Source organism: Candidatus Enterococcus courvalinii, assembly GCF_017315945.1.
Taxonomy (GTDB): Bacteria; Bacillota; Bacilli; order Lactobacillales; family Enterococcaceae; genus Enterococcus_B; species Enterococcus_B courvalinii.
In genome coordinates, this window is sequence record NZ_JAFLWI010000016.1 from 115,344 (window position 1) to 230,686 (window position 115,343).

General features: G+C 36.9%; 112 protein-coding genes, 1 pseudogene, 1 riboswitch and 1 other annotated feature (2 of these 115 cut by a window edge). Of the genes and pseudogenes, 27 read left to right on the forward strand and 86 right to left on the reverse strand.

Features of this window, described 5'->3' with window-relative positions; genetic code table 11:
• From JZO71_RS10220 to JZO71_RS10255, 8 genes are all read right to left on the reverse strand, one after another.
• Positions 1–1,852: the 5' end (the start) of a SpaA isopeptide-forming pilin-related protein gene (locus JZO71_RS10220; protein WP_430733288.1), read on the reverse strand. Its footprint begins 2,678 nt before the window's first position; only the first 1,852 of its 4,530 coding nucleotides appear in the window; it begins with the start codon at positions 1,850–1,852; its stop codon lies off the left edge, out of view.
• A gap of 391 nt (positions 1,853–2,243) precedes the next feature.
• Positions 2,244–3,491 carry a PTS sugar transporter subunit IIC gene (locus tag JZO71_RS10225; RefSeq protein ID WP_206899392.1) on the reverse strand — a complete coding sequence of 416 codons (1,248 nt, stop codon included), beginning with the start codon at positions 3,489–3,491 and terminating at the stop codon, positions 2,244–2,246.
• Between the two features lie 27 nt (positions 3,492–3,518).
• Positions 3,519–3,836: a PTS lactose/cellobiose transporter subunit IIA gene (locus tag JZO71_RS10230; RefSeq protein ID WP_206899393.1), complete on the reverse strand. Its 318-nt coding sequence runs from the start codon at positions 3,834–3,836 to the stop codon at positions 3,519–3,521.
• Between the two features lie 33 nt (positions 3,837–3,869).
• Positions 3,870–4,190, reverse strand: coding sequence for a PTS sugar transporter subunit IIB (locus tag JZO71_RS10235; RefSeq protein ID WP_206899394.1), 321 nt, complete (start codon positions 4,188–4,190; stop codon positions 3,870–3,872).
• Positions 4,191–4,464: 274 nt separating this feature from the next.
• Complete coding sequence (locus JZO71_RS10240) at positions 4,465–5,100, reverse strand: DUF421 domain-containing protein (protein WP_206899395.1); 636 nt, start codon at positions 5,098–5,100, stop codon at positions 4,465–4,467.
• A gap of 11 nt (positions 5,101–5,111) precedes the next feature.
• Positions 5,112–5,558: a DUF3290 domain-containing protein gene (locus JZO71_RS10245; RefSeq protein WP_206899396.1), complete on the reverse strand. Its 447-nt coding sequence runs from the start codon at positions 5,556–5,558 to the stop codon at positions 5,112–5,114.
• Between the two features lie 154 nt (positions 5,559–5,712).
• Entirely contained in the window at positions 5,713–7,098 is a 1,386-nt protein-coding gene (locus tag JZO71_RS10250) for a gluconokinase (protein WP_206899397.1), read from the reverse strand.
• A 3-nt stretch (positions 7,099–7,101) separates the two neighbouring features.
• A complete protein-coding gene (locus JZO71_RS10255) occupies positions 7,102–7,848 on the reverse strand; it encodes a DUF2238 domain-containing protein (RefSeq protein ID WP_206899398.1) in 747 nt (248 codons plus the stop codon).
• A gap of 103 nt (positions 7,849–7,951) precedes the next feature.
• On the opposite strand from JZO71_RS10255, the gene JZO71_RS10260 reads away from it, so the two are divergent.
• Entirely contained in the window at positions 7,952–8,308 is a 357-nt protein-coding gene (locus JZO71_RS10260; protein WP_206899399.1) for a hypothetical protein, read from the forward strand.
• Between the two features lie 29 nt (positions 8,309–8,337).
• Here the strand turns inward: JZO71_RS10260 and JZO71_RS10265 are convergent, their stop codons facing one another.
• From JZO71_RS10265 to JZO71_RS10300, 8 genes and pseudogenes are all read right to left on the reverse strand, one after another.
• Positions 8,338–9,117, reverse strand: a complete 780-nt coding sequence (locus tag JZO71_RS10265) for a ChbG/HpnK family deacetylase (protein ID WP_206899400.1) — start codon at positions 9,115–9,117, stop codon at positions 8,338–8,340.
• A gap of 21 nt (positions 9,118–9,138) precedes the next feature.
• Positions 9,139–10,974, reverse strand: coding sequence for a beta-glucoside-specific PTS transporter subunit IIABC (locus JZO71_RS10270; protein ID WP_206899401.1), 1,836 nt, complete (start codon positions 10,972–10,974; stop codon positions 9,139–9,141).
• Positions 10,975–11,086: 112 nt separating this feature from the next.
• Positions 11,087–11,905 (reverse strand): PRD domain-containing protein, encoded by an 819-nt coding sequence (locus tag JZO71_RS10275; RefSeq protein WP_206899402.1) that lies wholly within the window; start codon positions 11,903–11,905, stop codon positions 11,087–11,089.
• Positions 11,906–12,234: 329 nt separating this feature from the next.
• Complete coding sequence (ribH, locus tag JZO71_RS10280; protein WP_206899403.1) at positions 12,235–12,705, reverse strand: 6,7-dimethyl-8-ribityllumazine synthase; 471 nt, start codon at positions 12,703–12,705, stop codon at positions 12,235–12,237.
• Between the two features lie 14 nt (positions 12,706–12,719).
• Positions 12,720–13,897 (reverse strand): annotated as a pseudogene (gene ribA / locus JZO71_RS10285) (GTP cyclohydrolase II).
• Between the two features lie 16 nt (positions 13,898–13,913).
• The gene (locus JZO71_RS10290) at positions 13,914–14,510 is read right to left on the reverse strand and encodes a riboflavin synthase (protein ID WP_206899404.1); all 597 of its coding nucleotides are present in this window, start codon (positions 14,508–14,510) and stop codon (positions 13,914–13,916) included.
• Between the two features lies 1 nt (position 14,511).
• A complete protein-coding gene (gene ribD, locus JZO71_RS10295) occupies positions 14,512–15,570 on the reverse strand; it encodes a bifunctional diaminohydroxyphosphoribosylaminopyrimidine deaminase/5-amino-6-(5-phosphoribosylamino)uracil reductase RibD (RefSeq protein WP_206899405.1) in 1,059 nt (352 codons plus the stop codon).
• A gap of 118 nt (positions 15,571–15,688) precedes the next feature.
• Positions 15,689–15,825, reverse strand: a riboswitch (FMN riboswitch).
• Positions 15,826–15,904: 79 nt separating this feature from the next.
• Positions 15,905–16,924 (reverse strand): PocR ligand-binding domain-containing protein, encoded by a 1,020-nt coding sequence (locus JZO71_RS10300; protein WP_206899406.1) that lies wholly within the window; start codon positions 16,922–16,924, stop codon positions 15,905–15,907.
• Between the two features lie 171 nt (positions 16,925–17,095).
• Here JZO71_RS10300 and JZO71_RS10305 point away from each other — a divergent pair, with 171 nt between their 5' ends.
• Genes JZO71_RS10305 through dhaL form a run of 4 tightly spaced genes read left to right on the forward strand, consistent with a single transcriptional unit; the run spans position 17,096 to position 20,274 of the window.
• Entirely contained in the window at positions 17,096–18,232 is a 1,137-nt protein-coding gene (locus JZO71_RS10305) for a glycerol dehydrogenase (protein WP_206899407.1), read from the forward strand.
• A 16-nt stretch (positions 18,233–18,248) separates the two neighbouring features.
• On the forward strand, positions 18,249–18,647 hold the full coding sequence (dhaM, locus tag JZO71_RS10310; RefSeq protein ID WP_206899408.1) for a dihydroxyacetone kinase phosphoryl donor subunit DhaM: 399 nt from the start codon (positions 18,249–18,251) through the stop codon (positions 18,645–18,647).
• A 1-nt stretch (position 18,648) separates the two neighbouring features.
• A complete protein-coding gene (gene dhaK, locus JZO71_RS10315; protein WP_206899409.1) occupies positions 18,649–19,638 on the forward strand; it encodes a dihydroxyacetone kinase subunit DhaK in 990 nt (329 codons plus the stop codon).
• A gap of 33 nt (positions 19,639–19,671) precedes the next feature.
• Complete coding sequence (gene dhaL, locus JZO71_RS10320; RefSeq protein WP_206899410.1) at positions 19,672–20,274, forward strand: dihydroxyacetone kinase subunit DhaL; 603 nt, start codon at positions 19,672–19,674, stop codon at positions 20,272–20,274.
• 278 nt (positions 20,275–20,552) lie between these two features.
• On the opposite strand, the gene nagE is transcribed toward dhaL, so the two are convergent.
• From nagE to JZO71_RS10345, 5 genes are all read right to left on the reverse strand, one after another.
• Complete coding sequence (nagE, locus tag JZO71_RS10325; RefSeq protein ID WP_206899411.1) at positions 20,553–22,520, reverse strand: N-acetylglucosamine-specific PTS transporter subunit IIBC; 1,968 nt, start codon at positions 22,518–22,520, stop codon at positions 20,553–20,555.
• Between the two features lie 19 nt (positions 22,521–22,539).
• Positions 22,540–23,379, reverse strand: coding sequence for a PRD domain-containing protein (locus JZO71_RS10330; protein ID WP_206899412.1), 840 nt, complete (start codon positions 23,377–23,379; stop codon positions 22,540–22,542).
• A 254-nt stretch (positions 23,380–23,633) separates the two neighbouring features.
• The gene (locus JZO71_RS10335; RefSeq protein ID WP_206899413.1) at positions 23,634–24,959 is read right to left on the reverse strand and encodes a family 4 glycosyl hydrolase; all 1,326 of its coding nucleotides are present in this window, start codon (positions 24,957–24,959) and stop codon (positions 23,634–23,636) included.
• A gap of 21 nt (positions 24,960–24,980) precedes the next feature.
• Positions 24,981–26,546, reverse strand: a complete 1,566-nt coding sequence (locus JZO71_RS10340) for a PTS transporter subunit EIIC (protein ID WP_206899414.1) — start codon at positions 26,544–26,546, stop codon at positions 24,981–24,983.
• 46 nt (positions 26,547–26,592) lie between these two features.
• Positions 26,593–27,405, reverse strand: a complete 813-nt coding sequence (locus JZO71_RS10345) for a carbohydrate deacetylase (protein ID WP_206899415.1) — start codon at positions 27,403–27,405, stop codon at positions 26,593–26,595.
• Positions 27,406–27,563: 158 nt separating this feature from the next.
• On the opposite strand from JZO71_RS10345, the gene JZO71_RS10350 reads away from it, so the two are divergent.
• A complete protein-coding gene (locus JZO71_RS10350; protein ID WP_206899416.1) occupies positions 27,564–28,280 on the forward strand; it encodes a MurR/RpiR family transcriptional regulator in 717 nt (238 codons plus the stop codon).
• Positions 28,281–28,510: 230 nt separating this feature from the next.
• On the opposite strand, the gene JZO71_RS10355 is transcribed toward JZO71_RS10350, so the two are convergent.
• The 18 genes from JZO71_RS10355 to rlmH all read right to left on the reverse strand — a co-directional run bounded on the left by JZO71_RS10355 (position 28,511) and on the right by rlmH (position 48,032).
• Positions 28,511–29,902 (reverse strand): family 16 glycosylhydrolase, encoded by a 1,392-nt coding sequence (locus tag JZO71_RS10355; RefSeq protein WP_206899417.1) that lies wholly within the window; start codon positions 29,900–29,902, stop codon positions 28,511–28,513.
• Between the two features lie 170 nt (positions 29,903–30,072).
• Positions 30,073–30,813, reverse strand: coding sequence for a tRNA pseudouridine(38-40) synthase TruA (gene truA, locus JZO71_RS10360; RefSeq protein ID WP_206899418.1), 741 nt, complete (start codon positions 30,811–30,813; stop codon positions 30,073–30,075).
• A 189-nt stretch (positions 30,814–31,002) separates the two neighbouring features.
• On the reverse strand, positions 31,003–32,223 hold the full coding sequence (locus JZO71_RS10365) for an NAD(P)H-dependent oxidoreductase (protein ID WP_206899419.1): 1,221 nt from the start codon (positions 32,221–32,223) through the stop codon (positions 31,003–31,005).
• Positions 32,224–32,241: 18 nt separating this feature from the next.
• A complete protein-coding gene (locus JZO71_RS10370) occupies positions 32,242–32,847 on the reverse strand; it encodes an NADPH-dependent FMN reductase (protein WP_206899420.1) in 606 nt (201 codons plus the stop codon).
• 39 nt (positions 32,848–32,886) lie between these two features.
• Positions 32,887–33,828 (reverse strand): FAD:protein FMN transferase, encoded by a 942-nt coding sequence (locus JZO71_RS10375; RefSeq protein WP_206899421.1) that lies wholly within the window; start codon positions 33,826–33,828, stop codon positions 32,887–32,889.
• A 407-nt stretch (positions 33,829–34,235) separates the two neighbouring features.
• Positions 34,236–35,096: a helix-turn-helix domain-containing protein gene (locus tag JZO71_RS10380; RefSeq protein ID WP_206899422.1), complete on the reverse strand. Its 861-nt coding sequence runs from the start codon at positions 35,094–35,096 to the stop codon at positions 34,236–34,238.
• 298 nt (positions 35,097–35,394) lie between these two features.
• Complete coding sequence (locus JZO71_RS10385; protein ID WP_206899423.1) at positions 35,395–38,007, reverse strand: glycoside hydrolase family 38 N-terminal domain-containing protein; 2,613 nt, start codon at positions 38,005–38,007, stop codon at positions 35,395–35,397.
• A 20-nt stretch (positions 38,008–38,027) separates the two neighbouring features.
• Entirely contained in the window at positions 38,028–39,077 is a 1,050-nt protein-coding gene (locus JZO71_RS10390) for a PTS fructose transporter subunit IIC (protein WP_206899424.1), read from the reverse strand.
• 22 nt (positions 39,078–39,099) lie between these two features.
• A complete protein-coding gene (locus JZO71_RS10395; protein ID WP_206899425.1) occupies positions 39,100–39,414 on the reverse strand; it encodes a PTS fructose transporter subunit IIB in 315 nt (104 codons plus the stop codon).
• Positions 39,415–39,433: 19 nt separating this feature from the next.
• Positions 39,434–39,880, reverse strand: a complete 447-nt coding sequence (locus tag JZO71_RS10400) for a PTS sugar transporter subunit IIA (RefSeq protein WP_206899426.1) — start codon at positions 39,878–39,880, stop codon at positions 39,434–39,436.
• Complete coding sequence (locus JZO71_RS10405) at positions 39,881–41,803, reverse strand: PRD domain-containing protein (protein WP_206899427.1); 1,923 nt, start codon at positions 41,801–41,803, stop codon at positions 39,881–39,883. It abuts the gene before it with no gap.
• 288 nt (positions 41,804–42,091) lie between these two features.
• On the reverse strand, positions 42,092–42,883 hold the full coding sequence (gene msrA / locus JZO71_RS10410; protein ID WP_206899428.1) for a peptide-methionine (S)-S-oxide reductase MsrA: 792 nt from the start codon (positions 42,881–42,883) through the stop codon (positions 42,092–42,094).
• A gap of 106 nt (positions 42,884–42,989) precedes the next feature.
• Entirely contained in the window at positions 42,990–43,625 is a 636-nt protein-coding gene (locus tag JZO71_RS10415; protein WP_206899429.1) for a DUF998 domain-containing protein, read from the reverse strand.
• A gap of 261 nt (positions 43,626–43,886) precedes the next feature.
• Positions 43,887–44,939 (reverse strand): PTS sugar transporter subunit IIC, encoded by a 1,053-nt coding sequence (locus JZO71_RS10420; RefSeq protein ID WP_206899430.1) that lies wholly within the window; start codon positions 44,937–44,939, stop codon positions 43,887–43,889.
• A 12-nt stretch (positions 44,940–44,951) separates the two neighbouring features.
• Positions 44,952–45,890 carry a 2-dehydropantoate 2-reductase gene (locus JZO71_RS10425; protein WP_206899431.1) on the reverse strand — a complete coding sequence of 313 codons (939 nt, stop codon included), beginning with the start codon at positions 45,888–45,890 and terminating at the stop codon, positions 44,952–44,954.
• 359 nt (positions 45,891–46,249) lie between these two features.
• A complete protein-coding gene (locus JZO71_RS10430; protein ID WP_206899432.1) occupies positions 46,250–46,876 on the reverse strand; it encodes a hypothetical protein in 627 nt (208 codons plus the stop codon).
• Between the two features lie 84 nt (positions 46,877–46,960).
• Complete coding sequence (locus JZO71_RS10435; protein WP_206899433.1) at positions 46,961–47,467, reverse strand: YehS family protein; 507 nt, start codon at positions 47,465–47,467, stop codon at positions 46,961–46,963.
• Positions 47,468–47,552: 85 nt separating this feature from the next.
• On the reverse strand, positions 47,553–48,032 hold the full coding sequence (gene rlmH / locus JZO71_RS10440; protein WP_206899434.1) for a 23S rRNA (pseudouridine(1915)-N(3))-methyltransferase RlmH: 480 nt from the start codon (positions 48,030–48,032) through the stop codon (positions 47,553–47,555).
• 431 nt (positions 48,033–48,463) lie between these two features.
• On the opposite strand from rlmH, the gene JZO71_RS10445 reads away from it, so the two are divergent.
• Positions 48,464–49,744, forward strand: coding sequence for a S1C family serine protease (locus tag JZO71_RS10445; RefSeq protein ID WP_206899435.1), 1,281 nt, complete (start codon positions 48,464–48,466; stop codon positions 49,742–49,744).
• Between the two features lie 71 nt (positions 49,745–49,815).
• On the opposite strand, the gene ytpR is transcribed toward JZO71_RS10445, so the two are convergent.
• The 4 genes from ytpR to pepA form a co-directional block, all read right to left on the reverse strand.
• Positions 49,816–50,421, reverse strand: coding sequence for a YtpR family tRNA-binding protein (gene ytpR / locus JZO71_RS10450; protein WP_206899436.1), 606 nt, complete (start codon positions 50,419–50,421; stop codon positions 49,816–49,818).
• Between the two features lie 193 nt (positions 50,422–50,614).
• Positions 50,615–51,076 (reverse strand): universal stress protein, encoded by a 462-nt coding sequence (locus JZO71_RS10455; RefSeq protein WP_206899437.1) that lies wholly within the window; start codon positions 51,074–51,076, stop codon positions 50,615–50,617.
• A 21-nt stretch (positions 51,077–51,097) separates the two neighbouring features.
• The gene (locus JZO71_RS10460) at positions 51,098–51,418 is read right to left on the reverse strand and encodes a thioredoxin family protein (RefSeq protein ID WP_206899438.1); all 321 of its coding nucleotides are present in this window, start codon (positions 51,416–51,418) and stop codon (positions 51,098–51,100) included.
• A gap of 151 nt (positions 51,419–51,569) precedes the next feature.
• Positions 51,570–52,649, reverse strand: a complete 1,080-nt coding sequence (pepA, locus tag JZO71_RS10465; protein ID WP_206899439.1) for a glutamyl aminopeptidase — start codon at positions 52,647–52,649, stop codon at positions 51,570–51,572.
• Between the two features lie 195 nt (positions 52,650–52,844).
• Between pepA and JZO71_RS10470 the strand changes: the two genes are divergently transcribed.
• The 4 genes from JZO71_RS10470 (at position 52,845) to JZO71_RS10485 (ending at position 57,279) form a co-directional block, all read left to right on the forward strand.
• Positions 52,845–53,198 (forward strand): PepSY domain-containing protein, encoded by a 354-nt coding sequence (locus tag JZO71_RS10470; RefSeq protein WP_206899440.1) that lies wholly within the window; start codon positions 52,845–52,847, stop codon positions 53,196–53,198.
• A gap of 174 nt (positions 53,199–53,372) precedes the next feature.
• Entirely contained in the window at positions 53,373–54,320 is a 948-nt protein-coding gene (locus JZO71_RS10475) for a glycosyltransferase (protein WP_206899441.1), read from the forward strand.
• Positions 54,321–54,335: 15 nt separating this feature from the next.
• Positions 54,336–56,114 (forward strand): DUF6020 family protein, encoded by a 1,779-nt coding sequence (locus tag JZO71_RS10480; protein ID WP_206899442.1) that lies wholly within the window; start codon positions 54,336–54,338, stop codon positions 56,112–56,114.
• Positions 56,101–57,279 (forward strand): hypothetical protein, encoded by a 1,179-nt coding sequence (locus JZO71_RS10485; RefSeq protein WP_206899443.1) that lies wholly within the window; start codon positions 56,101–56,103, stop codon positions 57,277–57,279. Before JZO71_RS10480 ends, JZO71_RS10485 begins: the two co-directional genes overlap by 14 nt.
• Positions 57,280–57,346: 67 nt before the next feature.
• Here the strand turns inward: JZO71_RS10485 and pepV are convergent, their stop codons facing one another.
• Positions 57,347–58,771 carry a dipeptidase PepV gene (gene pepV / locus JZO71_RS10490; RefSeq protein WP_206899444.1) on the reverse strand — a complete coding sequence of 475 codons (1,425 nt, stop codon included), beginning with the start codon at positions 58,769–58,771 and terminating at the stop codon, positions 57,347–57,349.
• A gap of 146 nt (positions 58,772–58,917) precedes the next feature.
• Here pepV and JZO71_RS10495 point away from each other — a divergent pair, with 146 nt between their 5' ends.
• The 3 genes from JZO71_RS10495 to JZO71_RS10505 all read left to right on the forward strand — a co-directional run bounded on the left by JZO71_RS10495 (position 58,918) and on the right by JZO71_RS10505 (position 60,446).
• Complete coding sequence (locus tag JZO71_RS10495) at positions 58,918–59,745, forward strand: NAD(P)H-hydrate dehydratase (protein ID WP_206899445.1); 828 nt, start codon at positions 58,918–58,920, stop codon at positions 59,743–59,745.
• Between the two features lie 16 nt (positions 59,746–59,761).
• The gene (locus JZO71_RS10500) at positions 59,762–60,205 is read left to right on the forward strand and encodes an acyl-CoA thioesterase (protein ID WP_206899446.1); all 444 of its coding nucleotides are present in this window, start codon (positions 59,762–59,764) and stop codon (positions 60,203–60,205) included.
• Positions 60,206–60,278: 73 nt separating this feature from the next.
• Positions 60,279–60,446, forward strand: a complete 168-nt coding sequence (locus tag JZO71_RS10505; protein WP_172843716.1) for a hypothetical protein — start codon at positions 60,279–60,281, stop codon at positions 60,444–60,446.
• A 166-nt stretch (positions 60,447–60,612) separates the two neighbouring features.
• Here the strand turns inward: JZO71_RS10505 and JZO71_RS10510 are convergent, their stop codons facing one another.
• The 10 genes from JZO71_RS10510 to infC form a co-directional block, all read right to left on the reverse strand.
• On the reverse strand, positions 60,613–61,035 hold the full coding sequence (locus tag JZO71_RS10510; protein WP_206899447.1) for a PTS sugar transporter subunit IIA: 423 nt from the start codon (positions 61,033–61,035) through the stop codon (positions 60,613–60,615).
• 18 nt (positions 61,036–61,053) lie between these two features.
• Entirely contained in the window at positions 61,054–62,979 is a 1,926-nt protein-coding gene (locus JZO71_RS10515) for a heparinase II/III domain-containing protein (protein WP_206899448.1), read from the reverse strand.
• A 36-nt stretch (positions 62,980–63,015) separates the two neighbouring features.
• Positions 63,016–63,831 carry a PTS system mannose/fructose/sorbose family transporter subunit IID gene (locus tag JZO71_RS10520; RefSeq protein ID WP_206899449.1) on the reverse strand — a complete coding sequence of 272 codons (816 nt, stop codon included), beginning with the start codon at positions 63,829–63,831 and terminating at the stop codon, positions 63,016–63,018.
• Entirely contained in the window at positions 63,821–64,636 is an 816-nt protein-coding gene (locus JZO71_RS10525; RefSeq protein ID WP_206899450.1) for a PTS mannose/fructose/sorbose/N-acetylgalactosamine transporter subunit IIC, read from the reverse strand. The genes JZO71_RS10520 and JZO71_RS10525 overlap by 11 nt, the downstream gene beginning before the upstream one ends.
• A gap of 19 nt (positions 64,637–64,655) precedes the next feature.
• On the reverse strand, positions 64,656–65,159 hold the full coding sequence (locus JZO71_RS10530) for a PTS sugar transporter subunit IIB (RefSeq protein ID WP_206899451.1): 504 nt from the start codon (positions 65,157–65,159) through the stop codon (positions 64,656–64,658).
• Positions 65,160–65,181: 22 nt separating this feature from the next.
• On the reverse strand, positions 65,182–66,369 hold the full coding sequence (locus JZO71_RS10535; protein WP_206899452.1) for a glycoside hydrolase family 88 protein: 1,188 nt from the start codon (positions 66,367–66,369) through the stop codon (positions 65,182–65,184).
• A gap of 187 nt (positions 66,370–66,556) precedes the next feature.
• Complete coding sequence (locus JZO71_RS10540; RefSeq protein ID WP_206899453.1) at positions 66,557–67,294, reverse strand: GntR family transcriptional regulator; 738 nt, start codon at positions 67,292–67,294, stop codon at positions 66,557–66,559.
• Between the two features lie 266 nt (positions 67,295–67,560).
• On the reverse strand, positions 67,561–67,920 hold the full coding sequence (gene rplT, locus JZO71_RS10545; RefSeq protein ID WP_144776139.1) for a 50S ribosomal protein L20: 360 nt from the start codon (positions 67,918–67,920) through the stop codon (positions 67,561–67,563).
• A 57-nt stretch (positions 67,921–67,977) separates the two neighbouring features.
• Positions 67,978–68,178, reverse strand: coding sequence for a 50S ribosomal protein L35 (gene rpmI / locus JZO71_RS10550; protein ID WP_067483297.1), 201 nt, complete (start codon positions 68,176–68,178; stop codon positions 67,978–67,980).
• Between the two features lie 71 nt (positions 68,179–68,249).
• On the reverse strand, positions 68,250–68,774 hold the full coding sequence (gene infC, locus JZO71_RS10555; RefSeq protein ID WP_067483298.1) for a translation initiation factor IF-3: 525 nt from the start codon (positions 68,772–68,774) through the stop codon (positions 68,250–68,252).
• Between the two features lie 43 nt (positions 68,775–68,817).
• Positions 68,818–68,944 (reverse strand) — a sequence feature (ribosomal protein L20 leader region).
• A gap of 139 nt (positions 68,945–69,083) precedes the next feature.
• Here infC and JZO71_RS10560 point away from each other — a divergent pair.
• The gene (locus tag JZO71_RS10560; protein ID WP_206899454.1) at positions 69,084–69,716 is read left to right on the forward strand and encodes a pentapeptide repeat-containing protein; all 633 of its coding nucleotides are present in this window, start codon (positions 69,084–69,086) and stop codon (positions 69,714–69,716) included.
• On the opposite strand, the gene JZO71_RS10565 is transcribed toward JZO71_RS10560, so the two are convergent.
• Both JZO71_RS10565 and JZO71_RS10570 read right to left on the reverse strand, forming a co-directional pair.
• On the reverse strand, positions 69,717–70,622 hold the full coding sequence (locus JZO71_RS10565; protein WP_206899455.1) for a magnesium transporter CorA family protein: 906 nt from the start codon (positions 70,620–70,622) through the stop codon (positions 69,717–69,719).
• Positions 70,623–70,711: 89 nt separating this feature from the next.
• Positions 70,712–71,371: a deoxynucleoside kinase gene (locus JZO71_RS10570; protein ID WP_206899456.1), complete on the reverse strand. Its 660-nt coding sequence runs from the start codon at positions 71,369–71,371 to the stop codon at positions 70,712–70,714.
• A gap of 329 nt (positions 71,372–71,700) precedes the next feature.
• On the opposite strand from JZO71_RS10570, the gene mvk reads away from it, so the two are divergent.
• The 4 genes from mvk to fni are packed head-to-tail and all read left to right on the forward strand — an operon-like array spanning position 71,701 to position 75,759.
• Positions 71,701–72,651: a mevalonate kinase gene (mvk, locus tag JZO71_RS10575; RefSeq protein WP_206899457.1), complete on the forward strand. Its 951-nt coding sequence runs from the start codon at positions 71,701–71,703 to the stop codon at positions 72,649–72,651.
• Positions 72,644–73,621 carry a diphosphomevalonate decarboxylase gene (gene mvaD / locus JZO71_RS10580; protein WP_206899458.1) on the forward strand — a complete coding sequence of 326 codons (978 nt, stop codon included), beginning with the start codon at positions 72,644–72,646 and terminating at the stop codon, positions 73,619–73,621. Before mvk ends, mvaD begins: the two co-directional genes overlap by 8 nt.
• A 12-nt stretch (positions 73,622–73,633) precedes the next feature.
• Positions 73,634–74,719 carry a phosphomevalonate kinase gene (locus JZO71_RS10585; RefSeq protein ID WP_206899459.1) on the forward strand — a complete coding sequence of 362 codons (1,086 nt, stop codon included), beginning with the start codon at positions 73,634–73,636 and terminating at the stop codon, positions 74,717–74,719.
• On the forward strand, positions 74,716–75,759 hold the full coding sequence (gene fni / locus JZO71_RS10590) for a type 2 isopentenyl-diphosphate Delta-isomerase (RefSeq protein ID WP_206899460.1): 1,044 nt from the start codon (positions 74,716–74,718) through the stop codon (positions 75,757–75,759). The genes JZO71_RS10585 and fni overlap by 4 nt, the downstream gene beginning before the upstream one ends.
• Positions 75,760–75,977: 218 nt before the next feature.
• Here fni and JZO71_RS10595 read toward each other — a convergent pair whose 3' ends face one another.
• From JZO71_RS10595 to tgt, 9 genes are all read right to left on the reverse strand, one after another.
• Positions 75,978–76,781 (reverse strand): gluconate 5-dehydrogenase, encoded by an 804-nt coding sequence (locus JZO71_RS10595; protein WP_206899461.1) that lies wholly within the window; start codon positions 76,779–76,781, stop codon positions 75,978–75,980.
• A gap of 23 nt (positions 76,782–76,804) precedes the next feature.
• Complete coding sequence (kduI, locus tag JZO71_RS10600) at positions 76,805–77,647, reverse strand: 5-dehydro-4-deoxy-D-glucuronate isomerase (protein WP_206899462.1); 843 nt, start codon at positions 77,645–77,647, stop codon at positions 76,805–76,807.
• Between the two features lie 14 nt (positions 77,648–77,661).
• Positions 77,662–78,669: a sugar kinase gene (locus JZO71_RS10605; protein WP_206899463.1), complete on the reverse strand. Its 1,008-nt coding sequence runs from the start codon at positions 78,667–78,669 to the stop codon at positions 77,662–77,664.
• A 6-nt stretch (positions 78,670–78,675) separates the two neighbouring features.
• Complete coding sequence (locus JZO71_RS10610; RefSeq protein ID WP_206899464.1) at positions 78,676–79,320, reverse strand: bifunctional 4-hydroxy-2-oxoglutarate aldolase/2-dehydro-3-deoxy-phosphogluconate aldolase; 645 nt, start codon at positions 79,318–79,320, stop codon at positions 78,676–78,678.
• Positions 79,321–79,418: 98 nt separating this feature from the next.
• On the reverse strand, positions 79,419–80,180 hold the full coding sequence (locus JZO71_RS10615) for an IclR family transcriptional regulator (RefSeq protein ID WP_206899465.1): 762 nt from the start codon (positions 80,178–80,180) through the stop codon (positions 79,419–79,421).
• Positions 80,181–80,233: 53 nt separating this feature from the next.
• Positions 80,234–80,404 carry a hypothetical protein gene (locus JZO71_RS10620; RefSeq protein ID WP_206899548.1) on the reverse strand — a complete coding sequence of 57 codons (171 nt, stop codon included), beginning with the start codon at positions 80,402–80,404 and terminating at the stop codon, positions 80,234–80,236.
• Between the two features lie 362 nt (positions 80,405–80,766).
• Positions 80,767–83,364, reverse strand: a complete 2,598-nt coding sequence (adhE, locus tag JZO71_RS10625; RefSeq protein ID WP_206899466.1) for a bifunctional acetaldehyde-CoA/alcohol dehydrogenase — start codon at positions 83,362–83,364, stop codon at positions 80,767–80,769.
• Between the two features lie 313 nt (positions 83,365–83,677).
• A complete protein-coding gene (gene yajC / locus JZO71_RS10630) occupies positions 83,678–84,055 on the reverse strand; it encodes a preprotein translocase subunit YajC (RefSeq protein WP_206899467.1) in 378 nt (125 codons plus the stop codon).
• Between the two features lie 99 nt (positions 84,056–84,154).
• Complete coding sequence (tgt, locus tag JZO71_RS10635; protein ID WP_067483328.1) at positions 84,155–85,300, reverse strand: tRNA guanosine(34) transglycosylase Tgt; 1,146 nt, start codon at positions 85,298–85,300, stop codon at positions 84,155–84,157.
• Positions 85,301–85,510: 210 nt separating this feature from the next.
• Between tgt and JZO71_RS10640 the strand changes: the two genes are divergently transcribed.
• Positions 85,511–86,221, forward strand: a complete 711-nt coding sequence (locus JZO71_RS10640) for a DUF975 family protein (protein ID WP_206899468.1) — start codon at positions 85,511–85,513, stop codon at positions 86,219–86,221.
• 65 nt (positions 86,222–86,286) lie between these two features.
• Here JZO71_RS10640 and JZO71_RS10645 read toward each other — a convergent pair whose 3' ends face one another.
• Together JZO71_RS10645 and queA are read right to left on the reverse strand one after the other, a co-directional pair.
• Entirely contained in the window at positions 86,287–88,929 is a 2,643-nt protein-coding gene (locus tag JZO71_RS10645; RefSeq protein ID WP_206899469.1) for a cation-translocating P-type ATPase, read from the reverse strand.
• 666 nt (positions 88,930–89,595) lie between these two features.
• Positions 89,596–90,627, reverse strand: coding sequence for a tRNA preQ1(34) S-adenosylmethionine ribosyltransferase-isomerase QueA (gene queA, locus JZO71_RS10650; RefSeq protein ID WP_206899470.1), 1,032 nt, complete (start codon positions 90,625–90,627; stop codon positions 89,596–89,598).
• Positions 90,628–90,840: 213 nt separating this feature from the next.
• Here queA and JZO71_RS10655 point away from each other — a divergent pair, with 213 nt between their 5' ends.
• Genes JZO71_RS10655 through JZO71_RS10670 form a run of 4 tightly spaced genes read left to right on the forward strand, consistent with a single transcriptional unit; the run spans position 90,841 to position 94,242 of the window.
• Complete coding sequence (locus JZO71_RS10655; protein WP_206899471.1) at positions 90,841–92,016, forward strand: betaine/proline/choline family ABC transporter ATP-binding protein; 1,176 nt, start codon at positions 90,841–90,843, stop codon at positions 92,014–92,016.
• A 3-nt stretch (positions 92,017–92,019) separates the two neighbouring features.
• On the forward strand, positions 92,020–92,661 hold the full coding sequence (locus tag JZO71_RS10660; RefSeq protein WP_206899472.1) for an ABC transporter permease: 642 nt from the start codon (positions 92,020–92,022) through the stop codon (positions 92,659–92,661).
• Positions 92,658–93,578 carry an osmoprotectant ABC transporter substrate-binding protein gene (locus tag JZO71_RS10665; RefSeq protein WP_206899473.1) on the forward strand — a complete coding sequence of 307 codons (921 nt, stop codon included), beginning with the start codon at positions 92,658–92,660 and terminating at the stop codon, positions 93,576–93,578. The genes JZO71_RS10660 and JZO71_RS10665 overlap by 4 nt, the downstream gene beginning before the upstream one ends.
• 13 nt (positions 93,579–93,591) lie before the next feature.
• On the forward strand, positions 93,592–94,242 hold the full coding sequence (locus tag JZO71_RS10670; protein ID WP_206899546.1) for an ABC transporter permease: 651 nt from the start codon (positions 93,592–93,594) through the stop codon (positions 94,240–94,242).
• A 97-nt stretch (positions 94,243–94,339) separates the two neighbouring features.
• Here JZO71_RS10670 and JZO71_RS10675 read toward each other — a convergent pair whose 3' ends face one another.
• The 4 genes from JZO71_RS10675 to JZO71_RS10690 all read right to left on the reverse strand — a co-directional run bounded on the left by JZO71_RS10675 (position 94,340) and on the right by JZO71_RS10690 (position 100,675).
• The gene (locus tag JZO71_RS10675; RefSeq protein WP_206899474.1) at positions 94,340–96,163 is read right to left on the reverse strand and encodes an amino acid permease; all 1,824 of its coding nucleotides are present in this window, start codon (positions 96,161–96,163) and stop codon (positions 94,340–94,342) included.
• Between the two features lie 209 nt (positions 96,164–96,372).
• A complete protein-coding gene (locus tag JZO71_RS10680; protein ID WP_206899475.1) occupies positions 96,373–99,078 on the reverse strand; it encodes a YhgE/Pip domain-containing protein in 2,706 nt (901 codons plus the stop codon).
• Between the two features lie 307 nt (positions 99,079–99,385).
• Entirely contained in the window at positions 99,386–99,700 is a 315-nt protein-coding gene (locus JZO71_RS10685; RefSeq protein ID WP_206899476.1) for a hypothetical protein, read from the reverse strand.
• Positions 99,701–99,730: 30 nt separating this feature from the next.
• Positions 99,731–100,675 (reverse strand): quinone oxidoreductase family protein, encoded by a 945-nt coding sequence (locus JZO71_RS10690; protein ID WP_206899477.1) that lies wholly within the window; start codon positions 100,673–100,675, stop codon positions 99,731–99,733.
• Positions 100,676–100,859: 184 nt separating this feature from the next.
• Between JZO71_RS10690 and rpsN the strand changes: the two genes are divergently transcribed.
• Positions 100,860–101,129, forward strand: coding sequence for a 30S ribosomal protein S14 (gene rpsN / locus JZO71_RS10695; RefSeq protein WP_206899478.1), 270 nt, complete (start codon positions 100,860–100,862; stop codon positions 101,127–101,129).
• A 301-nt stretch (positions 101,130–101,430) separates the two neighbouring features.
• Here rpsN and JZO71_RS10700 read toward each other — a convergent pair whose 3' ends face one another.
• From JZO71_RS10700 to cshA, 4 genes are all read right to left on the reverse strand, one after another.
• Positions 101,431–101,793: a type II toxin-antitoxin system PemK/MazF family toxin gene (locus JZO71_RS10700; protein ID WP_206899479.1), complete on the reverse strand. Its 363-nt coding sequence runs from the start codon at positions 101,791–101,793 to the stop codon at positions 101,431–101,433.
• 10 nt (positions 101,794–101,803) lie between these two features.
• Positions 101,804–102,925 carry an alanine racemase gene (gene alr, locus JZO71_RS10705; RefSeq protein WP_206899480.1) on the reverse strand — a complete coding sequence of 374 codons (1,122 nt, stop codon included), beginning with the start codon at positions 102,923–102,925 and terminating at the stop codon, positions 101,804–101,806.
• A 15-nt stretch (positions 102,926–102,940) separates the two neighbouring features.
• Positions 102,941–103,291, reverse strand: a complete 351-nt coding sequence (acpS, locus tag JZO71_RS10710) for a holo-ACP synthase (RefSeq protein WP_206899481.1) — start codon at positions 103,289–103,291, stop codon at positions 102,941–102,943.
• A 131-nt stretch (positions 103,292–103,422) separates the two neighbouring features.
• A complete protein-coding gene (gene cshA / locus JZO71_RS10715; RefSeq protein WP_206899482.1) occupies positions 103,423–104,937 on the reverse strand; it encodes a degradosome RNA helicase CshA in 1,515 nt (504 codons plus the stop codon).
• 445 nt (positions 104,938–105,382) lie between these two features.
• On the opposite strand from cshA, the gene JZO71_RS10720 reads away from it, so the two are divergent.
• Complete coding sequence (locus tag JZO71_RS10720) at positions 105,383–105,673, forward strand: hypothetical protein (RefSeq protein WP_206899483.1); 291 nt, start codon at positions 105,383–105,385, stop codon at positions 105,671–105,673.
• Between the two features lie 36 nt (positions 105,674–105,709).
• On the opposite strand, the gene JZO71_RS10725 is transcribed toward JZO71_RS10720, so the two are convergent.
• The 11 genes from JZO71_RS10725 to JZO71_RS10775 all read right to left on the reverse strand — a co-directional run bounded on the left by JZO71_RS10725 (position 105,710) and on the right by JZO71_RS10775 (position 114,953).
• Entirely contained in the window at positions 105,710–105,919 is a 210-nt protein-coding gene (locus tag JZO71_RS10725) for a helix-turn-helix domain-containing protein (protein WP_206899484.1), read from the reverse strand.
• 51 nt (positions 105,920–105,970) lie between these two features.
• Positions 105,971–106,444, reverse strand: a complete 474-nt coding sequence (locus JZO71_RS10730) for a DUF2975 domain-containing protein (RefSeq protein WP_206899485.1) — start codon at positions 106,442–106,444, stop codon at positions 105,971–105,973.
• 139 nt (positions 106,445–106,583) lie between these two features.
• Entirely contained in the window at positions 106,584–107,933 is a 1,350-nt protein-coding gene (locus JZO71_RS10735) for a UDP-N-acetylmuramoyl-tripeptide--D-alanyl-D-alanine ligase (protein ID WP_206899486.1), read from the reverse strand.
• A gap of 108 nt (positions 107,934–108,041) precedes the next feature.
• Positions 108,042–109,118 (reverse strand): D-alanine--D-alanine ligase, encoded by a 1,077-nt coding sequence (locus JZO71_RS10740; RefSeq protein ID WP_206899487.1) that lies wholly within the window; start codon positions 109,116–109,118, stop codon positions 108,042–108,044.
• Between the two features lie 260 nt (positions 109,119–109,378).
• Entirely contained in the window at positions 109,379–109,828 is a 450-nt protein-coding gene (locus JZO71_RS10745) for a YaiI/YqxD family protein (protein ID WP_206899488.1), read from the reverse strand.
• Positions 109,812–111,185 carry a hypothetical protein gene (locus tag JZO71_RS10750; protein WP_206899489.1) on the reverse strand — a complete coding sequence of 458 codons (1,374 nt, stop codon included), beginning with the start codon at positions 111,183–111,185 and terminating at the stop codon, positions 109,812–109,814. The genes JZO71_RS10745 and JZO71_RS10750 overlap by 17 nt, the downstream gene beginning before the upstream one ends.
• Positions 111,186–111,514: 329 nt before the next feature.
• Positions 111,515–112,009, reverse strand: a complete 495-nt coding sequence (locus JZO71_RS10755) for a GNAT family N-acetyltransferase (RefSeq protein ID WP_071868727.1) — start codon at positions 112,007–112,009, stop codon at positions 111,515–111,517.
• 55 nt (positions 112,010–112,064) lie between these two features.
• A complete protein-coding gene (locus JZO71_RS10760; RefSeq protein ID WP_206899490.1) occupies positions 112,065–112,664 on the reverse strand; it encodes a TVP38/TMEM64 family protein in 600 nt (199 codons plus the stop codon).
• 145 nt (positions 112,665–112,809) lie between these two features.
• Entirely contained in the window at positions 112,810–113,439 is a 630-nt protein-coding gene (gene udk, locus JZO71_RS10765) for a uridine kinase (protein ID WP_067483384.1), read from the reverse strand.
• Positions 113,440–113,523: 84 nt separating this feature from the next.
• Positions 113,524–114,219, reverse strand: coding sequence for a YjjG family noncanonical pyrimidine nucleotidase (locus tag JZO71_RS10770; protein WP_206899491.1), 696 nt, complete (start codon positions 114,217–114,219; stop codon positions 113,524–113,526).
• A 17-nt stretch (positions 114,220–114,236) separates the two neighbouring features.
• Positions 114,237–114,953 (reverse strand): 16S rRNA pseudouridine(516) synthase, encoded by a 717-nt coding sequence (locus JZO71_RS10775; RefSeq protein WP_206899492.1) that lies wholly within the window; start codon positions 114,951–114,953, stop codon positions 114,237–114,239.
• Between the two features lie 320 nt (positions 114,954–115,273).
• Between JZO71_RS10775 and JZO71_RS10780 the strand changes: the two genes are divergently transcribed.
• Positions 115,274–115,343, forward strand: the beginning of a protein-coding gene (locus JZO71_RS10780; protein ID WP_206899493.1) for a 50S ribosomal protein L25/general stress protein Ctc. 542 nt of this gene lie beyond the right edge of the window; only the first 70 of its 612 coding nucleotides appear in the window; the start codon lies at positions 115,274–115,276; its stop codon lies beyond the right edge, outside the window.

Consider the following 115,343-nt stretch of genomic DNA (forward strand, 5'->3'; position numbering starts at 1 on the left):
CTGTGTCGTTATCAGCTGAACCATTACCAATCCAAAGTGATGTACTATCATTATCTTTAACCTCACCACCGGTGTAACTTGTACCAGATGGTCGATCAAAATCACTTGGATAAGTCAACGGCCCAACAAAACCCGCGCCCAACGTATTCCCAGAATAGGTCTCAAAATTTTTGAAAGGTTCAATATTATCTGTTGCTGTTGTGACGACTTTATCAGTCATAACAACATTGTTATGACTGACCGGTCCATAACTATATGTTGGAATACCGTCTCCAATAACGATTAAGATTTTTTCTGGGTTTCTCCCATTTCCACCATTATTTGCATATAAAACTTCATACCCTTTTCTTAATCCCAAGGAAAGAGGCGTTCCGCCATTGGGTGATCTGTATAAGGCATTATTACTCGCCCGGTCAGTTAGTTTACTAATATCATTTGTCATTGCTGTTACATTCGAATTGATACCTGCTTTGCCATTCGAATAAAAGTTAACCATTCCGATTCGTGCATCCATTGTTGGGTTGGACAGTAGATTCTGACTGAGTTCTTCAACAGCTTCTATTAAAGCATTATTCTTGGATTGGTTATTCGTTCCCGTCGTTTCACTCATACTTGCTGATTTGTCTAGTACAAAAACGACATCTACCGGATGAACATCTCGATTTTCTCCACCAATCACATCAAGATAGACGTTGTATAACGTGGTGTTATCTTCTGGGTGTATCTCATTATTAGCGCTTTCTTGTAAAACAGGCTCTACCCATTTTTTGATATAAGCACCACTATAGTCTAAATAACTATTTTCAAATGTTCGATCATCCCCCCACAGTTGAACTGTCGGTGCGCGTGTATCTGTTTCGCCAGTTCCTGCTGTTGAGCCATTGTCAGTGGCGTAATTATAATTCCGCCAATTTGCGCCACCAGTAAGGTAATCTTCGTCTGAAATCGGTTCGTCACTGCCATCCTCATATAGTTCGCCTTTATCTCCAGTATATGTAGCTGTTTCCTGTCTATCAGCTAACACCTTCGTATAATCGTTCGTTGCAAAATAAGAATAACGATGTTGTGTATCTCCATCTGTTGGATAAATATATTTGTAAGGATCATTTGTTGATGTGGGGCCAAGTCTCTCAAGGATACCCGCAAACAGCGGACTTTGATTTCTAACCAATGGTGTTCCTTGACTTTCTACTTCACTTGTTTCGTTGGATTGTTCTGTGGTGTTTGTTTTTTCAACATCCTCATTTTGAACGCTTTCATCTGTGGTGTTTGGTGTTGCATTATCTTCTGTTTGGTTTGTTTCTGTGTCTTTTATTTCTTCGTCGCTTTCTTCTTGTACTTTTTCATCTACGACAACTTGCAGGGGAAGTTCTCCATCAGTGATTTCTGTCCCTTTTTCTGTCTCAAAAGTTAGTGTCCCGCTCTTTGCTTCTGTTGAATAAATCTTTCCAATATACCAAGTTGCACCAGAAATTTCTTCTGTCTTCAACTTCGTTCCTTCTGCATCATAAGAAGACAGACCTTTTCCACGAACATTTTTTACCGTACCAATCCCAGCAGCTGCAGTATCAATGGCTAATCTGATTCGTCCTTCGTTCACGCTGGCTTTTTTTTCAAATTGAATCGTCCACTCTAAGGAATTCTCTTTTTCAACGTACCCTCCTTCCACTTTTGCATAATCTTCATCTAGCAAAACTTCTAAGCTTACTTCTGCTTCTTCCTGCACTGTTTGGCTCTCTGCTGTCTGCGATTCAGCAAACACTTGTTGGACACTTGCAGCTGTTTCGATATATGGTGCAAGAATCATCCCCACTGCAACCAAAGGCATCATCCACTTAGAAACAACTTTCACTATCAATCACCCTTTCTCTCACTTATCAAAAGTTCACTATCTAACAATCAATTTAATCATATTATAATATTTACAATTAGAGTATACTTTATTTTCTAATCAAAAACAAATAGAAATTCACTATTTTTTAATTTCTTCTCAATAACGCACTTGATAAAGTAGTTTTCAATAGATAGAAAAATTATTTGTTTATGAAATTAAAATGATAGAATATTTTGAAAACTTTTTTATAACATGTATTATTTTCACAATATGTATTTATTTACACACTAATTTTATTTTTGAGCACCTAGTTCAATTGATTGGTGGACACAAAAAAAGAGGTTGCGACTAATGTCACAACCTCACTGTTTCAAGCTATTTCATTTTTATGAAATAGCATATTTTGTTTTTATTGTGCTACTTTACGTTGTTCTTGTACTGTCGCAACTTTTACGAATGGCAAGTAAATCAACACGGAAAGAAGTAAGTTAACAGCAGCTAATACACCACCTGCCATACTCTTAGTTGCTAAAATTCCGCCGATAACTGGCGGAGTTACCCAAGGAGGCATAACTGTTGCTGCTGGAACGATTCCTGTAGATGTTGCAAAATACGCAACACTAACTAAAATCATTGGCGTTAAAATAAACGGAATAAACATAATTGGATTCAATACGATTGGCAATCCAAACATCGTTGGTTCATTGATGTTAAAGATACCTGGTGCGATTGATAAGTTTGTTACGACCATATAAGGTTTGTTTTTACGGCCAACTAAATAAATAGCTAATAATAAACCTAATGTCGCACCTGTACCACCTAAGTTAACAAAGCTATCAAAGAATGGTTTGTTAACGATAAATGGTGCATCATGTCCTGCAGCAATAGCTTTCACATTTGCTTCGATTGCAGGTGCGTTGATTGTTTGCATCAATGGGTCCACCATGTTTGCCCCATGTAAACCGAAGAACCATAAGAATGGTGTGATGAATGCTAATAATAAGGCTGATGGATATGAGTTTGCAAGTCCCATAAATGGTTCTTGAACTAATGTGTAAAATGCGCCTACAATATCAGCTACGCCAAATGCAGCAAAGATTGCAGCAATTAGTGCAAAGAATGAAATAGTAATCATTGCAGGTAATAATGAAGCAAATGCTTTTGCAACTGCTGGCGGAACACCATCAGGCATTTTAATAATTAATTTTTCATTTCCACTTAATCGAACAAAAATTTCTGTTGAGACAATCCCAACAATAATTGCAATAAATAAACCAGTTGAGCTCATGCCCAATGCTCCGCCTAAAGCGAAGAATGATCCTAATGAAATGACACCGGCAGATACGCCGTCTTTTTTATAACCATTCGCTAGATGATAAGCTAACAAGAAGGCAATCAGAACTGAAAGGATTGCGAATGTCCCGTTCCAAGCTGCGCCACCGAAGCCTTTCCATGCTTCTCCACCAAAAATTGAATTCATCAATTCTTGGAATCCAGGAATTGGCAAGTTATTGATCATAACTGCTAATGCTCCTAGAATCATTAACGGCATACTTACCATAAATGAATCACGAATGGCAACTAAATGTCGTTGAGCACCAATTTTTGATGCCACAGGTATAAAATGTTTCTCCATAAATGCAACAAATCTATCCATCTTTCCTACCTCTTTCTTTTACCCCTTTTACACGTCAATTCGACGGTATAAATCAATAATTTCTTTTGCTAAATCAGTAAACGCGATTGATGTCATCAAGTGGTCTTGACTATGAACAGTCAATAATGTAACGTCTACATGGTTTCCTTGCGCTTCTTGTGTAAGCATTTCTGTTTGTGAATGGTGTGCTTGCACTAAAGATTCTTCTGCATCTTTGATTTTTGCATCTGCTAATTCAAAGTCACCACTTTTTGCAGCAGCAATCGCTTCCATTGCATCGCTTTTTGCGTTTCCGCCAAACATGATCAATCCCATGATTGCCTCAAGATTTTTTTGATCTTCCATTGTTCTTCATCCCCTCTATTTTCTATTCAAATTTTATTGGTTAATTAAGTTTTCTGCTTGTTCTAAAACTTTGGGACCGTTCATCATACCATAATCTTGCATATTGATTACATCCAACGGAATCCCTTTTGGTGCAAGTTTTTCTTCAAATTGATTTTTCATAAAACGAACTTGTGGGCCTAAAAGTAAAACGTCTACATTTTTTTCTTCTAGATGACGATCAGCATCAGATGCTGATACCGCAAAGATATCTGCTTCCACACCTTTTTCTTCAGCTGCTTTTTGCATTTTAGTTACTAGTAGACTAGTACTCATTCCTGCTGAACAGACAAGCATAATTGTTTTCTTTTCCATTTAGAACACATCCTTTTTTCTTACTTACACTTTTATATAATGCAAGTACCGTGCCAAAAATAAAAGCGCTTTACACCGCTACTCTATCAAGGGGTACAGACATCACTCGTCAGTGCGCACACTAATAAATTAAAATACACAAGTTATTATTAGTGTGCATTGTTTTCGGTTTCATTCGTGATTTCTGTGCAAAAAAAGAGCATGAAACAGTTTTCTTTCGATCAACTATTTCACACTTCAACTATTTTTAACTGACAAATCTATTTAGTCTAGCTTATTTTTTGTAGCCATAGAGATTTAATTTTCCAGATAAATACTCTCCAAGATAGATTTCGTTGATTTTTTGGAAGCCATTTTTTTGAATTTGTTCTTCCAACCAAGCTTCATCTTTTTTTATCAATTCCAATACGTCTTCATTCGACTGGCCATCAACAATAATTGGATAACGAATATTTTCATCACCAAATTCAATCAGTGTCAATTGACCGTTTTGTTCCAAGACAGCACGCTTTACATTTTCTACTTCGTAAATGCCATTTGCTCGAAGTTTAAACATCAATTCATTGGCTGAGATTCCATTTTTCAAACATTCATTGACATCAACGACCCCATTTTGGATCAAAGTAATTGGTCGGCCATCAACTACTCGTTTCACATAGCGATTATGTTCTTTAGCAAATTTGAGAACTAATACTAACAACGTCCAAATAATCAATACCAATACAAATTGCAATACAGTAATTGAGTCATTATAGATCACGCCCCCAATAATGCCACCTAAAACATAATTTTGGACCTGATCCATCGCTGAAGAAGGAGCTAAATTTCCTTTTCCCATTAAATTGATTTGAATAATCAAACAAATGATCCCTAGCGTAAATTTAATAATAATTGGTGTATAAAACTGCATATTTTTTCTCCTTATTCGTTGATAATTTTAATCTCTGGATTAGTAATATACGCTCTTTCTAACGTATAGGACGCCTGATCGCCACTTAAGTTGACTTTATAAAAATCATCTGCGATTTTCACAATGATTCCGTCTGCCAGTTGCGTGGAATTGACCAGAATTTCTTTTTTCGCTAAGTTTTTTTCTTTTGAAATTTGTTCCACTAGGTTAACCATTTGAGAAGACTGGGAGTGTCGACTTTGATTCACTTGATAATCTGAATACTGCACACCAGAAACAAATAATAAAAATAAGAAAAAAATAATACTAAGATCACGATACTTTGTTTGAATTCGATGTCTTAAATACAAACTAAAAACTACTACTAATAAAATCAATGAACCAAATATAAAAAAGTATTTTACATAATCATTTATATTCGTCTGTGCTTCTAAATATGAAATACTGTAAAAGGTCATAAAGTCCTCCTTGCCCATCCTTTTTTTTGAACTAAAAATTTCCAGTTCCGTTCTCAAAAATAATCGTTGCTCTCCCTCACTTAAGGAAACACGACCAAATTGGAAGTACCAGAAACGATTTCTTCATTTTTACACACTGAACAATTTACACAATTCAATCAAAATAGGTCTGGAATATTTGTTGAAATTCTGCTTGTTTTTCTTGATTAGCTGACCATTTTTGCAGATCGGCTATCGACTGCTTCGGAGTTACCTGATTAATTAATCCATACAGACCATAAATTGGCTCATTTTCACCAGCTAACCAACAATCAGCACCTAAAATATCTGCTGTTAATTGGCATAAAACAGTAGACTCAAAAAATCCACCACTGATTGCTAATGTACGTGGTGCTTTCACCATTTCATGGAGTCGCTTAACGTTGAACAGCAAGCCTTCAAGTACCGCTCGAACCATCTCTGCTTTGTGATGGTGGATCGTTAATCCTTTAAATTCTGCTTTTTGATTAGCTTTCCACAGTGGTGCTCGTTCTCCATTGACATACGGAGAAAAACGTAGTCCCTTAGCACCAACAGATGACTGTGCTAAATAGTCAGGAATTTTTTCATAGAACTGCATAGGCTCATCTGCAAAAATTTGGCTTGCCCATTCAAGTACTTTGCCACCATTATTTGATGGCGCTCCAATCACATAAACATTTTCAGTTAAATAGTAACAAAAATTTTGACGTTGCCAATCAAAACTCGGTGTTTTAGTTATTTGTCGAACAGCAGCACTCGTACCAATAGTCAAACTCGCTGACAAGCCATTGGCTAAGTAGCCACCATAAGCCGCTAAACAACCGTCACTTGCTCCCGCAAAAACTTGTACGCCAGGTAAAAAGTTCAACTTATCAGCTAATTCTCTTTTGATTAAAAATGGCGTCGTTGGTGCCACTAACTGCCCTAGTTGTTCCTGTTCGATGCCAAGATAAGCTAAAATTTCTGTATCCCATTGCCGCGTGGGTAAGTTTAATAAGCCTGTAGCAGAAGCTGTAGACAAATCAATTGCTGAAATTCCAGTGAAAAATCCCATGATCAATTCCTTTAGGCCCAACCATTTCGTTTTTTCTGGGTACATTCGTCTTTTTTGAAAATAAAGAATTTTAGCAAAAGGTGTCATTTCATGAATCGGTGTACCTGTTTTTTGGTAAAAACGTTCGGCATCACTGGTCTGTTTGAATACTGTTATTTCCTCCATACTTTGGGTGTCAGACCAAATAAATACCTGCTCAAATTTTCCATCGACCACAGGCATGCAGCTGTGCATCGCCACGCTAAAACTAATTTTCGCGACTCTCTTTCTTAATGAAATAGGCAACGTCTGTAATTCATTTTGGATAAGTGCTAAAATTTCAGAAGCTTTTTGATAACGGACGCCCCCATCCTCATTGTAAGTTTTCAATGGAACGCGATGGTAAAAAATAGTTTTCCCTTGAGCGATTGCGCCAAATTTGATTGCAGTAGTCCCGATGTCGATACCTAAAAATATATCAGTCATTTTTTAGTCTTCCTTCTTATTTCTATCTAAATTGTTTTCCTCAACTTTTTCATTTACACGTGAAAGATTATTTAACCTTTTTTCTTGATGTTTTAAATGAACATATCCCCAACTAACTACGATGAATGCACCAAGCATATTTACGATACAATCCTTCATCGTATCGATTAGCGCCTCATGTCCACTTAAGACTTTACCTTCTCCTGTCATAAATTTTTGCATATTCGTCCCCAACAAATGATCTGCTAGAAATTCATATACCTCCCAAAATAGCCCGACTGTTGTTGCAAAACAAAAAGCAAACAAGCTAATAAAAAATGGACTCAGCTGTAAGGTTACGCGCTGACTTCGATTTAGGTATGCGACAATAATAAAACCTAACGCTCCTAACATCGCTGCACTAAACCCATGTAAGATCATGTCCCAAAACGGTATTTTGTAATAAAAGTTTCGTACTTCTCCTAAATAAATGGCACAAAATAAAAAAAGGAAGAAAAGGATCTCCATCGTATCTGGAATCTCAATATCAAACTTTTGTTCCACTTGCTTTGGTAAAAAAATGATAATCATTCCTGCGACACATTGCAAAATCATCAACACATAATCACTCTTGACATGTTCGTGCTCTGTTGTTGACGTTCCAGATGGTGTTTGAATCATCATGACTACCGCATATATAGTAGAAATCGCTAGTAAAATAAAAACCAAATAAAAAATTACCTTTTTCTTGTCTAACCACTTTTTCTTCATAACAAGCTCCTTTGCTCATCTGGTTCTTCCAATGAGTCTTTTCCTTTATAAACATGATACAATAAGTGCATAGAAAATAGGAAATAACTAAGAGGTGCGTCTAGTGAATAGTGAAAAATCATATACTCAGATTAAACAACTCATTGAACAAGAAACGAATCAAACAGGTAAAAGTTTCACTGTTGGAAAGTTCACAGGCATTGGTTGGTTATTTATCCAACATTCGCCAGATGAACCAGCTTCGCCGTTGATTGCAGTCAAACAATACGCAAAAACAGTTAATATTTATGTACCCATCGACGAAAATGAACCGCCTTTGGTTGAACAATATGCCAGCATCTTTGGCAAAAGCAATTTGGGTAAAACGTGTATTCGTATTTCTTCCTTAACACCCACACGTTTAGATGCGCTAAAAACATTAGTTCAAAAAATCAAAAAAGAAGCAGAGCAAAGCGCGTAACTACGCTTTGCCCCGCTTTTTTTCTTTTATTATTTTAAACTGGCAAAATCAACAACTTGATAGCCGTTTGTTTCAAACCATCTTTTTAACGCAGAGGAAGTCAATGTTTCTAAATCTTGACAACGTGGTAAGGTTAATGTGCTATGGTCTAACACGTATTGATCTAGGAAACCAGGGTGAAGATGCAATTCAATGACTGTTTCTTCTGGTAATGTTTCGTAACCAAACGCATCGTCTACGAAGTCACTAAGCTTCGTCCCACGATTGAGGACTGTCATCAATTTATTAAAATCAGGGATTTCTGCTAATCGATAAGGTAATTCTTTTGGTGGTTGGTAGCCATAAAATAAATTAGCATGAATGCCATACTTCTCGGCTAATTCAAATAAAGCTTGACCAACTGCTTGATCCCCGACGGAATGTGTCTCCATGTGCACTGGAAACTCACCAAGTAATTCTTTAAAATATAAAATTTGTGCGTCCATTTCTTGTTTGATTTCATGATAGTCGAATGTCAACGTCCCGCCATTTTTATAATGACTAGAAGAGAGAAACATGCCGTTTTCATCCACTAAACTAGGAATTTTTTTCGCATCTGTCACTGGTTTTCCTAAAGTAAAATTGATATGCAAATTGATTTCCACGGTTGGATTAGTTGCTTGTATCAATGATGCCCCAGCTTTGGCTTCAGGCATATTCACCATTAAAGAGGTGCTTTTCACGATTCCTTCTCTCACACTTTTTGCAATTCCCAAATTAATAGCCTCTGACATTCCTAAGTCATCTGCGTTTAAAATAAATTTTCTCATCATTCAGCCTTCCTTTTTCACTTACTTCGTTTGAATCAGATGATTTTTATCTGTTAATGAAACCTTGACTTCTGGATAATCAAGTGTATTTGTCAAAACGACTGCTGTTGTCGTATCATAGTCAGCTAATTGACTGAAATCGACTTGTCCAATGACTTGTCCTGCAGTTACTCGATCACCTTGTTTGACCTGCCAAGAAAAACCTTTTCCATTTAATTCTACTGTATTCAAACCAATATGGATCAATAATTGCTTGCCATCATCAGCAGTAAACCCAATCGCATGTTTCGTTTGAGCAATTAGCTCCACGACGCCGTTAACAGGTGCGTATACAGTGCCATCACTTGGTTTGATTGCAAATCCTTCCCCCATGCTTTTTGAAGAAAATACCGGATCGTTGATTTCTGAAATTGGCAAATATTCTCCATTTAAAGGAGCTACTACTAAGTCCGCTTCATATAAGTCAGTAGAGGCAACTGATTCTGCTAGAATGATTTCCTTTTCTTCATTAATTGTTTTCATTTGCTTACGCATCCACCAAGCAGTGGCGCCTAGCGCAACGAAAAATGACACACCATTTGCTAATAATTGTGCACTAAAATTATTTCCTGGTCCTACAAACATCGAGAATGTAAAAATATTTGCTACTGGTGTAAATGAATAAGCTTTAGTTTCAAAAAATCCACTGATTGCTCCACCAAGTGCTGCAGAAATCGAACCAATAATGAAGGGCATTTTATACTTTAAGTTAATCCCATAGATAGCAGGCTCTGTGATTCCAAAAAATCCTGATAATGAAGCAGATGCAGCAATTTCTTTGTCTTTTCCTTTTCTCAAAAACAACCAAGCACCCACTACAGCACCAAATTGACCAAATACACCATTTGATCCAATTGGTAAAATCGTATCTGCACCAGTGTTTTGAATATTGATTAAAGCAATCGGTAAAATTCCCCAATGTAAACCAACCATTACTAATAATTGGAATAAGCCACCTAATAAAGCACCAGCTAAAATCGGACTAAACGCATACATGCTGAAGTATGCTGTCCCAATTAGATTTGCGATTCCATTTCCTAGAGGACCAATCAAAGCAAATACCGCAATCCCGGTAATGATCATTGTAAAGAAGGGAACAAATACGGTATGAGTAACTTTAGGCAATACTTTTTTAACGCCACGTTCAATGTAACTTTGTGCCCAAATCGCTAGGATTGTTGGCACTACAGCGCCACCATAAGTTTTGAAACTAATCGTTAACCCTAACAAGGACGCACTATCTAAAATACTAGCATCAGTCAATGGATAGATCATTGCCGCTGCTATTGCCAAAGCAATAAATTGATTTGTCTTAAATCGATTCGCTGCTGTTACTGCGATAAATAAGGGTAATAACGTAAAGACACCAGAAGCCAAGATACTCAATAATTGATATAGTCCGCTATCTGCCGGCAAAATGTTGTACATGGAAAGTGGAATCAAAAACCCTTTTAAAATCCCCGCAGCTGCCAGCACTCCGATATAAGGAGTAAAAATAGCTGAAATTGTCGCAAATAATTCATCGTACCATTTTTGTTTCTCTTTTGGTTCATCTATTTGTTCTTCTGCATCTTCTGGTAATAGTTTGACTAATTCATCAAAGACATCCACCACATCACTTCCAATCACTACTTGATGCTGCCCTCCAGATTCCACATATTGAATCACACCAGGTACTTCTTTGATTTCTTCTTTCTCAACTTTTTGTCCATTGTTTAAATAAAAACGCAAGCGTGTTGCGCAGTGTGTTAATGATGAAACATTTTCTTTTCCTCCCACTGCTTCTAAAATTGCTTGTGCTCTTTGTCGATCGTCCATTTCTTTTTCCTCCTTGAAAATTGTTCGTAAAAAACAAAAAACCAAAAAAACTAGCCCTCTTCAATCAAAAGAGAGTCGCTTTTTTGGTTATGCCTGGTCGAACCAGTTACACTCAAATTTCACTTATTTTTTTGATGTGGATCAGCAGATAAAGCAAGTCTTCTTCGTCCAACGTCCACCCGTAAGACTCTTGTAAGTAATGCTCGATTTTCTTGACACACTGCGCTTCTTGTACATATTGTGCTCGCAGTGTTTGATACAATTCATTTTTTCGATACTCAGTTGTCTCATGGTTAAGCTTTCGAGCAATAAAATATTTAAGATGTGTCACAAAACGCAAATAATAAAACGAATCTTCTGAGAACTCTTTATGGAAATGATACGTAATAATATTGTTCACATCACTGATAATTTTAATGTAAGGATCCACTTTTTCACGCTCACCAAGACTTGCTTGACTATTGATAAAATGTAAGGCATAGGCGTGTGCCTCTTGTCTAGGTATTTCTTTACCTGTTTCTTCAGCCAAGTAGTTCACCGCCCAATTGCCCAATGCAAATTCTTTTGGGAAAAATTTTTCGATCTCAATTCGAAACGGTGCACTCAAAGAAATTCCTTGGTCCAAACGTTGCAACATATAGTTTGTGTGATCCGCAACATTTAAAAACAAAAGATCTGTCGTTGGTAACTGGAGTTCTTGCTCAGCTTTTTTGACAATTTGATGAGAGTAATTCATGACTTCTAACGGAAATTGAGCCAAATTGATTCCCTTTAGATTTGAGTCATTTAGTTGATACACTTTTTCGACTTCATCTTCTGCAATCGTTTTAGGAAATTTTCCAAAGCCAATTCCCACTTCTGCAACAATGACTTCTTTGCCATCTTTCATCGCTAATGCAAAATTGTTATTGATACTCTTGATGATCTCCAACTCACCACCCCCAATCTAAGACAATAAAAAAGCCAACATTAATACACTGCTTCCACAGTCTATTACATGCTGGTTGATGCCTGGTCGGACCAGTAACACGCCTTTTATGTGAACATCATAACGGTATCTACCGCAAAAGTCAACAACAAATGTAACCGTTTTTTATTTTTTATTACAATTGTTATCAAACTCATCTATTTTTTGAGCAAGACTAGCAGAACTGATTCAAAAAATTGAACCTTCTGCCCGATCGTTTCGTGGCAGAAAGTTCAACTTCTAATTTTCCTTATTTTTTAAGGAAGCAAATGAACGAAGTCATCCTACTGTACTCAGTTATTAGTGAGTTGTTGTGTTAAAGAAATCATTTCAAGCAATCCTTGAGCCACACTCGCACCATTGTTGCCAGCTTTCGTCCCTGAGCGTTCAATTGCTTGTTCAATCGTTTCTGTTGTTAGCACGCCAAACATGACTGGCGTTTCCGATGCTAAACCAACTTGTGCCACTCCTTTTGCCACTTCGTTACTAACCAATTCATAATGCGTCGTTGCTCCACGAATCACTGCACCAAGAGTCAGTACGCCATCATATTGATTCATTGCCAAGATTTTCTTGGTCATAAAGGGGATTTCAAATGCTCCGGGAACCCAATAAACATCAATATCCTCTTCGTTCACGCCGTGGCGGACTAAGCTATCGACTGCTCCACTTAATAGTTTCGATGTAATAAATTCGTTAAATCGTGCAATGACAATCCCGATTTTTTTCGTATTTCCATAAAAGTGTCCTTCAAAAGTATGCATTGTTTTCTCCATTCTCAAATTGATAGTAAGTGATGAAATTTCGTTTTTTTCGTTTGTAGATACTTGTAATTTTCTTTTTCCGGCGGGATCTCAAGCGGAACGCGTTCAACGACCTCAATTCCTTGTTCCGACAGTTGCGTCACTTTTTCTGGATTATTCGTCAATAATTCGATTCTCTTGATACCCATTTTCTTTAGCATTTCTACTGCAAATTGGTATGTTCGCTCATCTGGCTCAAATCCCAAAGCAAGATTTGCATCATAAGTATCCATGCCTGTTTCTTGTAACTGATAGGCAAATAATTTATTTTTTAGCCCAATTCCTCTTCCTTCTTGACGCAAATAAAGGATGGCACCTACTCCTCTTTCCGAAATCAGCTTCATCGCTTCATGAAGCTGGTCACCACAATCACAGCGATGGGAACTAAATACATCACCCGTCAAACATTCAGAATGAATCCGTACGAGTAAAGGTTCTTTACTATTTTTGACATCCCTTTTGTTAGCAATAAGTGTTCTTTGCCAGCCTTGTCTTCAAACAAAGTTAATTCGAAGTCACCGTATGCTGTAGGTAATTGAACAGTTGGTCGTTGATCTTCCAGATACTGTTTCAACTCTTCGACAGTAATAAGTGGCAACTGCCAGCTACGTGCCAAAACTTTGAGTTGCTCCAAACGTGCCATCGTTCCATCTTCATTTAGAATCTCACATATATAGGCTGCTTCTGATTGATTGGTTAATTTTGCTAAATCAAGCGCAGCCTCTGTATGTCCTCTTCGTGCCAAGACGCCACCTTCCTTGCCTATCAATGGAAAAACGTGACCTGGTTGATGGAACATCGTCGCTTTCGTTGTTGTTTGTCCTAAGGCTTTGATCGTCTTTGCTCGATCATAAGCAGAAATTCCAGTACTTGTGGTTTCATAATCAACACTGATTGTAAATGCCGTGCCAAAAGGATCGGTGTTTTTTTGAACCATCTCCGTTAACTCCAGCTGCTTAGCACGTTTAAGAGAGACTGGCGCACAAATTAGTCCTCGCGCGAATTTAGTCATAAAATTAATTGTTTCTGGTGAGACTAAGTTTGCGATTCCCACTAAATCTCCTTCTGCCTCCCGAGTTTCATCATCTGCTACGATAATTAAGTTTCCTTTTCGTAATTCTAGTAACGCTTCTTCGATTCTTTTATGGCTCATCTGTCTTGTCCTTCTTTCACTTCTTACAAATTCCTTGTGCCTTTACATACTTTCCTAATAAGTCAGTTTCAATATTGACCGATTGGCCTTGAATCAGTTTTCCTAAATTTGTTTGCTCTTTTGAGTGTGGAATCAAGCTAACTGAAAATGTCTGCTCCGTAGTCGCTGTAACGGTTAGACTAACACCATTAATGGCAACCGACCCTTGCGAGATAATTTCACCTCTAAAAGTAGTGGGCAAAGCGAAAACGAAAACAAAGGCATTTTCTTGAATTCTTTTTTGTACCAAGTGGGTCGTACCATCTATGTGCCCAGTTACCAAATGGCCTTCTAGTCGTCCGTTGTAAGGCAATGCACGTTCCAAATTAACCAAATCACCAACTTTCATTTGTGAAAAAGTTGTTCGCCGATACGTTTCTGGCATCATTTCCACACAAAAGCTTCGATTGTTGATTGCGATTGCTGTTAGACATGTACCATTGATAGCCATACTGTCTCCAATTTGATAATTATCTAGTAAGTGTTCAGAGGCTTCGCAAGTGAGTTCGATCGTGTGTCCGCGTCGGGTGATTTTAGTTACCTTCCCCTGTTCTTGAATCAATCCAGTAAACATTTTATACTCTGCTCCCCACGATTTTTATTGTATTATCTAACTTTTTGACGGTGACATTGTTCAACTCTGTTACTTTTTCAGCAGGGCGACTAGAGGATATACTTGCGACACTATCACCACCTAAAATTTTTGGCACAATATAAGTAATCAACTCTTCCCAACAACCACTTGCCAAAAAAGCATCATGAATCTTTGCACCACCTTCAACATACACAGATTGGATCAAGCGTTCTCCTAATTTCGTTAATACATTGGGGATCAAGACTTCCGGCAGATAAATTACTTCAACATGTTTCGGTAATGCCCCACGAATTTCAGACCGTTCTGTAAAAATTAGAACTGGTGCTGTCTCATCTTGAAAAATAGCAAGATTGTCGCGTTCAACTACTCTTCCTCGTCGATCCAAGATTACTCGATAAAACGGAAACTCGTTTATCGCACTGTTTAACGTGGGATCGTCAGTCAAAATGGTTTGACTACCAACCAAAATCGCTTGATAACTCGTTCTTTCTTCTCGAACCTTTTTCATCACATAATCATTTGTTAGTCTGGTTCGTTGGTTCAATAAGGCTAATTTTCCATCTAGTGATATTGCTTGTTTCAGCGCCACAAATGGCCGCTTCTTTTCAAAAAAATAATTGTAATGTCGGTTTAAATTTCGAACCTCTTCTTCCAACACGCCAACTAAAACGTGAATCCCATGATCTCGCAGTTTCTTGACTCCTCGACCAGATACTATAGGATTAGGGTCTAACTGTCCGACCACTACTTGCTTGATTCCAGCGGCAATAATTGCCTCTGTACAAGGTGGTTGTTTTCCGTGATGGTCACAAGGTTCTAAAGTGACATAAATTGTTGAATTGAGTAGTTTTTCGGGAGTATCGCATAAATAATCAATTGCTGCTTTTTCCGCATGTGCCTCGCCATATGCTAAATGTGCACCGACTGCTAGGACTTGATCGTCTTTCACAATGACTGCACCGACTAAAGGGTTCGTAAATGTTTTCCCACGTCCTTTTTCTGCTGCTAGAATCGCTTGTTTCATAAATCGTTCATGCAAATGAATTCCTCCTTTCCAAACAAAAAAGCCCCGTGTAATTACACGAGGCCAATAGTCAAAATAAACTCAAAGAAGCACGACAAAAAAAGGGACACTTTTCCCGTCATTTTTTCGATAAGTTTTTCTTCTCCCATCCAGACTTTAACTGTCGGTTCTAGATTTTCACTAGATCAACCGCAAACTATTGCGGGTCACGGACTTCAAGTTAGACTTGTCACCGTCGGTCGGGAATTACACCCTGCCCCGAAGAAACATATTCAATTAACAAAAAAAGCATACCGTTCAAAAAAAAGAATGTCAACTGCTTTTTCTTGCACTTGATTCGCGGCTTGCTTCAAGTCATCGGAAAATGTTTGTGCCGCTTACGGTAATTCAATGGTGTGATTCCCTTGATTTTTTTGAATGAACGAACAAAGTAACTAGCTTCAACATAACCTAATTGATCGCTAATTTCACTGATTGTTAAATCGGTTGTCTTCAATAATTGTTCCGCCCAATAAATTTTTAATTTAGCATACATCTGACTAAAGGGTTCTCCAAATTCTTCTTTCAACTGCCGACTTAAATAGCTTGGACTCAAATTTGTCACAGCGGCTAACATATTTAAATCGACATGACTTCCTTTATTGGCAAAAATCAAATCAATTGCCGGTTGTAGCATTTTATTTTTGGCTAGATAACTATCTTTTTCTGCCGCTAGTTGGTTTTCCAATAAAGAGTGACGAATATCTGCTTGCACTGTTTTTAAATCAACTGATTGATCCGGTACTTCTGCTTTTTTAGAAATACGGAGCGTCTGCTTATACGCTTTAATCAAATAATCTTTTTTGATCGCTTCTGTTACGATATATTCACTTAAACTTTCTAACATTGTAGCGGTTTTCTGTAAATCATTCAGCGTAAACTTCGGATATTGTTCAAATAATTCGTGGTGCTCCTCTTTAAATGTTTCCAGTCTTTTCTGGTCTTCTACTTGCAATACTTGTTCCAGCTTTTCTTGTCCATCTATGAGCAGAACTTCCCCGGCCATGATTGCACCAACATATTGATTATCAACCATGATTGGAATTGCCATATCAACAATATTAAAATGGCAACGATAAATAAACGGCTCTCCTGTTCGAACAGCTTCCAGTCCTCCTCTTGAATCACATTTTTCACAATAAACAGCCAATTCAGGATGATTGCGTACTAGTTGGCAAAAGGGTTGAACTTGGCTATGTCTCGTAATTGGTCTCCCTCGATAATCAACTAAAATAATAGCCAAATGAGTAGCGAGGGCTAGACTTTCTTGAACTTTTTCCCATTTATCTAAATCTAAAACTTGTTCGATATCAAATAAAGTTGTGCTCATTTCTTCACCTCTAGTTAGTAGTATAGGACGATTTTGCTAAAATGACAAAATACTCCTATTTCGCAAAATAATTCAACACATTCTCAAAAGAAAGCGGTAACAAAGTTCAATGATTCTTTGATGATAACGCTTTATGCTATAATAGTAAACGATAACAAGGAGGAACTACTGATGAGAAAAGCACTAATTTTACCAACCAAATATGTACAAGGTGAAGATGAATTACTGAACTTAGGTTACTTCGTATCGACTTTTGGCTCTTCTGCATTACTGATTGCAAACCCGGCTGATGTGGATCGTATTCGCCCACAACTTGATGCTACCGCAGAAAAATTTGGCGTATCATTTATTGAAGGCGGTTTCAGTGGTGAGGTTACTCGAGCAGAAACAAAACGATTGCAAGAAGTAGCTAAAGAACAACACACTGATTGCATTATTGGTTTAGGTGGCGGAAAAGCGATTGATGCTTCAAAAGTTGTAGCTGAAGGTGAAAAATTAATTATTGTTCCAACAATTGCAGCGCAAGATGCGCCAACCTCTCACTCGGCTGTTTTGTACCATGAAGACGGTTCATTTGACGACTATGCTTATTTTAAACAAAGTCCAAGCGTTGTCTTAGTGGATACAAAAGTGGTCGCAAAAGCACCTACTCGTTTTTTAGTTGCTGGTATGGGTGACGCACTATCCACTTATTTTGAAGCACGTGCAACGCATCATTCTTATTCCCGCGTTAATGCAAGTTTGCCAATGGGTTCAAGAGAAGGATTAACGCCCCCCGCTAGCGGTACTTATGCTGCCTTAGCGATGGCAAAATTATGTTGGGAACATTTACAAGAAGACGGCTTGAACGCAAAAATTGCTTGTGATGCAAATTTAGTGACTGAATCATTGAGTAAAATTGTCGAAACTAATATTTTGTTATCTGGTTTAGGATTTGAAAGTGGTGGTTTAGCTGCAGCTCATGCCATTCATAACGGAATGACTGTTTTACCTGGTGCACATAGCTACCTTCATGGTGAAAAAGTTGCTTTTGCAACATTAACTCAGTTAGTTCTGGAAGATGCAAAAACGGAAGAAATGAATGCTGTTATGGACTTTATGGCTTCTGTTGGGTTGCCATTGACGCTAGCTGATTTAGGTGTGGATCACATTACTTATGAAGAAGCACTTGCAGTAGCAAAAATCGCTTGCATTCCTGAAGAATCCATTCATTCAATGCCGTTCCCAATTGTTGTCGAAGATGTTGCAAATGCTCTAATTGTCGCTGATCGAATTGGACAAGCCTACAAAGATAGAATGCGAAACTAATAAAGGAGTTTTTAGAATGAAAAAAAGTATCTTACTCGTTTCTCATAGTCAAATGATTACAGATGGGCTCAAAGAAATGATTGAGCAAATGGGTAAAAGTGAAAATGTCGTGCTCTTTTCTCTAGGTGGAACTTCTGACGGAGAATTGGGTAGCGATCCAACTAAAATTGTAGATGCTGTCAATGAAGCAACTGATAGTGATATCTTTTTTGTCTTCGCTGATCTTGGCAGTGCTGTCTTAAGTGCTGAACTTGCATATGATTTATTAGAACCAGAGCTACAAGAAAAATATGTTCTAGTAGATGCCCCCTTAGTTGAAGGCGCATTCGCAGCTGGAATCACAGCAAGTGTTTCTGATGATCCCGACCATATTGTCAATGAAGCAAAGCAAGCAGCAAAGAAAGGTTGGAACTAAAATGAAAAAAATCATTAATGAACCACAAAATATTATTGAAGAAATGCTTGAAGGAATGGTAAAAAGTTATTCAACACTTGTTCATCGCGTCGATGATTCCAGAGTCATTGCTAAAAATCAAACAGACAATGTGCAAGTCGGATTAGTTTCTGGTGGCGGAAGCGGACATGAACCTGCACACGCTGGTTTTGTTGGTGACGGAATGTTAAGTGCAGCTGTTCTAGGCGATGTCTTCACTTCTCCTACACCAGATCAAATTGAACGTGCTATCGAAGCAACCAATCAGGGAAAAGGTGTTTTATTAATCGTTAAAAATTATACTGGTGACATCTTGAACTTTGAAATGGCAAAAGATTTAGCCGAAATGAGCGATATTCCAACCGAAATCGTTGTCGTTGACGACGATATTGCTGTAGAAGATAGCACTTATACTGCTGGAAAACGAGGCGTTGCCGGAACCGTTCTTGTTCATAAAATTTTAGGTGATGCTGCACGAAACGGTGCTTCTCTAACAGAATTAAAAGAGCTAGGTGAAAAAGTTGTTCAAGCAACCAAAACGATTGGTGTTGCTTTGTCGGCTGCAACTGTTCCTGAAGTTGGAAAACCTGGTTTCACTTTAGCAGAAGATGAAATTGAATTTGGCGTTGGTATTCATGGAGAACCAGGCTACCGTCGTGAAAAATTACAACCTTCAAAACAATTAGCACAAGAATTAGTTGAAAAATTAGTTCAGGCTTATCCAGAAACACCTAAAAAAGTTGGTGTCTTGGTCAATGGTATGGGTGGCACTCCTTTAATGGAACAGTTTGTCTTTATCAATGATGTATTAACTTTACTTGCGGATAAAGAGATTGACGTTGATTTCCACAAGGTTGGGAACTATATGACCTCTATTGATATGCAAGGTCTTTCTCTGACATTGATTGATTTGACAACAACGGAATGGACAAACGCTTTAACCAGTCCAGTTGCAACCATTTCATGGGGCTAACTTAAGAGAATGATTGACAAAAGGAGAATGACAATGGATTTAACAGTTGAAAAAGTACAAGCATGGTTGAATGATTTTTCTCAAGAAATCGAACAAAACAAACACATGCTCAGTGAATTAGATACGCCAATTGGTGATGGTGACCATGGAAACAATATGGCTCGCGGCATGGCAGCTTATCAAGAAGCATTTGCTGCACAACAACCAAAAACCATTACTGATACATTTAAAATCTTAGCGATGTCTTTGATTTCAAAAGTAGGTGGAGCTTCTGGTCCATTATATGGTACGGCATTCATGAATTTTGCCAAAGCAACAAAAGAAGTTACTGCCATTACGAATGAAGAACAGTTAGGTGAACTTGTACAAGAAGGATTGAACGGAATCCAATTACGTGGAAAAGCCAATGTAGATGATAAAACAATGGTCGATGTTTGGGCTCCTATAGCCGAAATACTCAAAAAAAATCAACCTTTAACAGCAGAAGCAATCACAGCTGCCAAAGAACAGACAAAAGATTTACAAGCCAAAAAAGGACGTGCTTCTTACCTTGGTGAGCGCTCTATTGGTCATATTGATCCAGGTGCTGCTTCCAGCGCCATTTTATTCCAAACGTTATTACCTTATCTTAACTAGAAAGAAGCAACTGATTCCACGCGCAGTACGCGTGGTTTTTTTTGTTTCAATCGCTTTAGCGATTGAAACCGACTAAAGTCATTAATGAGAAAGAGACAAAGACAATCAAATTGAGTTGTCTTTGTCTCTTAGTATATATCTTGAATTTTTTTGTTGTTGGAATAAATAGTTTAATGCTACTACTATTCGAAAATACGCCTTTTTTTCATAAAAATATGGAAGTAATTTTTGAAAATCGATTCTTATTTTTTTGAGTGGAACACTTCTTTCACAGCTTCTTACTTACTCGTTACTGTCCCAATAATTTCGTTCACTTCACCATCTTGGCCAGTTGTTACTGAGAACGTATCGATTTTATCTGGGTTTGTGAAGACAACGATCATGTCAGCTTCTTTACCACTTGCTTTCAAACTTGCTAGATCGACTTTTGCAAGCATTTGTCCACGCCCCACTTGTTGGCCTTCTTTAACAAAGACAGTGAATGGTTCGCCATTTAATTGAACGGTATCGATGCCCATGTGAACTAATACTTCAACCCCAGAGTCAGTTACTAAACCAATCGCATGTTTGGTAGGAAAGACACTTGTAACTTTCCCAGCAACTGGCGCAAAAATTTCACCTGTTTCAGGAATAACTGCAAAGCCGTCTCCCATCATTTTTTGTGAGAATACTTCATCGCCGACTTCAGTGATTGGAATCACTTTACCAGTAGCTACAGCATATACATCTTGTGTTTGTGGTCCTTCAGGTTTGCTGATTTCTTCCGTAACTACTACTGTTCCTGCTGATTGACTAACAGGACTTCCATGTAATTTACTCATTTCATCAGCAACAAATTGAACTTCTGTCCCAACAATAACCTGGATATTTTGATCATCAATTACTTTCACCCCTGGAACACCAGTTGCTTTAATTTTTGATTGATCAACTTGTTTTGTATCTTTCACTTGTAAACGCAGACGTGTTGTACAATTATCGATTGATGTTACATTGCTTGCTCCACCAAGAGCAGCATAAATGTTATCTGCCAAAGCAGAAAACTTATCGTTACCAGTTGCTAAATCAGGCGTTTCTTCACCTGTACCTTCTTCACGTCCTGGTGTCATCAAGTTGAATTTCTTGATAACAAACATAAAAGTAACATAGTAAACGACAGCCATAACCAAGCCTAGTAAAATCAACATATATGGTTTATTCGCAATTGGTACGCGTAAACTTAAGAAGAAATCAATAAAACCAGCACTAAAGTTGAATCCTGCTGTCCAGTGGAAAAGTGCTGCTACAAACATTGAAATACCTGTTAAAGCAGCATGAACAACATACAATGGCCAAGCAACAAACATAAATGAAAATTCTAATGGTTCAGTCACACCTGTAAAGAATGAAGCAAATGCAGCTGCTAACATCAATGACGCTGTTTGTTTTTTCTTCTCTGGACGAGCACATTGATAGATAGCTAACGCCCCTGCTGGTAAACCAAACATCATTACTGGGAAGAATCCAGCTTGATACATTCCAGTAATCCCTTTTGTTCCTTCACTTGCCCAGAATTTACCAATGTCATCAATTCCTGCAAGGTTGAACCAGAATACATTGTTCAACGCATGATGCAAACCTGTTGGGATCAACAGACGGTTAAAGAAGCCATATAGTCCAGCACCCACTGCGCCCATTCCAGAAATCAATTCACCAAATGAAACAAGGGTATTGTAAACTGGTGGCCAAATAAAAATTAATAATGCCGAAATCAAAGTCATTACACCAGCAGTTACAATTGGAACCGCGCGCTTTCCACTAAAGAAAGATAAAGCCATTGGCAATTTTACTTTACTAAAACGATTGTACATTGCCGCAGCAACTAACCCAGCCAAAATCCCAATAAAAACATTTTTATTATTGATTGCGCCAAACGCAACATTTACTTGCTCGACATCAACTTTTGTGAACAATGCAACTGATGCACTACTTACTAAAGTCATCGGTGTCAAGAAAGCAACTAGTCCTGCCAAAGCAGAAGAACCATCTTTGTCTTTCGACATCCCTAATGCTAACCCGACCGCAAATAATAACCCTAAATTATCTAAAATTGTACTACCAGCTTTGATTAAAAAAGCCGCCAAAATATTATTGCCACCCCAACCACTTGGGTCAATCCAATAACCAATCCCCATGAACAAAGCTGCTACAGGTAATGTTGCAACTGGCAACATCAATGAGCGACCCATTCTTTGCATATAAGCTTTCATCTTTTTCTCTCCCTACTTTTTAATCACAAACGGCACTACGTAAGCGTTCGATGTGGATTGCTAAGTATCCCATTTCCTCACTCGTAATAGACATTTGATATTGTTTAAGTAATAAAACACGAATTTTCTTCGTCATTTCATAACTTGCTATATATTTTTTCTTGACCATTTTTAAAATATCTTCATCCAAAACAGCGTACTGTTGGTTCTTATAACGTTGTAATAATAATCTCAAATGATTTGCTAAACGCGTGTAGCTCAAAGACATCTCTTGTGTATGCAAATCAACCTCAAGTTCTGCCTCGATTAAACGAATCACATCTGAAATAATCGTCACTTCTCGAATACTTCGATGATTATTCAATTGATTTCTACGACTTGAATGGATATGAATGGCGATATATCCTGCCTGATCATAGGTAAATGGCACATCTAATGTTTTCGTCAAATGTTCCACTGCCCATTGTGCAATTTGAAATTCTTCGTCGTATAAAACTTCGATTTCTCGTAACAATTTGTTGCGAATTACGATACCATTTTTCATATTTTCAGCGGCAAATGCGATATGATCTGTTAGTGCAATCAAAATATGTTCATTCAACGGCTCCATCAAAATCGTTTCTGCGTGTTGAATGATTTCTTCAGCTGCAAATAAATATTTTTCATCGATTTGATTCAACAAATTTTGCAATCGAAGCTGTCCTTCTGGTTCCATGACAAAAAGGCGCTCGATGTCCTTCATAAAAATAAGGTCATTTCTTTTTTTATCAAAGCTGATCCCTTTTCCAATTGCAACTTTTTCTTGTCCGTCATCGTCTACCAACACGGCATTCTGATTAAAGATTTTTTTAATTTTCATAATGAGTTCCTTTTCTGCAGAAATAGGTTTTTGATTTCACAATTAATAATCATTTTCCAGAAATTTTTTGGCCTAAAGAATTTCTAGACAAAAGAAAAGCATGGAAAAATCACCTGGAAAATTTCTCTCCCACGTCATCTTTCCATGCCTAGTATGATCTAGTCACATGAAATCAATATTGTTAACACCTAAATTGTATAGACCAAATATCGTTTTGTCAACCGCTTTCTTTATTTTTTTTGTTGACTGTTGATTTAACTTAACTTTGGCCAGAATTCTTTGTTTGCTTCATGAAGCTCATCTAAAACTTTTTTACCCACCGTATAATTAGAAATTGTTTTGTTTAACATAACTGCTTCTAATGCTGTTTGATAAGAACCTGACAAAGCTGCATCGACTGTCATTTTTTCGTAAGCCTTCTGCATTTCCATCAGTCCTTTTTGGAAAGTTGGTATGTGTCCGACGGTAATTGTTTCTGCCCCCATACTTCCAACATATGCTGGAACTTCAATCACTGCTTCTGGATCAAAATTTGCGATTGAGCCTTGGTTTTTTTTGTTGACCGTAAAGCGTTCGCGCGTGTTATGGATAATAGCGTATGCAATATCCACAATATAATTTCCATGGACGCCTGCGTGCAAACTGGAATCTTTGGCACTGCCATTAGCAATCACGCGACGACATTCTTCATAAATTCGCTTTTCACGCCCTTGCATCACATAATCGCCACGAGTAAATGAGGGATCATCATGGGCAATCATTTCGTCTGGTGTTAAATAATACTGCAAGTAACAATTTGGAAAATATTCTGGGAACCGTTTGAATAAGCTAATCATCTGGCGATAGGTATCAATCCAATATTGATCTTCTTTCGTTTCATCATTTGATTGTAATAATGTATCGATTTTACCAGAAAGTACGTCTTCTCTTAAGATTGGTAAAAGGTCGGTTCCTGTCTCATCAATGATATTCGTCCACCAGCCAAAGTGGTTCATTCCAAAATACTTAAATGTTACGTCACGTAAATCTTTATTGAAATATTTGGCTATCGCACCTTCAATTGAAATCGGCATATCACAAATACACAATACATTTGCATCAGGAAATTCTCGATAGATTGCTTCTGAAAGAATGGCTTCTGGATTTGTATAATTGAGAATCCAAGCTTTTGGACAAATTTCTTTTACCTTTCGAATAATTTCTAATACTGCTGGAATCACACGCATAGCAAATGAAAATCCACCTAGTCCGCAAGTTTCTTGCCCTACAACACCATTGTTAAGACAAATTTTTTCATCAATTGCACGTTGTTTGTTCAAGCCTGGTCTAATTTGCATAAATAAGAAATCAGCATCCACTAACGCTTCATCAATGTTTGTTGTATAGTTAACTGCCACTTTTGAACCTAGTTCTTGATAGTACATTTTCGTATATTGACCAAGTAGTGAAACTCTTTCTTCATCAATATCATATAAAACTAATTCACTTAGATTTAATTCTTCTGCACGTTTTCGTAAAACCTCTAAAATTCCTGGTGATTGTGTTGAACCTCCACCAATCATTACAAATTTATTTCCCACTGTTGTCTTCCCCCATTCAGTTTAATTATTCATTTCTTTTAGATGCATCACATATGCTTCTACTTTTTCACGTTCTTCTTCAACACCCATCCCAATAATGATCTGGATATGCTTTCCTTTATCTACAATACCTGACGCCTTCACGTTTTGTTTCAGTAAGTCGATGTCAACTTTTTGTTCATCTTTTACATCTACTCGTAGACGCGTATAGCAGTTAACGATACTCTCAATATTTTCCGCACCACCTAAACCAGCAACAATTATTTGTGTTTGCGGTTCAAATTCACTAGCGATACCTGTTGTAACAACTGTTTCATCAAGTGCTGCAAGCTGAGTTTCACTTTTCTCGCGTCCTAAAGTTGGAATATCTAAACGAACAATCAATTGCTTAAATACGACATATTCTAAGACTGCCGTTGCAAGAAACATAATGGGGATCAAATATTGATGCCCGAGACGACTTGGAAATGCAAAGCTGTTGATAATCATATTGATTCCTGTATCAAATTGAATATTGATTCCTACTAAATTGGTGAAGAATAAGCTTAGTCCGTAAACAACTGAATGTGCTAACCATAAAACAGGTGACAAGAATAAAAATAAAAATTCTAATGGTTCAGTCACACCCGCTAAAAATGCCGTTGTAACCATTGGAATCAAAATAGCCGCAACCTTTTTACGATTCTCGATTCTGGCTGTTTTCCAAATAGCAAAAGCAATCCCGATAGGCAATGAAATCGAACCAAAATTAGATAGATAACCAATAGATGGATGCATTGACGTGATTTGACTCGCATTTCCCAATTCTGCCAGCCAAATATTGTAAGCCCCTTCATAAACTTGTCCTGCAATTTCGGCGCTTCCCCCTAATGGTGTATAAAAAATCGGCATCCATAAGAAATGATGTAAGCCAAGTGGTAGCAATAAACGATTTAAGAAACCATAAAAGAAAAATCCGGCTGAGCCAGCAGTTGTTGTTGCCTTAACTAAGCTTTCAACACCGAAATTAATCATTGGCCAAACATAAGTAATACCCATTGCAAACAAAATCGTAACAAAGACAATCAATAAGTAAACAGACTTTGTCCCAGAGTAAGGTGAAAGATACCGGTGTAACTTAATCTCACCAAATCGATTCACCATCCAGCCAACCATCACTCCTAATGAGATTCCTAAAAAGACCCCCATGTCTGTGACTTGGATTCCGAAGACCATTCCTTGACCAGTCCCATAAAGACCTTGCTCACCTGCGATTGCCAAACGATTCGTTAGTGTTAACCATGAATTGTTTGCGTATAAAAAAAGTAAGTAAGTAATAATTCCTAAAATAGCAGCGTCCGTTTTGAACTTTGGTTTTGCCAAAGCTGCAGCAATACCCACACAAAAAATCGCACTTAGCTGGCCAATCATACCTGAAGACAAAATGTTAAACACAAAATTCCCGACATCTTTGGTAAAAGTTGGCATCATCTCAAGTTTTAAGATCGCACAGACAGACAAAATAATCCCTGTAACAGCCATGAACATCACTGGTTGGATAATTGCCTTAGAAAAGACACTAGCCGATTTCATCACTTTCTCTTTCATTCTATTTCTCCTTTTTTAGTTTGGCTTTATGCAACTAAACTACTTGCTAATGATTGACAATCAAGTGACCTGCCGAAACCTCTTGATAATTACACAGCGTGATTTCTTGCTCGTCCAATAGATTTTTTAATTGTTCAGCACACAAAATTGCAACTTCTTTGGTTCGTTGAAGATGAAAACTTGAGCCAAAGTATAACGATTCATCAACAAATGCTGGATGAACCATCAATTCAGTCACCTCATCATCCTCTACTTGCTCCAATACTGATTGGATTTCGACTAAACAAGCAGCCATGTTTTCAGCAAATGATTGATTCAGATCACGAATCGAAGGATAATTCATCAAGTCGAGAAATCCACTGATTTGTTTTTGGTAAGGTAAGTTGATTTGTTTTTCCAAATCAAATATATTTCGAAAGCATAGCTGATATTTTTCAGCAATTTGTTTCGTAATCGCTAAATTTTCTGGGAACGCGTGCACATGATGATGGCTATCTAAATGGGTTAGTTTCAACCCGTTTTCCAACAAGTAATCGATTTGGCTTGACCATTCCTGGAAAATCTCTTCCTCTTTCATGAGCGGACGATTTTTTTTATAATCCTCCAACTGATAAAATTTCCCTTCTTCATTTGTTAATGACGTTGCAAGTGTCAATGGTTGGCCGCAAGTCAACACAAGATGCCCACCCACGCCAAGTCCCTGATTCTCTTTTGCAAGCTGAATCGCTCCGTCTCTTCCTGGCATGTTCGCCATCAGAGTAGTCGAAGTCAATGCTCCATCTTGATAGGCTTTGATAATGCCTGCGTTGACAGCTGCAGAATAACCAAAATCATCTGCATTGATAATTACTTTTTTCATACTTAACCTTCTTTCCTCAAAGAAAATAGATTCATACAATTGTATTTGCTTTCTTTATAGCCATAGTATAGTATCTTAATAAAGCGCATACAATGCTTATTCAACAGGATGATTTCGTTTTCACACACTGAAAATATTTTCAAGAGAGGAACTATTCAATGACAAAAATTTATTATCTTAATCGTTTATTTCCAAATAACTCATTTCATTCGGATGATGAACGAATGATTGAAAAAATTGTCGAAGCAATCCATAGTAATGAAGACTTGGATATTCGCAACATTGCCAAGATCAATTACACCTCTCCTTCATCAATCAGTCGTCTAGCCAAACGAGCAGGATTTAATAATTTCAAAGAACTTATTTTTTTTCTTTCCAATAAGTTCTCTGCCTCTTCAGTCAATCAAATCGAAGAACTTTCTTTTGTCACAACTAATCATGAGTGGGAAAAAATTGATTGTTACTTCAATGAAGCTTTTTCTGAGAGAAAGATTTATCTATTTGGCGAGGGATTTTGCCAGTTTCTCGTTGATTATACTTACCGAAAATTATTATTAAAAAAAATTTATGCGATCGACTTAGAGGGAGTGGAAATTAGCCTTGTTACTGACGAAACCCCACACACCTTGATTACTTTTTCTCAATCTGGTGAAAATCAAAATGGTTTGATCAAGATGAAAGAATGCAAAAATTACGGTGGACATGTCATCACGATCACGGCTAATGAAAATAGTAGCTATGCCAAACAAGGAGATCTCTCATTTCTGGTCGAAAGTGGTACGGCTGACTCTGGACCAGAAAATCAACAACTCAATTATTTTTTCGGTAATGCTTTAAATTTGATTGAGTACCTGATTGCCCGTTATACCAATTGATAACATTACTAAATTCACGGTTGTTTCTTCTTGCTTATTGAATTAACACATCGACTTTTACCAATCAATGGTGCAAAAAAGGACGTTAATCTTGTACTGACCGCCAAAACGTTAGATTTTTAATCTATCTTTTGGAAGTGGTACATCTCTTTACGTCCTTTTCTTATATCGTTTTTATTTTGTAACTCTTTCAATTTTTTCGTAGCAAAAGCAGGATTTATTTTTGTATTTTAGTCAATTATTTCCCATTGACTTCTCCAAGCACCAGTTTGAATAGAACTACATTCAAGATAGTCTAGGTTATTTTCTATATGGATTACTTGTGTCGGTTTCCAACGATTCACGAACCGAGTGTAATTACCAACTGTTTCTTTTTTCCACTGTGCGCTGTAATACGTTTCTGGCACTACACCGTGTTCGACATAACCTTTTTGATGCTCATTGTGTAGCAACTCATTTGTTTTTGTATTTTTAATCAAAAAATACTCACCTTTAGGAACTATTTGCCATTTTTCAAGATTTTCATTTGTCGTTGACAGAATCACCTTGTCTGATTCAGTAGCTAAACTAAGAAATTCGCCTGTTTCACGATTTTTAATTCCTTGATTTGGTATATCATAGCCCGCATCTTTTTTATAAACTCGTACATAGTCAATTGCCCATTCTTTAGGATAGACCTCATTATGTTTTCCTGATCCTGCGTCTGTGTATATATTTAAAATCATCCCCATTGGATAATCTGGTGCTTGATTAATTGTCCTGAACAATTGACCATCAAAATAAAATTTAAGTGAACCAGGTTCCCATTCCATACCATAAGTATGAAATTCATTAGTTAAGCTATCTACTCCAACTGCTCCTGGAACAACAGCTTCTGCACCGCCAATTGTTGCTGTTGTACTATCTGTCCACGATCTTGAAAAGAAAGGATCATTCCAACCATATGTGCATACTTGCCATAAGCCTTTCTGGCGATTTGCTTCTGTAACGTTCTTTGTTCCAACTGGTCGCTGAACATTTTTACTGTAATCAAAAAAAGTTTCAATAATATCAATTTCGCCTGTTTCTTTTGAATTTTCCCAATCATTCGTATCATTTTGCATGCCAACTAACCACCATGCTTGATGACCGCCACCACTACTATTGGATAATTTTGCTCGGATTTCAAAATAACCATACGTTGTTGCATACCCACCAGTTTTCTCATCCCCCAACAGTTCATTTTCAGGTGAGATAGGAGACATCAGTTTCTTGCTACCACTAAAATTATGAATCCAGTTTTTATTAAATGATTGAATGGCACTGGATTTGACGCCTGTTGTTCCGTATCCATAATTGTCCTTATCTAGCGTTGGTGCCCAAGCTTTTTGATCTGGTTGAATGGACTCAATCAATTTTCCATCTTCAAAACGATAATTCGCTTTAGCATCATCCGGATTATCTGCCCAATGTTCCAAATACTTGTCGCTCCATTTTGATTGATCTAAAGTTGGTCCATTGAATTCATCGTGAAAATCTAGGGTATAGCCGTTTTTTTCTGGAATTTGTTCCTCTGCTTCTACAACTTTTCCTAAAATCAATCCAACACTTGCCACAGCTAGTACAAAAAATAACTTTTTCACAAAAGAAACCCCTTTCATTTTTTTATCCAAACAAAGTGTAGCACAGCTTTTTAGTTGACTTGATTATGATTTGTTATCATGAATCTATTTTTACATTTTGAAAATAGTTGCAAAAAAAGAAATGAGAACCAAAGGCTCATTTCTTTTTTTCTAGCTATTTTCATTATTATTTAGCGGTAATACACTTCATCAAGAAATAGTCCTTGCGCTGGTACTGTTTCTCCCGCACTTTTTCGCACTTTTTGTTCAAAAATCTCATCAATAGCATCCACTGGCATTTTCCCTGCGCCAATCTCTAACAATGTTCCCATCATGATTCGAACCATTTTATATAAAAAACCATTGCCAACAAAAATAAAGTGAAGCATACCTCCATCTTTTTCAATCGTTATTTTTTCAACCGTTCTTGTTGTAGATTTCTTACTCTTCTTCAAGGCAGAAAAACCAATAAAATCATGTGTACCTACTAATCGTTTGCAAGCCTCGTTCATCTTATCCAAATCTAATTCTTGTGGAACATAAAAGCTATGATAGCGTTCAAAGGCTGTTGGAATTGGGTTATTCCAAACATAATAGCTATATTTCTTCCCACTGGCATTGTAACGAGCATGGAATCTTTCAGGTACTTCTTCCACCTTCTTAACGACAATATCACCAGGTAAGAACCGATTCAAAAATTCACACATTGCTACTCGGTCCATCGTGGACTCTGTCTTAAAATTAGCAATTTGTCCTCTGGCATGTGCACCGGCATCTGTACGCCCTGAACCAATAATCTCAATTGTTTCACCCGTCATTTGTTTTAATACGGCTTCAATTTTACCTTGAATCGTTTTATCTGAATCACCAAGGCGTTGCCAGCCAAGATAGCGACGTCCATCATACTCGATTGTTAATTTGATATTTCTCATTTTTTTGCTCCTCTTATTATGAATGATGCGTTGTGAATGACGCAAATTCGTTTCTTAACTCATCGCTCATTATACCAAAGATCATTGCTGGTATTAAAAAAATCAACTGTTTTCTACTAATCATCTTTCTTATGCCAAAAAACAATCAGAAACAACTAGTTGATCGCTGTTCTGATTGTTTGATTGTTTTTATTTTACAGACGCACTGGTTACCGCGTCTACTTCAGTTTCTTCATGTGTGCTAGCACTGGTTACTGCATCTGGTTTTTCATCATGAACAGACGCACTTGAAACCGCATCTTCTTTTCCAACAAGTTGTTGCCCCGTTTGTTGTAAGTACCACTCAATAATTGGCTTGAAATCAAGAATGTATTCATTGATTCCAGCGTACTCACCATTTTCATCATGCATTGCTTGGTAATTATGCACAATATATTTTTCTGGCACTTGTTTTGGTACATGAACCCGTACTGCGTCTGTTGCACCGCTACGTAGTTGTTGGATCACCCACTCTACATTCTTATACGATTTTTCTGGGTGGCAGTTGGCTAATGGATTCCCTACTTGACCTGGCACACGGGCAGCTAGCATCTCTTTTGCTTCTTGACGTAAATTGTAATATAAAAATTGGTTATTACTATCTGCAAAAGTTAATTCCATTGGCATTGAATCTAAAAAATAATTGATTTGATCCACGGTCAATAATCCACGATTTAATTTGACGTACGTCTTTCCAGAAACAGCACCTACTGCTGCCGAAGCTTTCTCTAACCAATAATCATCTGACATATCAACATCAGGTATTGTTGTCGCAATTGTTCCCGTTGCATGAAGATCTTCAGGCGGAAGTTTTTTGGGCCCTGCTAGTGTAGAAACTACTTTAATAAACTTCACAAAGCTTGCTAATGTGCTGCCCAAAAACTGAATCGTTCGTTGATCAATCAAGTTATCTTCTTGGTCAAATGCTTCTTTTGCTTTTCCTAATAAAAACTCATTGCCGGGCATCACTAACGCATTCACACCAGGTGCATCCAAGATTTGACGTAAGTGTAATTGCGCACGTGAAGTTCCTTGATCGTAATAAGAAGCACCCACGACCATTACAGGTTTATTTTCAAGTGGATGGATTTTAAATGATAGCCATTCAAGTACACTTTTCAATCCTGCTGGAACCGTATGATTATGTTCTGGTGTAGCGATGATGACTCCATCAGCCATTAATATTTTACGATTTAATTGTTGAATAGCAGGACTATTTGTTTGATCATCATCTTGATTGAATAAAGGTAAATCTTTGATTTCAACAAGTTCTAAAGTAAATAACCCACGATATTGTTTTTTGATAAATGCTAATAATTTACGGTTATATGAAAGTTCGGCTGCTGAGCCGACGATACCTATTAATTTCATCTTGTTTGCTCCCCTCGATTAAATCGTTTCCCATGAAAAGTTTTCAGCTTCACGTTTATTTGCTTGGTGCGCATGCTGCAACTGACTAGTGATTGTCACAAAGAGTAAGAAATCTTTGAATAGTTCGCGTAGCTTTGCAACTTGCTCTTCATCAACGAGTCGTCCTTGTTCATCAAAAGCTTGCAGGGAATGACCCAATAAAAATTCTGAACTTGGCATAATTCGTGCCTTTAACTCTGGTGAATCTAATATTTGGCGCAAATGTGCTTGCGCGCGTGAAGAGCCTAACGTGCCATAAGACGCTCCGGTAATCATCACAGGCTTGTCCACAAATGGAAAAATACCATATGAAAGCCAATTTAAGGCATTGATCAATGAAGCGGGAACCGCATGGTCATATTCTGGTGTGCTGATGATTACGCCGTCTGCTTGTTCAATTTTTTCAGCAATTTCTTTAACAGAAGTTGGTAGCTCTATTTTTTCAGGTTTATTAAACAGTGGTAACTCCTTGATTTCGACAATTTCAATTTCTGCTTCATTTACAAAATAGCTTTTCATAAATTGTAATAATTCACGGTTTGTTGACCGCACTGAATTTGTTCCTACTAATCCAATAAATTTCATCTTCGTTCTCTTTCCTTTCTAACATCAATCTCTGACAGTTTATACGAACGAAACTTTTTCAAATCCGCTTGTATAAACGAATTGGTTCTCTTTTGTTACAATTGCTCCCTCGATTCCCGTTTGTATTTCAAGCGCTTTCAACACTTCTGAAGCAGATGCACCAAATAAACGCGTAGTCCAGATTTCCCCATCTACGGAAGAATCAGACAAAATAGTTAAACTTGCTAGTTCATTTTTAACTGGAAAGCCAGTTTTCGGATCAATGATGTGATGATAAACTGACGAACCATTTTGCAAGTAACGTTCATAGATGCCAGAGGTGACTAGCGATTGATTATTTAACTTGACTACCGCTAGCGAATCTTCACGCGAACCTTTAGGATTTCGCAAGCCAATACGCCAAAACCCATCTGGATGTCTCGGCGCTTCACCAAAAACAACAATATTTCCTCCTAAGTTGACTAAAGCAAATGCAGCTTTTCGTTCACGACAATATTCAACTAATTTATCTGCAATGTACCCCTTTGCTAACGATCCCAAATCAATCATCATTCCTGGTTTTGTTAGGAAAACACTTTTCATTTGTTCATCTAATTGAATTTGATGTGGATCTGTTAATGGTAGTAGCTCAGCTATCTCTGCTTTTGTTGGAACTAGTGCGTCTTCAAAACCAATATGCCACTTCTGTACAACTGGACCAATCGCAATATTCAAGTAGCTATTTCTCACACAACTATGTTCTTTCCCTACCTTGATTAGCTCAAAAAGTTCAGGATGGACAACAACTGCTTGTTGTCCAGCAGCCCGATTAATAGCCATTAATTCAGAAGTTGCATCATGTGCACTGAAGCGATGCTCGTAAACGTGCAACAACTTGTCTAGCTCTGCTAGTAACTGATCTGGTTTTTCATGTCCAACTTGTAACGTAATTGTCGTCCCCATCATTTGCCAGACTTTCGTTTCTTCAATCACCTGATTCATTTCTGTACCTTCTTTACTTGAACTACAAATTCGATGCAACTAATTTTTGTTACTGTTTTCACAATCCGAGGATACGCCTGCTAATTTTATTTGTCAACCATTTTTATATATTTTTTTATATAACTCTGTTGTTATAATATATTTTTTTATATTATTAAAAAACAAATAAGGGGAAGCAAACAACACATCTTTGTGTCTTGTTCGCTTCCCCTTAACTATGATTTTCTATTTGATGACTAAAAATTATGCAACGACAGACTGTAATCAAGCCCAATTTACAGCGTATTTTGCGCGAATTATAACTTTATTTTATTACCTTATCTTGTTGCTAGACTCTTCTATTCCTAATCATCTTTGGTAAATTTGTTCAAAATGAGAAGTTATCATAACAAAAATAATTTTTTTCCTTAATTAACCAACAGAACCTTTTTTTTCATAAGATTTAATTCATCAATCAATTTTTTGTTTTTATTAATTTTTGCAAAAGCTAGTGCATCTTGAATCAATTCGAGAACTTCTGCCTTCGACTTATTTTCGGCTTGTGCGTTCTTCGCTAATTGAGCAGCAGCTCGAGCTAGATAATAAGTTAAATGGTTGTCTGAACAAATGTCGATTGCATAATTTAGCAAAGCATCACTTGTTTCCAAATCACCATCTTGCGCAAAAAAAACACCACAATGAAAGACGATGTTTAGCACCCGCCAGGTGTCTTCTGTTGTACGAATCGGATACGTATAGATTTTTTCAAACACGCGATTGAAATAAACTTCTGCCTTCTCCAATTCTTTTTCTCTAGCATAGACCATCCCAATCCCTGTATATGCCAGTAAACGAAACAATGTATTCGCCGTTTCTGCCATCAACAACTGATCAAAATGGAACAACACATCCGTGATCGATGCATTCGTAAAAATCATTTCAAACCCTTTTAGATAGTAGTAACGTGCAATCAAATCAGGATCATCGATCACCTTAGGATCAATAGCTGCTAAAATCTGTGTCAATTGTTCATATTCACTTGTAATCAATGAAAACTCTGCTTTTTCTAACTGTTCGTCCAGTTGTGTATTGATTACATTCATCGAAGAAAAAAGTTCGACCAGTGGAAGATTGATTCGATTACATAATTTAATTAAAATTTTTAACGAAGGGACTTGACCATTATTCTCAAATTTACTCAATGTCGCTTGTGTACAAATTCCTTCAGACAACTCTTTTTGAGATAAGTTCGCAGCCTTTCTTGCCATAATAAATTTTTCAATGTTCATCATTTTCTCTCCAATCAGACCTCACAACAAAATCATTTCTGTCTCGATTTTAGCATGTTTTCTTTGGGAATGCTTTACTTGGTTAAGATATCAGGTACTTTTTTACTGCTATACATCCGATAGAAGTTTCACTTTTATCCATGTAAAAAAAGTCCAAGAATATCAACCAATCTTTTGGCGCTGATCCTTTTAGAAAACTGGCTGAAAAAAAGAACAAAGACAAACTAAAAAGGACTCTGTGAAGATGCTTGCAGAGTCCTTTGTTACCATTCATTTTTGAATGATATTTAGTTATTTTCTAGTTGCTTTCTTCTATAGTTATTAAAAGAGATAAATAGTCATAAGGTTTGATTGTTGTTAATGCTTGTTTTCTTTCAATCGCATTTACCACGTCACCCATTTTCAAAATTTCTTTTGGCAGAGTGACTTCTTTTGCAGACGGATTAGCGAAACGAACTACATAATGACCTTCATTAAAATAAGATGGATAAATCGCTGACACAAGTAGTTCCTCGGGAAATTCGATCAATGAAAACTCTCTTGGGATAGTTAATTCGTTTTGTAATGGCCAAATCTTATTGTCTATCCGATGAATAAAGACGTTTAAACTTTGTTTTTGATAGGAAATCGATTGATCTAAACGTGACTCGGCTAGTTTTGCGACTTTCCATTCATCAAAGGCCCCTTGACTTACTGTAAATCCAAAAGTAAAGTGATGTTCACCTATTTCCTGCGCAAGTGGTGTCTGCATCATGATATGCCCTTCATTCGTCGTATCACCGGAAGCACGCCCTGGCCGCCAGCTAAGGTTGGGTTTTCCAAGTTCACCAGTTGTCGCCATCAATGTGATGTACAATTTTCGACCAATTCGTTCATACTCCTTCAAGCCATCTGCATAGACAGTTACATAGGCGTTCTCATTTGCAACCGAAACACTTTTATCAAAAATTTCTAAATTTACGGGCTTTTCAACCATTCGTTCTTGCCAATCTGCAGGAATGACATCCGGTTTATTTTCGATAAAACCATTTTGAATTTGAGCAATCGATTTCTCAGAGTCATCTAGAACATTCACTACCATTCGAATACGATGTGAGTAAATAGTATTTTTTATTGTAATAGTACCCTCCACAACTTCTCCAACACCGATGCTTAGCGTGATTTCATAGTCCAACTCGACTTCCTCTGGCTGTTCTGCTAATCGATCTTCCAAATTTTTTGGCAGCTTAGTCTTTCCAGTAATAATCAAGGTTTCTTTAGAAGAATCCAGTGACACTTCTGCTTTGTCAAAGTTCAACGGGACTTCGTGATCTCCTTCAAGTGGTGAATAATCATAAGTATCGCCAGCATTTCCTGAATCAACCAAACGAATAAAATCAGTGTATTCAACGTCTCCGACTGTCAGTATCAGAGAGCCATCACTAAAAGCAATGGCTAACGCATCATTTTTGATTTCCGTCTTATTCGTTTTTATAGCTTTCTCTAGTTCAGCTTCGCTCTCTTCGAATTCAACAATCGTATATCCTAAGGCAGGGACTTCTACCTCTACTTTGACATCCAGCTCGTAGTAAGCTGGTTCGTCAAAATATTCATACCCAATGGCCGTCATTCGATAAGCATTTTGACGTTCAGGATAAAATAGTTCTTTTTCAACAATGGCATAAGAGCTTCCTTTGAATTGAATTTTTTTTGAATTAGCAACAATATGAACCGTTTTTGGCCCTTGATACTTTGTCGTTGTCGTATTGAATACTAAAACTTGATTGGCATCTAAATCTAAAGCATCTGCGATTCGTTTGACGATTAGGTTTTCTATTCCATCTGCGATTTCATTCGCTTCCTTGATCCTATGGTTGATATCCTCCATGACATTATCAGAAACACATCCGCCGATACTGTCATGCGCTTGATTTTCTAACACTTTTTTCCATAAACGACGTAGCAAACCTTTTCCGATACGAATCCCATTTTTTTCAGCAATCAGCATCATTGGTTCAATCCGTTTCAAAATCTTTTGTTCGAGTTTGAAATTAGCCAATTTCATCTGTGTCCGAACAGAACCAATCGAACGATGAACACGAGAGTAAACGGGTTGTCTCAATTCTCCTTCGTAATGTGGCAAGTTCTTTTTACTACGAATGACTTCAACATAAGAAGGATAATCCGAAATTACATTGTCATACTTACTTGAATGATTTATTTCATTGATGATTTGATCAAAGTTAAGTACCATTGACTTTTGATCCACACCAGATGGAACCAAAATATCTTCATTATTCCCATGTGTATGAAGCATTTCCACCGCAACATCCAACTTATCTTTCACAAACTTAGGCACATCATGAATGGCATCAAGATTCATCATGCCAGTCATATACCCATACGGAAAGTTCATTGCATAAACAATTTTATCTCCTAAACCTTTCCAAATAAAATAGGGTGACGGTGTCATCGTTTCAAAATTCAATCCCCGCCAACACATAAAATTATCAATTTCTGCTTGCTGCAACAATGTTGGTAAGTTTGCATTAAACCCAAATGTATCCGGTAAGTATCCCACCATCATTGGTTCACCATATTTATTAATGGTGTCGCTGATACCGATCATTAAATTACGCAAAATAGATTCTGCATCAACTAACAAAGCATCTGTTTGCGCGTACCAAGGCCCGACAAAGAGCCGACCTTCTTTCATTAATCGTCGAATTGTTTCTAGTTTCTCAGGATTGACTTCAACATATTCATCAACAATAGACGTTTGACCATCCAAACAAAAATTCACGTTTGGGTTACGTTCTAATTCATCCAAAACTTCAGTAAATACTTGATCGGATAATACGATGGCATCTTCTTTTGTAAAATACCACTCGCGATCCCAATGAGTATGTTGAATGACGTGTGCTTTTACCATTTACGATTGCCCTACTTTCTTTATTCGACTGATGTTTCTTGCGTCGTTTTTAGATTTTTCTTATATTTGATTGATTTCAAAGCATTGACCATTAACGCAGTAATCATTCCGCCAACTGCAATAGACACGAGGTATAATGGAATATTTGTGACAAATGGAATCGCCATGAAAGTTGAAAGCATCGTTTCTTGCGTAATTCCAAAGAAACCACTCAAACCACAGCCGATTGAAGTTCCAACCACAATACTAGGAATCACACGTAATGGATCTTTCACCGCAAAAGGAATCGTTCCTTCTGTGATACCAACTAACCCCATAATCATTGCTGTCTTGGCATTATCACGTTCGGCATCATCATATAATTTTTTATTCAATAAAGTTGCTAAGAACATGCCAAATGGCGGAATCGCAATAGCTAACAGCATTGCTGTACTTGGACCAAAACTTCCACTTGAAAATGACGCAACCCCAAAAGCATAGGCAATTTTATTGATTGGACCACCCATGTCAAAGGCCATCATGGCACCTAAAATTGCGGACATTAAGGCCGCGTTGACACCAGACATTCCTTCTAACCAAGCTGTCAATCCTGCTGTCATTCCTTGAATTGGCGTTGCTAATACATACCATAAAACTAACCCTACTACTAAAGTTGTTACAAAAGGAATCAACATGATTGATTTTAAACTGATTACTTGCATCGGAACTTTTACTTTTTTCAATGCATTTGCTAAGTATCCACAAGCTAACCCAGCAACCATTCCTCCAATAAAGCCCATTCCTAAGTTTTGACACATCATACCTGTAATAAAAGCAGGTGCTAAACCAGGACGATCAGCAATGGAATACGCGATATAGGCCGAAATCATTGGCACAATAAATTGTAATCCTGTTTGACCAATCATTCGCAAGACACCCCAGAAAGTATCCGTTTGATCCCAAACGCCAGTCCCACCAAATATTACAGCAATTGAAGTCAACAAACCTGCAGCTACTACTAGTGGAATCATATAGGAAACTCCACTTTGGAAATGGTTTAATATTTCTTTTCCCTGTTTCTTGATATCCATTGATCCTACCTCCAACAAATTATTAGTTATTGATTCGTGCAATTGCTTCCTTGATTGTTTCTTCTCCATCTTTTACCACTTCAGAAGTACTCACAGTAAGAATTTCTTTTCCGTCAAAGCGACTGCGCTCTGCCACGTTTGTATCTACCGCAAAGATAACTACATCGGCATCAGCAATTTCTGCCTCAGACAATTTATTTTCCATTCCCATTGCGCCTTGTGTCTCAACCTTGATTTCAATACCATTTTTCTTAGCAAATTTTTCCAAGTTTGCTTTTGCCATATAAGTATGTGCGATTCCTGCGATACATGCTGTTACTGCAACCATTTTTGTCATATTCCTTCTCCTCCAGTTATTAAAAAGTCAATGCTTTGATTAACTCCTCTTTATTTTTTGATTCTTTAATCTCCTTCACAAAATCATCATCCATTAGTTTGCTAGATAACTCTGCAAGAACACGTAAATGCTCATTTCCCTTATCAGCTTCTTTGATAGCTAATAAGAAAACGATGTTTACTGGTTGATCGTCTAAAGAACCCCAGTCAACTTCATTCTTTAGTTTGGCAACTGCAACCGTTGAATCAACTACCGATTGACTTTTCCCATGCGGAATCGCTATGTTATGGCCAATTCCTGTTGTCATATGTTCTTCTCGTTCAAAAACATCTTTTTTAAATTGATTAACTTCAGAGACAAACCCGTTAGCTGTCAATAATGTTGCTAATTTATCTACTACTTCTTCTTTAGAGCCAGCCTCTAAGTCTAATACGACATTTCGTTCGTCGATTTTTTCACGTATCATCTATACCGCCTCTTTCAATATTTTTACTAATTCTTCAAAAGAGGAACTAGCTCTTAGTGTTGTTAGGGCTTGTTGGTTCGAAACAATTTCATTAAATGTTTCATACAAGCTGTTTAATTCAGGTTTTACCTGTTCGTTTAACGCGAAGAAGAATACTGAATGGACAATGGTCCCGTTCCAGTCGATACCTTGCGGATTAACATAAATACTAATAACAGGTTCATTGACATACGCTATCTCTGCATGAGGCATTGCAAAATCGTTGAGTGCAGTAGAAGACAACGTTTCTCGTCGAGTGGCGCTTTCTAAGATACCTACTTTCGCATAGCCTTTTTCTTGAAGAGTACAGGCAATTGTTTTAAGAACATTTTCCTGAGTATCTTCTTTTTTCTTGCTAAAAAAACAAAACTTCTTATCAAGTAATGAGAAAAATGCACTTTCTGGATCTAATGAAACTTTCAAGTATCGTTGAACTCTTTGGATATCTGTTTCAAGCATCAGTGGACTTACGACTACTACCGGAAATTTAGCATTCTTGATCGGAATCGTACTGATTACTAATTCATCTGTGATATTTTCTTCCTGAAGTTCATTGATACTTAAGACTTTTTTGATTTTTACCGAATCTGCAAAATTTCTATTGATTCGCTGTTCCAATAATTTTGAAGTTCCATATCCACTGCTGCAAACTAACAACACATCAGATTTATTAGGTCTATACCTGTCCAAAAAGGATTGGATATGAAGTGCCACATAAGCAATTTCATCATCATCAAACCTCACCAAAAATTGTTTTTCTGTTTTTTCGAGCAACTCGACACTAAGAAAAAAGGCTTGTTTAAATGATGATTTGATTTTTTCTGTATACGGATTATGGATATTCACACCTAAACGCAATCGCTTAACAGCTGCATTGAGATGAAGGACGAGGTTATTAATGAGTTCTGCGTCTGCACTAAACTCATTCAACTCGTCAAGCACCAGTTGCTTAAGTTGCTCCCCCATATCAAGATTAGGTAAAGCAGACTCACTCAAATTATGGTTCATGGCATTTTTTTCAATCGCTGAGATATGAATATCAATATATTCTTGCTCATATTTAGGAATACTAAAATGAAAGTCTTTTTCTAACATATCAATCAAATAGCTAGTGTTTACTAAAATTTCTTTTTCTGCTCCATCTTCTTGTACTAAAAAATTATTAGAATCAATTCGTTCCAGTGCGATCGCTAGATGAATCGCTAGCGTCTGAAACTCATAATCCGTAAATTGTAACTGGGTTTCTTCCATGAAACGATTAAGAATCATTGCTACTTTTTTCAAAATTTTCTTATCCAAAAAATTATTTGCTTCGCCTAAGAGATTAATATTCAAATCCAATAAATCTGATTTATTACTAGAAGCAGTAAAACCGCCCCAATAATAATTCAATACTTCTGACATTAGTTTGCGCTTGCCCTTCTCACTCGCATTGATTTTCAAACCATTTCGGTCAGAAACCACTACCATTCCGTGCTTCATCACTCTCTTTTTTACTTCTTTAATTGTACTTTCCATCGTTGATCTGCTAACAAAAAGCTCATCTGCAAGATCTTGTATTTTCAAAGAACCATTTGTATTCAGTAACTTGGCAAATACATAAGTGATGCGATCTTCTGATGTATCCACTTTAGTAATCTCAAAATCTGGCAGTAGTTTTCTTAAATGTTCTTTGTCACCTACTAAGGAAACACCTTTTTTTGGTTGGACAACAATTTGTAGATTTATTTCCTTTTCAATTACAGCTTTTAAATTAAAAATAGTTTTACTAATTGTTTTTGTCGAAACTTGAAGTTGCTCAGCTAATTCTTGATAAGTGGTGTGATTATTTTCCAACAGAAAATTTAAAATTCTCATTTGACGATCGTCTAACTTGATACCCACGTAAGCACCTCCTGAATACATTTTTATTTTATAACCATTGTTTGCGCTTTCATACAGAATTTAGTTCATCATTAATGTGGAACTCCATCAGGTATCTAGCAATTATCAAGAGGATTTTCTACAAATTCACATAGAAAAACCAATATTCTATAAGTTAATTTGTCTTTCTCTTGTAAAAAAGATTAGTAAAAAACAGGAGGCGTGACAAAAGATTTGTCATCCCTCCTGTTTCCAAATAAATGGTGTTCTTTATTGATTGGAGCTGGGCACTTCTTTCACAACCTTCTTTTATTTACATCGCTGAAAAAATAAATAAAGCTGATGCGAATGTTTAATCTTCTTATATCTTTGAGGTTGCTTCTGATAGAATTGTTGATGATGATTTTCAGCTGGCCAAAACGTTTTTGCTTGGCGAATCTCTGTGACGATAGGTTGGCTATATCGTTTAGATTGAATCAGTTGTTCTTTTGACTTTTCAGCCAATCGTCTTTGCTGTTCATTTACAACAAATAGAATTGAACGATATTGTTTTCCTCGATCCTGAAATTGGCCAAAGGCATCTGTAGGATCTGAGATTTGCCAATAAATTTCCAGTAATTCTTCATACTTTATTTGGCGTGTATCAAAGATGATTTCTACAGCTTCCACATGCCCAGTATAGCCACCACTGACTTGATCATAATTAGGTTCTTTGGTTTCTCCCCCTGTATAACCAGATAGTACTGAGAGCACACCTGGTTTTGTTTCAAAAGGTTCAACCATGCACCAGAAGCAGCCTCCGGCAAAAATCGCACGTTCTTGATACAAGGTTGAAGTTATCTTATGTTTACTGTAATCATAAGCTCGCGCGCTCGCCGACTCCCCCGTAATCCTTAAATAAAAATCCATCACATCTGGTGTCAAATTATCTCGCAATGCTAAAGGACGCAAGTTGACTTCCAGTTTTTCTATTGCTTGCTTCGTTGGCATCCTTGCACTATTTTCTTTTGCTTCTTCAAATTGTGTTCTTTCCCATTCCCTTGTGTTTGGATTCAAAATAAGATTATAAATATCTGCTTCCACCTGTGTTATATCCAACATAAAATGTCCTTCTTTCAACTTTTCCTCTCGTTTACTTAAAAATGCTTACTTGAAATTTAGCACAAAGCATAACAATCTCTTATTTAGTTAAGTTTGCCTATTTTTTCTAACTTCGTAATTGAAAAAAGCTTAAACAAATCATTGGCAAATAGTTAAAGAAAAAACTTAAGCGTTGAAAAAACCCCAATTGTTTAAAAAATGCGAACTGACTAACCGACGGAATCCGCGCTAATCCGTAAAGACCTGCGATCAGCAAACTAATAACCGTTAAAACAAGATAAACATGGCTAAGTGCGATTTGACCCCCTTGTCGATAGAACAAAACAAGCAACAACGGAAAAAGTAAAAATCCTGCATAGCCTAGACCAGAACCTATGTTATGAACCCAAGTCGAAAAATTCCAAGAACTTTCATTCGTATTTATACTGAATAGCCCAGTAAAAATACAATCACCGATCCCATATAGACCAACTGCTGTGACTGCAAGCATTGCAAGTGTTTTTGATGTTCCAGCAAATAGTTGATACAGCGCAGGCAATGAAAGAACAAAAAAAAGTCCAGATACAACTGACCAGATCAAAAAAGCACTTCTAACTGGACTATCTACGTCACCAAACACACTAATCACGGTAGTCATTTGATTCAGCTTAGGATAAAAAAGTCCAAGGATATAAGGGGTCAACAAATCACTAATCACACCTAATAATAAAAAATAAAAACCATATTTTTGTAAAATAATCATTTTATCCCCTACTTTTTAGTGATCATTCCAATAATCTAATGATCAAATTTTTTCTCATTTTAACACATATTCTTAGTTTAGTTGTCTTTTGGACAATCGACAGACGTAAAGATAAGTCTCATCTGCAACTTAGAATTTTTATTGAACGGAAGAATCAATTTGTCAAACTCCATCTCAATCAAAAAAAACGTAAGTCAGATGTTGTTGACATCTGACTTACGCATACGTATCCATCGATCAAAAATTTCTTAGCAACATCTACTAGCCTAAAAATTTGAACACTTCTTCTCGGTCATACAGTTTAAATACTTTCTCACATAAAACTTGGGTAATCAATGCCGCAAAAACAGGAATGACTAACCAACAAAGAACAACAAGAAAGCCATTTAACCCTGCATCTAAAGAAGCTAGCGGACCAACAAGCCCGACCACACCAAAACCAGCAGAAGCAGGTGTACCTGAAATAGAAAAGAGTGCAACAGGAATAGCTGTGATCACTGCGCTAACTAAACAAGGAATAAGAATTACTGGTTTTCTAAATAAATTAGGCATCATCATTTTCATCGCGCCTAAAGCAATCGCAATTGTCACACCTGATTTGTTCACCTTCCAAGAGTTCACTACTAAAACAAAAGTCGTTGCCGCTACACCCATTGCAGCCGCACCAGCAGAAATACCATCTAATTGGATTGCCATTCCGATTGCTACTGTTGAAATAGGCGAGATAATCAAGAAGGCAAAGGAACACCCAATTAAGATAGACATTAATAACGGTTGTAAAGTAGTGAAATTATTAATTAATGCGCCAATTGCAGAAGTAATGGCTGTTACATAAGGGAACAGATAAAAACCAAGTAAACCAGCACCTACACCTACAACAATTGGCGTTAACACAATCGAAACCGACCCAAAACTATTTCCAATTAGTAAAATCAGCCCGACAGCAATCGACGCTGTTAGCATCGTGTTAATAATATCTCCTGTACCAGCACCAACATAAACACCTGCTTCACCCAACTCAGGTGTGAATTTGACGACACCAGAACCTACAAAAGAAGCGCCAGCTACAACCATCATTCTCATTGGATCAAATCCAAATTGTAAAGCAATCAAACCACCGATAATCAAAGGCGTCGCTAGTTGAAAAATAACTGCTAACTGTGCGATTGTTACCGCAAAAGGATACGCACTAAAATATTTTAAAATGGCACCTAATACTGCATTCGGAATCAATCCAATAATGATTCCCGTTGCTGTACCAGCAAGAACTTTATTCAGAAAAATTTTCGGTGATATTTTTTGTGAAGTTTCCATTCAATCTCTCCTTTACTTTACATTTAAGCTATCTTCTTTTGCATGGACAAGTTCAGTTAAGAAATCACAATAAGGCGTTGCAATATCATATTTCTTACCTTTTCTAGAAATTGCCCCATTGATATAATCGATTTCTGTTAATCGATGATTCTTGATTAGGTCTTGGTACATTGAAGGATAATGTAACCCAATTGTTTCCGGGTCAAAACAAGATTCACAATGTGCAATGACTTCTGGAATATCTAGTTCAATATTTTCTACTGCTGCCACTTTGGCAAACTCATTAACAATCGTTTCCACCATCTTATGAGCAGTTGATGTTCTTCCTAGCTCAGCCATATTAACATCTAAGATCGTACATAGCCCGTTCATTGTTCCATTCACACAAGCTTTACGATAAATAGAATAATGAATATTATCAGAAAAATGAGCATTTAGTCCTGATTCAGATAATTTATCCGCCAATTTTTTCGCAGCTACTTCTTTTCCAGCACCTAAATTTTGTAATTCGATTGAACCATTGCCAAATAATTTGACCTGACCTGGCCCTTCTAAACCAGCAGTCCACATTGTATTTCCAATATAAATATTTTCCATTGGTACAAACTTCTCAATGATATCTTCATGCCCAATACCATTTAATAAACATAAAACCTCTGTATCTTTTTTGATTAACGATTGGATATCTTGTAACATCTTTTCTAACTGCATCGCTTTGGTAAACAGAATAATCAAATCCACTTGGTCTTCTTTTTCTACTTCAGATTGAAGAACAATTGGTAGCTGTTCTACCACTTCTTCACCATTAAAATTGGCTTTTAAGCCATGCTCTTTGATTTGTTGGACATGGTCTGCCCAACCATCAATTAATAATACCTCATTTCTTCCTTGATGAAGCATTAAGCCAAAACGACTTCCCATTGCGCCAGCGCCTGCAATTGCTATTTTCATTTATTCTTCCTCCTTTTTTCTTTCTATTATACTCATTTGAGAACTATTTCACAATCTTGTTTCGTTACTCTTCATTCATCTTCCATACTTATATCCATAATTCCCGTTATTTTATCAATATCTCAATAAAAACAGGAATCGTATTCTTAGTTTCTCTTGCATCAGTCTGACAGCAAAAAAAAACAATACATTCATAAAAAAATCCCCTACTTCTTCTATCTAAAGAGTAGAGGGTTAATTTCGTATCTAGGGAAGTCTTTTATTGATTTGATTGGGCGTTTTCTTTTGAAAAAAACTTTACCCCAGATTTTCTTCCATTTTTACAGTTATAACTAGCACTTACCATGGAAAACTACCTATTATTGTCTATGGGAATAATAATTTAAAATTGGTACTTCTTGATTAATTAGTTCATCTCCCAATAATCTCTCCAGTTTCTTAGCTTTTCCTGACTCAATGGGAACTATCCAAGCCCAAACTAAATAATTTCGTAAAAGTTCATCATATTTTGCCAATCGTTCATTGCCATATTGAGTCCTTAAAATGATATTTTCAGTACCAGATAAACGATTTGTATTGAGTGGATAAAAAAGATCTCCACCTAAAAAAAGAGCATCAGAAGATGATTTACCCACGGTAACGACCATTCCATCTTCCCTATGTGTTACATACAAATATTCATATGGCCTCACTTCACCTAATGAATCAATTATTTCTTGTCCTTTATCTCTAATAGCGATTTCTCTCTCACTCTTATTTAGCAAAAGCTTTTTCATGTCAAATTCAATCGGTTGTTTTATTTTCGTAAATTCATTTCTACTATTAATCCAATTTGCGATTAATTTTTTCACATGTTCTAGCGTAAAATTTGATTTATTAGCTACATACTTTTTTTCTTGTATCAAGGACATTTTGCCGCGAAGTTCAAAACTGAGCCTACATCGATCTTTTATTTCTTTGAAAAGTATCTCATCTTCGTTAATCATAGAACCCCTCTGTTTCCTTAATTTTCATCTACTATCAAAACTAGTCCTCATTGAAACAGCAACCTTTTTTCTGTCGCATGCCTTCTATCCTTTACGATTATAAATTCCAAGGCCCTTAAGGAAATTACGCATATATTTATCTCCGCAAGGCTTAAAATTTCGTTGTCCTTCTTTTCTCAAAAATGCGCCGATTTCCCCTTTTGATGGATAGATTTCTGCCTCAGAAAAAACATCTAAAATATCATCGGTGGTCATAGACAAGGCGATTTTTAGTTTTTTTAGTAATACATTGTTGATGTGTTTTATTTCCTTGCTCTTTTGTGGCGTGTCTGCTGTCGACCTATCTTTTTGCGGACCACGAGCTAAGAGAATCAGACCATTAAGGAATGCGTCAAAAATCTGATTATTAATGGCTTTTTCATACACATTGTTTTCCGCATTGTCTTTGTGCTTGTCTTGGACTTTTGTCAGTACCGCCCTCGCTTCTTCTTTATTTAATGGTACACCGCCCAACTCAAAAGCTTTCAGCAAATCTGCATCTTTCAAATCAATGGCATAACGTAGTCGCAATAATCTATCGTTGTTATTCATTTACTTCTCCTAAGTATTTAATATTTACTTCCTTATATACCTTAGCTTCTCTAAAATTTGATTCAGTATTCCTAGTAAAAACGTATCACTTATGATAAGGTGCCCCCGTATTGATCCGAAACACACGATAAATTTGTTCCACTAAAATAAGGCGCATCAATTGATGTGGATAAGTCATTTTACCAAATGAGATTTGTGTATTGCTTCGTTTCATCACAGACTCGCTTAGTCCAAGTGATCCACCAATCACAAATGTCAGATGACTTTTCCCTTGAATACCTAATTGATCAATTTGTTTTGCAAATGCTTCACTCGTTGGATTTTTCCCATTAATTGCCAATGCAAAGACATAATCATGTTCTTTAATCTTTGAAAGGATGCGCTCGCCTTCTTTATCTTTGACCTGTTGCATCTGCGCATTACTTAAATTTTCTGGCGCTTTTTCATCAGGTACTTCAATCAATTCTATTTTTGCGTACGCTCCAAGACGTTTTACATATTCGTTGATTCCTTGAATTAGATACTTTTCCTTTAATTTCCCAACAGATATTATTTTAATATTCATTTTCTACTCCTTTATCAACACAAAATTGCTGCTATTAGCATTTCACTTTAGTTTATCATGCTTTTTTCTTTTTTTCTTCCGCACAAGTGGAAAAGTTTTACACACATAGTTATGCACAACATCCACAGGTTTATCCACAGAAAACCCTGTTTTTTTCCTTATTTTATCAATATTTTTGATACAAACATATGTTTCTCCCATTTTTATCCACTTTATCAACAACCTGTGTATAACTTTCGTACTTAGTTTTCCTCAATAAAAATAAAAAGTTTTACACAACTACTGTGGAAAACAAAAACTAGATTTTTTCATCTGTAAACAGATATTTTTCCTAAAGTTTTTCATAAAAAGTTCACAGTCTAAAAGTAGACTAAATTTATCAAATGAGTCTATACTAATGATAGATAAAAAAGTGAACGGAGGAGGAACACATGGATAAAAAAGATGTGACACCTAAAATGAAAAAAAATAATCATGGATTTTGGAGAAAGTTAGGACTTGGCCTTGTTGGTGGTGTCCTTGGCGGATTGATTACCGCAGGGATATTTTATGGTGCTATGGGCTCGTCTTTTACAACTTCTTCAACCAGCGCAAGCGGCAATCAAAATTCTGCTGGTGAAACAGTCGTTGAGAATGTCAAAGTCAATGTTGAATCAGATATTACCAGTGCTGTTGATAAAGTACAAGGCGCTGTCGTTTCAGTAATCAATTTGCAAAACCAAAATCAATCGAGTGAATTCGGTCAGCTCTTTGGACAACAGGAACAAAGCAGTTCTGATGAGAATTTAGAAGCGTATAGCGAAGGTAGTGGTGTCATTTATAAGAAAGATGGCGATTCTGCCTATATCGTTACAAATAATCACGTGGTCGATGGCCAACAAGGCTTAGAAGTTTTACTGAAAGATGGAAGTAAAGTAAAGGCCGAATTAGTAGGAACAGATGCTTATTCTGACTTAGCGGTACTAAAAATCAATGCTGATAAAGTCGACACAGTTGCTTCATTTGGTGACTCCGAATCCTTAAAAGTTGGTGAACCTGCCATTGCAATCGGCTCGCCACTAGGTTCAGCTTATGCTAACTCAGTAACTTCAGGTATTGTGTCTTCTTTAAATCGTCAAGTAACTAGTACCAACGAATCAAACGAAACAGTCAATATCAATGCAATCCAAACCGATGCGGCAATCAATCCTGGGAATTCAGGTGGTCCCTTAGTAAACATTGAAGGACAAGTAATCGGAATCAACTCAAGTAAGATTGCTAGTACATCAGAATCTTCATCTGACGTAAATGTGGAAGGCATGGGCTTTGCAATTCCAAGTAATGATGTAGTGAATGTCATTAATCAATTAGAAAAAGATGGAAAGGTAACCCGTCCTGCACTTGGAATTACAATGGTTGACTTGTCTGCTATCTCTACACAACAACAAGAACAAGTATTGAAGATTCCAACTTCAGTGACAAATGGTGTCATCGTAACGAATGTTCAAGCAGCTACTCCTGCTGAAAAAGCGGGATTGAAACAATACGACGTTATCACTAAAATTGATGATACTGAAGTTTCTTCTGGGGTAGAATTACAAACTGCACTTTACAAGAAAAAAGTCGGTGACAGTGTCAAAGTGACTTACTACCGTGGATCTGAAGAAAAAACTGCTACGGTAGAATTGACAATCGATCAATCTTCATTGAAACAAAATAATTCAAATGAATAATGATGTGTAACAAAAAAGGTGGGACAAAACGAAACGACGTTTTGTCCCACCTTTTTCCATTCATTTAATTTCTATTTAGGAAATGCTTCACCAACAACTGCCTCTTCTGGTAAGACTAAAATTCCTTTTTCTGCTGGCGCATCTGGCAAATGTAATTCGCGAGCCGAACAGATCATACCATAGCTCTCTACTCCACGTAATGATCCAGGCCAAATCATCAAGCCATCAGGCATCATTGCGCCCGGTTTTGCCACAACTACTTTTTGTCCAGCTTCGATATTGGGCGCACCACAAACGATTTGTAAAACATTTCCATTATCCACTTCTGTTTCTGTAATGGATAAATGATCAGAATCAGGATGTGGGACACATGTTTTAACATAGCCAACAACAATTTTAGGTTCATTATCCGCAATTAATGTCTCGGTAAAACCAGCTTCTTTAATCAAACGATTTAATTCCGCTAATTGTTCTTGATTAATTGTTACTTGACCATTTCCTTCAATGGTCAAATGATCAGAGATGTGGAAAAAGTTCCAAGCAACGATTTGACCAGAAGCATCTTTCACTTGAGCTACATTCCATTTCCGTTCAACTTTATTTTCTGTTCCTTTGTCGTCGGCTACAACTACCATTAAGGTATCTCCGACATGTGCTTTGTTATAAGCAAAAATCATGTTCTTTCCTCCATTATCTCTTGCTGGGGTTTATCTTAACAAAAAAAACACACCTCTGCATGAGATTTTTTTCATTCACGTCATGAAAAATGACCAAAAAAAGGGAGTGACAAAAGACAACTTTCGAGTTTGCCACCCACTTTTTTTCAACACAGTACTTTCCAACAATTATTGAGTAAAATAAAGCAAAATTCTATGCTTCCTCGCCTTTTTCTTCGGTCACAATCAATACATCACAAGGTGCTCGACGAATAACATGGCTAGCTACGCTACCGGTCATAAAACGTTCAACAGCATTTAAGCCAGATTGCCCAACCATGATAAGATCAATCTGATATTTTTTTGGTAAATTAACAGCCATTGCTTCTTTAACTGACCCGTAAGCTATAATTCCCTCAATCTTTGTATAATCGACTGATTTTCCATAGTCTTTACAACTTTGGATCATTTCTTTAGCATTTTCTGTTCCTTGATCGATCAAGTTTTGATCCATCGGTGCATATCCCATAAAATTATAAAATTGTTGGTCAATCACGTTGGCCACATAGACTGTCCCGTTATTTCGACGAGCAACTTCTACTGCTTTTTTAAATGCAGCATTTGCTTGTTCGCTACCATCAATACCTACTAAAATATTTTTATACTCTTGATCCATTTCGACCCCTCCTAATAGATGTTAATCAACTGTGACACTTTTTAGGAAATCTTCAATCTCTTGCTTTGTTTTACGATTTTTATTCACTAATCGTCCTAACTCTTTACCATCTTCAATGACTACAAAACTAGGAATACCAAAAATACTCCAATTTGCAGCAATATCGATATATTTGTCACGATCGACTTCAATAAAATTCCAATCAGAAAAATCTTGTTCAATTTCTGGTAGCTGTGGTTTGATAAAACGACAATCACCACACCAATCAGCTGTAAAGAAAAATACGTTTTTTCCTTTTTCTACATAACTTGCTAATTCCTCTAGACTTTTTGGAATAATCATCCGTTTTCTTTCCTCCTACTATCATCTTCTTTACTTAAATTATACACCTTTCTCACAAACTGACAAACGTTTGAAGATTTTTGTTTTGCTAAAAAAAATCTGATAAAATAGAAAATTTCTATCTTATCAGATTTCTTATATTTAGCTTCAATTATTTCCCGTAAACAATCGTATTTACTGTGGATTTGTCTAAGCCTTTCAGTGTTTGAATCAGCATTTCCCTTGCTGCTTCAAAGTCGCTGATGCTAAACATTGTTTGGTGTGTGTGGATGTAACGTCCCACGACACCAATAACTGTACTTGGGATTCCTTCATTTTGAGTATGAGCAGCACCTGCGTCTGTTCCACCTTTTGAAACGAAGTATTGGTATGGGATATTGTTTGTTTCTGCAACATCTAATAGATATTCACGTAAACGAGGTAACATGATCAAACCAGGATCTTGGATACGCATCAATGTACCTTCACCTAAGTGTCCAAAAGTTCCTTTTTTCGTTACAGTATCATCTGCAGCTGAGCAGTCTACCGCAAAGAATAAATCAGGCTTAAATTTATTGACAGATGCTTTTGATCCACGCAAACCAACTTCTTCTTGCACATTTGCCCCTGCAATCAAAGTGTGGCCTAATTTTTCATTTTGTAACGCTTCTAGTGCTTCTAAAACCATGGTACAACCATAACGATTGTCCCAAGATTTGCTAATAATGTTTTTTCCATTTGCTGTTTTGATCGTTTCAGCAAAAGGTACGATCGTATCACCAGGTAAGACGCCATAGCTCATGGCTTCTTCACGTGATTCAAATCCTGCATCAAATAAAATATCTGTTACTTCGACTGATTTTTGACCGCTTGTTCCACGTAGTAAATGTGGTGGAACGGATGAAGAAATACAAGGATAATTTTTACCAGATGATGTTTTCAAAGTAAAACGTTGTGCCGAAACAACGTAAGGATTCCAGCCACCTAAAGGAACTACTTTAAATAAACCGTTATCTTGGATTTGAGTTAGCATAAATCCAACTTCATCCATGTGTGCTGCCACCATTACTCTTGGTGCATCTGCATCTTCATGGTTACGCAACCCAAAAATGCCACCAAGACCATCTAGTTGTAACTCATCAACTAATGGTTCCATGTGTCCTTCCATATATGCACGAATATCTTGTTCAAATCCACTTGTTCCTTGTAACTCAGTTAGTTCTTTAATACGTTGAAATGTTTTTTCTTCCATAATAAATCGTCTAAATTTCAGACTAAACTCCTCTCAGACTTTTATTTGATCCATTCAAAAAAAGTTTTCTCCGAATAAATCGACGTTTTCATTATAACTTATTTTGCGAAAGATTGGTTATTTATTTCTGCGAAAAACAGAGAGTATGGTAGAATAAACCCAGATACATGAAGTGAAAGAAGGAGGGTTACCTGAATGTCCCAAGAAAAAGACTACAATTATTTTAAAGGCGGATTAGCGCTTGGTGTTGGCCTTGGTCTCTTGACTGGTGTTGCTTCCACAGTCTGGTATCATCACAAAAAATCATTGACCGCTGATCAAGTCCTTTTAAAAATTAAAAATGCCTTTTTAAAAGAAGGCTCGATTGAAGGTTCATGGATTTCTTTTGAAAAAGAACCAATTAGAAAATTCGCAATCCACTCAAATGGTTATCGTGGGGGAATCTCTCGAATGGAGGATGGCGAAATCGTCTACTATGAATTCTTAGCCGATGCTCATACTGGAACCGTGTTAGATATTTCCCGAGAAAAGTATGAATCCACTTTTTAATACAAAAAAACAACCCCCATTAGAAGAAAATCTGCACTTTTTCTAATGGGGGTTGTTTTGTTAAAAATAACTTTGCTTTTAGCAAAAATGACCTTTATATCTCTGAACTTAACTAGCATTCTAAGTTAATATAAGTTATTCTTAAACTAGTTTTTAAATTAAGGAGAGTGCAACATGAAACAACGTGAAAAAATTGCTGTATTGATTCCCTGCTACAATGAAGAAGCAACGATTTCAACAGTTATTGCTGATTTCAAACGGGAATTACCTGAGGCAGATATTTATGTTTATGACAATAATTCAACCGACAAAACTTATGAACTTGCTGTTCGAGGTGGCGCTATCGTCAAAAAAGAACCACGTCAAGGTAAGGGAAACGTGATTCGTCAAATGTTTTTTGATATTGATGCTGATTATTACTTGATGGTTGATGGCGATGATACGTACCCAGCTGAAGCTGTTCATGGCTTACTAGAAAAATTACGTTCAGGTGAAGCTGACATGGTAATCGGTGACCGTTTATCAAACGGTACGTATTTTGATGAAAACAAACGACCTTTTCATGATTTTGGTAATAACTTAGTCAAAAACTCGATTGCAAAATTATATAAAGCAGACATTAAAGATGTGATGACTGGCTATCGCGGCTTCAATCAAATTTTTGTCAAGAGTTTTCCAATTATGAGTTCTGGGTTTCAAATCGAAACTGAATTAACGATCCATGCTTTGGATAAAAAATTCAAACTCGTCGAAGTGCCGATTGATTACCGTGACCGCCCCGAAGGTAGCGAATCAAAGTTAAATACTTTTTCAGATGGTTTTAAAGTAATCATGATGATTATCAAAATGTGTAAAGACTACAAACCATTACTTTTCTTTGGTATTTGGACAATTATTTTCTTCATACTAGGTTTACTTGTAGGCGTTCCAGTTATTCGTGAGTTTATGGTAACAGGTCTTATCAGTCGAATTCCATCTGCTATTTTAAGTACTGGGTTAATGACAATGGCTATGCTTTCTTTGATTACTGGTTTGATTCTAGATACTGTCGTGTCGAATGCAAAAAAAGAATACGAACTGAACTTGTACCATGTCTATCATGAACAACAAAAAGAAAAGTAGTGTGAGGAGGTTATTATGAAATTAAATATCTCCTATCCTTTTTCTAGTTTTCTATTACTATTGGCTACTTTTTTCCTTTCATTTTTAACAGCTTACGGTTTTGGTTCACTGAATCCAGTAGTTATTATAACACTAGCAGGATTACTTTTAATCGCATTGATGCAAGAAGGAAAACATCTGTTATCATTCAAGCAACCTGAACTTGTTTTTTTAAGTGTGATTTTTTCAATAATTTTTGCGCTGATTTTAACGACTAAAAATCGGATTCGTTTTGAGAATATCTCTGGAAACTATCACGAAACAACAATTGATTCTTTTGCTATTTCTCAGCTTGTGCTTTTTATTGCGATACTACTTTATTTCTTTTTGGTTTTACAATATGTACAAATCTTATTACCTAAAATGAAAGTGAAACTGGAAAGATTTGAAACTCAGGATTTCCCATTTGCTAGATATTTCATCTCCCTCACGCTACTTCTATTAGTTTGTTGGAGTCCTTATGCGTTAACTTTATATCCTGGTGTAGTTTTACCTGATTCATTAAGTTCAGTCGCACAAGCGATGGGTGATAGACCAATAAATAATCATCATCCAGTTTTATTTACGTTGATCGTAAAGTTTTTCGTCCATGATTTGCCTGTTAGAAGCATCAATCATAGTGTCTTCCTTTTTTCAATCATGCAATCAATTCTTTTAGCAGCTACCATCAGTTATTCTCTCTGCTGGTTACTAAAAAAGAAAGTGAATAAATTTGTAATTCTTCTAGCAACTAGTTACTTTGCTTTGGCACCTGTTTTTCCAATTTATGCATTAAATATGCAAAAAGATATTTTATTTTCTGCTGTATGTCTAATATTCTCATTAACTCTGTTTGATTTTGTCGTTGAAAAGAAAGTAACCTTTATAAGAAAATTAATCGTTATTTTATTTGCTTTGCTCACAACTTATCTAAGAAATAATGGTTTGTATGTTGTGGTTGGTACATGGTTTATTGCTTTGGTTATTTCACTTAAGGATCGACAAATTAAATCCATTTCCCAAGTGATCGCTGGTTATCTTTTACTCACAGTCTTAGTTATTCAACCACTCATGACTAGGTATACAGTCCCAACAGCTTCCGCTGAACGATTAGGCGTGCCAATGCAACAGGTCACCAGAGCAATCGTTATGGATGGAGATTTAGCTAAAGATGATTTAGCCTTAATGGATAAAATCCTACCTCTACAAGACTATGAGGCTTATACACCAAGCTTAGCGGATCCCATTAAATGGCATAAAAATTTCGACAATACTTTCTTAGATGAACATAATAAAGAATTCTTGCTCTTATGGGGTAGAAATTTACAAAAAAATCTTTCTATTTACACTGATGCTTATATTCTAGAAACATTTGGTTTTTGGATTCCTGGCGTAAAAAATGATTATGGTTTTCTTGATATTCGAGTTAACACTAATAATTATGGTATCACTCAAAGCAATTTAATTGAGCGTTTTACAGGTATCTCAGGTACAAAAAAATTGATTGACGCACGAAATTTTTTTGGTTCTGGTACACTCTTTTGGTTACTTATTTTTAGTGTCTTTCTTCTACTATCACAAAAAAAATATCGATTTTTATTACTTCTATCACCAGGAATACTTGTCTTTCTAACTATCATGATTGCTACTCCTGTTGCTTTTAGCTTACGTTATGTCTTTATTTTAGCATTGGGACTACCTATCTATCTTTTGATACCGTTTATCAAATTTGATTTTGAAAAAAAGAAGGGAGCAATCAATTATGAAAGTATTTAAAAAAACAACAATTATTTTCTTTTTATTAATTCTTAGTTACTGTCTAACTTTAGCTGTTGCTTATAGCATTCCGGATCATTTTCTTTCATCTCATATAGACAGCTCAATCAAAGTATTTGAAAAAGAAGGCGAGTATCCTGCAATCAATTCCGCCAACGAAACTGGTACAAAATTAGATAATTTTACTGATAAATTGATGGTCAAAAAATCAATGAAGAATCATAAATTATCCCTTATAGAAAATATCATGTCGATAAACGGCTATCCTCGGTATTGGCATGGCTATCAAGTGTTTTTACGTCCTTTGTTAGCAGTCATGTCTCTTGGCAGTATTCGAATGATTTATGCTTCCCTTTTGTTTCTCTTAATTGGAATTGTCTCTTATTTTTTAATAAAAAGAACAGACATTTATTTGGGAATTGCTTTCTTGCTATCTTTAGCTGTAGCTAACGTGTCAGTTTTCTTTTTTAGTATGCAGTTTTCAAATATTTTGATTCTGTCTTTATTCGCTTTATTATTACTTCTAGTAAAACCAAAATCATTTCAAGAAAAGAGTAATATTCTTCTTTATTTTTTTAGTATTGGTTCCCTAGCAAACTTTTTTGATTTACTAACAACTCCTTTGATTTCTTGGGGAATTCCTATCACCGTCCTTTTCTATCTAAATAGTAAAGATATTAATAGGCAAGATACTTCTTTAGGAAAAAAAATAGGGATGTTCTTATCCACTGGATTTTTCTGGTCAATCGGTTACGGATTGACTTGGTTAAGTAAATGGATTATTTCTTCAGTTATTCTTAAACAAAATGTTGTAAGAGATGCCTTCAATCGGATTCTTTTTCGAACAGAAGGCAGTGATAAATATCCTTTACAACGATTGACAATGCTAAAAGAAAACTTCGACTTGATGTATCCTAAAGTAGTTATCTTATTGTTAGCAACAACCTGTTTAGTTTTCTTATACCTTGCATATAAAAACCGAACTGGACATTTACCGCTTCAATTTGTGGCTGTGTTCCTGATGATTGCAATAACACCTTATATTTGGTACAGCATTTTAGCGAATCATTCACAGATCCATCGTTGGTTTACTTATCGGACACAAATCATCACAACTTTTGCTATTTTAAGTGGCTTTGCTTGCCTTATTCCTCCTAAAAAATGAGCAAATAAAAAAGTGAGACAGAAACTTTCTGTCTCACTTTTTCTTTTAACCAATAATATTACAACTCTTACTTAGCCAAACGATAAATGGCATCTGCATAAATGGCAGTTGCTCTGAACAAGTCATCAAGGCTCATGAATTCATTTGCTTGGTGCATTGTATCTGTATAGCCTGGGAACATTGCCCCATAAGCAACACCACGTTTTAATAAGCGCCCATAAGTCCCACCACCAATGATTTGTTCATAGCCTTTTTCACCAGTGTGGTCTTCGTACACTTGTAAGAGCGTTGCAACCAATGGATCATCCATTGGCACATAATGGGGTTCCATTACACGCGCGCCACGTGTAACAGTTGCACCTTCCATTCCAACTGTTTTTTCTACGCCGATTTCCAATCCTTCAACAGTTACTCCTTTAGGAAAACGGAAGTTCATATTGATGAAGTTTTCTGCTTGCGTGCTCTCTTCGTCTGCTTTAAATGCAAATAATCCAGCATTCATCGTTAATTTACCCATTTTTTCATCTTCATAAGCCACACCTAATTTTTCACCATAAAAATCTTCATGGACATAAGCAGCGGCTACATGGATAAATTGTTTTGCAGCACCACCAAAAGCGTAAGTATCTAAGAAGGTTGCTAAAAATGTTCCCGCATTGATTCCTGATTGTGGGCTTGCACCATGCGCACCTTTTCCGACTAATTCAATTGATACAAATGTTCCATCTGCTTCAATCATTCCACTAACAGGATTTGCTTCCGTAAATTTAAAGAATGCTTCTTCCATTGCGATTGCAACGTCAGTATTCGGTACTTCAAGTTTTGCTTCAGCTGTTCCTGGAACCATGTTTTCACGTAAACCAGAAGTGAACGATTTTAAGACATAGTCGCCGGCATTATTTCCTTGGAAGTGAAGTCCTAAAGAAACATTTCCTTTTTCACCATTGATAATTGGAAATTCTGCATCTGGAGAAAAACCAAAATCAGGTTCTTCTTCATGTTCGAAGTAATAAGCCATGTCGCCCCAGCCACTTTCTTCATCACTACCAACAACAAAGCGAACTTTTTTAGATAATTTCAAGTCTAAGTCTTTGATAATTTTCATTGCATAATAAGCAGCCATACTTGGACCTTTATCGTCACTTGAACCACGAGCAAAGATTTTGCCGTCTTTGATTACTGGTTCATAAGGATCAGTATCCCAACCATCACCAGCAGGAACAACATCCATGTGGCCAAAGATACCTAACGTTTCATCGCCTTCACCCATATCAATATGTCCCGCATAATTATCAACGTTTTTCACTACAAAACCATCACGTTCGCCATAAGCAAGCATATGTTTTAATGCGTCACGTGGACCAGGGCCAAATGGTGCATCTTCCGTCACTTTAGAATCATCACGTTCACTGTTGACGCGTAACAAATTTTTTAAATCTTCAAGCAAATCTTCTTTACGTGCTTCTACTTCTTTTTGCCAATCAATTGTCATAAAGTTAATCCTCCACCTTATTAAGTCTTCGTGTTTTATGATACCATAAAATCAAGAAAAAAATAGTTCAAAAAGTCTGACAATTTCGCCAGCTTGTCGTTCCTTTACAAATGCTCGAATCGTTTAATTTATTGGAGGGATACTTAATGATTCTTGATGAACAATTATTACGAGAGGTAATTACTAAACGACCTAGTCACTCTCACAAAAGTACGTTTGGTCGAGTTGTTTTGATCGGAGGAAATCAGCAGTATGGTGGCGCAATTATCATGAGTGCTTTAGCTACAGTTAATAGTGGCGCTGGGTTGACTACAGTTATAACTGACGAGAAGAACCATGCGCCACTCCATGTTCATCTTCCTGAAGTAATGGTTGCTGACTGGTGCGATCAAGCGACTTGCCTAACAGCCATTCAACAAGCTGATGTCGTATTGATTGGTCCAGGATTAGGTACTTCTGCTTTCAGTTTAGGCTTACTCCAAACGATCTTAGAGGTTCAAACAAAACACCAGTGGTTAGTTATTGATGGTTCTGCATTAACTTTGCTTGCCGAAACAAAACTTTCTTTACCTTACCCTGAACATACTGTATTAACACCGCATCAGATGGAATGGCAACGTCTAAGCGGTATTTCTATTGCTGCGCAAACAGATCATTCAAATCAGGAAAAACAAAACGAACTGGGCGCGATTACTGTCGTTAAAAGTCATCAAACTACTATTTATAATAAAGAAAATATCTATTATAATCAGGCTGGGTCTGCCGCAATGGCAACCGGAGGAACTGGTGATACCTTGGCAGGAATGATTACGGCTTTTCTTGCCCAATTCCCTAAAAACGATCACACGGTCGCAGCAGCTGTTTATTTACACAGCTTGATTGGAGATCACTTAGCGCAAACCCACTATGTTGTACTACCAACATTGATTAGCCAAGCCATTCCACAATGGATGGCACACTTTTGTACAGAATAAAAAGAGGAGTTTGATTATGGAAAAATTTACAGGATATCTTCGTACGCCTTTTTACTATGAAACGGACCAAATGGGGATTATTCATCACAGCAATTATATTCGCTGGTTTGAAGAAGCTCGTGTTGCATTACTAGATCATCTTGATTTTAGTTACCAAAAAATTGAAGAAACAGGAATAATTATCCCAGTTCTTGAAGTCAATTGCCAATACAAAGAAATGATTCACTACGGTGAGTCAGTCATTATTTATCCAACAATTGAAAAATATACTGGTACACGTTTAGATTTTAGTTATCAGATTTATGGTACTGAGGATCAAAAATTACGTACGATTGGCAGTAGCAAACATTGTTTTCTCTCCGCAGAAAATCATCGTTTATTAAAACTTAGCCGAATTCAGCCAACGCTTGATGAACGATTTAAAAACTATGCCAAATTAGACAACGCCAAAGAAAAATAAAAAATGACCAAGCATTTTTCTTGTTTTATGCCGTCAAGTTCGTATAATTATAAGAAAAAAGCAGGTGATGAGCATGTACGTTGTTAAAGTATTACATGGTTATATTGACAAAACTGGCTGCCGCACTCGTGAAAAGAACCCTGACAATCTACTCGTTTTTAAAGACAAAAAGAAATCTGAAACTTTCGCCAAACAAATCGGTGGCCGCGTGAAGCTCTTGCAAGAGATGCGTCCTGACTAAAAATACTTAAATCACATCTATCAAGCAATACTCTTATCTATTGAGTATTGCTTTTTTGTTTTCATGAATAAATAATAAAACCCCGCTCATCTGAGCGGGACTTTATTATTTATTCAAACGTAATTTCTCTAGTCCTTTGACAATTGTCATTTTCCAATAAACAACATTAGATTCCTGACTCAGAAATTTCTTCTATCAAAGTATTAGCATTCTGACTAAACAACGTAATATTGTCTTTACCCGACTGCAAAACTAACTGGCATAATTCAGCTGGTTCTTTAACCAATTCTCTCAATAAACTTGCTTCTAGTAGCATCCCTAGATTGGTACCACTCAATACAAAAACCTGATTTTTGGAAATGGCTAATTCTACACAAGTTTTAAACGGCGTGCCTCCCAATAAATCGGTAAAACAGATGACACTATCCTTTGCCTGTAATTCTAACTCAATTTTTTTACGATATGCTTCCAATGTTTCTTCTGCTCTAAAAGGAACGATAGTTAACCCTTCAAGAGGTCCTGCTATCATCGTCAATGCACTTTTCATCCCAATTGAAAAGTCATTATGTCCCGTTATCAAAAATTTCATCTACTATCTCCCATTCTCCTACTTTATTCTTTGTTTTCTTTCATCCTGATCAATTAGTACGACCTGACCATAAAAGAATTGGTTGAATTCACTAACCAGCAATTTATTCCCACTAACAATATCCTCTTGCAATAGGAACAGATCAAACGTCTCCTTTTGATTCTCCAATCTTAAGCCAATTGCTTGGTCAACTATTTTCGTTTCACCAACCTGTTTGACTTCTACTGGGGAAATTTTGACATCTGTTGGACTGATTACAGTCACCCAAGTATGAGCTGTTTCTTTGCATTGAACTTTGTTTTCGATTCGTTGATGTGTTGTAAGTTGGTTATACATCTCTGAACTTTTAGCAGTTTCTTGCATCGCTTGTCCTTCAGAAAAATGAATCTTGTACTGATTTTCCTTTATTTTTATATGAACTTGATTAGCCATTTTTTGAGAAGTAACTTTTGACGATAAATTATAACTAGAAGTTACCTCAGTATTTTCCGGACCAGAAAAGTTATCTAAAATGATTAAAGAATTTATTTTTTTTAAATATAAAAATCGCCGTTCAAAAATCATCCATCCTTGATTCCCCTTAGCAGACCAACCACATTCAGCAAAAAAACCTTCAGGAATATTTCGTATGTTATGGAATAGTGGCTTTGGTAATTTATCATATCCCCAAGTGTCCCTAATTATAGTATGTGGTTCCTTAGCAACAAATAACGTATTATGGGCAGCTAGCTCCTTTAATTGAATTCTTTGTTCACTATTTACATAAGTATAGCGACCGCTATCAACGATTATATCTTGTCCATCCAACTGTAAAGTAAAGCTACCTATTGATGCATGTCCGTGACCGCTACCATGTAGACCATTAAAGAGTGTAAAATAAATAGCTTGATCTTTGTACACCATCATTCCACTATCTTGACCGGCAAAAACTGGAGCCAATTTTGTTACTACTGGTGGATAATCAGAATACAAACTTCCTGTCCAAAGCACCGCCAGATTCGAATCCTTTTTCCTCTTTTTTAAAAAGCCTAGATTTTGATAAATAGCATAAACGTAATGAAAATCCACGTGATCGCTATCATTCAATGGAAGCAACTTCTCTTGATTATCAGCTAAATAGTAAGTAGTTTGGATAGGTTGAGCTAATTTTCCCCTTAAATCTATAGGAAGAGGCTGTTCAAGATACTCTGAGATTTGTAATAAATAAACATACGTCATGATGACTTCATGCTGATAGAGCGGGCTCTGTTCCCAATGCATACCGTCATCATAAAATTGTAAATCAAGTTGTTCCGCCAATCGCTTCCAGATAAACGCTCTTTGCGCTTCTGTTACTAAATCTGGCAAAAATAAGTCTATCGCAGCCATCCCTCCGATTGCTAGAACACCCCAATTACTCAGACGGTATTTATCAATATAACTATTCTCTAAAATTACAAGATGTTCTTGGATTGACCGGTGTAACATTTTTTCAACTTTCGTATTTTTCATGTATGAAAGGGGAAGATAAGTTAAACTTTTCATCCAATTAGTTAAGCGCAAACCAACATCTAGTGGGCGCCAACTATTTTCATTCGCAGGATTATCTCTTTCACAGTTTGTAATAAAATCCAACAGTAGCATTGTCCATTTCTCCATATAACGTTGCTCTTTTGTTAAAGCATAGCATTGTGCTAGATCCACCATAAAACCATGTCTGCTAAGCATGAATAACCATTCTGGATCCTCTTCAGGAAACTTATTCCAACCAGCGTTCTTCAATGAATAAGGTGTTGAGCATGCTTCCATGTCCATTGCATCAGTATAAATAATCTGATCGTTCATTAAGAAATTTACTCGAGTAAACAATGGCGCTAAAAATGTTTTTTGTTGTTCAAGATAATTTGAAACCCAATCATCTTTGAAAAATTTCTGTTGGTATGTCTCAATTCTTTGAAAGTCCACTATCTTCTCCTTTTTTCTTCAATGACTTCAAATTGCTTATGCCAAAATGCCAAATACAGATGCTAAGATACCAATTGCAAATAACAGTACCAATAGCTGATAGGTGTTCCACTTTTTCTTTTTAATCAAATAAAATACAAGGATAGTAAGTAGAACAGCCAACATATTCGGCATAATTTTGTCCAAGATATCTTGAATAGCAATGACTTGTTTTTCTCCTGACTCCACTTTACTAGCGTATTGAATAGCAATATTAGCTTTTACAAAAGATGTAGCTAAACCAGAGATAACTGTTACCCCTACAATATTTGCAGCGGCAGAGATTTTTCCAATTCGATCACTTAATGTTTCGATAACACTAGTTCCTAATTTGAATCCCAAATAGCCCATGAGGATTTTAATTGCTAGCATCGTCACTACCATTGAGAACCAAAAGCCCATTGGAGCAAATCCCAGACCATCTAAGGCTAACCCCGCAAATAACGTAGAGAATAAGGGTGCAATCCCAAACTGAGCGATAGAATCTCCAATTCCTGACATCGGACCCATGAGCGCCATTTTGATACTACGTGTATCCGAGATGCTTTGATCGTTATCATACATTGCTAACTGCATACTAGTGATAAACGGTACCATTTGAGGATTTGTATTATAAAATTCTAAATTGGCAGTTGCTGTTTCTTTTAACTTTTCTGGATCGTTTTTATAGATCTTCTTCAAAGCAGGCATAATCGTATTTAAATAACTCACACCTTGGTAAGAGGTATAGTTAAATGCATTTTGTAAAAAATATGATCGAAGAGCAGTCATCATATAATCTTTTTGTGTCAATTTTAGTTTTTTAGATGCCATTACTGAAGTCCTCCTCTTCATCCAATAAAGTTTGATTATTTGCTACTAAGCTTTTTTCCCCTACAGGTGTTTTATCTTTTCCATAATACTGAATCAGTGCAAAAACTGCACCAACCATTGCAACTGCCATCGTTGGTAATTCAAGATATGCTACACAAACATAACCTAACAACACGTATGGAATCAGACTTTTTTCTAACATGACCGACATGATCATTGCAAAACCAATCGCTGGGATAAGTCCGCCAGCTACTGAGAATCCATTGATCAGCCACTCAGGCAGCGCTTCCACGAATGCTTGTAATCCTGGACGGCTCAATGCTGCAAGTATGCCAATGAGAAAGCCTGCTAAAGCAAACGCAATATAAGTTGAGTGAGAAATAAGCGTGAATTTTTTAAGTCGTCCACTTTCAATAGCATTTTTAGACCACTTAGCACTTCCTGAAAAGAACGTATATAATGCAGTCGTCACTAATTGGAATAAAACTGCAAACGGAAATGACAATGCCAACGCAGACTCAGCTGTTACACCTTGATCTCTCAACGTAATTGCCATAATCGTCCCAACAATTCCCGGACCCACTGGATTTGGTGGAACTGTTCCACCCGCACCTACGCCAAACCCCATGTAAGCTAACTCTGCTAAGGCACCAAATTTCAAAGCTGTTGGAATATCTCCTAAAACAACGCCAACAAAAAAGGACATGACCAGTGCTCGGTTCGTATAGATTCCCAATAATTGCCCAGAATAACAAAACGCAGTAATTAATCCTATAAGTATTCCTTGTACTAATGTAATCTCCATTTTTTATTTCCTCTCTAAATTAGCTGTTTTTAATTTTTTCCATTAGAGCATCTAAATGCTGCGAGCCATCATTAGACATTGGCGACGTTTTGGTAGTAAATATCACGTGATGTTCATTTTTCAATTTTTTCAAGTCATTTTTATCTTCTTCGCCCAAATAGATAAATTGAGAAATTTTTTCTTTTCCTTCAGCAGCATGGATATTCCCAATATTTAGTTGTTCCATTGGAAAACCTAATTCACAAAGTTTTAACGCATCGTGCAAATTTTCGACAACTACAAAAATTGTTTGATGTGGGGCTGCTTTCCAAATCACTTCGGCAGTGCGTGCAATTGTCCAAAATCGGACATTGATATCTTTCGGTAAAACTGTCTTCATTAAAATTTGTTGCACGTTATCTTCAGCTGCTTTATCATTCGCACAAATCACTAAATTGACTCCTAGACTTTTGATCCATAATTGCCCTTGTCCATGTATCAAACGCGCATCTACTCGTACCATTTTTACATTTGGTTTATCCATATTTTTCCCTCCTATTATTGTTTTACCAATACATTTTCCAGTCTTTTTTAAATCGAACTAACGCCTCCAAGTAAAAATAATCTCCCCAAATATTCCCTTCATTTACTCCTTTACCACTATGCCATGAATACACACCTTCATTTATTAAAGCTGTAATGCCTTCCGTTTTAGATTCCGTATAATTTTCGATTAAGCTTTTCAGCATTGAATGTTGTGCATACTTGTAAACCAATTTAGATTGATTTGCTTCAGGTAAAAATGTATCCATCAAATTCATTCCACAAATAGCAATGGCTGTTGCCGAAGTATCTCTGGGTTGATTGGAACCATCTGTAAAAATCAAATCCCAATAACTTACAAAATCTTTTGGTAGCCGATTTAAGAAATAATTTGTGACTGCTTCAAATAATTCAGTATTCTGTTCATTTGGACAATAAGAACGAAAAAGTGCAATTCCATAAATTAACCAAGATTGTCCACGCGCCCAACTTGACGAATCTGAATAGCCTTGACGTGTTTTTCCATAAAGAGGTAGTCCATCTTTCGTATCAAAAAAGAATGTATGGTAGGCAGAAGAATCTTCCCGAATTGCATGTTCAATAGTCGTATGGTAGTGGTTGACTGCGACTTCACGATACTTTTTGTCTTCCGTCACTTCTGTCGCCCAAAAAAGTAATGGAATATTTAAAAGGCAATCGACAATCAAGCGATAATTGTCTTGTTTTCCTAGCTCCCCCCACGCTTGAATAAATTGACCTTTTTCTTGGTAACGTGACAATAATTTTTCTGCTGCCTTTAAAGACACTTGCTTGGCTTGCTCGTCATCCATAAGTTTATAGGCACTCACACAAGATAAGCTGTACAGGAAACCCAAATCATGATGATCAATCTCAATATTCTGATCCATCCGATGAATAAAACTTTGAACATTTTTTTCTGCCATTTTTTTAAAATCTTCATCCTGTGTGACCTCATAGCAAAGCCAGAGAATACCTGTCCAAAAACCATTTGTCCATTCCGTATTAGCCATTGGTACATACGAATTATGTTTAGTCGCTGGTGTAGGATATTGGTCATTCAATTGAGAAATATTTTTTTTCACTTTCCTCACTACATCAGCTATCGCTTGATCAATCACTTCTTCTGAAATCAACCCTTGACCAAAATATCTCTCACTAGACAATAACTTTTCTTTCTTTTTTTCCTTCAAAAAAATCCCTCCATCACTTAACGTGTTAACCGGTGTAAAAACATCTTAGCTTATTTCCTACTTTTTGTAAACCCTTTCTTTTTTAAAAAAATGAATTTGCTTACTTTATTTTTTATACAAAAAAACACTGAAAAAGATGGATAACTTTTCAGTGTTTGAATCATTCAACTATCTTTCTATAAAAAAACTATTCTCCAACAATTTCAATTTGATAGAAATCTGGATGGATAAAACTTCGACTGTACTCAATCGGTATGCCATCATTTCCGGAAATCAAACGTCGAATGTCAAATAAAGAATAACTTTCCTCGTCACCAAAACTTTTCTCAATCAGCTTCAGTGGTTCAAGTTCTTTCATTCCCTCTCTTAATAAAATCGTTCGAACTTCCATAGCCATCGGAAGGTTCGACATGTGTCCAACTAACCCAAGTTCTTCTGACAGACTTGCGCCATTCACCCAACGCTCTAAAGAATCTTTTTCCAATTTATCTCGAAAAAGATAACGATTTTGTATTTTCCATGGTCGACCGTTAGTCAATGCAATCTGACTTATTTTTACGAGCGATCTTTGCCCCGTTTTATCCCCTAGTTGTTGCGCGATATACTTGTCCTTTATTTGTCCAAAATTCAAAGTGATTGTTTTTTCAATTGATTTTTTCTTAGGATCATTTGGCAAAGAAAGTTGTTCAGAAAAAAAGACCTTTCTGTGTTTCAAATTTTTTCTAACGAAAGTTCCTTCTCCTTGACGACGAATCAAGTAACCTTCATTGACCAAATCATTTAATGCTTTTACTACTGTTGTGTTACTGACACCATAGATTTTTTTCAAATCACCTTCGGAGTAAATCTTTTCACCTGCACTAAATTCTCCTGATTCAATTTTTTTGATAATATCCTGTTTGATTATTTCATACTTGGATGCCATGTTATTCTCCCTTAACCTGTTAACCGTTTATTTACATAATAAATAATTTTTTGTTTTCTGTAAATAGATTGCTTGATTGTGAGAACCTATCGACTAATACTTCTTCGTAATTTTTACGTAGCTCAATGATTATGTGAAAATAACAATTTACGTTGATTGATAAAAACTGCAAAAAAAAAAATCAATTTAAGCATTCTCTGCCTAAATTGATTTTAACTTAGTTATTTAACTAGAATTTCATCAAGAATACTTAACGAAAATCTGAATTATTTAGCTAAAGCGTCTTTTGCTTGGTCAGCTAATGCAGTAAAAGCTGCTGCATCATTAACAGCAAGGTCAGCTAACATTTTACGGTTGATGTCGATTTCAGCCAATTTCAAACCGTGCATTAATTTTGAGTAGCTCAAGCCATTCATACGAGCTGCTGCGTTGATACGAGCAATCCATAATTTACGGAAGTCGCGTTTCTTTTGACGACGATCGCGATATGCGTAGTTGTATGAATTCATTACTTGTTCTTTTGCTGTTTTAAATAAAGTGTGTTTTGAACCGTAGTAACCTTTTGCTAGTTTTAGCATTCTTTTACGACGTTTACGAGTTACTGTTCCACCTTTAACACGTGCCATGTTTAATTCCTCCTAAAAATAAATCTTCTCATTGAAATTTTTCTAAATTTGCGTTGCTTATTTCATTTTTGCTAGTTGTTGACGGATACGTTTGAAATCGCCACTAGCAACCATACGTGCTTTACGCAATTGACGGCGTTGTTTTTTTGTTTTGCCGTGGAAACGGTGACTTGTAAACGCGCGGTAACGTTTCAATCCGCCTTTACCAGTACGTTTGAATCGTTTTGCTGATCCGCGGTGTGTTTTTTGTTTTGGCATGACTATATTTCCTCCTCAAAATCTTTCGTTATCCGACCATTGACTGTTCAACAATCAGTTAGTCATTCAAATTACTTACTGTCGTTTTTCGGTGCCAGCGTCAAGAACATGCTGCGTCCGTCCATTTTCGCTTTTTGTTCCACTGTTGCAATATCAGCAGTTTCTTCAGCTAAGCGATTTAAGACTTTTTGACCAATCTCTTTATGGGTAATGGCACGGCCTTTAAAACGGATAGAAGCTTTCACTTTATCGCCTTTTTCTAAGAACTTACGTGCATTACGAAGTTTTGTATTGAAGTCATTTACGTCAATTGTCGGACTTAAACGTACCTCTTTAACATTGATCACTTTTTGTTTTTTACGCGCTTCACGGTCTTTTTTCTGTTGTTCAAAACGGAATTTACCGTAGTCCATGATTCGCGCAACTGGTGGTTTCGCACCTGGGGCAACTAACACAAGATCCAAGTTTGCTTGTTCAGCAATTTGTAATGCTTCTGCTTTTGTTTTAACACCTAACTGCTCGCCTTCTGAACCGATCAATCGTAATTCTCGTGCACGAATGCCGTCGTTAACCATCATATCCTTTGCTATGGTCATTCACCTCCAAATATTATGAGAGAAAGAAAAGCTTACCGAATTTTCGGTAATAAAAAAACGAGTTCTTTTTATCAGAACCCGCGCATAATCCACCTAAATAACCGGCGAAAACTATCTAGCCCAGCGACTACGTCAACTAAGGCGAGAAGCGCGTGCTTCTGCTTTTATTTCTCAACTTCACTAGTTTATCAAAATTTCTTGAATATGTCAACTCCTTATTAAAATAAGGAACTATTTTAATAAGATAATCTAGCATTTTTGCTTAATTTTATTTATCTTTAAGGTAAGAAAATAATTTGGAGGCAACCTATGAAAAAGAATGATCCTATTTCACCTATCTTATCTCACCTAGAAGAAGGCGATTTTTATTTAGAAGATGAAGAGCTTTTTTCAAATCTTTTAGTCAAAGATAGCGACCAAAGTTATTTATCAGCAAAGAATTTGATTATAAGAGATAGCCACATTCAAAAATTAACCATGCAAAAGACTATTTTGGAAAATTTTGAATGCAGCAATGTCATTTTTGACCATTGTGACTTTTCCAATTTAGAATGGATTGGCGCAAGTTTTCATCAGGTGACTTTTCAACAATGTAAGTTAACCGGAACAAATTTTGCGGAAAGCTACCTTCGTGATTGTTCCTTCAACGAGTGTTTAGCATCGATGGCTTCTTTCAGTAATACAAATTTAAAAACAGTCCGCTTTTCTGATTGTCAATTGGAAGACACCGAATTCTATGACGTTCGTTGGAAAAATTTAGCTTTAAGTAACAACCAACTCACAGGGGCTAATTGGTTCCGCACCCCTCTAAAAGAGTTAGATTTTAGAACAAATGAGTTTACTAAAATTGCACTTTCTCTAGAGAATCTCTCAGGTTTGTTGGTTGACCAAGAACAAGCTTTAGTAATCGCCGCCAGCTTGGGACTGATTATTGAAGAATGATTATTTGATTCGCCGCCACAAAGCAACTAGCATCCAAACAGATAAAACTAAACTAATAATCAAAGCAATTCCCCAGCCAAATACGGAATGAGTAAAAGGTAACTGTAGATTCATTCCAAAAAATCCAGTGACGATTGTCGGAACGGTCAACAATAATGACCAGACAGTTAAAAATTTCATCGTGTCATTTAAGTTGTTATTCAACAAGTTATTATAAGTTCCAGATAACTGATCTAAAATTTGAGATGCCAAATTTGTCATCTCAACTGCTTGCTTAGCTTCAATCAATGCGTCATCCAGTTGTTCTTTTTCGCCTTCAGACATTTTACGATAGATAGCTAATGCTTTTATTTGCTCAATCAACACGGCATTTTGTTTTGTCCCTGTCACTAAATAAACTAATCCAATTTCTAAGTCAGATAATTGTAACAAGTTTTGATTACTCGTTTTTTCTCTTAACTTTTGATTTAATCTTTGTCGCTCACTATTTACTTCTTCAACTAATGGGAAAAAGGAATCTGAAATTAAGAATAAAGTTTGAAACAGTAGGCTATATACGCTCATGTTAGGGGTACGTTGTAGCAACGATTCCATAAGGCGTACTACGTAACCAGTATTTTCTGTAGTAAATGTAAAAATCCCATTCTCTTTCAAAATAAAAGCCATCGGTGTTGTTTCGTAATGGTTTTCACTTTTTCTTTGGTGAGGGACATTGTAAACAAGAAGCATCGCTTCATCAAGTACATCATACTCTACACGTGCGCGTTCATTTTTATCGAGAGAGTACGTCAACATTTCATCACTTAATTTGTACTCTTCTTTTAGGTTTTTAACACCAATAACATTGTCTCGTTGAATGTTTAACCAAAAATTCTGGTCATAATTAAAAAAGCGTTTATTACTCATTACTTACCTCCTCATAACGGTTTCTCTTACTAGTATAAATAAAAAAACTATTCAAACAAGGTAAAAGCCATTGCTTGAATAGTTTTTGTTTAATATACAAATTGTTCTTGACGAATTTCCGCTAATTTTTCTTTCACAAGTCGGACGACTTCTTCTTTTGCCTGTGGATCTTCGACAAAATTATAACGATCTCCATCAATTTGGATCTTAGGACTTTCATCATAGTCTTCGTACCATTGATCATACCGACGATTCAATTCTTGATAATAGTCATATAAAGATGGATCAAAGGATAATTGTTCATACGAACGGCCACGCTTTTCAATTCGCTCCAACATGGTATCAAAAGAAACGCGAATATGAATCAGTAGATCAGGATTTTTTTTATGCGCTGCATAAGGTAATTCTTCCATCATATTTTCTAGTAATTCATCATAGACACGCACTTCTGTTTCTGTCGCTCTTCCTAAATCTGCATTCAAATGGAACAATAAAGAGTCTTCATAGATTGAACGATCCAAAACATTGTTATCATCCTTCATTGCTTGTTTAATACTTGCAAAACGTTTATTTAAAAAATAAATTTGTAATAAAAAAGCATATTGCTCAGGGTTAGCATAAAACAAAGGTAACACTTCATTATCATCGATTGATTCATAAAAAGCCTGACTATTAAATTCTTCAGCTATCATTTCTGTTAAACTTGACTTTCCTGCACCAATTGTACCAGCTAAAACGATCACGCTCATTTACCTCCAACTCACTTCATCACTAAATATTGTATATGTTTTTCAATCTTTTTAAATATACCCCCAATATCTAGTAGTGTCAAATGGAATTCATTGGAAATGATTTGACGAAAAACTCAAAAAAATTCTTAAGAAAACAGTGATTTTTGGTTAGAAAACGCATTCTTGGTTTTACTTATTGAGCGGATTTAGTAAAATAAGGAGGAAATGATTTTTGGTTTGCTTTTTTCTATAGTGTCAAACCAAATTCTCGTTGAGTAGCGCAACTATTTAGGGCGCTTTATTTTTTGTCTAAAAGTTACTGTTATGTGAGGAAAAGGAGTTAAGTTATGGCAAACTATGGCCAAGGGGAATCAAGTGGAAAAATTATCTTGATGGGTGAACATGCCGTTGTATACGGTGAACCGGCAATTGCCTTTCCATTTTATGCGACGAAAGTCACTGCACAATTTGAAACGTTAGCTGAAGACATCATTCAAGATGAATTGTTTTCAGCTTATTATGTAGGAAAGTTGATTCACGCACCACAAGCACTCAAAAATATCAAAGCTTTAGTCACACAGTTAAAACAAGATCATGGTATCAAGGAGTCAATCAGTCTCACTATTGAAAGTACGATTCCTGCTGAACGCGGAATGGGGTCTAGTGCTGCCGTGGCAGTAGCAATCACACGTGCCTTTTATGATTATCTTTCACTTTCATTAACACATGAAACGTTGTTAAGCTATGTTCAGATTTCTGAAAAAATTGCTCATGGCAACCCAAGTGGCATCGACGCTGCCGCTACCAGTAGTCATAATCCAATCTATTTTGTTAAAGGGCAGCCTTTCGAGTATTTCACAATCAATTTGGATGCTTTTTTGATTGTTGCTGATACTGGAATCAAAGGACAGACGCGGGAAGCTGTTAAAGATGTCGCTCATTTATTTGAAAAAAACTCACACAAAACTGGACAAAAAATTCAACAATTAGGACAACTCACACAAAAAGCAAAACAAGCAATTATCCAGAATAATCCCGAAAATTTAGCACAAGTCATGAATCTGGCACAAGTGACCTTGAGAGAATTAACAATCAGTAATCACTTTCTAGATTTATTGATTGAAACAGCATTAAATGCTGGTGCTCTGGGAGCAAAATTAACTGGGGGCGGACGCGGTGGTTGCATGCTCGCTCTTGCTAAAACAAAAACAGAAGCCCAAGCAATTTGTACCGCTCTGGAAGATGCTGGTGCTGTAGCTACTTGGATTCAAGGATTAGGAGTACATACCCATGTTTAAAGGAAAAGCTCGTGCTTACACGAATATTGCACTCATCAAATATTGGGGAAAAAAAGATGAAGCGCTCATTTTACCAATGAATAATAGTTTATCTCTTACACTAGATGCTTTTTATACCGAAACAGAAGTTATTTTCTCTGATACTTTCACAAAGGATGAATTTTATTTGGACGGTGAGCAACAAAACGACAAAGCAACGAAAAAAATAAGTACTTTCCTCGATCTCGTGCGAGAAAAAGGACAAACAACGCTCAACGCGAAAGTTATCAGTCAAAATTTTGTTCCTACAGCTGCAGGACTTGCTTCCTCAGCGAGTGGCTTAGCTGCGTTAGCTGGTGCTTGTAATGAAGCACTTCAATTAGGATTAGATGATACTGGATTATCTCGATTAGCTCGTCGAGGCTCTGGTTCAGCGTGTCGGAGTATTTACGGTGGATTTGTTGAGTGGGAAAAAGGATTTGACGATCTTACTTCCTATGCAAAGCAAATTTCTTCTGATGGTTTTGAAGATGATCTAGCTATGGTCTTTTTATTACTAAACGATCAACAAAAAGACGTTTCTAGTCGGGATGGTATGCGTCGTACAGTTGAAACTTCCAGCTTTTATCAAGGTTGGCTTGACTCATTGGATGCAGATTTAGCCCAGTTAAAGCAAGCAATTACGGATAAAAATTTCCAATCTTTAGGTGAAACAATGGAACGAAACGCATTAAAAATGCATGGAACTACACTAGCAGCAAACCCACCATTTACTTACTGGTCTCCTGATAGTTTAAGAGCAATGCAAGCGGTCCGTGATTTGAGAAAACAAGGCGTTCCTTGTTACTTTACAATGGACGCTGGGCCAAATGTAAAAATTTTAGTTGAGAAAAAACATGTAACTACAGTCAAAACAGCTTGTAGTCATTTATTTAGCAAAAAACAAGTCGTTTCAGCCCAAGCGGGTTCTGGAATGACGATTATCAAATAAAGGGAGATTTTTATGATTGAAGTATCTGCACCGGGAAAACTTTACATTGCTGGTGAGTATGCAGTTGTAGAAACTGGGCATCCTGCCATCATCGTAGCTGTCGACCAATTTGTCACAGTAACTGTCGAAGCGGCTAGAAAAGTAGGAAGTATCCAGTCTGCACAATATAGTGAGATGCCAATTCGTTGGACTAGAAGAAATGGTGAACTAGTTTTAGATATTCGAGAAAATCCATTCCATTATATTTTGGCAGCAATTCGGTTAACTGAAAAATATGCACAAGAAAAAAATAGTTTGCTTTCTTTTTATGACTTGAAAGTAACCAGCGAGCTAGATAGTTCAAACGGTCGAAAATATGGCCTTGGTTCAAGTGGTGCAGTGACAGTAGCAACTGTTAAAGCATTAAATATTTTTTATGATTTGCACCTAAGCCAGTTGGAAATTTTTAAAATTGCTGCCTTAGCAAATTTAGCTGTTCAAGACAATGGCTCTTGCGGAGATATTGCTGCTAGTTGTTATGGTGGTTGGATTGCTTTTTCGACTTTTGATCATCGTTGGGTCCAACAACAAGAAAAACAGCAAACAATTAGCGAGTTACTTGCAATGGATTGGCCGGGACTTTCGATTGAGCCCCTTGAAGCACCAAAAGATTTACGGTTGCTCATTGGTTGGACAGGTAGCCCAGCTTCTACTTCTGATTTAGTTGATCAAGTTCATCGTTCACGAAAAGACAAAAGGACTGCTTATGAAATATTTCTTAGCAATAGTGAAAGTTGTGTCAATCAAATGATTCAAGGATTCAAGCAGAATGATGTTGCTCTAATTCAAAAACAAATTCGTCAAAACCGTCAATTGTTACGCAACTTATCGAACGTTACCGGTGTAGTTATTGAAACACCCGCGTTAAATGAGTTATGTAACTTAGCAGAAGAATACGAAGGTGCCGCTAAGTCTTCTGGCGCTGGTGGTGGTGATTGTGGTATCGTGATCGTTGATCAAAAATCGGGGATTTTACCATTAATGAGTGCATGGGAAAATGCAGAAATCACACCACTTCCACTTCACGTTTATAGTTATCGGAGAAAGGACCAATCATGAATCGAAAAGACGAACATGTTTCATTAGCTAAGGCTTTTCATAATAAGCAAAAAAATGAATTTGACGCTGTTCACCTCGTTCATACTGCGTTGCCACAGTTAGCGACAACGGATGTCGACTTATCAACGAATGTTGCTGGCTTTACCTTGACCAGCCCGTTTTATATCAACGCTATCACTGGTGGTAGCGAAAAAACGAAAAAAATCAATCGTGACCTCGCAATTGTTGCACGCGAAACTGATTTGATGATTGCAACAGGTTCAGTTAGTGCTGCTTTGAAAGACTCCAGTTTAATTGACAGTTATACCGTGATGCGTGAAGAATATCCTGAAGGAAAGATTCTTGCTAATATTGGTGCTGGAGCTTCTGTTGAAAAAGCACAAGAAGCGATCCAATTGTTCCATGCAGACGCTTTGCAAATTCATCTCAATGCTCCTCAAGAATTAGTCATGCCTGAAGGGGACCGTGATTTTTCAAACTGGTTGGCGTTGATTCAAGCAATTCAGCAAGCAATCACTGTACCTTTAATCGTAAAGGAAGTCGGTTTCGGTATGACACGTGAAACAATCGAACAACTCGCACAAATCGGTGTCAAAACCATTGATGTCAGTGGACGTGGCGGAACTAGCTTTACTCAGATTGAAAATGCTCGTCGAAAAAACCGTGAGTTAACTTATCTCGCTGATTGGGGACAGTCAACCGTCACCTCATTACTCGAAGCACACGAAGCCAATGCTACTGTTGAAGTGCTTGCCTCTGGCGGTATACGTTCTGCATATGACATTTTCAAAGCTCTTTGTTTAGGCGCTCAAGCTGCGGGTACTTCTGGTACAGTTTTAACACACCTAATGAATCACGGCGTAGAAGAAACCATTTCATTGATTAAGCAATGGCAAGAAGAACTACGGTTGCTCTATACTTTAGTTGGTGCTAGAACAACAAATGATTTAAAGTATCAGTCACTTATTTTTTCTGGTGCCGTCAAAGATTGGTGTGAAGCTAGAGAAATATCTTTAGTAAAATACGGACGTCGAAAATAACTGTTCTTAAACTATATTAAGCTAAAATCGATCAACGTTGAGGAACAAGCTTCATCCCAGAATAGTTGTTATACCTATTCGAGAGTATTCGGCATAGTTTCCCACAAAGTAGCTTTTAGGACACCGTGTATTCGCAAAAAAAGTGGCTGGAACATAATCAAATTGATTATGTTCCAGACACTTTTTAGTTTAATTGAAAGAAAGAATCTGCTATTTCCCTATGGTTGCTTACCAATATATGCCAAAATTCCACCATCTACATACAAGATGTGTCCATTAACAAAATCTGAAGCACCCGAAGCAAGAAAAATGGCAGGTCCAGCTAAATCACTCGGTTCACCCCAACGTGCAGCGGGTGTTCTCCCTACGATAAATTGATCGAATGGATGGCGTTCGCCATTTTCTTGTAGTTCTCTAAGGGGCGCTGTTTGTGGCGTTGCAATATATCCAGGGCCAATACCATTACATTGAATATTGTATTGTCCATACTCAGAAGCGATGTTCTTTGTTAACATCTTCAAACCGCCTTTTGCAGCAGCATATGCACTAACAGTTTCACGACCTAGCTCACTCATCATCGAACAAATATTGATAATTTTCCCGCCACCCTTTTCAATCATATCTGGGATAACGGCTTTTGCTACGATAAATGGTGCATTCAGATCAACATCAATGACTTGTCGAAAATCAGCTGCACTCATTTCAATCATTGGTGTTCGCTTGATGATTCCTGCATTGTTCACCAAAATATTTACCGAACCAACCTCTTCTTTGATTTGTTTTGTCATCGCTTGAACAGCTTCTTCATCCGTTACATCACAAACATATCCTTTTGCATCAATACCAGCTTCTTGATAGTGTTTGATTCCCTCATCAACAGATTCTTGTGTCAAATTATTAAAAACGATTGTTGCGCCTGCTGATGCTAATGCACGAGCAATCTCAAAACCAATTCCATAAACCGCACCTGTAACAAGTGCAACTTTTCCATCTAATCGAAAGCTATCCATTGTAAAATCCATAATGATTTCTCCTTTATATTGGTTTATTTTAATTGATCCATTTGAACCATATCCATGTCTGTATAGGTGATATTTTCTCCACACATTGCCCAAATAAATGAATAATTACTTGTCCCAACACCTGAGTGGATCGACCAACTTGGTGAAATGACGGCTTGTTCATTCGCAACCACCAAATGTTTTGTTTCATCTGGTTTACCCATCATATGAAATACACGAGTGTCGTCATTTGCATAATCAAAGTAAACATACGCTTCCATTCGACGTTCATGCGTATGACAAGGCATAGTATTCCAAGCACTACCTGGTTCTAAAATCGTATAACCCATTTGAAGCTGACAACTTTCGCAAACATTTGGATGAATGTATTGATAAATTTTTCGTTCATTCAATGTAACGCCTTCACCTGTTTCCATTGGCTTGATTTGATCAATACTAATTTTTACATTGGGATATTTATGATGCGCTGGCGCACTACTCAAATAAAATTTTGCTGGATTTTCAGCATCTTCAGAAGAAAAAATTACTTCTTTCGTTTCTTTCCCAATATAGTAACCATCTTGTTTTTGCATCGGTTCTTTTTGTCCGTCAATTTCAATAAAACCAGGACCACCAATATTGATGACACCTAATTCACGACGTTCTAAGAAATAGTCAACACCTAGTTCTTTATCTAATTTGATTTCTAAAGTAGTTGTTGTAGGCGTCACTCCGCCAAAGATCATGCGATCGTTGTGCGTATAAGTCAAACGAATTTCTCCAGGAACAAATACTTTTTCAACTAAAAATTCATCTCGTAACTGCTCCGTAGAATAATGACGGATATCTTCCGGACTATGTGTATAACGTGTTTTCATTTCTTGCATAATAAATACTCTCCCTATCGTATAATTTTTCCAGAACCACAGGTTAAAAATTGTGTGACTTCTTCTTGACTGAATTGATTGCAATCACCATGAACCGTATGTTTTAACGCGGATGCAGCTGTCGCAAAGTTGATTATTTCCTGCGGTGACATGCTCGACAATATACCATGTAGTATCCCTCCAGCAAAAGCATCACCACCTCCAACACGATCAATGATCGGTTCGATTTCATGAACTTGTGATTCAAAATAAGTTTCATCCATCCATAAGGTTCCTACTAGTTGATTTGCGCTAGCTGAATAAACTTTTCTTTTGGTTGAATAGAATGCTTTAATCGTTGGAAACTTCTCTTGCATTTTTTGATAATAATAAATCAGAGGTTCTGTTTCTTTTTCTGGTGCTTTGTGTATTCCCAACAAGTAAAGCGCATCCATTTCTCCAGCTGAACAAATATCTACTAAAGGTAACAATTGCTTGATTACTTGGCTTGCTTCTTCTTGTGACCATAGTTTACCGCGATAATTGATGTCAAAACTAATCAAGCAGCCTGCTTCTTTCGCCACTTCCATCAATCTTTTTGTCATCTGCTGCCATTCGATAGACAAAGCAGGTGTGATTCCAGAGACATGGAAGATGTCAACGCCTTCAAATAAATTTTCTAATGACCATTCGATTTCTGTCATTGTCGCAAAGCTGGAACCCGCTCGATCATAGATGACTGAGGCTGCTCGCTCTCCAACTCCAGCTTCCATATAATATGTCCCTAATCGCTTACCACCCCGTAACAAGTAATTAGTTGACACACCATAGCTTTGAAGATGTTTCTGAACGGCATTACCTAAAGCGTGTGCCGGGACTTTACTAGCAAAAATAGTTTCATGTCCATAATTTGCTAATGAGATAGCAACATTGGCTTCACCGCCACCATAATCAGCTCTGAACTGTTCACTTTTAATGATACGTGTTCCTTGAGTTGTCGATAATCGCAACATGATTTCTCCAAGAGTTACCACTTTTCCCATCATGAATTACCCCGCGATTTCTTTCATTTTCGCTGCATATTGCTTAGCTACTTCTGTCACTTTCTCAAAATCACCCGTAGCAGCTGGTGCAAGTAAATTACCACCCACACCTACAGTCACCACACCAGCATCAAACCAGTCCTGCATATTTTCTAAACTTACACCACCAGTTGGCATAATGTTGACTTGTGGCATAGGTGCTTTGAATGCAGAAACAATACTTGGACCAAATGCACTACCAGGAAATAATTTCACGATATCAACACCACTCTTCAGTGCTGTTTTGATTTCATCAATCGTCATGCACCCTGGTAAATAAGGCACTTGATATAAATTACATAACTCCGCCGTTTCTTTATCAAAACATGGGCTAACAATATATTCTGCACCAGCTAAAATCGCTAAGCGAGCAGTTACTGCATCTAAAACCGTTCCAGCTCCAATGACAATCTCTTCTTGTTCTTGATAAGTTGCTAAAAGTTCTTTGATCACTTGATCTGCTTGTGGCACAGTAAACGTAAGCTCGATTCCTGTTAAGCCACCTTTGATAATTGCATGACAAGCATTCAGAGCTTCTTCACTTGTTTTTCCACGAACTACAGCAATCACACCGGCATTTTTCAATCGAGATAAAATATCAATTTTTTTCATTTTCCCCACCCTTTATTTCCTATTTAGAAATCAAGTTTTATAATTTGGAAATCTATACTCGTATTATAAAGGAGAAAAGAAAAAATGCAAACGCTTTTTCATTTTTTTGTTAAGGTTTCTTCTATTTTTTGTTTCGTTTGCTTTACCGTTGCAACAATTTGATTTTTAATTTCATCTGTTAAACGATATTTGGGCATACTGATACTAAATGCACCAATGATTTCATTATTTTTGACAATGGCTGCACCGATACAAAAAATATCTTGTTCCATTTCTTCGTCATCATAAGCAATTTTGGATCGTTGTACTTTTTCAATCTCACTTTTCAAACGTAATGGATTAGTAATCGTATACTCCGTAAATGGAACGAGCGGGTGCTTCGTCAAATATGTATCATATTGTTCCTCATCAAACTCAGCTAACACGGCTTTTCCCATAGCAGAACTATAGAGTGGTCTAGTCACACCGATTTTGGAAGACATTCGGATCGTTTGATTTTTCGCTTCTAGTTTATTGACGTATAAAATTTCTTCATTGTTTAAAATTCCTAGATGAATAGTTTCATCAATTGTATCTTGGAGTTGTTCAAGATACGGCCGCGTTGCTTCCACTAAATCTTGCTCTTCAATACTTTTATTCGCATAACGGATAAATTTACTGCCTAGACGATAATTTTTGTCTACGTTTTTATTTGTATATCCTATTAAAGTTAGTGTATCTAAAATTTTTAAAGCAGTTGAAGCAGTCATTCCTGTCCCTTTAGCAATTGCTTGTAAGGAAGAATCTGGCATTTCTGCTAAATAATCTAAAATAGATGACGCTTTAATCAAAACTGTTCCGTAAGGTTTTTTATTTTCCATATTGCACACTCCCGTTTCTTTATAGGAAAAATTATAACGGAAGTGGTCAAATATTAAAAGAACCAACCATGGAACAAAGAGATACTTTTCTTTCTCAATAAGAAAAACACCTCCACTTTTAAAAGGTTTCGCAGGGCATCACCTTTAGCTAATTCTAAAATCTCAATGATTTCAGGAATTGCCATTGTCAACCAGCAATTACCACACACCCAAAACGCTTTCATTATTTGATATCCTTAATATAGCAAGAGTCCCATACCCTATAAATAGGATAAATTGGGAAAAAATATCTAAAGTTGATCTTATGTTTTAAATTTTTATCTATCTTAGTAATTGATAGCTAAGTGGTCGTGGAAGTGTTTCACTCTTTTTCAAATGACAAAAATTTTTATAAGTAATCTCAAAGTACATATTTGAACACATATTTTCTCTCTACATAAAAAAATTGTCTGAATGAGAGAATCATTCAGACAAACTTCCATGAATCAATATGATTTTAAATCCCCCACACAAATTTGAGCGGAAATTTGTGTGGGGGATCCCGATAGCGTACAGCTGCCAGCCGTACGCTAACTTTTAACAGTCATTAAGCTTTGTAAGCATCAATGATGATTTGTTTTAATTCACTAATTAATGGTTCTTTTGGATTAGCAGTTGTACATTGGTCTTCGTAAGCTAATTCAGCCATACGGTCAACTGTTGTATCAAGTGTTTCTTGTGTTACACCTTGTGCTTTCAAGTTCATATCGATACCTACGTTTTGACCTAATTCATAGACAGCTTTTGCTAATGCATCTACTAACTCAGCAGTTGTTTCGCCTTTTAGTCCTAAGAATTTAGCAATGTCTGCATAGTCTGTATCTGCACGGAAGTAGTCATATTTAGGGAACATTGCGTGTTTTTGTGGATCTTTTGCATTGTAGCGAATAATGTGTGGTAACAAGATGGCATTTGTACGTCCATGAGGAATGCCATATTCGCCACCAATTTTGTGGGCGATTGAATGACAAATTCCTAGGAACGCATTTGCAAACGCCATACCAGCCATTGTTGACGCATTATGCATTTTTTCACGTGATTCCATATCAGGTGTTTTTACTGATTTTTCTAAATAATCAAAGACCAACTTGATTGCTTGTAGACTTAAACCACGAGTATAATCAGATGCCATGACAGAAACATATGATTCAATTGCGTGCGTCAAGACATCCATACCAGTATCTGCAGTTACAGAAGCCGGAACTGACATAACAAATTGTGGGTCAACAATTGCAACATCTGGTGTCAACGCATAGTCTGCTAATGGGTATTTAACATGTGTATCGCTATCAGTAATAACTGCAAAAGGAGTTACTTCTGAACCTGTTCCTGAAGTTGTCGGAATACATACAAATTGAGTTTTTTCAGGTTTTGCAATTTTGTACGTACGTTTACGGATATCCAAGAATTTTTGTTTTGCTCCAAAGAAAGAAGTATCTGGGTGTTCATAGAACATCCACATTCCTTTAGCAGCGTCCATTGCAGATCCACCACCTAATGCGATTACTGTATCAGGTTTGAAGTCAGCCATTAGTTTTGTTCCAGCATAAACAGTATCTGTTGAAGGGTTAGGCTCAACATCAGAGAAAACTTCGATTTTCACGTCGTTTTTACGGCGAGCAAGCACTTCACGAACTGTATCACAGTAACCAAATTGAACCATTCCTGGGTCACAAACGATCATGACACGTTCAACGTTTTCCATTTTTTCTAAGTAAAGTAATGAATTCTTTTCAAAGAAGATTTTTGGCGGTAATTTGAACCATTGCATGTTATTTCTCCGTTTCGCTACAGTTTTGACGTTGATTAAGTTGACAGCAGATACATTACGAGAAACAGAATTTTTACCATATGAACCACAACCTAAAGTTAATGAAGGAATCATTTCATTGTAGATATTACCAATTCCGCCTTCAGCTGATGGTGTATTAACTAGAATACGACAAGCTTTCATTCGTAAACCAAATTTCACATGTAAATCTTCATTTTCTGAATGAATAACAGCTGTATGTCCTAATCCACCAAGATTTAACATACCTTCACATAATTCAAATGCATGATCTGTATTATTTGCTTTAATCATTGCTAAAACTGGCGACAATTTTTCACGTGAAAGTGGGTAATCAGCACCAACACCTTCTAATTCAGCAACTAACATTTTTGTTCCTTCTGGTACTTTGATGCCTGCTAATTTAGCAATTTCCATTGCAGAATGCCCAACGATTGCTGGGTTAACAGCATACTTACCTTCGTTCATCACTGCATCTTCTAATTTTGCAAGTTCGCTTGGTTTTACAAAATACACTTGATGAGCTTGGAATTCTGCTTTTACAGCTGCATAAATTTCTTTGTCAACAATCACTGCTTGTTCAGATGCACAAATCATTCCGTTATCAAATGTTTTTGATACGATTAAATCATTCACTGCACGTTTTACTTTTGCTGTTTTTTCAATGTACGCTGGCACATTCCCTGGTCCAACGCCTAGAGCTGGTTTCCCAGTTGAATAAGCAGATTTAACCATTCCTGCTCCACCTGTTGCTAAAACAATTGCAATTCCAGGATGATTCATCAACATTGAGGTTGCATCAATTGATGGATGCTCGATCCATTGGATACAGTTTTCTGGTGCACCAGCTGCAATTGCTGCATCACGGACAACACGCGCTGCTTCTGCAGAAGATTTTTGTGCGCTTGGATGAAAAGCAAATACGATTGGATTTCTTGTTTTCAATGCGATCATTGATTTGAAAATCGTTGTTGAAGTTGGGTTAGTTGTTGGTGTTACACCACAAACAACTCCTACTGGTTCAGCAATTTCGATCAATCCTTTTTGAACGTCTTCATTGATTACGCCAACTGTTTTATCATGTTTAATATTATTCCAAATATACTCTGAAGCATACATATTTTTAATTGCTTTATCTTCATAAATACCACGACCAGTTTCTTCAACTGCCATTTTTGCTAGAGGCATGTGTTGATCTAAGGCAGCCATTGCCATTTCATGTACGATATGGTCCACTTTTGCTTGATCAAAGTCTTCCATTTCCTTTAGGGCTACATTTGCTTTTGTTGCAAGATCATCGATCATTGCTTGCACGTCGATCGTTTTTACTTGTTCTTTTTCCAATGTCTTAGCCATTGTCTTCCTCCTAGTGGGTATCACTTATTCTTTGTTAACTATTTCACATATGTATCATACAATAATTTATTTTAGTTGTAAATAGTTTTTTGTGATTTTTTTCACAGTTTTAAAAGCAAAGGTAAACATTGATATTATAAAGTTATCTAGCTATCAACATTTTCCCCACTGTCTAAATAAAAAATATTTTTCACCTATCTATCACGTTCACTATTGAACTTACTTTTATGCTTTTGTTTTTCAAATAAAAAAGAGGCACAACTAATTAAATAGCTGTACCTCTTCAGATGAAAAATAATTATAGAACCTATACTTATTTTTCGTCTTTGTTTTCTTCAGAAACTACTTCTGTTACTTCTTCAGTGATTGTTTCTTCTTTTGTATCAACTGGCTCTTCGACAGTTGTCACTGTAGCATCGTTTTCTACAGTCACTCCTGGTTTAACCGTTTTAATTGACGCACGGTCAAACTCTAAGAAGATACCTTCGCAGTCTAAAACCACTGTCCGTTTGTCTTCATCGATTTCTGAAATTACGCCATGCAAGCCGCCAATTGTAACAACTGCATCACCTGGTTTCATACTATCTAACAAATTTTGACGTTCTTGTTGTTGTTTCTTTTGTGTACGTGACATAAAGTACCACATCGCTAACAACGCAACGAACATCACAATCATTGGTAATGATCCCATTTTTTTCACCTCACTCAATCTATCTACAAAAACCACTTTAGCATAAAAAGTACTATCTACACTAGCTTTTTACCTAAATTTCACATAAAAGTCATGAATTTAGAAACTCTTAGCATTTTCTTTGTTAAAACCGTATTCCTCGAAGAAGGCTGCTCTGAATTCTAACAAGTTATCATCCATGATTGCTTGGCGAACTTGTTTCATCAAATTCAGTAAGAAATAAAGATTATGATAAGAAGTCAAACGAATCCCAAATGTTTCATCACACTTGATTAAATGACGAATATAAGCACGAGTATAGTTTTTACATGTATAACAATCACATTTTTCATCAATTGGACGAAAATCATGTGCATATTTTGCATTTTTGACAACTAAGCGACCTTGCGATGTCATACAAGTTCCATTACGTGCGATTCTGGTTGGCAATACACAGTCAAACATATCTACACCACGGATTACTCCATCAATCAAGGAATCAGCTGCGCCAACCCCCATTAAATAGCGTGGTTTATCTTCTGGAATCAATGGTGTCGTAAATTCTAAAACTCGGTTCATGTCTGCTTTTGGTTCTCCAACAGATAAACCACCGATTGAATAACCTGGGAAATCCATGCTGACTAAGTCTTTTGCACTTTGACGACGCAAATCTTCAAATCCTGCCCCTTGGATAATTCCAAATAGACCTTGTGTTGCTGGATTTGCGTGAGCTTTTAGTCCGCGCTCTGCCCAACGTGAAGTACGTTCTACAGATTTTTTTACATAATCATAGCTTTCATCAAATGGCGGGCATTCATCAAAACTCATCATGATATCTGAGCCCAATTTATTTTGGATATCAATTGCTTTTTCAGGAGATAAAAACATGCGAGAGCCATTCAAATGATTTTTGAAATGGACGCCTTCTTCTTCAATATTACGCATATCACTTAATGAAAATACCTGGAAACCACCAGAATCAGTTAAAATCGGTTGATCCCAATTCATAAATTTATGCAAACCACCAGCTTCAGCAACCAAGTCTTCTCCAGGTCGCAACCACAGATGGTACGTATTACTTAAAATGATACCTGCCCCCATCTCCTTTAATTCTTCAGGAGACATAGTTTTGACTGTCGCCAATGTTCCGACAGGCATGAACATGGGCGTTGGAAAAGTACCGTGCGGTGTAATAATTTCACCTAAACGAGCACCAGTATGTTTTTCTTTTTTAATTAAACGATAGCGAATGGCAGGTTGTGACATTCAATTCCCCACTTTCTCTATAAAATAGCGTTGACAACTCACACAATCATAATCGTTTCAGCACTTTTTTGCAAGAGTTTATCTGTGGCTCTTGTTCTATTTAATCCTCATTTTTAGAAGTATTTTTGGAATAATCAATGCAAGAAGAGAGGCAAAAAAGTTAATCTTTGTTATAATAATTTTAACTTATGGAAAAGGAGTGAAAAATAGATGAAATCTTCTGCTGAATTAAAATCACAAGCAAAAGCTAGTTTGAAAGGTCGTTGGGGGCAAGCGGTATTATTGAATTTGATTCCGTCATTAATTGCTATTGCACTTATTCTTTTGATTCTTGTACCATTCATCTTGTTTATTGCAAGTATGTCAGATGTTACAAGCATTCAGGAAACGATGGTGAATGACAATGGCGGTTCTGGCGCTGGCAGCAGTGGTGGCGGAGTTGTTTCCGGCATTATTTCTGCATTGTTTATGAGTGGTATTTCTTGGACTTACCTTGACGTACTACGTGGACAAAAATCACAAATTGAACCATTTAAAGATGCATTCCGTGGATTTTCAGGTCTCTTTATTGGTGGCATTATTGGTCTAGCTATTTTAATTTGGTTGTTCACTACATTATGGACATTGTTGTTTATTATCCCTGGGATTATCAAAAGTTATGCTTACTCTCAAAGCTACTTTATCTACTACGACACGATTCAAGAGACAGGCCAAAAACCTCGTGTGCTTGATACGATCACAGCAAGTCGTAAACTAATGGATGGTTATAAAGGAAAATTGTTCTGGTTGGATCTATCATTTATCGGCTGGCATATTCTTGCATTGCTGACTGCAGGAATCGGCTACTTATGGTTGAATCCATATATTACAGCAACAAAAGCTGCTTTCTACAATGAATTACCAAAAGATGTTGCTTACTAAGCTTCACAGCAGGTACACAAAAAGCTGCGGTAACTAACCGCAGCTTTTTGTGTACACTTTTTTGTTTATTCTTCTTCATCGTCCACATCTGGCAGTTGATGGAACTTGATCAATTCACTCACTGCAATTGGTGTGACTGACAAAATGAATACCAGTAACCAATGATTCAAACTAATATGAACAAGCCCAAAAAGTTCTTGTGTGAATGGAAACAGTGCCATTGCCGTAGTAATCACTACAGCCAAGACTGCCATTTCTAATAATGATTTATTCGAAGATAGACTGACCTTAAATATGGATTGGCTACTTCGCACATTAAAGACATGCAAAATGGAAGAGTAAGCTAACACTAGAAAAGCAACCGTTTGACCAACTTCTTGACTAGCATCAACCCAAGGACTGATTGTATCAACAAAACTTCCTAAATAGTATCCAAAGAGTGTCACAACCGTAAATACACTTGCGTTCACTGCAATTTTTTGCCACAATCCACGTGCAAAAATCCCCTCATTCCGAGGAATTGGCATTTGATCCATAATTCCTGCTTCTGCTGGCTCTCTTCCAAGCGCAAATCCTGGTAGGCCATCAGCTACTACGTTGACAAATAATAATTGAACTGCCGTAAATGGCGCGCCCCATCCTAGAAGCATGGCAATCAACACAATGAAAATTTCTGAGATATTACAACTCAAAAGGAAGTTGATTGCTTTTCGAATATTTTGGTAAACAGAACGCCCTTGGCTAACTGCATCGACAATCGTTGCAAAATTATCATCGGTTAAAATCATATCAGACGCACTTTGAGCTACATCCGTCCCAGTGATTCCCATGGCGCAGCCAACATCACTTGCTTTTAACGCAGGCGCATCATTTACTCCGTCACCAGTCATCGCTACAACCGCACCCGTTCGTTGCCATGACTTGACGATCCGAATCTTGTCTTCTGGCGTTACTCGTGCATAGACAGACAATTCTTTTACGCGTTGATCTAATTCTTCATCAGTCAACGCATGTAATTCTGCGCCTGTCAAAGCCTCTGAAGAATGTTCCAAAATTCCAAGTTCTTTTGCAATCGCACTCGCTGTCACAACATGGTCACCAGTAATCATTACTGTTTTGATTCCAGCTTTTTTCGCACGAGCGATTGCTCCTTTACTTTCTGGACGAGGCGGATCAATCATACCAATCAAACCGATCAAACGTAAATCTTTTTCTAAGACTTCTGAACGAATGTCTTGTGGTTCTTCATCATAGACAGCAAAGCCAACCGCAATCACGCGAAGCGCACGTTTTCCGAAACGGTCATTGACAACTGTCGCTTGTTCGATATCTCCATAACGAAAGCGTGGAGCTAATACATCAAAAGCACCTTTGGTAATGGAAATATATTTTTTTCCCATCTTATGTACCGTTGTCATCATTTTTCGCTCTGAGTCAAACGGCAATTCTCCGATTCGAGGATAATTTTCTTCCAACTCTGCTTTTGTATGATAGTTTTCTTCCACTGCACGCACAATTGCGGCTTCCGTTGGATTGCCTTTGATAATTAGTTCATCGTTTTCTTTTTCAACACTTACATCTGTACACAAAGCGGCCATTTTCAAGACTTCCATCGCACTATCTGTCATAGCATCTTCTGTGTCAGTAACTTCATCGCCGCGACTCCAAACTCGACGCACGCGCATTTTATTTTGGGTTAAGGTTCCCGTCTTATCAGAACAAATGACGTTCGCTGTTCCTAATGTTTCAACTGCAGGCAGTTGACGAATAATTGCATGTTTTTTTGCCATTTTCTGAACACCAAATGCTAAAGTCAATGTCACGATAACTGTCAATGTTTCTGGCACTGCCGCAACTGCTAAAGAGACAGACGTCATAAACATCTCTAGTAATGGTTCCCCTTGCAGTTCACCAATAACAAAGACTAATGCAGCGGCTCCTAATGCAATAAAACTAATTCGTTTACCTAACTGATTCAAGCGAACTTGTAAAGGTGTTTTCTGCATCATATCGCCACTTAATAGTCCAGCGATTTTTCCCATTTCAGTTTGCATCCCAATTGCCGTAACAATTGCTTGACCACGACCGGCAGCTACACTACATCCTTTAAAAACCATATTGATTTGATCACCTAAAGGTACTTCTTCTTTGCTAACGTAAGTGGCATCTTTTTCAACTGCTTCACTCTCACCAGTCAAAGCTGATTCTTCCACTCGAAGTTGTGAACTTTGAATCAAACGCGCATCTGCAGGAATGGTTGCCCCAGACTCTAAAATCAAGATATCTCCAACAACTAATTGTTCGGCATCAATTTGTTCACGTTTACCATCTCGTAAAACTAGCGCCGTCTGCTTATTCATATCCTGTAACGATTCTAATGCTTTTTCTGCATTTCCTTCTTGAACAATTGTAAGTGCAGAGTTGATGACAACAATAGCGATAATCAACAGACCTTCAAACAAATCTCCGTGTTCCGTTGCAAAGGCTGTGTAAAAAGAAATTACAGCAGCAACTAATAAAATAATTGTTGTAAAATCTGCTAAACTTCTAAAAAATTTTCTGGCTAATGATTCTTTCTTTGCTTCATCAAAACGGTTAGGCCCCTGCTCCTTGCTTCGCTTAGTTGCTTCTTGGGAAGTCAATCCACGCTCTAAGTTTGCATTGGTTTCTTCTTGGACTTTTTTCACCGTTTTTTTATATTCTTCCATCCTATTCCTCCTTCAATCTTCATTAAATAATAATCCTATATTAAATATAACATCATTTTTTTATTTTTTTCAACTTAATAGACTATTTCAGACAATTTATGGATTTTGTTCATAAAAAAAGCACAAAATCATAAGCACCTCATTTGCAAGCGCTAACACAATATGCTATTATATAGGTGTAAGGAAGGAGGATAACATCAAATAAGTTGAAGAATTTCTCGATGAAGTATTGTAAGCAAACAAAGTTGTTAGAAGTACAGGTTTCACCAAGTATACGTGTGAAGTACAAAGCGTCAAATTGATGAAAATAGTGAATGCGTATAAAGAGTTTGGATGATTCGTTTCCCAAAACCAGAAGTAACAAAGATACGTAAAATAAACAGTGAACATCTGAAAATTGAATACTAGTAAAAGATGTGTCAATGAGTGTTGAAGATGTAACGAAAACAAGATTTTTTGTTTATCAAGAAGAAATTCAACAAAGTGCTTTACATGTATCATGGAAAGTAACAAAAATTCTACTTATTTGATTCCTTCCGAAATACAGAGGCTGGGCTTGTCGAGAGTCCAGCTTTTTTATATTGTCGAAAACTCCATAGGCCTTTTTTCTAGAGAAAAAGAGTGAACGATTCTCGATCGTTCACTCTTTTGTTTTTATTTGAAAATTTATTTGACGAACATTGCATCACCAAAACTAAAGAACCGGTAACGTTCGTCAATCGCGTGTTGATAGGCAGATAGAATCAATTCACGACCAGCAAACGCACTTACTAACATCACCAATGTTGATTTTGGCAAATGGAAGTTTGTTGAGAATGCTTGGACGACTTTAAACTCATAACCTGGTGTAATAAAAATTTCGGTCCAACCACTGTCGGCTTTGATCTCACCATTGAACTTTGTCCCAATTGTTTCTAACGTCCGAATAGAAGTGGTCCCTACTGCTACGATTTTCCCACCATTCTCACGAACTTGGTTCAGACGTTTCGCAGCATCCTCTGTTAACCGATAAAATTCACTATGCATGTGATGATCTTCAATCTTATCCACACTAACTGGACGGAACGTTCCTAAGCCAACATGAAGCGTCAAGTAGACTAATTCAATTCCTTTGGCTTCGATTTCTTCCAATAATTCTTTTGTAAAATGTAATCCCGCTGTTGGGGCTGCAGCAGAACCATTTTCTTTGGCGTACACCGTTTGATAACGATCTGGATCTTCCAAACGTTCCTTGATATAAGGTGGCAATGGCATTTCACCCAGTGACTCTAAGATTTCAAGAAAAATCCCATCATATTTGAACGTAATGATTCGTCCGCCATGTTCTAGTTCTTCTTCCACCACAGCTTTTAGTCGACCATCACCAAACGAAATCGTTGTGCCTACTTTGGCACGTTTGGCTGGTTTGATCAATGTTTCCCATGTATCTCCTTCTGTATTCGTTAAAACCAATACTTCCAAATGAGCACCAGTATCTGGCTTTTCTCCATATAAACGAGCGGGTAGTACGCGTGTGTCGTTCATGACTAAGGCATCCCCCGAGTTCAATTCATCAATAATATCATGGAAATGTTTATCTTCTAACTCTCCTGTTGTACGATCTACCACCAACAAACGTGATTGGTCACGATCTTTTAACGGTGTTTGTGCAATGAGTTCTTCTGGTAAATCAAAATCAAAATCCTCTGTTGTTAACATCTTATCCACTCTTTCTAGTCATTTCTCTTCAGCTATTCTAACACTTTTTCAGAAACTTGGCGAACAGCTTCTCCCCTACTTTTTTCGTGCACATAATTTCATATTGGAGCAAAAAATTCTTTTCTTTCAAACCCTTCGATTTGTATGTTAACGAATTTTCAGCCATACTAGTTATGTGAAGATTAAAAAAATGATAATTTGAGGTGAGAAAATTTGATTGAATTTCAACATGTATCAAAAATTTATAAAGGAAACAAAGTTGCTGTTGATGATGTAAATCTTTCATTTGAAAAGGGAGAGTTCATCTGCTTTATCGGAACCAGTGGTAGTGGAAAAACAACGACAATGCGTATGATTAATCGAATGACTGACCCGTCTAAAGGAAAAATTTTGATAGATGGGAAAAACATCCTAGATATCAATCCCGTTGAGTTACGCCGACAAATCGGTTATGTTATCCAAAATATTGGTTTAATGCCACACATGACCATTAGAGAAAATATCACACTTGTTCAAAAGTTACTCAAAGTCAGTCAGGAAGAACGAAATAAAACTGCTGAAAAGATGATTGACCTTGTCGAATTGCCTCGTGAAATGCTTGACCGTTATCCAAGCGAACTATCTGGTGGACAACAACAACGGATTGGTGTTGTTCGAGCATTAGCTGCTAATCAAGATATTATTTTGATGGATGAACCATTTGGTGCACTCGATCCAATTACTCGTGACGCATTGCAAGATTTAGTGAAAGACTTACAAGAACGCTTGGGAAAAACGATTGTCTTTGTTACCCATGATATGGATGAAGCATTAAAACTAGCAAGTCGTATCGCTATCATGAGTGAAGGAAAAGTGATCCAGTTTGACACCCCAGAAAATATTTTACGTAACCCAGCCAATGAGTTCGTAGAAGAACTCATTGGTGAGGATCGTTTGCTGCAAGCAAAACCAGACACGACTCGCGTTAACGAGGTAATGTTGAATACTGCCATTACGATTACACCGGAAAAATCATTGCAAGAAGCAATCAAACTCATGCGAGAAAAACGCGTGGATACTCTTTTAGTAACAGACAATTCAAATGTACTAAAAGGCTTCATCGACGTTGAGACTCTTGACCGAAAACGCGGCAAAGTTTCGAGTGTAGGCGACATCTTGAATCCCAATGTATTTTACGTAAAAGAATCTGCTTATTTACGTGACACTTTACAACGGATTTTAAAACGTGGACTAAAATATGTCCCTGTCGTTGATGAACGAAACCGAGTAGTCGGCATCTTAACGCGTGCTTCACTTGTCGATATTGTTTACGACGTTATTTGGGGAGAAGAGCAATCCATCACAGATGCGATTGAGTCGACGAAGCCTGCAGAAACAAAGGAGGTCTAGCTCATGCAGCAGTTTTTTAATCAGCATGGCGCCGAAATCTTAACAAAAAGTGCTGAACATCTTTATATTTCTTTTTTCGCTTTAGCACTTGGTATTTTGGTCGCAGTTCCGCTAGGGATTCTTTTGACTCGTTTTCAAAAAGCGGCAACGATTGTGATTGGTATTAGTAGCGCACTTCAAACAGTTCCTTCTTTGGCACTGTTAGCCTTGATGATACCTTTACTAGGCGTTGGAAAAACACCCGCAATTATTGCCCTCTTTATTTATTCACTATTGCCTATTTTACGAAACACTTATATTGGGATGAAAAACGTAGATTGGAACTATCGAGATGTCGCCAAAGGAATGGGCATGACGAATCTGCAATCTATTATTTCTGTGGAACTACCTATTGCAATGCCAACTATTATGGCAGGGATTCGTTTGGCCGCAGTCTATGTGATTGCTTGGGCAACTTTAGCCTCTTACATTGGTGCTGGTGGTTTAGGTGATCTGATTTTTAGTGGATTAAATAATTATCAGCCAGATTTGATTTTTGCTGGAACGATTCCTGTAACTATTTTAGCCTTACTTGCAGACTTTTTACTTGGTTTGTTAGAAACACGGCTCACTCCGATTGCGCTTAGAAAGGAGAATGAGGAATGAAACGATTAAAACAATTCATTTTACTTTTTGGTCTCTCGCTCATTCTCGGTAGCTGTTCTTTGCCAGGTTTAGCAAGCAATACGGATGACCAAACCATCTCAATTACTGGTGGAATTACTTCAGAAGCACAAATTCTTGCAGGAATTGTTGCTGGAATGGTCGAACATTATACCGACAAAAACACAACGATCATCAATAATTTAGCAACAACAACGATCAACCATCAAGCGATGATCAACGGTGATGCTTCAATTTCCGCGGCACGTTATACAGGAACAGACTTAACAACTACCTTAGGATTACCGCCTGAAAAAGATCCTAAAAAAGCATTTGCCATAGTAAAAGAGGAATTTGAAAAGCGGTACAATCAAACATGGTTCCCTTCTTACGGTTTTGAAAACACGTATGTCTTTCTCGTTCGCAAAGACACAGCTGAAAAATACAACCTTAAGAAAGTCAGTGATTTGAAAAATGTAGCGAATGAACTCGTTGCTGGTGTCGATACTTCTTGGATCAACCGTAAAGGTGATGGTTATGATGGCTTCCAAGAAACTTATGGTTTTTCATTTGAATCGATTTTGCCAATGCAGATCGGTTTAGTCTATGATGCTGTTGAAGCGGGAAAAATGGATATCGTATTGGGTTATTCTACAGATGGACGGATTGCAAGTTATGATTTAGTAATGTTAGAAGATGATTTAAGTTTCTTTCCACCTTATGACGCTGCACCAGTTGTCGCAAACCAAGTCTTAAAAGACACGCCTCATTTAGAAGAAGCTTTACAAAAATTAGGTGGTACGATCACTACAGAGGAAATGCAAAAATTAAATTATGAGGCAGACAACAATTTGGTAGAACCTTCTGTCGTTGCCGAACGTTTTTTGAAAGAACATCATTATTTTGAGGAAGGGAAGTGATTACGTGGATAAAATGAATGTATTTCAACAATTCGTCTATTATTTTCAAGAAAATGGCGCATATGTCTTTAGTCAATTTATCCGCCACTTCTTGATTTCAATTTACGGTGTCTTTTTCGCCGCTGTTGTAGCAATTCCAATCGGGATATTAATCTCTCGTAAACGCAAACTTGCCAATTGGGTTATTCGCTTGGCAAACATCATTCAAACTGTGCCTTCTTTAGCGATGCTCTCCATTTTGATGATTGGATTAGGACTAGGCGTTAACGTAGTTATTGTTACTGTCTTTTTGTACTCCTTATTACCAATTATCAAGAACACTTATACTGGCATGATCCAAGTGGATAAAAACATTTTAGATGTCGGTAAAGGAATGGGCATGACTGCTCGTCAACGTTTAATGATGGTGGAACTACCTTTATCTGTTTCAGTCATTATGGCTGGGATTCGTAATGCTTTGGTTGTTGCAATCGGAATTACTGCAATTGGCGCATTCGTTGGTGCCGGCGGCCTCGGTGACATTATTATCCGCGGAACCAATGCAACAGATGGAGCCTCAATCATTCTTGCAGGTGCGTTACCAACAGCTTTGATGGCAATCATTACTGACTGGGTACTTGGTATCGTGGAACGACGCTTAGATCCGGCGGCAAAAAAAGCTTAACGTACTAGTTAAATATGGGTAAAAAAAAAGGGACAAAACGAATTTTCGTTTTGTCCCTTTTTTTATTTATTGATAAAATACTTTTACACCCAGTTACTTATTTTTTCAGATGGTAACTATAGGTACTGATGACAATATTTTCTCGCCAAGAAAGTCGCAAACGCAAACGTAAGCTTGTTTGGTTGTGTAAAATATTTTGCCAACGACGGTTTGGTACAAATTGAGGTATCAACACCGTTGTCGTATAGTTTTGTTTTGCTGCATTTTTGCTCACTAGATCCACATAGCGAATAATTGGATTTTCAATTGAACGATACGACGAATGAACAACCGAAAAACGCACATCAGGAAAATGTTTTTTGAATTCGGCTTCGATTTCTTTTTCCTTCGCTACATCTTCATCTAAAGAAACGTGCATTGCTACTACATAGTCTCCAATCGAACGCGCGTAATTCAACGCGCCAATATTTACCCGAGTAACATTTCCCACTAAAACTAAAACTGTATTTCCATCAAAATCATGTAATTTAGCATCTTCTTCTAAGCGAAGTTGTTCTGCCACATTTTTGTAGTGTCCATGAATTTTGTAAAAAACAAATAAAACAATTGGCATAATGATAAAGAATGGCCAAATGTCACCTAAACGATAGATGAACAAAATAATAATAATTGAGTAAGAGATAAATGCTCCAACAATGTTTGCAATTGATTTTTGTAACCACTTCTTGCCTTCTTTTCGCCATTTAACAACCATCCCTGTTTGAGAAAGAGCAAATGGGATAAATACACCAATCGAGTAAAGTGGAATCAATCGTTCCGTTGATCCTTGGAAAATAAACAATAAAATGATTGAGCCAAATGCTAAAGTCATGATCCCATTTGAATAACCTAAACGATCACCACGGTCTTGATACATATGTGGCATGAATTTATCTTTTGCCAAGTTAAATGCTAAAACTGGAAACGCAGAGAAACCAGTATTCGCTGCCACTGCTAAAATCAAAGCAGTTGCAAATTGTAAAACATAATACAAGACACCATGTCCAAAAACAGCTTTACCGATTTGAGACAAAACAGTCACTTCTTTTTCAGGCACAATGCCATACCAGTAGTTAATGAAGGTAATTCCAACGAAGAAAAAGCCTAAGATGACAGCCATCATCGTTAACGTACCAGCAGCGTTTTTCGCCCGTGGTTTTTTAAAGAAAGGAACCGCATTACTGATTGCCTCAACCCCAGTTAGCGAAGAAGAACCTGATGAAAATGCACGTAAAATCAAAGCAATTGAGACACCCGGAATTGCCGCACCTGGTAAAGCAGTCGCATTTAGTGGTACAGCCCCCGTTACAATGTTGAATAAACCAACAACGATCAGCAAGGTAATCACGATAATAAAAGTGTAGACAGGAACTAACAAGAACGAAGCTGACTCACGTAATCCTCTTAAATTAAGCATCATCAATAGTAAAACGATTGCGACAGAAATACCTACCTGATGCCCATATAAAGCAGGTATCGCTGAGGTTATCGCCTCTGCCCCAGCAGAAACGGATACCGCAACAGTCAGCATATAATCAATGAGCAATGAGCCACCAGAAATCAGACCAGCGTTTTTCCCCAAGTTTTCACTACTAACCACATAGGCTCCACCACCATGAGGGTAAGCATGAATAATTTGTCGATAAGATAAAGTTAATGAAATGAGTAAAATAATAACAAATGCTGCAATAGGTAATGAATACCAAATTGCTGCAGTAGATAAAGCCACCAACACGACAACGATTTGTTCTGTCCCATACGCAATCGAAGACAGTGCATCAGAAGACAATAATGCTAATGCAGCAAAACGACTCAATTTTTGGTCATCATTTTCGGCAGACTTTAACGGTTTACCTACTAATAACCTTTTTAAGTAATCCAACTCTTAAACCCCTTTACATTTTTTTCCTTTTAAATGTCATTTTTGAAAATTTACAGTAAACAAAATGATATAGTACGCTCATCAAATATAAAAGTCAACAAGCTAACTAAAAAATCTTCCAAAAAGCAAAAAGATTTTTCATTCTAAAAAACTGGGACCCCCATTTAGAAAAGAGATCCCAGTTTAATTTCTGATTCATCTTAAAATACTCAGTGGAAGATATGGCTCTCGTGTGAGTATTCCTGTAATTTTTTCATTTTAGATTCAATAAACGGATAAACAGCCGTTCCAACAATTCCAAAAACGATAAATAACCCAATCATGATCCAAATGGCATTTGTTGCCGTTGGCCAATAAATTCCACCAGCTGATTCACGCAATAAGTTCACCGCGTGAGTGAATGGTAAGAATGGATTGATCATTTGGAAGAATTTTCCAGAAACTTGAATTGGATAATTCCCACCACCACCTGAAATTGACAGTACAAGGATGATAATCGCCAGCCCTTTCCCTACGTTGCCGAATAAGGACGCTAGCACGTAAACGATCATCATGAAGGACAAGGACACTAATAACGCAAATAACACACTATACACCGGATTATGAACGTCTACGCCCAATAGGAAGATGTTTCCAAGAGCAACAATCAATCCTTGTGCTAAACCAATCGTTAAGAATGTCAACATTCGTGCCACATATTGTTCGCGCTTCGTGAATTTTGTTTTGTCTTTCTTCTCAAGGTAATAATCCGTGGTTGCGACACTTGAAAGCAAGACTGCACCAACCCAAATACATAAGGCTGTGTAGAAAGGTGTGCTTGCTGAGCCGTTATTGGCAATTGGATACAGTTGATTTGTTTTCAATTCAACTGGGTTTGTAAAGAAATCACTTTCTTTTGTCGCATCTAATTTCAATAATTTGATGACTTCACCAAGATCGACTTCTTCCTCCCCTTTACGGATAGCATCGGCAGCTTTTTCAATTCCTGCTTTGATACTTGGCCAATCATTTGTAATCAAGTCTGCGGCTGCATTGACAGCTGTCTCGACTTCTGGCATTTTTTCATTGACCGTTGTCAGTGTCCCCGTTAGTTCACCTTTCAAAGTTGGCCAATCATTTTGAATAAAATCAGCAGCTGTGTTTAATTTTTGAGCCACGGCTGGTAAGTCGTTGTTATACAAGTCAGCACCTTTATTGATACCGTCAACGATTGTGTTCATGTTCCCGTTCAACATTGTGTTCGCATCATGGACTTCTTGACCAATTGCGGGCATTTCTTTTTGATATTTTTCTAGGATGCCAACTGCATTTGAAACGGTTGTTTTTGTCGAACTTAATAATGAATCAAAGTCGATTTGGTCTGCTTTGTCTAAGACCCCATTTGCTGTTTGAATCGTGTGAATCAACTGATCTAAGATGGATTCAACAGTTGAGCCAACTGCACTAACATTCAAATTAGTTGCTGCTTCGCCGATTTTTGAAGCAATATCTTGGATGCCATCTAGTAATTCTTTTACTTTTTCTGGACTAGCGGTTTTAACAAGATCATTTAATTTACCTACATGTTCATTCAAATCACCAAGCATGGCTTTGATACGATTCAATTCAGTAATAACACCGTCTAAATCATTGTTTCCAGCACTTGTTTGTAAGTCTGTCATAAATTGGACAACTTGATCAATGGCTTCTTGTTGACGACCCAAGCTAGCGGAAAAATCAGTTAAGACTTGACTGATATTCGCTCTTTCTTCAGGAGTTAGTTCGTTGTCTGCAATCGCTCCTTCGATTGTTTCAACAATCGAATTTGTCGTAGTGGCAACTTCTCCAATTGATTTCAAAGTAACTTGTACACTGCTGACAATGCTTGGAACAGCCTCTTTTAATTGTGTCGCACCATTTTCGGTTGTCGCTGCAAGATTACTTGCCTGAGATTCTAATCTTTTGATATCGGGCAAAGCATCTTGCACTTGACCAATAATCACTAATCCTTGTTTGGCTTCATCAATTCCTTGATTCATTGTGTCTTGGATTGAAGCAAAATCTTCATCAATCATCGCTAGTTGCTTCCCAGCGTTTTGGATTTCAGGAATTTTTTCTTGTAAATCCAAAATGATTTTCGCTTGTTCTTGAAGTTCAGGCATTTTATCATTCAGCGCAATGACTTTTTCACCCATTTCGTCTACTTTTGGTAGATAGTCAACAAATTCATTCGCTTTGTTGAGTTTTTCTTTGATGCCAGGAAGCTGACTTTGAAGTTCTAGCACTTTTTTGGTGTATCCTTCAATATCATCTAAGTTTTCATCAGTAGAAAGAATCATATCTTTTACCTTATTGATGCTCACTAAGTTGGAATCGATATCGTAACCAATTTCGTTAAAAACTTTTAGCAAGGTCGAACTTGCTGTGTTAATAAATTCTTCTGTAATTTGTGACTGAATCGAACTTGCACCTTTATCAGTGATTTTCGGTGCAATCGCGTTGATTTTTTCATTAACAGTGTATTCTATTTTTGGTTTCTTGATGTCCCCACTAGTAAAACTTAACAAGTCTTCAGAAAAATCAGTTGGCAGATAAATACCTGCATAATATTTTCCTGAACGAACGCCAGATTCTAATTCAGCTTTTGAGTCAACGAATTGCCAACCCAGCTGGTCATTTTTGTGTAGTGACTTTATTACTTCTTTCCCAATAGCTACTTCTTTTCCTTGAAATTCAACTGGCTTATCCGCACTGTATACGGCAATTGGTAACTCTCCAGTATTTCCATATGGATCCCACAAAGCTTTGATATTAAACCATGCGTACAGTGAAGGGATAATCATGATAGCGATAATCAGAAGTGTCGCAATCGGGTTTTTAAAGATTCGTTTCCAATCAAGTAAGTAAAGTTTGAATGTATTTTTGATTGATCCCATAATTTTCCCCTTCTTTTTTTCTAGCTGAACTACTTTACCATGCAATTCTCTATGATTTCAATGAACATTAACCAAAAAAAGCGAGAATTTTGACATATAAGGACAACTGTCGAACTGTAATCTCTTACAACTTAAAAAACTATTAAATTTTATTTCCTTCACTTTATCATGAAATAACGTGGAATGATAATTTTATGATAAAACTTTAGCCCTAATCAACAAAATCTCTTTGACAGACATAAAAAAGTGAAGACAAAACTTTTTTCTTGTTTTGTCCTCACTTAAAAATTTCTGACAGAAGTAAAAATCATTTGCCCCTTTTTTCTTCAAGATAGGCTTGCATCAGTTGCTCAAATAATTCCTTTAATTGCTGCTGATTCCTTTCATCTCTTACGAAAGATTGGACAGGAGAGCTGCCATTATCAAAATATTTGATTGGCACTGGCTCGTTTGCTATTTCTTGAACAGTGATTTGCGGATGATACAAGAAATCACCACAGACACCTGGCTGTAAAAAAGCAAATTCATAATATTCGCCTTGCTTACGTAAACGATAATAACCATCCATTAGCCATTCTTTCTCAGTTAACTGTTGCTTGATTGCTTGCCAATTTTCATTCATCCTCTCACCTCATGCGAAAGTATAGCATAATTAAGCAAGTGTTAACACAATTTTCCCAGCAGGAGGATGTCCTTCCATTAACTGATGGGCTTGAATGACATTCTCTAATGTTGCTGGTAATAACTGACTGATGGGTACACTGAATGTTCCTTTTTCATATTCTCGTAATAAATATGAAAATGCTTCTTGGTCTTGATATTCTTTTCTGGGAACAAATGATTCATAAAAGCCACTTTTTTTCTCTCGTAGATCTAAATCGGGTAGTTGTGTCAACGCGACATAACGACCGCCAGACTTCATAATCTTGATACCCGAAACCCCACGTTTGCTACCTTTCGTTGCATCAATAACAATATCTGCTTGGTTAGCAAAACGTTCTCCTACATCTTCTTGATCATAAGCAGCAAATTCTGCTACCCCAAGTGCACGCACTTTTTCTTCGTTTTTTTTTGAAGCACTGGCTAACACTTTGATTCCCTTAGCATGCAATAATTGGACCAAGCTTGAACCAACACCGCCAGAAGCCCCTTCAATCATCACAACATCCGTCGGTTGTACATCAAGTAAATGTGTCAGCAAATTATACGCGGTTAATCCTGTTGTTACCATACCTGCTGCTTGCGCCCAATCCATTTGATCAGGAAGCTTTGCCACTTTTTTGGCAGGAACAACAATCTCTTCCCCATAAGTTCCACCAACTGCGTGGACAACTACTCGATCACCAACAGCAAAATTAGTCACGTCTGAGGCAACTTCAGTTATCACTCCAGCACCATCATTTCCTAAAACATAAGGAAATTTTAACGGACGAACCTCTTTCATATTTCCAAGTCGAAGAGATACATCATATGGGTTGATGCTAAATGCTTTTAACGCTACTCGAAGACGCCCCTCTTTTACTTCTCGCGGACTCGCATCGATTTCTTCAAATACATCTTGTGCTAAACCATACTCTTTTATCGCAAATCTTTTCATAGTTGTCACACTCCTCTTTATTAGTTTACGAGGAAGTGCTATTTTTTACAAAAAAAGTGTATGAGTAAAATTAGTTGTCTTTTTTAGTCAGACGTGCTAAATTATGAACGGACATCTCATAATCGTAACAATTACGATTTATATCAAAATAAAAAATAAATTTTAAACAATTGGAGGAAACATAATGGCAAAAAAATCAAAAATTGCAAAAGCAAAGAAACAACAAGCAACGATTGAACGTTATGCAGCAGTACGACAAGAATTAAAAGCGAACCATGATTACGAAGGATTGCGTAAGCTACCTTTAGATGCGCGCCCAGAACGTTTGAAAAACCGTGACTTAATTGATGGTCGCCCCCGAGGGTACATGCGTAAATTCGGAATGTCTCGTGTGAAATTTCGTGAATTAGCGCATAAAGGATTAATTCCTGGTATCAAAAAAGCCAGCTGGTAATTTCTAGAATTCAACGTTGACTCAATTGAAGGTTGCTATCACATAAAAATAAAAATAAGAAGCATTTTTCACTCAAACAATTAACGGAGTTGTTTTGGCATCCTTTTGTAAGGAAAAATAACTAAAGACGCTAAGAGATAAAAAGGAAGACTCAAACGAAATTTCGTTTGAGTCTTCCTTTTTTGCCTTCATCTCACAATTGTTTGCGAACACTGCTTTTTCTCTATGTAAATATAATTTATCAAGCTAGTCAGAGCTGCTACATATCGACTAAATTTCATTCAGGCAAGTCACATCATCGTTACTTTGATACTGGAGCAATTACCTCCACACCAACACTGATTTTTAGTGCACGATCGACATCTTGCATAATTTCCCGATCTAAGTGACACACTTTTTCTTTCAATCTTGATTTATCAATAGTTCGAATTTGTTCTAATAAAATGACGGAGTCTCGGTCTATACCCGTTCCCGTTGCTTTGATCCCTATATGTGTGGGCAATTTAGGTTTCGCCATTTTTGCAGTAATTGCTGCCACGATTACTGTTGGACTAAAATGGTTTCCTAAATTATTTTGAATAATCAGCACAGGACGTGTTCCGCCTTGTTCTGAACCCACAACTGGAGAAAGATCAGCAAAGTAAATATCTCCTCTTTTTACCATAGGATCCTCCTTATTTTTGATATTCTCTTGGTATCCGTGTTCCTAGTATACAAGCTACTTCATAATGGATCGTTTCTAATTGATCCGCTACATCTTGCATGGCAATCACCTGATCCTGATTTTTCCCAATCAGAGTCACAGTTGTTCCTACAGGTAATTTATAAGGTAAGCGAACCATCAATTGATCCATACAAACTCGCCCAACTGTTTCACAAAATTTCCCATCAACTAATAAAGAAAATCCTTGCATCTTTCTTAACCAACCATCTGCGTAACCAATTGGTACTGTTCCAATCCATTCAGGTTTTGGTGTGATATAGGTTTCGCCATAACCAATTCCTTCATTAGCAGCTAATTCTTTCACTTGAATCAATTCAGAAACAAGTTCGAGTGCTGGCTGTAATGGATAAACTTCTGGTAACGCATGCCCCGATGGATTCAATCCATACATCGCAATTCCGTAACGAATCATGTTCCCAATTGACTCATCATGCCACAAAGCTGTTGCACTGTTACTGACATGCACATAGCGAGGTAGCTCTGGTAATTCTTCAAGAACAGCTAAAAAACGATTTTTTTGTAAATTCCAATAAGTAGCATCTTCTTGGTCAGCAGTAGAAAAATGCGTAAATAGACCTTCCCACTCGAAATATGGTGTCGTCTGAACAAATTCAGCTGCTTCTCGGACTTCCTTCGGTGTTAAAAAGCCGATGCGCCCCATTCCTGTATCTGCTTTTAAGTGAAGTTTCAACTGTCCTTCGATCGCATATTCTGAAAAATACTCTTTTGCATCGTCCAGCCATTCTTTTGTACCCACGGTTACTGCTAAATCATTGGTAATGGCTAGTTCGATTGCTGAAAAAGGAATCATATTCAAGACTAGAATTGGCTGGGTGAATCCAGCTCCTCGTAATTCTAGTCCTTCATCTAAGTTAGCTACGCAAAAACCTGTAGCACCTCCTGCAATCGCTGCATGTGCCGTTTCAATCGCACCATGTCCATAACCATTTGCTTTTACAACTGCAAATAATTCTTTTCCCTTTGGAAGTCTAGCCAATTCATTTGCCACGTTTTCTGTAATAGCTTGTGTATGTATAATTGCTTTTGTCGGACGATTCCAAGCGACAACCATTTTCTTTCCTTCTTTCTATTCTTCCAAAATAATTTGTGCAAATGCCAATTCATCTGTGTGTGTAATACTTACCCAAACAGTTCCTTGATGCGGTGACTGTGTGACAATTGGCTGACCGAGCACATCTTTTAAAATTTCAATTTCTTGAAACGTTACTTTACCGATTCCTGTACCCCAAGCTTTGGAAAAGGCTTCTTTACATGCATAACGTCCACCTAAAAATTCTACTTGGCGATGAAAGGGTAATGCACGAAACAATTCAATCTCATTGACTGTCAGTACACGACCAATAAAATTTGTTTTTTCTTGAATAATTTTAGCAATCCTAGGTAGTTCAACTGCGTCGATTCCAATCCCTTTTATCATCTATCTTCTCTCTTCATCAAATTTAGAACAATCTCATTCTACCAAATTCCTGTCATTTTGCCACAATTAAGTCTATATATAACAAAAATGAAAGCTTCTCTTAAGATTAAGAGAAGCTTTCATTTGTTTTTTTAATCGTTGTTTGAACGGATGACAAATCCACGTTTTTTATCATTTTGACGACGGCTGCCGTCTTTATGATTTCCGCTGTTTTTGTTATATCCGCCTTTAGATTTATTTCCACGGTAATTTCCGCCTTCGCCTCGACGATTACGATTATTGCCGCCACCACGTTTACCATTTTTGTTGAATCCTTTTTTCTGAGATGGTAATGGTCGTTCTGGTGTGATTTTTACTGGAATAGCATCTGAAGGATCTTTTGCAACAGTTTTTAATAATAATGCTGCTAAATCTTGTGCTGAATATTTTTCTAACAACTTATCTGCTGGTTGTAAGTATTTATCCAAGCCATTTTCTTCAAGTTTTGTTTCCACTTCATCAAAAGCTGCGCCTAATTGGCCTTTAAATGCTTCTTTTTCAGTTGGTGGACGCAAAGCAGTCATACGCTTTTTCGTTAAGTTTTCAATTACGTGTAAGTAACCCATTTCGTTTGGTGTAACGAAAGTAACTGACATTCCGCCTTTACCTGCACGCCCTGTACGTCCAATACGGTGAACATAACTTTCTGGATCTTGAGGGATATCGTAGTTGTACACATGTGTAACACCAGAGATATCTAATCCACGAGCCGCTACGTCAGTTGCCACTAAAATATCTAAATGACCACTCTTGAATGAACGTAATACGCTCATACGTTTTTGTTGTGATAAATCACCGTGAATTCCTTCTGCGCGATAGCCACGTGCTTCTAATCCACGAGCTAATTCATCTACACGGCGTTTTGTACGACCAAATACAATCGTTAATTCAGGTTTTTGAACATCAAATAAACGAGTCATGATATCAAATTTTTCATATTCTTTTGCACGTACATAATATTGATCAATCAAATCAGCTGTCATTTCTTTTGCTTTGATTTTTACGTGTGTTGGATTTTTCATGAATTTGACACCAATATTTTTGATTGCTGGTGGCATTGTTGCAGAGAATAGTAATGTTTGGCGTTCTTCTGGAACAGTTGAAATAATTTTTTCAATATCTTCCAAGAAGCCCATATTTAACATTTCATCTGCTTCATCTAAAACTAATGTTTGAACAGTTCCTAATTTCAATGTGTGACGATTAATATGATCTAACATACGTCCTGGTGTTCCAACAACGATATGTGGACGATCTTTTAAGCCACGGATTTGGCGGCCGATATCAGCTCCACCGTAAACAGCTTGTACACGAATTTTTTTATCGCGACCTAAACGATAAAGTTCTTCTTGTGTTTGGATAGCTAACTCACGTGTTGGTGAAATAACTAAACCTTGTAATTCATGGCGTTGAGGGTCGATTTTTTCTAACATTGGTAGTCCAAAGGCAGCTGTTTTACCAGTACCTGTTTGTGCTTGACCAATAACGTCTTTCCCAGCTAATGCTAAAGGAATTGTTTCTGATTGGATCGGTGTTGCTTCTTCAAAACCAGCACGTTCAACTGATTTCAATAATTCTGGTGATAATTCTAATTCTTTAAATTTCAAATGAATCCTCCTAATATGGTTGTTAACTGAGGATGTAGCTTCTTTTTTGCTACCCCGTCGATTTGTTCGGTCAAAGTGAAGTCGTTCTCTTTTTGACAGTGGCCACTATAACTATTTACGCGCAGAGCCGCTGTGACACCACCGAAAAATCACTTTGCGAAGTTTAGTTAGGCATTAGAAAAGCCAAACGGGTCACGTTCAGCTTTATCATTGTTATGACATCTGATCTCTGGATGCAACTACATTCAAAGTCAGTCCAATTTATCTTCATCTTTCGGCAATAGGTTATTCTACCATAGTAACTTGTTTTCTGCAAGTTTCCAGTTTTTATTTCAATCAAGGGAATTCTTTTTTACAAAACTAATTTAGCTAACAAAAAAAATAAATGTACTTCTTTCCTTCTTTTTTTGCTATAATTCATGAAAACTGAAAGGAGATTTAATTTATGCTACTTCTTGCACTACTGACAGGCGTTGGCACATTTTTCAATTACTTTGCTATTGTCAATCAAACTTATCCCTTACCATTAGCAATTTTTATTCAATTGCTTCTTTTCGTATTCACTTTGATTTCTTTGCTTAGTTACAAAGGCAAGCGTTCTCGCCCAAGTTACGATGGTGGCTGGTACACAATCTGGACGATTCCTTTTGCACTGATTATTTTATCTTTTCTAGGTAATTTAGCTGCATTAATTATTTTTTTATTGAACCAATTTGGTTATCTTTCAGGCTTCTAGACTTTTCTAGAAGCTTTTTATTGGAAAGCAATCTTTCTATGAAACTTCATCAACATATTCCAATAAATCAGCGGGTTGGCACGATAATACCTGACAAATTTTTTCAAGTGTTGAAAAACGAATTGCTTTGGCTTTACCTGTTTTTAAAATGGACATATTTGCTTGGGTGATTCCTACTTGCTCAGCCAATTCTGTAACGCTCATATTTCGTTTGACTAACATGATATCAAGATTCACTTTTATCATCTTTATTCACCTCTTCAGTCTAGTTAAGAAATCTAACATTCTCTCTATCTACTAGATAGTTAATTCACTATCTAACTTCAACTCAATTGCATTTTTAAGAAGCTTCTCGATAATCGAAACGAAGGTAGCTACTGCCAATGGAATGATCAACATGCCCAAACCAATAACCATCATGCCTGGGGCATCATCATTATCTGCAATAAAGTAAACAAAAGGCAGTGTTCCCGTAAGTACAATGAATTCCATAAGTGCTAAACGAAAAATTGCATGAACATATACCAGGCTCATCGCTGAAAATGCGGTGTTGCTATCGACTAAGCCTAACATGCGATACATATAATAAATGATTAAAAGTGAAGCAATTGCTGACAAATAAAGTGAAATGCTAGCAAGTATTTGCTGTGGAAAAACTGAACGCTCATTGATTGAAAACAGAAGTCCCATCGTTAGTAAAAAGCTGAGAAACAAAATAAATGCTACTAAGCCAGCTAAAATAAATTTTAAAAAAGTTGTTTTTGCCTTCATAAATACAAACCTCTCTATTTTTAAGATAAAAATAGTATAGCGTTCTATATATCGTTAAACAATATAAATGCATCGAAAAACAATAAAAATTTAAACAAAAAAGAGTACGATTTCTCGTACCCATGCTGTGACCATAAATTTAATTGAGCTTTTGTAATCTTTCGACCACTTCATACAAGCCCATTCCATTACTTCCTTTTAAAACAATGCTGTCTTCTACTTCCAATTGTGTTTCAATTTCTTGAATCAAAGCTTGCTTATCCTTTTCAAAATAAAAAACAGGTAGTTCGCTACTTGCTTGCAGTGCATCGCGTAAATATTTCATTTGACTACCATATAAAAAGATTCCTGCAAATTTATCAGGGTCAATATGTTCATTCATTTGGGCATGCATTGTTGGCGAGTCAGGACCAAGTTCCAGCATATCAGCAAGAACTGCGAAGCGGTGTCCATTAGTTGGTAAGTTTTGGAAAGTTTCTAAAACTAATCCCATTGCTGTTGGATTTGCATTATAAACGTCGCTCAAAATCGATGCACCATTTCCAGCTGTTAACCATTCCGTTCGATTTTGCGTGATTGCAACTGTCGCCAAACCTTGGCGAATTTCTTCAATTGATAGATCAAAGAAACGACCAATCGTGTAAGCAATCAACGCATTCGTTACATTATAACTTCCTGGTAAGGGTATCGTGAATGATTCGTCCGCCACTTTAAATGTCGTAGCTGTTTTTTCTTCCTTTGTTACCTCTCCTTGTACGTCGCCTTCCGAAAGTCCAAATGTTGTTACTTCCTGTGACAAATTCTTAATTAGTGGTTGCAATAATGGCTCATTCGCTGGAATAATGAACAGACCATTTCTTGCCAAGCCATCCACGATTTCCATTTTTGCTTTTGCAATTCCTTCACGCGAACCAAGATTTTCAATATGGGCTTCCCCAATCATAGTGATTGCAGCTACTCTTGGCTGTGCCATTTGAGATAACTCCGTAATCTCATTCGCATGATCCATACCCATTTCTAAGACTAATTTTTCTGTTTCTTCAGGCATGTGCAAAATAGTGTAGGGTAAGCCAATGTTATTATTATAGTTTCCTTGTGTTTTATACGTCCGGTATCGTTGTGCTAAAACAGAAGCAGTCAAATCTTTCGTTGTTGTTTTTCCGTTGCTCCCTGTAACTGCAATAACTTCTGCGCCAACTTTTGCTAAATAGTATGTTGAAAGTCGTTGCATTGCCTTCAATGTGTCTTCAACTGGAATCACTGCAATTTCTGTAGGTGCTTGAGCCATGTCCCAACTCCAAAAAGTAGCTACTGCTCCATTTTCAATGGCTTGATGAATAAATTCATGGCCATCACGTGCACCCGAAAGTGGCACGAACAAACTACCTTCTGTGACTTTACGACTATCAAATTCAACATTTGTGACTTCAACGTTCTTCTCGCACTGACTAGAAAGAGCTTCTGCGATTTCTTGACTCGTTACCTTCATGTATTTTCTCTCCTCAAAAAGGTCGTTTCATAAAAAATTTTTCTTTTCTAAAACGCCTGTCTATTCATAAAAAGGGGTTGCGACAGTAACTGTCACACCCCTTCTTTTTTATTCGTGTGCCTCAAAAAATCCCTGTCGCTGTTCAAAACGGTTCATTCCTAGTTGAATCAATTCCTCAATCAAATCTCCGTATTTTAATCCCATGTTTTCCCATAATAAAGGATACATACTGAATTCAGTAAATCCGGGCATTGAGTTTAATTCATTTAAGAACAACTCATTTTTACTTGTCAAGAAGAAGTCACAACGGCTTAAACCACTTCCGCCAAGCATTGTATAAGCCAATTTTGCATATTCTTGCGCTTTTTGATGTACTTCTTCAGGTACTTCAGCAGGAATTTTCATTTCTATTTTATTATCAATGTATTTTGCATCATAGTCATAAAAAGCAACATCTTTTACAATTTCTCCTGGTAACGTTGTTCGTACGTCTTCGTTACCCAAAACAGCTACTTCGATTTCGCGCGCTTCAATTCCTTGTTCTACGATTGCACGAGAATCAAATTGATAAGCAGTTTCCAATGCATTTTGAAGCTCTTCGCGGTTTTCAGCTTTGGTAATCCCAACACTGGAACCCATATTTGCTGGTTTGACGAACATTGGATACAATAGGGAACCTTCACATTGATCAAAAATCTTTTTCGGATTTTCTTTCCATTGATTTTTTAATACGGGTACATAAGGAACTTGTGGTACACCAGCAGCTTGTAAAATGTACTTCGTCATAATCTTATCCATCGCACAAGCGCTTGTCAGTACACCTGCACCAACGTAAGGTAGATTCAACGTTTCCAAAAATCCTTGAATTGTTCCATCTTCTCCATTTGGCCCATGAAGAACTGGAAAAACAATTGTTCCTTCTTCTTTGATTTCACCTGGATTAATGACTCTTCCTGTAAATCCTTCTGTTACTTTGCCGCTTGGATCCCATGTCAAGTGTAGCAATTCTTTATTGTCTGGTTTTTCTGTTAGTAGCGGTCCCTTGACCCACTGTCCATCTTTGCTAATAAAAACGAGTTGAACTTGGTAATATGCGTAATAAATGGCATTTAAAACAGAAAACGCCGAAAGAATAGATACGTCGTGTTCTGCACTACGTCCACCATATAGTAAAGTAATCTTCAAAAGATTGTCCTCCTGTATTTTCAAATCATTCAGTGATTTACCTTCATATTTTAGCACAAAATGAAAATAATCGACCAACTTATTTGTAAAAAGTGTGACAATAATCATTCATTACTCGTTTCATAGTAAACATCTTTGAAAAAAATCATTTTACTTTTCTTCTTTGTCTAAAGCAAAAGAAAAAGACCAAGTAATCTTCTAGCCTGATCTTTTTTATTTTATTCAATTAACATTCAAAAATGCGTACAAAAAAGATGTTTTCATTCGCGAATTTCTTTTACTGCATTCGTTAACGCAGATAAAAAAGCTTCATGCTCTTTTTGCGTAAACGGTTTGGGCCCTTTTGTCCGCAAACCCGCTTTTCTTAACTTGCTACTGTGATAACGCTGTTCTAATAAAGTATCAATATTGGTTTCATCAAATTCTTTACCTGTTTGGTGAAACACACGAACACCTTTAGCTAATACTAGAGAAGCCAAGCCATAATCTTGTGTGACTAAAAAGTCACCCGCATGGATTAAACCAACAATTTTATAATCTGCACTGTCTGCCCCACGATCAACATAAACAAAGCGCACATTTTTGGGATATTCCTTCGTCGTATAGTGATCGACACTCGTTACAATTACGACTTCTAAATCAAAAGATCGTGCCACTTGAATCGCGTCATCTTTAACTGGGGATCCGTCTCCATCAATGAATAGTCGCATTCTTTTTCGCTTCCTTCCATAAATAATAAACAATAGCTGTCAAAAGGATTAACACACTTAGACTGAACCATTTTGCCTGCTCCATTAATTGAATACTTTCAGCAGACTGTCTCATGGTACCTGTCATTTGTAGTAAAAATCGTATAGGCTTCCCCAACTGTCTCGTTGAGAACAACAGGACACCCATCAAGAAAAATTGATGAGTCAAACTCCCTTTATTTTGCGTCGTATACTTCACGATTAAACGTTGATCTGGTGAAACTTCTTCCAACTGCTCGTACATTTGATTTAAGTTGCTACCAAGCAATGTGTGTACAAAACTTAATAGAAATATCCCAATTGAGAAAGCATTTGGGATAAGGAATACACCAAATGAAAGCAGTAATCCTAAGCAGTGACTAGCAATCGAATGACTTTCAGGTAATTTTTTCCTTAAAGCTGGTCCGACTAGCTTTGCCAAAATCAGTCCGGTAATATATGGAAAATAAAGAGATGTGGCTAATTGATCAAAACCAGCAGTGATCCCTAGATAGAAAGTACCAAATAAAAACAGAAAATTGCCAATCATGCCATCTAAAAAAGTCAATAAATTCAGCCAGTTGGGTAACACCCATGACTGTTTCTTTCGGCTTAAATAAAATGTGATCAAAATATACAACAATAGAATACTGAAAAGAGCAACATCAAATAATGCTGTATCCATCAATAGTCGCGCAGTTCGCAACAAAAAAAGGGAAATAAAAAAGCCAAAAAACAAAAGCAATTCTTTCTTTTCAATCAAATTTCTTTGTACATCTTTGAAATCTAACTCATATCGTGGATAGTGTTTGACTGTATGATAAGCCATCACATAAAGTAACGTATAAAAAGCTAATGTCGCCGCTAATTGCAAAGGCATCGGTAAGCGAACAATCTCATAAAGAAGTGCTAGCATAACTAACGCATAAACATATTTTTTGCCTTTGATATTGATGAATCCCTGTTGTTTTTCGTGGAAGTTAACTGTGACATTTGCGGGGACGAGCCAAGCAGCACTAAGTCCTAGACAAATCGCTGATAGATAGAACAAAGGAAATGACAATAACCCGAACAAGCCAAACAGTGAGCCTGCACCGCCAACTAAAAGTGAAATCATCAGCAAAGTATAACTGTCTAAGCCAGCATGTATTCCACGAATCAAAAATAGCCCCGTCATTCGAAAGGTATAAAACAAAGTAAATGGTAAAACGGTTGCCCAACTGTAACCGTTATTTAAGCTCAAAAATAAAAGATACGGAACAAAAATCACCGTATTACTCAAAATAAAAGGGGTTGTCTCAGTAAAATTACGGCCAAATTGTTTCAGTTTGTCTAACATAATCAAAGCTCCTCAGACGGTCAATGACAAACTCATGACCTTTAGTTAGTTCAAGTTTATCATTAAAGAGTGGACAAACCAATTTTATCAACCTCTCGTCGCACTCCAAATATCTTGATAAAAAAAAGAGGCACGACAAAATGTCGTGCCTCAACTGGTACTTGAATAATCAAGTAGATAAGCCCTTCTCCACAAAAGTCTTACCCGACACTGCCTACATCCGGTAGGTGATGAAAAACATCGCGTGCCTCCAAAATCAATTAGGTACTCTGTAAACCAGAGACCTTCTCGACCCGTCGCATGTGACTACTTTATCACAAGTTTCACTGTTATGCGAGTTCTTTTTTCATTTTATAGTCAACCATTTGAAATCCTTCACCAATATCTGAGATTAATTCTTCTTCCAACTGAAACCCTTGGTGTTTGTAAACATCGATTGCATGAAGGTTATCTTGATTCACACGCAAAAAAATTTCGGAAACTTTTTCTTTTTTGGCAAGTTCTTCATACCAATCGAAAACGGCTGAAGTTAGTCCTTGACCACGCACACTCGCTAATAAATATAATTTACTCAAGTAAATGCTAGACTCAAATTTTTCATATGCTGTGTACCCAACAGGTTGATCATCTTTTATCAACAAAAAATAATACACATCATTGCCTAATTCTTTTTGAATTTGTTCTTTTGATTGATAAGTGGCTAACATGTAGTCCACTTGCGCTTGACCAATAATCGGAACAAATGCTTCTTGCCAAACATCATGAATGATTGGCAAAAGCTGGTCTAGCTCTTCTTCTGTTGTTACACGCTTTTTTTCTAACATTGACTGACTTCCTTTCTGTACAAGTTGTTGCTATTATTCCATGAAAAAACAAATGCTACAAACCTTGTGCTTTTCTAAATAAATAAAGCATCAGAAGTCCATATACTCCGACTGACCAAGGCTTTAGAATCAAAATAATTCGCATATATTCACGAAAAGACATTTTTGTTAAACCAGCCACTAAGCAAACGAGATCATCTGGTGCAAAAGGTAAAATCAATGTCCAAATCAAAAATCGGCGAATATTTTGCGTATGTGTAGTCAATAATTGATCAAATTTTTGATATTTTTTTGGTGATAAGATCAATTGAACAAAGCTTACGCCATAGTAACGCACAAGTAAAAAGCCAAGTGCTTCGCCAATCACTAAACCAATATAGCTATAAACCAATCCCCACCCCGTTCCAAACATCAACATGCCGACAACAGATGAAATACCACCAGGCAGAATAGGAATAATTACTTGGATAATTTGTAATAAAATAAAGATCAATACAGCATATTGACCAAATTGTTGAATAAATACTTGTAACGAATCCGTTGATTGAAAAATCCCATGGCGATACGCATAGATGGCGAGTATGAAAAATAAACTAAAACCAACTATAGGTAAAAACTGAATGATTCGCCGAATCGCTGATCGATAATTTTCCATAGCAAGTCCCCATCTCTCTTAAATTTTTTCCCATACCTACGTTTTTAGAAAAAGTCCCACAGAAAAAAGCAGCTGCTGAATCTTCTAGTCAAAACTCAACTGGAAATGTTGATTCAGCCAACTGCTATTTAGTAAAAAGTCGTATCTAATTATGATTTAAGAAGCTAGCCACTTTTGTATTGATTAAATCAATTGCTACGTGATTTTCGCCACCTTCTGGAACGATAATATCTGCATATCGTTTCGTTGGCTCAATAAATTGATGGTACATTGGTTTTACTACCGTTAAATATTGTTCAATAACAGAATCCAACGTACGTCCTCGTTCTTCCATGTCTCGTTTGATACGACGAATGATACGAATATCGTCGTCCGTATCAACATATAATTTTATATCCATCAACTCACGTAAACGTTCATCTTCCAAAATCAAAATCCCTTCAAGAATAATGACTTCTTTTGGTTCTTCAACAATCGTCACCTGACTTCTAGTATGCTCTACATAGTCATACACAGGTTTTTCAATGGCTTCATAGTTCAATAATTTTTCGACATGCTCAATTAGTAAGTCGTTATCAAAAGCAAATGGGTGATCATAGTTCGTGTTCAACCGCTCTTCAAAACTAAGATGACTTTGATCTTTATAATACGAATCTTGTTCAAGCATCATGATCGAGTGATCTGGGAAATTACTAAAAATCGCACGACTGACGCTTGTTTTTCCACTTCCTGATCCGCCCGTCACACCAATGATAATTGGCTTGCTTTTTGTCATTAACTAAAACCTCTTTCATATCCTATTTTTCATTCCTATCTATTATAGCGGAAAAATATGAAAATGCTACGATTTTTCTGAAAATTATTCATTTCCATTCTCTAAAATAGTATGAATTTCAGCTAACGAATCAATTCGGTAAGTGGGTGTAATCTTATCACTTTCTGGTAATTGATTTTTATTGAACCAAATCGTATCAATACCCGCTTGATTCCCTCCTTGAATATCTGAAGTTAGTGAGTCACCAATGATTACAGTTTTTTCTCGATCCAGCTCTGGGATTCGATCAAACACATAATCAAAAAATTCTTTCATTGGTTTTTGCGCACCTACATCTTCAGAAACAAAAATTTTTTTGAAGTAAGGTAATAATCCAGCATCTGTTAGACGTTGATACTGTGTTTGTGAAACACCATTCGTTACAATATAAAGATTCGCTTTTTGCGCTAAAGAATGGATCAGTTCTCGGCTACCTTCTACTAAATCATGACCTTGATTCAAGTAATGACGATATCTTGCTTCCAATTGAGGGCCATCTACCGTTTGACCAAATTGTTGGAACAACAAACCAAAACGATTCCCAGTTACTTCTTCTCTTGTCATGTTTCCCTTTTCAAACTCTTGCCATAGATGATGATTCAATGCTTTATAACTCGTCTTTACTTCTGGAGTAAGCGGGATTCCTTGCTCAGCAAATAATTCATTAAGTGCACGTTCTTCTGTTTTTTGAAAGTCCAGTAAAGTATCATCTACATCAAATAATAAAGTAGTATATTTCATTTAATTTTCGTCCTCTCTCATCTAAAATAATCACTCAGTTGTCGCAGTTCAGTCAATGTCAGTGCGCGGTAAGCACCTGGTGTCAATTGTTGATCTAACGTTAAAGGTCCCATTGAGGTTCGGGTCAAAGCATTCACTTTTTTTCCTTGCGCCAAAAACATTTTCTTCACTTGATGAAATTTTCCTTCCTGAATCGTCAGCAATGCCCGACTTTCTTTTGAAGTAGCGTAACTAATTGTCAATCTCGCTGGCTGACATTTCGTCCCATCTGCAAAAATAATTCCTGAAGCAAAAGCTTGAATATCTTCTTCCCCTAATTTAGCATTTACAGTGACCTGATATGTTTTTTCTACTTTTTTATCAGGCAAAAGTAATTCATAACCCAACTGTCCATTGGATGTTAGCAATAATAATCCTGTCGTATCTCGATCTAACCTACCAACAGGATAAAGTGCTGGTTGTTGATCTGCAGATGCAATCAAGTCGATGACTGTTACCCTGTTTGAATCGCTCACAGCTGTCACAACACCACTTGGCTTATTCAAAAGATAATATACTTCATTTGTTTGCAATCGCTCGCCCGCTACTTCAATTTCATGTAATAAACTATCGACGTTCCGATTTTCTTGAAATTCGACTATGCCGTCTATCTTGACTTTTTTCGTCGTAAACAAGCGTTTCATTTCTTTTCTCGTTGTTTGTAATTCTTTCTCAATCAATTTGTCTAATCGCATACAAGTTCCTCTCTTACTAATGAGCATTATAACTTGAAATCAGTCGCTTGCAAATGAACAAACACCTTATTCCTTGACTTAACTTTTGATTCGCGCTACGGTTAATAAGTAAAGTGAATCGGATTTCTCATACACAGCGTAATGACCTGGTGGAGAAAAGTTGAATCATAACTTTCCTTAGACAGATGTACGCATCTGTCTTTTTGCGTTTTTTTAAACGCACAACCCAATAATGTGCAAGAGATTAGCCATGCAAATTCACTTAAATAAAACTTGTCTTATGACCTAAGACAATCACATTTTAAGGAGGAATTTAGGTTATGTCAGTATCATTAGAAGTAAGTAAAAGAGCAGTACGTCCCCGTTCATTAAGAAATCAATTGCGTCACG

Bases quoted from the DNA above. Each gene is read 5' to 3' on its own strand.
- JZO71_RS10225 (WP_206899392.1), bottom strand. From the start codon at position 3,491: ATGGATAGATTTGTTGCATTTATGGAGAAACATTTTATACCTGTGGCA.
- JZO71_RS10230 (WP_206899393.1), bottom strand. From the start codon at position 3,836: ATGGAAGATCAAAAAAATCTTGAGGCAATCATGGGATTGATCATGTTT.
- JZO71_RS10235 (WP_206899394.1), bottom strand. From the start codon at position 4,190: ATGGAAAAGAAAACAATTATGCTTGTCTGTTCAGCAGGAATGAGTACT.
- JZO71_RS10240 (WP_206899395.1), bottom strand. From the start codon at position 5,100: ATGCAGTTTTATACACCAATTATTATTAAATTTACGCTAGGGATCATT.
- JZO71_RS10245 (WP_206899396.1), bottom strand. From the start codon at position 5,558: ATGACCTTTTACAGTATTTCATATTTAGAAGCACAGACGAATATAAAT.
- JZO71_RS10250 (WP_206899397.1), bottom strand. From the start codon at position 7,098: ATGACTGATATATTTTTAGGTATCGACATCGGGACTACTGCAATCAAA.
- JZO71_RS10255 (WP_206899398.1), bottom strand. From the start codon at position 7,848: ATGAAGAAAAAGTGGTTAGACAAGAAAAAGGTAATTTTTTATTTGGTT.
- JZO71_RS10265 (WP_206899400.1), bottom strand. From the start codon at position 9,117: ATGAGAAAATTTATTTTAAACGCAGATGACTTAGGAATGTCAGAGGCT.
- JZO71_RS10270 (WP_206899401.1), bottom strand. From the start codon at position 10,974: ATGGACGATCGACAAAGAGCACAAGCAATTTTAGAAGCAGTGGGAGGA.
- ribH (WP_206899403.1), bottom strand. From the start codon at position 12,705: ATGCATACTTTTGAAGGACACTTTTATGGAAATACGAAAAAAATCGGG.
- JZO71_RS10290 (WP_206899404.1), bottom strand. From the start codon at position 14,510: ATGTTTACTGGATTGATTCAAGAACAGGGGAAGGTAACTAAAATCACC.
- JZO71_RS10300 (WP_206899406.1), bottom strand. From the start codon at position 16,924: ATGAGCACAACTTTATTTGATATCGAACAAGTTTTAGATTTAGATAAA.
- JZO71_RS10305 (WP_206899407.1), top strand. From the start codon at position 17,096: ATGAGAAAAGCACTAATTTTACCAACCAAATATGTACAAGGTGAAGAT.
- dhaM (WP_206899408.1), top strand. From the start codon at position 18,249: ATGAAAAAAAGTATCTTACTCGTTTCTCATAGTCAAATGATTACAGAT.
- dhaK (WP_206899409.1), top strand. From the start codon at position 18,649: ATGAAAAAAATCATTAATGAACCACAAAATATTATTGAAGAAATGCTT.
- dhaL (WP_206899410.1), top strand. From the start codon at position 19,672: ATGGATTTAACAGTTGAAAAAGTACAAGCATGGTTGAATGATTTTTCT.
- nagE (WP_206899411.1), bottom strand. From the start codon at position 22,520: ATGAAAGCTTATATGCAAAGAATGGGTCGCTCATTGATGTTGCCAGTT.
- JZO71_RS10330 (WP_206899412.1), bottom strand. From the start codon at position 23,379: ATGAAAATTAAAAAAATCTTTAATCAGAATGCCGTGTTGGTAGACGAT.
- JZO71_RS10340 (WP_206899414.1), bottom strand. From the start codon at position 26,546: ATGAAAGAGAAAGTGATGAAATCGGCTAGTGTCTTTTCTAAGGCAATT.
- JZO71_RS10345 (WP_206899415.1), bottom strand. From the start codon at position 27,405: ATGAAAAAAGTAATTATCAATGCAGATGATTTTGGTTATTCTGCAGCT.
- JZO71_RS10350 (WP_206899416.1), top strand. From the start codon at position 27,564: ATGACAAAAATTTATTATCTTAATCGTTTATTTCCAAATAACTCATTT.
- truA (WP_206899418.1), bottom strand. From the start codon at position 30,813: ATGAGAAATATCAAATTAACAATCGAGTATGATGGACGTCGCTATCTT.
- JZO71_RS10365 (WP_206899419.1), bottom strand. From the start codon at position 32,223: ATGAAATTAATAGGTATCGTCGGCTCAGCAGCCGAACTTTCATATAAC.
- JZO71_RS10370 (WP_206899420.1), bottom strand. From the start codon at position 32,847: ATGAAATTTATTGGATTAGTAGGAACAAATTCAGTGCGGTCAACAAAC.
- JZO71_RS10375 (WP_206899421.1), bottom strand. From the start codon at position 33,828: ATGAATCAGGTGATTGAAGAAACGAAAGTCTGGCAAATGATGGGGACG.
- JZO71_RS10380 (WP_206899422.1), bottom strand. From the start codon at position 35,096: ATGAACATTGAAAAATTTATTATGGCAAGAAAGGCTGCGAACTTATCT.
- JZO71_RS10385 (WP_206899423.1), bottom strand. From the start codon at position 38,007: ATGGTAAAAGCACACGTCATTCAACATACTCATTGGGATCGCGAGTGG.
- JZO71_RS10390 (WP_206899424.1), bottom strand. From the start codon at position 39,077: ATGGATATCAAGAAACAGGGAAAAGAAATATTAAACCATTTCCAAAGT.
- JZO71_RS10395 (WP_206899425.1), bottom strand. From the start codon at position 39,414: ATGACAAAAATGGTTGCAGTAACAGCATGTATCGCAGGAATCGCACAT.
- JZO71_RS10400 (WP_206899426.1), bottom strand. From the start codon at position 39,880: ATGATACGTGAAAAAATCGACGAACGAAATGTCGTATTAGACTTAGAG.
- msrA (WP_206899428.1), bottom strand. From the start codon at position 42,883: ATGTTGGATATAACACAGGTGGAAGCAGATATTTATAATCTTATTTTG.
- JZO71_RS10415 (WP_206899429.1), bottom strand. From the start codon at position 43,625: ATGATTATTTTACAAAAATATGGTTTTTATTTTTTATTATTAGGTGTG.
- JZO71_RS10420 (WP_206899430.1), bottom strand. From the start codon at position 44,939: ATGGAAACTTCACAAAAAATATCACCGAAAATTTTTCTGAATAAAGTT.
- JZO71_RS10425 (WP_206899431.1), bottom strand. From the start codon at position 45,890: ATGAAAATAGCAATTGCAGGCGCTGGCGCAATGGGAAGTCGTTTTGGC.
- JZO71_RS10430 (WP_206899432.1), bottom strand. From the start codon at position 46,876: ATGATTAACGAAGATGAGATACTTTTCAAAGAAATAAAAGATCGATGT.
- JZO71_RS10435 (WP_206899433.1), bottom strand. From the start codon at position 47,467: ATGAATAACAACGATAGATTATTGCGACTACGTTATGCCATTGATTTG.
- rlmH (WP_206899434.1), bottom strand. From the start codon at position 48,032: ATGAATATTAAAATAATATCTGTTGGGAAATTAAAGGAAAAGTATCTA.
- JZO71_RS10445 (WP_206899435.1), top strand. From the start codon at position 48,464: ATGGATAAAAAAGATGTGACACCTAAAATGAAAAAAAATAATCATGGA.
- ytpR (WP_206899436.1), bottom strand. From the start codon at position 50,421: ATGATTTTTGCTTATAACAAAGCACATGTCGGAGATACCTTAATGGTA.
- JZO71_RS10455 (WP_206899437.1), bottom strand. From the start codon at position 51,076: ATGGATCAAGAGTATAAAAATATTTTAGTAGGTATTGATGGTAGCGAA.
- JZO71_RS10460 (WP_206899438.1), bottom strand. From the start codon at position 51,418: ATGATTATTCCAAAAAGTCTAGAGGAATTAGCAAGTTATGTAGAAAAA.
- pepA (WP_206899439.1), bottom strand. From the start codon at position 52,649: ATGGAAGAAAAAACATTTCAACGTATTAAAGAACTAACTGAGTTACAA.
- JZO71_RS10470 (WP_206899440.1), top strand. From the start codon at position 52,845: ATGTCCCAAGAAAAAGACTACAATTATTTTAAAGGCGGATTAGCGCTT.
- JZO71_RS10475 (WP_206899441.1), top strand. From the start codon at position 53,373: ATGAAACAACGTGAAAAAATTGCTGTATTGATTCCCTGCTACAATGAA.
- JZO71_RS10480 (WP_206899442.1), top strand. From the start codon at position 54,336: ATGAAATTAAATATCTCCTATCCTTTTTCTAGTTTTCTATTACTATTG.
- JZO71_RS10485 (WP_206899443.1), top strand. From the start codon at position 56,101: ATGAAAGTATTTAAAAAAACAACAATTATTTTCTTTTTATTAATTCTT.
- pepV (WP_206899444.1), bottom strand. From the start codon at position 58,771: ATGACAATTGATTGGCAAAAAGAAGTAGAAGCACGTAAAGAAGATTTG.
- JZO71_RS10495 (WP_206899445.1), top strand. From the start codon at position 58,918: ATGATTCTTGATGAACAATTATTACGAGAGGTAATTACTAAACGACCT.
- JZO71_RS10500 (WP_206899446.1), top strand. From the start codon at position 59,762: ATGGAAAAATTTACAGGATATCTTCGTACGCCTTTTTACTATGAAACG.
- JZO71_RS10505 (WP_172843716.1), top strand. From the start codon at position 60,279: ATGTACGTTGTTAAAGTATTACATGGTTATATTGACAAAACTGGCTGC.
- JZO71_RS10510 (WP_206899447.1), bottom strand. From the start codon at position 61,035: ATGAAATTTTTGATAACGGGACATAATGACTTTTCAATTGGGATGAAA.
- JZO71_RS10520 (WP_206899449.1), bottom strand. From the start codon at position 63,831: ATGGCATCTAAAAAACTAAAATTGACACAAAAAGATTATATGATGACT.
- JZO71_RS10525 (WP_206899450.1), bottom strand. From the start codon at position 64,636: ATGGAGATTACATTAGTACAAGGAATACTTATAGGATTAATTACTGCG.
- JZO71_RS10530 (WP_206899451.1), bottom strand. From the start codon at position 65,159: ATGGATAAACCAAATGTAAAAATGGTACGAGTAGATGCGCGTTTGATA.
- JZO71_RS10540 (WP_206899453.1), bottom strand. From the start codon at position 67,294: ATGGCATCCAAGTATGAAATAATCAAACAGGATATTATCAAAAAAATT.
- rplT (WP_144776139.1), bottom strand. From the start codon at position 67,920: ATGGCACGTGTTAAAGGTGGAACAGTAACTCGTAAACGTCGTAAAAGA.
- rpmI (WP_067483297.1), bottom strand. From the start codon at position 68,178: ATGCCAAAACAAAAAACACACCGCGGATCAGCAAAACGATTCAAACGT.
- infC (WP_067483298.1), bottom strand. From the start codon at position 68,774: ATGACCATAGCAAAGGATATGATGGTTAACGACGGCATTCGTGCACGA.
- JZO71_RS10560 (WP_206899454.1), top strand. From the start codon at position 69,084: ATGAAAAAGAATGATCCTATTTCACCTATCTTATCTCACCTAGAAGAA.
- JZO71_RS10565 (WP_206899455.1), bottom strand. From the start codon at position 70,622: ATGAGTAATAAACGCTTTTTTAATTATGACCAGAATTTTTGGTTAAAC.
- JZO71_RS10570 (WP_206899456.1), bottom strand. From the start codon at position 71,371: ATGAGCGTGATCGTTTTAGCTGGTACAATTGGTGCAGGAAAGTCAAGT.
- mvk (WP_206899457.1), top strand. From the start codon at position 71,701: ATGGCAAACTATGGCCAAGGGGAATCAAGTGGAAAAATTATCTTGATG.
- mvaD (WP_206899458.1), top strand. From the start codon at position 72,644: ATGTTTAAAGGAAAAGCTCGTGCTTACACGAATATTGCACTCATCAAA.
- JZO71_RS10585 (WP_206899459.1), top strand. From the start codon at position 73,634: ATGATTGAAGTATCTGCACCGGGAAAACTTTACATTGCTGGTGAGTAT.
- fni (WP_206899460.1), top strand. From the start codon at position 74,716: ATGAATCGAAAAGACGAACATGTTTCATTAGCTAAGGCTTTTCATAAT.
- JZO71_RS10595 (WP_206899461.1), bottom strand. From the start codon at position 76,781: ATGGATTTTACAATGGATAGCTTTCGATTAGATGGAAAAGTTGCACTT.
- kduI (WP_206899462.1), bottom strand. From the start codon at position 77,647: ATGCAAGAAATGAAAACACGTTATACACATAGTCCGGAAGATATCCGT.
- JZO71_RS10605 (WP_206899463.1), bottom strand. From the start codon at position 78,669: ATGGGAAAAGTGGTAACTCTTGGAGAAATCATGTTGCGATTATCGACA.
- JZO71_RS10610 (WP_206899464.1), bottom strand. From the start codon at position 79,320: ATGAAAAAAATTGATATTTTATCTCGATTGAAAAATGCCGGTGTGATT.
- JZO71_RS10615 (WP_206899465.1), bottom strand. From the start codon at position 80,180: ATGGAAAATAAAAAACCTTACGGAACAGTTTTGATTAAAGCGTCATCT.
- JZO71_RS10620 (WP_206899548.1), bottom strand. From the start codon at position 80,404: ATGAAAGCGTTTTGGGTGTGTGGTAATTGCTGGTTGACAATGGCAATT.
- adhE (WP_206899466.1), bottom strand. From the start codon at position 83,364: ATGGCTAAGACATTGGAAAAAGAACAAGTAAAAACGATCGACGTGCAA.
- yajC (WP_206899467.1), bottom strand. From the start codon at position 84,055: ATGGGATCATTACCAATGATTGTGATGTTCGTTGCGTTGTTAGCGATG.
- tgt (WP_067483328.1), bottom strand. From the start codon at position 85,300: ATGTCACAACCTGCCATTCGCTATCGTTTAATTAAAAAAGAAAAACAT.
- JZO71_RS10640 (WP_206899468.1), top strand. From the start codon at position 85,511: ATGAAATCTTCTGCTGAATTAAAATCACAAGCAAAAGCTAGTTTGAAA.
- JZO71_RS10645 (WP_206899469.1), bottom strand. From the start codon at position 88,929: ATGGAAGAATATAAAAAAACGGTGAAAAAAGTCCAAGAAGAAACCAAT.
- queA (WP_206899470.1), bottom strand. From the start codon at position 90,627: ATGTTAACAACAGAGGATTTTGATTTTGATTTACCAGAAGAACTCATT.
- JZO71_RS10660 (WP_206899472.1), top strand. From the start codon at position 92,020: ATGCAGCAGTTTTTTAATCAGCATGGCGCCGAAATCTTAACAAAAAGT.
- JZO71_RS10665 (WP_206899473.1), top strand. From the start codon at position 92,658: ATGAAACGATTAAAACAATTCATTTTACTTTTTGGTCTCTCGCTCATT.
- JZO71_RS10670 (WP_206899546.1), top strand. From the start codon at position 93,592: ATGAATGTATTTCAACAATTCGTCTATTATTTTCAAGAAAATGGCGCA.
- JZO71_RS10680 (WP_206899475.1), bottom strand. From the start codon at position 99,078: ATGGGATCAATCAAAAATACATTCAAACTTTACTTACTTGATTGGAAA.
- JZO71_RS10685 (WP_206899476.1), bottom strand. From the start codon at position 99,700: ATGAATGAAAATTGGCAAGCAATCAAGCAACAGTTAACTGAGAAAGAA.
- JZO71_RS10690 (WP_206899477.1), bottom strand. From the start codon at position 100,675: ATGAAAAGATTTGCGATAAAAGAGTATGGTTTAGCACAAGATGTATTT.
- rpsN (WP_206899478.1), top strand. From the start codon at position 100,860: ATGGCAAAAAAATCAAAAATTGCAAAAGCAAAGAAACAACAAGCAACG.
- JZO71_RS10700 (WP_206899479.1), bottom strand. From the start codon at position 101,793: ATGGTAAAAAGAGGAGATATTTACTTTGCTGATCTTTCTCCAGTTGTG.
- alr (WP_206899480.1), bottom strand. From the start codon at position 102,925: ATGGTTGTCGCTTGGAATCGTCCGACAAAAGCAATTATACATACACAA.
- acpS (WP_206899481.1), bottom strand. From the start codon at position 103,291: ATGATAAAAGGGATTGGAATCGACGCAGTTGAACTACCTAGGATTGCT.
- JZO71_RS10720 (WP_206899483.1), top strand. From the start codon at position 105,383: ATGCTACTTCTTGCACTACTGACAGGCGTTGGCACATTTTTCAATTAC.
- JZO71_RS10725 (WP_206899484.1), bottom strand. From the start codon at position 105,919: ATGATAAAAGTGAATCTTGATATCATGTTAGTCAAACGAAATATGAGC.
- JZO71_RS10730 (WP_206899485.1), bottom strand. From the start codon at position 106,444: ATGAAGGCAAAAACAACTTTTTTAAAATTTATTTTAGCTGGCTTAGTA.
- JZO71_RS10735 (WP_206899486.1), bottom strand. From the start codon at position 107,933: ATGAAGGTAACGAGTCAAGAAATCGCAGAAGCTCTTTCTAGTCAGTGC.
- JZO71_RS10745 (WP_206899488.1), bottom strand. From the start codon at position 109,828: ATGCGACTATTCATTGATGGAGACGGATCCCCAGTTAAAGATGACGCG.
- JZO71_RS10750 (WP_206899489.1), bottom strand. From the start codon at position 111,185: ATGTTAGACAAACTGAAACAATTTGGCCGTAATTTTACTGAGACAACC.
- JZO71_RS10755 (WP_071868727.1), bottom strand. From the start codon at position 112,009: ATGTTAGAAAAAAAGCGTGTAACAACAGAAGAAGAGCTAGACCAGCTT.
- JZO71_RS10760 (WP_206899490.1), bottom strand. From the start codon at position 112,664: ATGGAAAATTATCGATCAGCGATTCGGCGAATCATTCAGTTTTTACCT.
- udk (WP_067483384.1), bottom strand. From the start codon at position 113,439: ATGACAAAAAGCAAGCCAATTATCATTGGTGTGACGGGCGGATCAGGA.
- JZO71_RS10770 (WP_206899491.1), bottom strand. From the start codon at position 114,219: ATGAAATATACTACTTTATTATTTGATGTAGATGATACTTTACTGGAC.
- JZO71_RS10775 (WP_206899492.1), bottom strand. From the start codon at position 114,953: ATGCGATTAGACAAATTGATTGAGAAAGAATTACAAACAACGAGAAAA.